This window comes from Streptomyces sp. NPDC057616, assembly GCF_042800575.1.
In the GTDB taxonomy this organism is placed as follows: Bacteria; Actinomycetota; Actinomycetes; order Streptomycetales; family Streptomycetaceae; genus Streptomyces.
Genome location: NZ_JBHVGU010000001.1, coordinates 168578 through 280313, shown reverse-complemented (window position 1 = coordinate 280313; position 111736 = coordinate 168578). Strand labels below are relative to the sequence as shown.

Annotated in this window: 108 protein-coding genes, 1 tRNA gene, 1 other RNA gene, 2 pseudogenes and 1 riboswitch (1 of these 113 only partly in view); of the genes and pseudogenes, 44 read left to right on the top strand and 68 right to left on the bottom strand. The window is 71.5% G+C overall.

Annotated features, from left to right (window positions below):
• Window positions 1-12 precede the first annotated feature (12 nt).
• Together ACFU97_RS01310 and ACFU97_RS01305 are read right to left on the bottom strand one after the other, a co-directional pair.
• A complete protein-coding gene (locus ACFU97_RS01310; RefSeq protein ID WP_384249220.1) occupies window positions 13-1386 on the bottom strand; it encodes a hypothetical protein in 1374 nt (457 codons plus the stop codon).
• An 81-nt stretch (window positions 1387-1467) separates the two neighbouring features.
• A complete protein-coding gene (locus ACFU97_RS01305; protein WP_384249218.1) occupies window positions 1468-2238 on the bottom strand; it encodes a DUF4097 family beta strand repeat-containing protein in 771 nt (256 codons plus the stop codon).
• 212 nt (window positions 2239-2450) lie between these two features.
• Between ACFU97_RS01305 and ACFU97_RS01300 the strand changes: the two genes are divergently transcribed.
• Window positions 2451-2522: transfer RNA gene (locus tag ACFU97_RS01300), tRNA-Val, on the top strand.
• Between the two features lie 44 nt (window positions 2523-2566).
• On the opposite strand, the gene ACFU97_RS01295 is transcribed toward ACFU97_RS01300, so the two are convergent.
• The 3 genes from ACFU97_RS01295 to ACFU97_RS01285 form a co-directional block, all read right to left on the bottom strand.
• Entirely contained in the window at window positions 2567-2893 is a 327-nt protein-coding gene (locus tag ACFU97_RS01295) for a hypothetical protein (RefSeq protein ID WP_384249216.1), read from the bottom strand.
• A 67-nt stretch (window positions 2894-2960) separates the two neighbouring features.
• The gene (locus ACFU97_RS01290) at window positions 2961-3401 is read right to left on the bottom strand and encodes a VOC family protein (RefSeq protein ID WP_384249214.1); all 441 of its coding nucleotides are present in this window, start codon (window positions 3399-3401) and stop codon (window positions 2961-2963) included.
• A 79-nt stretch (window positions 3402-3480) separates the two neighbouring features.
• Window positions 3481-4386: a ketopantoate reductase family protein gene (locus tag ACFU97_RS01285; RefSeq protein WP_384249211.1), complete on the bottom strand. Its 906-nt coding sequence runs from the start codon at window positions 4384-4386 to the stop codon at window positions 3481-3483.
• Between the two features lie 92 nt (window positions 4387-4478).
• Here ACFU97_RS01285 and ACFU97_RS01280 point away from each other — a divergent pair, with 92 nt between their 5' ends.
• A complete protein-coding gene (locus ACFU97_RS01280; protein ID WP_384249209.1) occupies window positions 4479-4703 on the top strand; it encodes a DUF2277 domain-containing protein in 225 nt (74 codons plus the stop codon).
• A gap of 22 nt (window positions 4704-4725) precedes the next feature.
• On the opposite strand, the gene ACFU97_RS01275 is transcribed toward ACFU97_RS01280, so the two are convergent.
• The 3 genes from ACFU97_RS01275 to ACFU97_RS01265 all read right to left on the bottom strand — a co-directional run bounded on the left by ACFU97_RS01275 (window position 4726) and on the right by ACFU97_RS01265 (window position 7850).
• On the bottom strand, window positions 4726-5334 hold the full coding sequence (locus ACFU97_RS01275; protein WP_384249207.1) for a DedA family protein: 609 nt from the start codon (window positions 5332-5334) through the stop codon (window positions 4726-4728).
• A gap of 169 nt (window positions 5335-5503) precedes the next feature.
• The gene (locus ACFU97_RS01270; protein WP_384249205.1) at window positions 5504-7132 is read right to left on the bottom strand and encodes an alkaline phosphatase D family protein; all 1629 of its coding nucleotides are present in this window, start codon (window positions 7130-7132) and stop codon (window positions 5504-5506) included.
• Between the two features lie 73 nt (window positions 7133-7205).
• Window positions 7206-7850 carry an HNH endonuclease family protein gene (locus ACFU97_RS01265; RefSeq protein ID WP_384249203.1) on the bottom strand — a complete coding sequence of 215 codons (645 nt, stop codon included), beginning with the start codon at window positions 7848-7850 and terminating at the stop codon, window positions 7206-7208.
• Window positions 7851-8204: 354 nt separating this feature from the next.
• On the opposite strand from ACFU97_RS01265, the gene ACFU97_RS01260 reads away from it, so the two are divergent.
• Window positions 8205-8786 carry a TMEM165/GDT1 family protein gene (locus ACFU97_RS01260; RefSeq protein WP_384249200.1) on the top strand — a complete coding sequence of 194 codons (582 nt, stop codon included), beginning with the start codon at window positions 8205-8207 and terminating at the stop codon, window positions 8784-8786.
• 167 nt (window positions 8787-8953) lie between these two features.
• Window positions 8954-9622: an HAD family hydrolase gene (locus tag ACFU97_RS01255; RefSeq protein WP_384249198.1), complete on the top strand. Its 669-nt coding sequence runs from the start codon at window positions 8954-8956 to the stop codon at window positions 9620-9622.
• Window positions 9623-9848: 226 nt separating this feature from the next.
• Here ACFU97_RS01255 and ACFU97_RS01250 read toward each other — a convergent pair whose 3' ends face one another.
• Entirely contained in the window at window positions 9849-10811 is a 963-nt protein-coding gene (locus ACFU97_RS01250) for a peptidoglycan-binding protein (protein ID WP_384249195.1), read from the bottom strand.
• Between the two features lie 171 nt (window positions 10812-10982).
• On the opposite strand from ACFU97_RS01250, the gene ACFU97_RS01245 reads away from it, so the two are divergent.
• The gene (locus ACFU97_RS01245) at window positions 10983-13064 is read left to right on the top strand and encodes a DHA2 family efflux MFS transporter permease subunit (protein ID WP_384249192.1); all 2082 of its coding nucleotides are present in this window, start codon (window positions 10983-10985) and stop codon (window positions 13062-13064) included.
• Here ACFU97_RS01245 and ACFU97_RS01240 read toward each other — a convergent pair.
• Window positions 12997-13548 (bottom strand): GNAT family N-acetyltransferase, encoded by a 552-nt coding sequence (locus ACFU97_RS01240; RefSeq protein ID WP_384249190.1) that lies wholly within the window; start codon window positions 13546-13548, stop codon window positions 12997-12999. The two genes, ACFU97_RS01245 and ACFU97_RS01240, sit on opposite strands and share 68 nt — an antisense overlap.
• 220 nt (window positions 13549-13768) lie before the next feature.
• On the opposite strand from ACFU97_RS01240, the gene ACFU97_RS01235 reads away from it, so the two are divergent.
• Entirely contained in the window at window positions 13769-14467 is a 699-nt protein-coding gene (locus ACFU97_RS01235; RefSeq protein WP_384249188.1) for a hypothetical protein, read from the top strand.
• Between the two features lie 5 nt (window positions 14468-14472).
• Window positions 14473-15033 carry a hypothetical protein gene (locus ACFU97_RS01230; RefSeq protein WP_384249186.1) on the top strand — a complete coding sequence of 187 codons (561 nt, stop codon included), beginning with the start codon at window positions 14473-14475 and terminating at the stop codon, window positions 15031-15033.
• Here the strand turns inward: ACFU97_RS01230 and ACFU97_RS01225 are convergent, their stop codons facing one another.
• Window positions 15034-15453, bottom strand: coding sequence for a DUF1992 domain-containing protein (locus ACFU97_RS01225; RefSeq protein ID WP_384249183.1), 420 nt, complete (start codon window positions 15451-15453; stop codon window positions 15034-15036).
• 81 nt (window positions 15454-15534) lie between these two features.
• Between ACFU97_RS01225 and ACFU97_RS01220 the strand changes: the two genes are divergently transcribed.
• Entirely contained in the window at window positions 15535-15924 is a 390-nt protein-coding gene (locus tag ACFU97_RS01220) for a hypothetical protein (protein ID WP_384249180.1), read from the top strand.
• Window positions 15925-15955: 31 nt separating this feature from the next.
• On the opposite strand, the gene ACFU97_RS01215 is transcribed toward ACFU97_RS01220, so the two are convergent.
• The 3 genes from ACFU97_RS01215 to proP form a co-directional block, all read right to left on the bottom strand.
• The gene (locus ACFU97_RS01215; protein WP_384249178.1) at window positions 15956-16627 is read right to left on the bottom strand and encodes an O-methyltransferase; all 672 of its coding nucleotides are present in this window, start codon (window positions 16625-16627) and stop codon (window positions 15956-15958) included.
• A gap of 47 nt (window positions 16628-16674) precedes the next feature.
• Window positions 16675-17784: a DUF2330 domain-containing protein gene (locus tag ACFU97_RS01210; protein WP_384249176.1), complete on the bottom strand. Its 1110-nt coding sequence runs from the start codon at window positions 17782-17784 to the stop codon at window positions 16675-16677.
• Between the two features lie 657 nt (window positions 17785-18441).
• Window positions 18442-19800: a glycine betaine/L-proline transporter ProP gene (gene proP, locus ACFU97_RS01205; RefSeq protein WP_384249173.1), complete on the bottom strand. Its 1359-nt coding sequence runs from the start codon at window positions 19798-19800 to the stop codon at window positions 18442-18444.
• Window positions 19801-20141: 341 nt separating this feature from the next.
• On the opposite strand from proP, the gene ACFU97_RS01200 reads away from it, so the two are divergent.
• From ACFU97_RS01200 to ACFU97_RS01180, 5 genes are all read left to right on the top strand, one after another.
• On the top strand, window positions 20142-22187 hold the full coding sequence (locus ACFU97_RS01200; RefSeq protein WP_384249170.1) for a bifunctional glycosyltransferase 87/phosphatase PAP2 family protein: 2046 nt from the start codon (window positions 20142-20144) through the stop codon (window positions 22185-22187).
• Window positions 22188-22240: 53 nt separating this feature from the next.
• On the top strand, window positions 22241-23902 hold the full coding sequence (locus ACFU97_RS01195; RefSeq protein ID WP_384249168.1) for a LuxR C-terminal-related transcriptional regulator: 1662 nt from the start codon (window positions 22241-22243) through the stop codon (window positions 23900-23902).
• Between the two features lie 11 nt (window positions 23903-23913).
• On the top strand, window positions 23914-24081 hold the full coding sequence (locus ACFU97_RS01190) for a response regulator transcription factor (protein WP_384249165.1): 168 nt from the start codon (window positions 23914-23916) through the stop codon (window positions 24079-24081).
• A 104-nt stretch (window positions 24082-24185) separates the two neighbouring features.
• On the top strand, window positions 24186-24398 hold the full coding sequence (locus ACFU97_RS01185) for a tetratricopeptide repeat protein (RefSeq protein ID WP_384249163.1): 213 nt from the start codon (window positions 24186-24188) through the stop codon (window positions 24396-24398).
• The gene (locus ACFU97_RS01180) at window positions 24395-25552 is read left to right on the top strand and encodes a flavin-containing monooxygenase (protein WP_384249161.1); all 1158 of its coding nucleotides are present in this window, start codon (window positions 24395-24397) and stop codon (window positions 25550-25552) included. Before ACFU97_RS01185 ends, ACFU97_RS01180 begins: the two co-directional genes overlap by 4 nt.
• Here the strand turns inward: ACFU97_RS01180 and ACFU97_RS01175 are convergent.
• The 3 genes from ACFU97_RS01175 to ACFU97_RS01165 all read right to left on the bottom strand — a co-directional run bounded on the left by ACFU97_RS01175 (window position 25481) and on the right by ACFU97_RS01165 (window position 31922).
• Window positions 25481-29683 (bottom strand): caspase family protein, encoded by a 4203-nt coding sequence (locus ACFU97_RS01175; RefSeq protein WP_384249158.1) that lies wholly within the window; start codon window positions 29681-29683, stop codon window positions 25481-25483. The genes ACFU97_RS01180 and ACFU97_RS01175 overlap by 72 nt on opposite strands.
• A complete protein-coding gene (locus tag ACFU97_RS01170) occupies window positions 29680-30525 on the bottom strand; it encodes a hypothetical protein (protein ID WP_384249156.1) in 846 nt (281 codons plus the stop codon). Before ACFU97_RS01170 ends, ACFU97_RS01175 begins: the two co-directional genes overlap by 4 nt.
• 161 nt (window positions 30526-30686) lie before the next feature.
• A complete protein-coding gene (locus ACFU97_RS01165) occupies window positions 30687-31922 on the bottom strand; it encodes a cytochrome P450 (protein WP_384249154.1) in 1236 nt (411 codons plus the stop codon).
• A gap of 231 nt (window positions 31923-32153) precedes the next feature.
• Between ACFU97_RS01165 and ACFU97_RS01160 the strand changes: the two genes are divergently transcribed.
• Window positions 32154-33326, top strand: a complete 1173-nt coding sequence (locus ACFU97_RS01160; RefSeq protein ID WP_384249151.1) for a steroid 3-ketoacyl-CoA thiolase — start codon at window positions 32154-32156, stop codon at window positions 33324-33326.
• 49 nt (window positions 33327-33375) lie between these two features.
• On the opposite strand, the gene ACFU97_RS01155 is transcribed toward ACFU97_RS01160, so the two are convergent.
• Complete coding sequence (locus tag ACFU97_RS01155) at window positions 33376-34170, bottom strand: DUF4240 domain-containing protein (RefSeq protein WP_384249149.1); 795 nt, start codon at window positions 34168-34170, stop codon at window positions 33376-33378.
• 433 nt (window positions 34171-34603) lie between these two features.
• Here ACFU97_RS01155 and ACFU97_RS01150 point away from each other — a divergent pair, with 433 nt between their 5' ends.
• From ACFU97_RS01150 to ACFU97_RS01140, 3 genes are read left to right on the top strand one after another with little or no spacing between them, the layout of a single operon-like run.
• Window positions 34604-34741 carry a hypothetical protein gene (locus ACFU97_RS01150; RefSeq protein WP_384249146.1) on the top strand — a complete coding sequence of 46 codons (138 nt, stop codon included), beginning with the start codon at window positions 34604-34606 and terminating at the stop codon, window positions 34739-34741.
• Between the two features lie 50 nt (window positions 34742-34791).
• Window positions 34792-35253, top strand: coding sequence for a hypothetical protein (locus tag ACFU97_RS01145; RefSeq protein ID WP_384249144.1), 462 nt, complete (start codon window positions 34792-34794; stop codon window positions 35251-35253).
• Window positions 35250-35711 carry a pyridoxamine 5'-phosphate oxidase family protein gene (locus ACFU97_RS01140; protein WP_384249142.1) on the top strand — a complete coding sequence of 154 codons (462 nt, stop codon included), beginning with the start codon at window positions 35250-35252 and terminating at the stop codon, window positions 35709-35711. Before ACFU97_RS01145 ends, ACFU97_RS01140 begins: the two co-directional genes overlap by 4 nt.
• Window positions 35712-35742: 31 nt before the next feature.
• Here ACFU97_RS01140 and ACFU97_RS01135 read toward each other — a convergent pair whose 3' ends face one another.
• Window positions 35743-36441, bottom strand: coding sequence for a YoaK family protein (locus tag ACFU97_RS01135; protein ID WP_384249140.1), 699 nt, complete (start codon window positions 36439-36441; stop codon window positions 35743-35745).
• Window positions 36442-36544: 103 nt separating this feature from the next.
• On the opposite strand from ACFU97_RS01135, the gene ACFU97_RS01130 reads away from it, so the two are divergent.
• Window positions 36545-37792 carry an alpha/beta hydrolase family protein gene (locus tag ACFU97_RS01130; RefSeq protein WP_384249137.1) on the top strand — a complete coding sequence of 416 codons (1248 nt, stop codon included), beginning with the start codon at window positions 36545-36547 and terminating at the stop codon, window positions 37790-37792.
• Here the strand turns inward: ACFU97_RS01130 and ACFU97_RS01125 are convergent, their stop codons facing one another.
• The 7 genes from ACFU97_RS01125 to ACFU97_RS01095 form a co-directional block, all read right to left on the bottom strand.
• Window positions 37793-38212: a transglycosylase SLT domain-containing protein gene (locus tag ACFU97_RS01125; protein WP_384249135.1), complete on the bottom strand. Its 420-nt coding sequence runs from the start codon at window positions 38210-38212 to the stop codon at window positions 37793-37795.
• A 289-nt stretch (window positions 38213-38501) separates the two neighbouring features.
• Window positions 38502-39353, bottom strand: coding sequence for an ECF transporter S component (locus tag ACFU97_RS01120; protein ID WP_384249133.1), 852 nt, complete (start codon window positions 39351-39353; stop codon window positions 38502-38504).
• Window positions 39350-41020, bottom strand: a complete 1671-nt coding sequence (locus ACFU97_RS01115; RefSeq protein WP_384249131.1) for an ABC transporter ATP-binding protein — start codon at window positions 41018-41020, stop codon at window positions 39350-39352. Before ACFU97_RS01115 ends, ACFU97_RS01120 begins: the two co-directional genes overlap by 4 nt.
• Window positions 41017-42132, bottom strand: a complete 1116-nt coding sequence (locus ACFU97_RS01110) for an energy-coupling factor transporter transmembrane component T (RefSeq protein ID WP_384249129.1) — start codon at window positions 42130-42132, stop codon at window positions 41017-41019. Before ACFU97_RS01110 ends, ACFU97_RS01115 begins: the two co-directional genes overlap by 4 nt.
• Window positions 42125-42772 (bottom strand): SCO2322 family protein, encoded by a 648-nt coding sequence (locus ACFU97_RS01105; RefSeq protein ID WP_384249126.1) that lies wholly within the window; start codon window positions 42770-42772, stop codon window positions 42125-42127. Before ACFU97_RS01105 ends, ACFU97_RS01110 begins: the two co-directional genes overlap by 8 nt.
• A 5-nt stretch (window positions 42773-42777) precedes the next feature.
• Window positions 42778-44010 (bottom strand): prenyltransferase/squalene oxidase repeat-containing protein, encoded by a 1233-nt coding sequence (locus tag ACFU97_RS01100; protein WP_384249124.1) that lies wholly within the window; start codon window positions 44008-44010, stop codon window positions 42778-42780.
• A gap of 133 nt (window positions 44011-44143) precedes the next feature.
• A riboswitch (cobalamin riboswitch) is annotated at window positions 44144-44207 on the bottom strand.
• 117 nt (window positions 44208-44324) lie between these two features.
• Window positions 44325-45170 carry a PP2C family protein-serine/threonine phosphatase gene (locus ACFU97_RS01095; RefSeq protein WP_384249121.1) on the bottom strand — a complete coding sequence of 282 codons (846 nt, stop codon included), beginning with the start codon at window positions 45168-45170 and terminating at the stop codon, window positions 44325-44327.
• A gap of 200 nt (window positions 45171-45370) precedes the next feature.
• Here ACFU97_RS01095 and ACFU97_RS01090 point away from each other — a divergent pair, with 200 nt between their 5' ends.
• On the top strand, window positions 45371-47503 hold the full coding sequence (locus ACFU97_RS01090) for an ATP-binding protein (protein ID WP_384249119.1): 2133 nt from the start codon (window positions 45371-45373) through the stop codon (window positions 47501-47503).
• A 4-nt stretch (window positions 47504-47507) separates the two neighbouring features.
• Here the strand turns inward: ACFU97_RS01090 and ACFU97_RS01085 are convergent, their stop codons facing one another.
• From ACFU97_RS01085 to ACFU97_RS01075, 3 genes and pseudogenes are all read right to left on the bottom strand, one after another.
• A complete protein-coding gene (locus ACFU97_RS01085; protein WP_384249491.1) occupies window positions 47508-47897 on the bottom strand; it encodes a RidA family protein in 390 nt (129 codons plus the stop codon).
• Window positions 47898-47909: 12 nt separating this feature from the next.
• Window positions 47910-48341: pseudogene (locus ACFU97_RS01080) on the bottom strand (nuclear transport factor 2 family protein); the annotation flags it as partial.
• 10 nt (window positions 48342-48351) lie between these two features.
• The gene (locus ACFU97_RS01075; RefSeq protein ID WP_384249116.1) at window positions 48352-49401 is read right to left on the bottom strand and encodes an MBL fold metallo-hydrolase; all 1050 of its coding nucleotides are present in this window, start codon (window positions 49399-49401) and stop codon (window positions 48352-48354) included.
• 159 nt (window positions 49402-49560) lie between these two features.
• Between ACFU97_RS01075 and ACFU97_RS01070 the strand changes: the two genes are divergently transcribed.
• Together ACFU97_RS01070 and ACFU97_RS01065 are read left to right on the top strand one after the other, a co-directional pair.
• Complete coding sequence (locus tag ACFU97_RS01070) at window positions 49561-51018, top strand: aldehyde dehydrogenase (RefSeq protein WP_384249114.1); 1458 nt, start codon at window positions 49561-49563, stop codon at window positions 51016-51018.
• 5 nt (window positions 51019-51023) lie between these two features.
• Window positions 51024-51257: a ferredoxin gene (locus ACFU97_RS01065; protein WP_384249488.1), complete on the top strand. Its 234-nt coding sequence runs from the start codon at window positions 51024-51026 to the stop codon at window positions 51255-51257.
• An 18-nt stretch (window positions 51258-51275) separates the two neighbouring features.
• Here ACFU97_RS01065 and ACFU97_RS01060 read toward each other — a convergent pair whose 3' ends face one another.
• Both ACFU97_RS01060 and ACFU97_RS01055 read right to left on the bottom strand, forming a co-directional pair.
• Window positions 51276-51908 carry a 1,4-alpha-glucan branching protein gene (locus tag ACFU97_RS01060; protein WP_384249111.1) on the bottom strand — a complete coding sequence of 211 codons (633 nt, stop codon included), beginning with the start codon at window positions 51906-51908 and terminating at the stop codon, window positions 51276-51278.
• Between the two features lie 54 nt (window positions 51909-51962).
• Window positions 51963-52610: a TetR family transcriptional regulator gene (locus ACFU97_RS01055; protein WP_384249109.1), complete on the bottom strand. Its 648-nt coding sequence runs from the start codon at window positions 52608-52610 to the stop codon at window positions 51963-51965.
• 210 nt (window positions 52611-52820) lie between these two features.
• On the opposite strand from ACFU97_RS01055, the gene ACFU97_RS01050 reads away from it, so the two are divergent.
• The 3 genes from ACFU97_RS01050 to ACFU97_RS01040 are packed head-to-tail and all read left to right on the top strand — an operon-like array spanning window position 52821 to window position 56031.
• On the top strand, window positions 52821-54239 hold the full coding sequence (locus tag ACFU97_RS01050) for a glycosyltransferase family 4 protein (RefSeq protein WP_384249107.1): 1419 nt from the start codon (window positions 52821-52823) through the stop codon (window positions 54237-54239).
• Window positions 54233-54967, top strand: coding sequence for a class I SAM-dependent methyltransferase (locus tag ACFU97_RS01045; protein WP_384249104.1), 735 nt, complete (start codon window positions 54233-54235; stop codon window positions 54965-54967). Before ACFU97_RS01050 ends, ACFU97_RS01045 begins: the two co-directional genes overlap by 7 nt.
• Window positions 54964-56031, top strand: coding sequence for a prenyltransferase/squalene oxidase repeat-containing protein (locus ACFU97_RS01040; protein WP_384249102.1), 1068 nt, complete (start codon window positions 54964-54966; stop codon window positions 56029-56031). The genes ACFU97_RS01045 and ACFU97_RS01040 overlap by 4 nt, the downstream gene beginning before the upstream one ends.
• A gap of 22 nt (window positions 56032-56053) precedes the next feature.
• Here ACFU97_RS01040 and ACFU97_RS01035 read toward each other — a convergent pair whose 3' ends face one another.
• The 7 genes from ACFU97_RS01035 to ACFU97_RS01005 all read right to left on the bottom strand — a co-directional run bounded on the left by ACFU97_RS01035 (window position 56054) and on the right by ACFU97_RS01005 (window position 62399).
• Entirely contained in the window at window positions 56054-56347 is a 294-nt protein-coding gene (locus tag ACFU97_RS01035) for a hypothetical protein (RefSeq protein ID WP_384249100.1), read from the bottom strand.
• Window positions 56348-56423: 76 nt separating this feature from the next.
• Window positions 56424-57434: an LLM class F420-dependent oxidoreductase gene (locus tag ACFU97_RS01030; RefSeq protein ID WP_384249097.1), complete on the bottom strand. Its 1011-nt coding sequence runs from the start codon at window positions 57432-57434 to the stop codon at window positions 56424-56426.
• Between the two features lie 109 nt (window positions 57435-57543).
• Complete coding sequence (locus tag ACFU97_RS01025; RefSeq protein WP_384249095.1) at window positions 57544-58374, bottom strand: hypothetical protein; 831 nt, start codon at window positions 58372-58374, stop codon at window positions 57544-57546.
• A gap of 82 nt (window positions 58375-58456) precedes the next feature.
• The gene (locus tag ACFU97_RS01020; RefSeq protein ID WP_384249092.1) at window positions 58457-59440 is read right to left on the bottom strand and encodes an N-acetylmuramoyl-L-alanine amidase; all 984 of its coding nucleotides are present in this window, start codon (window positions 59438-59440) and stop codon (window positions 58457-58459) included.
• Window positions 59441-59497: 57 nt separating this feature from the next.
• Window positions 59498-59758 carry a hypothetical protein gene (locus ACFU97_RS01015; protein WP_384249090.1) on the bottom strand — a complete coding sequence of 87 codons (261 nt, stop codon included), beginning with the start codon at window positions 59756-59758 and terminating at the stop codon, window positions 59498-59500.
• 78 nt (window positions 59759-59836) lie between these two features.
• Window positions 59837-60490 carry a class I SAM-dependent methyltransferase gene (locus ACFU97_RS01010; RefSeq protein WP_384249087.1) on the bottom strand — a complete coding sequence of 218 codons (654 nt, stop codon included), beginning with the start codon at window positions 60488-60490 and terminating at the stop codon, window positions 59837-59839.
• Window positions 60491-60665: 175 nt separating this feature from the next.
• On the bottom strand, window positions 60666-62399 hold the full coding sequence (locus tag ACFU97_RS01005; protein WP_384249085.1) for an MFS transporter: 1734 nt from the start codon (window positions 62397-62399) through the stop codon (window positions 60666-60668).
• Between the two features lie 159 nt (window positions 62400-62558).
• Here ACFU97_RS01005 and ACFU97_RS01000 point away from each other — a divergent pair, with 159 nt between their 5' ends.
• On the top strand, window positions 62559-63749 hold the full coding sequence (locus ACFU97_RS01000) for a lipid-transfer protein (protein ID WP_384249083.1): 1191 nt from the start codon (window positions 62559-62561) through the stop codon (window positions 63747-63749).
• A 4-nt stretch (window positions 63750-63753) separates the two neighbouring features.
• Here ACFU97_RS01000 and ACFU97_RS00995 read toward each other — a convergent pair whose 3' ends face one another.
• Together ACFU97_RS00995 and ACFU97_RS00990 are read right to left on the bottom strand one after the other, a co-directional pair.
• A complete protein-coding gene (locus ACFU97_RS00995; protein WP_384249485.1) occupies window positions 63754-63948 on the bottom strand; it encodes a hypothetical protein in 195 nt (64 codons plus the stop codon).
• Entirely contained in the window at window positions 63941-64291 is a 351-nt protein-coding gene (locus ACFU97_RS00990) for a hypothetical protein (RefSeq protein ID WP_384249080.1), read from the bottom strand. Before ACFU97_RS00990 ends, ACFU97_RS00995 begins: the two co-directional genes overlap by 8 nt.
• A gap of 118 nt (window positions 64292-64409) precedes the next feature.
• On the opposite strand from ACFU97_RS00990, the gene ACFU97_RS00985 reads away from it, so the two are divergent.
• The gene (locus ACFU97_RS00985; RefSeq protein ID WP_384249077.1) at window positions 64410-65834 is read left to right on the top strand and encodes a DHA2 family efflux MFS transporter permease subunit; all 1425 of its coding nucleotides are present in this window, start codon (window positions 64410-64412) and stop codon (window positions 65832-65834) included.
• Between the two features lie 34 nt (window positions 65835-65868).
• On the opposite strand, the gene ACFU97_RS00980 is transcribed toward ACFU97_RS00985, so the two are convergent.
• Window positions 65869-66501 (bottom strand): response regulator, encoded by a 633-nt coding sequence (locus tag ACFU97_RS00980; protein ID WP_384249483.1) that lies wholly within the window; start codon window positions 66499-66501, stop codon window positions 65869-65871.
• A 257-nt stretch (window positions 66502-66758) separates the two neighbouring features.
• On the opposite strand from ACFU97_RS00980, the gene ACFU97_RS00975 reads away from it, so the two are divergent.
• Window positions 66759-68300: an alpha-L-arabinofuranosidase B gene (locus ACFU97_RS00975; RefSeq protein ID WP_384249075.1), complete on the top strand. Its 1542-nt coding sequence runs from the start codon at window positions 66759-66761 to the stop codon at window positions 68298-68300.
• Here the strand turns inward: ACFU97_RS00975 and ACFU97_RS00970 are convergent.
• The 3 genes from ACFU97_RS00970 to ACFU97_RS00960 are packed head-to-tail and all read right to left on the bottom strand — an operon-like array spanning window position 68278 to window position 71227.
• The gene (locus tag ACFU97_RS00970; protein WP_384249072.1) at window positions 68278-69558 is read right to left on the bottom strand and encodes a sensor histidine kinase; all 1281 of its coding nucleotides are present in this window, start codon (window positions 69556-69558) and stop codon (window positions 68278-68280) included. The genes ACFU97_RS00975 and ACFU97_RS00970 overlap by 23 nt on opposite strands.
• 17 nt (window positions 69559-69575) lie before the next feature.
• Window positions 69576-70292 (bottom strand): ABC transporter permease, encoded by a 717-nt coding sequence (locus ACFU97_RS00965; protein WP_384249481.1) that lies wholly within the window; start codon window positions 70290-70292, stop codon window positions 69576-69578.
• Window positions 70292-71227, bottom strand: coding sequence for an ABC transporter ATP-binding protein (locus ACFU97_RS00960; RefSeq protein ID WP_384249070.1), 936 nt, complete (start codon window positions 71225-71227; stop codon window positions 70292-70294). Before ACFU97_RS00960 ends, ACFU97_RS00965 begins: the two co-directional genes overlap by 1 nt.
• A 281-nt stretch (window positions 71228-71508) precedes the next feature.
• Here ACFU97_RS00960 and ACFU97_RS00955 point away from each other — a divergent pair, with 281 nt between their 5' ends.
• Genes ACFU97_RS00955 through ACFU97_RS00945 form a run of 3 tightly spaced genes read left to right on the top strand, consistent with a single transcriptional unit; the run spans window position 71509 to window position 74458 of the window.
• Window positions 71509-72366, top strand: a complete 858-nt coding sequence (locus tag ACFU97_RS00955) for a MaoC/PaaZ C-terminal domain-containing protein (protein WP_384249067.1) — start codon at window positions 71509-71511, stop codon at window positions 72364-72366.
• 29 nt (window positions 72367-72395) lie between these two features.
• On the top strand, window positions 72396-73472 hold the full coding sequence (locus ACFU97_RS00950) for a Zn-dependent alcohol dehydrogenase (RefSeq protein WP_384249064.1): 1077 nt from the start codon (window positions 72396-72398) through the stop codon (window positions 73470-73472).
• A 47-nt stretch (window positions 73473-73519) separates the two neighbouring features.
• Window positions 73520-74458 (top strand): 3-oxoacyl-ACP reductase, encoded by a 939-nt coding sequence (locus tag ACFU97_RS00945; protein WP_384249062.1) that lies wholly within the window; start codon window positions 73520-73522, stop codon window positions 74456-74458.
• A 75-nt stretch (window positions 74459-74533) separates the two neighbouring features.
• Here the strand turns inward: ACFU97_RS00945 and ACFU97_RS00940 are convergent, their stop codons facing one another.
• On the bottom strand, window positions 74534-74692 hold the full coding sequence (locus tag ACFU97_RS00940) for a hypothetical protein (RefSeq protein WP_384249059.1): 159 nt from the start codon (window positions 74690-74692) through the stop codon (window positions 74534-74536).
• Between the two features lie 98 nt (window positions 74693-74790).
• Window positions 74791-76029 (bottom strand): hypothetical protein, encoded by a 1239-nt coding sequence (locus ACFU97_RS00935; RefSeq protein WP_384249057.1) that lies wholly within the window; start codon window positions 76027-76029, stop codon window positions 74791-74793.
• Window positions 76030-76263: 234 nt separating this feature from the next.
• On the opposite strand from ACFU97_RS00935, the gene ACFU97_RS00930 reads away from it, so the two are divergent.
• From ACFU97_RS00930 to ACFU97_RS00920, 3 genes are read left to right on the top strand one after another with little or no spacing between them, the layout of a single operon-like run.
• Complete coding sequence (locus ACFU97_RS00930) at window positions 76264-77115, top strand: Nif3-like dinuclear metal center hexameric protein (protein WP_384249055.1); 852 nt, start codon at window positions 76264-76266, stop codon at window positions 77113-77115.
• Window positions 77112-77855: a zinc ribbon domain-containing protein gene (locus ACFU97_RS00925; protein ID WP_384249478.1), complete on the top strand. Its 744-nt coding sequence runs from the start codon at window positions 77112-77114 to the stop codon at window positions 77853-77855. The genes ACFU97_RS00930 and ACFU97_RS00925 overlap by 4 nt, the downstream gene beginning before the upstream one ends.
• Window positions 77856-77892: 37 nt before the next feature.
• Window positions 77893-79053 carry a bifunctional RNase H/acid phosphatase gene (locus ACFU97_RS00920; protein ID WP_384249052.1) on the top strand — a complete coding sequence of 387 codons (1161 nt, stop codon included), beginning with the start codon at window positions 77893-77895 and terminating at the stop codon, window positions 79051-79053.
• On the opposite strand, the gene ACFU97_RS00915 is transcribed toward ACFU97_RS00920, so the two are convergent.
• Window positions 79041-79841 carry a helix-turn-helix domain-containing protein gene (locus ACFU97_RS00915; RefSeq protein WP_384249049.1) on the bottom strand — a complete coding sequence of 267 codons (801 nt, stop codon included), beginning with the start codon at window positions 79839-79841 and terminating at the stop codon, window positions 79041-79043. The genes ACFU97_RS00920 and ACFU97_RS00915 overlap by 13 nt on opposite strands.
• 101 nt (window positions 79842-79942) lie before the next feature.
• On the opposite strand from ACFU97_RS00915, the gene ACFU97_RS00910 reads away from it, so the two are divergent.
• Window positions 79943-80974, top strand: coding sequence for an NAD(P)-dependent alcohol dehydrogenase (locus ACFU97_RS00910; protein ID WP_384249047.1), 1032 nt, complete (start codon window positions 79943-79945; stop codon window positions 80972-80974).
• On the opposite strand, the gene ACFU97_RS00905 is transcribed toward ACFU97_RS00910, so the two are convergent.
• Both ACFU97_RS00905 and yaaA read right to left on the bottom strand, forming a co-directional pair.
• On the bottom strand, window positions 80958-81605 hold the full coding sequence (locus ACFU97_RS00905) for a bifunctional 4-hydroxy-2-oxoglutarate aldolase/2-dehydro-3-deoxy-phosphogluconate aldolase (RefSeq protein ID WP_384249044.1): 648 nt from the start codon (window positions 81603-81605) through the stop codon (window positions 80958-80960). The two genes, ACFU97_RS00910 and ACFU97_RS00905, sit on opposite strands and share 17 nt — an antisense overlap.
• Window positions 81606-81684: 79 nt before the next feature.
• Window positions 81685-82467 (bottom strand): peroxide stress protein YaaA, encoded by a 783-nt coding sequence (gene yaaA / locus ACFU97_RS00900; RefSeq protein ID WP_384249042.1) that lies wholly within the window; start codon window positions 82465-82467, stop codon window positions 81685-81687.
• 65 nt (window positions 82468-82532) lie between these two features.
• On the opposite strand from yaaA, the gene ACFU97_RS00895 reads away from it, so the two are divergent.
• Window positions 82533-83969: an RNB domain-containing ribonuclease gene (locus ACFU97_RS00895; RefSeq protein ID WP_384249040.1), complete on the top strand. Its 1437-nt coding sequence runs from the start codon at window positions 82533-82535 to the stop codon at window positions 83967-83969.
• Here the strand turns inward: ACFU97_RS00895 and ACFU97_RS00890 are convergent.
• Together ACFU97_RS00890 and ACFU97_RS00885 are read right to left on the bottom strand one after the other, a co-directional pair.
• Window positions 83920-84540 (bottom strand): hypothetical protein, encoded by a 621-nt coding sequence (locus ACFU97_RS00890; protein ID WP_384249037.1) that lies wholly within the window; start codon window positions 84538-84540, stop codon window positions 83920-83922. The two genes, ACFU97_RS00895 and ACFU97_RS00890, sit on opposite strands and share 50 nt — an antisense overlap.
• Window positions 84537-85298 carry a MerR family transcriptional regulator gene (locus tag ACFU97_RS00885; protein ID WP_384249035.1) on the bottom strand — a complete coding sequence of 254 codons (762 nt, stop codon included), beginning with the start codon at window positions 85296-85298 and terminating at the stop codon, window positions 84537-84539. Before ACFU97_RS00885 ends, ACFU97_RS00890 begins: the two co-directional genes overlap by 4 nt.
• Before the next feature lie 146 nt (window positions 85299-85444).
• Between ACFU97_RS00885 and ACFU97_RS00880 the strand changes: the two genes are divergently transcribed.
• The 5 genes and pseudogenes from ACFU97_RS00880 (at window position 85445) to rnpB (ending at window position 88591) form a co-directional block, all read left to right on the top strand.
• A complete protein-coding gene (locus ACFU97_RS00880; RefSeq protein ID WP_384249032.1) occupies window positions 85445-85861 on the top strand; it encodes a DUF4260 family protein in 417 nt (138 codons plus the stop codon).
• Window positions 85854-86375 carry a TetR/AcrR family transcriptional regulator gene (locus ACFU97_RS00875; protein ID WP_384249030.1) on the top strand — a complete coding sequence of 174 codons (522 nt, stop codon included), beginning with the start codon at window positions 85854-85856 and terminating at the stop codon, window positions 86373-86375. Before ACFU97_RS00880 ends, ACFU97_RS00875 begins: the two co-directional genes overlap by 8 nt.
• 23 nt (window positions 86376-86398) lie before the next feature.
• Window positions 86399-87223, top strand: a complete 825-nt coding sequence (locus ACFU97_RS00870) for a helix-turn-helix domain-containing protein (protein ID WP_384249027.1) — start codon at window positions 86399-86401, stop codon at window positions 87221-87223.
• A 22-nt stretch (window positions 87224-87245) separates the two neighbouring features.
• Window positions 87246-88028 (top strand): annotated as a pseudogene (locus ACFU97_RS00865) (DMT family transporter); the annotation flags it as partial.
• Window positions 88029-88185: 157 nt separating this feature from the next.
• An RNA gene (rnpB, locus tag ACFU97_RS00860) (RNase P RNA component class A) lies at window positions 88186-88591 on the top strand.
• A 269-nt stretch (window positions 88592-88860) separates the two neighbouring features.
• Here the strand turns inward: rnpB and ACFU97_RS00855 are convergent.
• The 11 genes from ACFU97_RS00855 to ACFU97_RS00805 form a co-directional block, all read right to left on the bottom strand.
• A complete protein-coding gene (locus ACFU97_RS00855) occupies window positions 88861-90261 on the bottom strand; it encodes a DUF6177 family protein (RefSeq protein WP_384249025.1) in 1401 nt (466 codons plus the stop codon).
• Window positions 90258-94238 carry a type VII secretion protein EccCa gene (eccCa, locus tag ACFU97_RS00850; RefSeq protein ID WP_384249023.1) on the bottom strand — a complete coding sequence of 1327 codons (3981 nt, stop codon included), beginning with the start codon at window positions 94236-94238 and terminating at the stop codon, window positions 90258-90260. Before eccCa ends, ACFU97_RS00855 begins: the two co-directional genes overlap by 4 nt.
• On the bottom strand, window positions 94235-95368 hold the full coding sequence (locus tag ACFU97_RS00845; RefSeq protein WP_384249021.1) for a CpaE family protein: 1134 nt from the start codon (window positions 95366-95368) through the stop codon (window positions 94235-94237). The genes eccCa and ACFU97_RS00845 overlap by 4 nt, the downstream gene beginning before the upstream one ends.
• 31 nt (window positions 95369-95399) lie before the next feature.
• Window positions 95400-96764 (bottom strand): type VII secretion integral membrane protein EccD, encoded by a 1365-nt coding sequence (eccD, locus tag ACFU97_RS00840; RefSeq protein ID WP_384249019.1) that lies wholly within the window; start codon window positions 96762-96764, stop codon window positions 95400-95402.
• A 31-nt stretch (window positions 96765-96795) separates the two neighbouring features.
• On the bottom strand, window positions 96796-97092 hold the full coding sequence (locus tag ACFU97_RS00835) for a hypothetical protein (RefSeq protein ID WP_384249017.1): 297 nt from the start codon (window positions 97090-97092) through the stop codon (window positions 96796-96798).
• A 2-nt stretch (window positions 97093-97094) separates the two neighbouring features.
• On the bottom strand, window positions 97095-97967 hold the full coding sequence (locus tag ACFU97_RS00830; RefSeq protein WP_384249015.1) for an immunity 49 family protein: 873 nt from the start codon (window positions 97965-97967) through the stop codon (window positions 97095-97097).
• The gene (locus tag ACFU97_RS00825; RefSeq protein WP_384249014.1) at window positions 97964-100438 is read right to left on the bottom strand and encodes a hypothetical protein; all 2475 of its coding nucleotides are present in this window, start codon (window positions 100436-100438) and stop codon (window positions 97964-97966) included. The genes ACFU97_RS00830 and ACFU97_RS00825 overlap by 4 nt, the downstream gene beginning before the upstream one ends.
• Window positions 100435-100839, bottom strand: coding sequence for a DUF6507 family protein (locus tag ACFU97_RS00820; RefSeq protein ID WP_384249011.1), 405 nt, complete (start codon window positions 100837-100839; stop codon window positions 100435-100437). Before ACFU97_RS00820 ends, ACFU97_RS00825 begins: the two co-directional genes overlap by 4 nt.
• A gap of 58 nt (window positions 100840-100897) precedes the next feature.
• Window positions 100898-101209, bottom strand: coding sequence for a pore-forming ESAT-6 family protein (locus ACFU97_RS00815; protein WP_384249008.1), 312 nt, complete (start codon window positions 101207-101209; stop codon window positions 100898-100900).
• A gap of 73 nt (window positions 101210-101282) precedes the next feature.
• Window positions 101283-101615, bottom strand: coding sequence for a hypothetical protein (locus tag ACFU97_RS00810; protein ID WP_384249005.1), 333 nt, complete (start codon window positions 101613-101615; stop codon window positions 101283-101285).
• Window positions 101616-101880: 265 nt separating this feature from the next.
• Window positions 101881-103053: a serine hydrolase domain-containing protein gene (locus ACFU97_RS00805; protein ID WP_384249002.1), complete on the bottom strand. Its 1173-nt coding sequence runs from the start codon at window positions 103051-103053 to the stop codon at window positions 101881-101883.
• Between the two features lie 100 nt (window positions 103054-103153).
• Here ACFU97_RS00805 and ACFU97_RS00800 point away from each other — a divergent pair, with 100 nt between their 5' ends.
• A complete protein-coding gene (locus tag ACFU97_RS00800) occupies window positions 103154-103624 on the top strand; it encodes a hypothetical protein (protein WP_384248999.1) in 471 nt (156 codons plus the stop codon).
• A 554-nt stretch (window positions 103625-104178) separates the two neighbouring features.
• On the opposite strand, the gene ACFU97_RS00795 is transcribed toward ACFU97_RS00800, so the two are convergent.
• Complete coding sequence (locus ACFU97_RS00795; RefSeq protein WP_384248996.1) at window positions 104179-104301, bottom strand: hypothetical protein; 123 nt, start codon at window positions 104299-104301, stop codon at window positions 104179-104181.
• A gap of 41 nt (window positions 104302-104342) precedes the next feature.
• Window positions 104343-105107 carry a DNA/RNA non-specific endonuclease gene (locus ACFU97_RS00790; RefSeq protein WP_384248993.1) on the bottom strand — a complete coding sequence of 255 codons (765 nt, stop codon included), beginning with the start codon at window positions 105105-105107 and terminating at the stop codon, window positions 104343-104345.
• Between the two features lie 604 nt (window positions 105108-105711).
• Between ACFU97_RS00790 and ACFU97_RS00785 the strand changes: the two genes are divergently transcribed.
• Window positions 105712-106257: a hypothetical protein gene (locus tag ACFU97_RS00785; RefSeq protein ID WP_384248990.1), complete on the top strand. Its 546-nt coding sequence runs from the start codon at window positions 105712-105714 to the stop codon at window positions 106255-106257.
• On the opposite strand, the gene ACFU97_RS00780 is transcribed toward ACFU97_RS00785, so the two are convergent.
• Together ACFU97_RS00780 and ACFU97_RS00775 are read right to left on the bottom strand one after the other, a co-directional pair.
• The gene (locus ACFU97_RS00780) at window positions 106254-106436 is read right to left on the bottom strand and encodes a hypothetical protein (protein ID WP_384248987.1); all 183 of its coding nucleotides are present in this window, start codon (window positions 106434-106436) and stop codon (window positions 106254-106256) included. The two genes, ACFU97_RS00785 and ACFU97_RS00780, sit on opposite strands and share 4 nt — an antisense overlap.
• A 235-nt stretch (window positions 106437-106671) precedes the next feature.
• Window positions 106672-107232, bottom strand: coding sequence for a TlpA family protein disulfide reductase (locus tag ACFU97_RS00775; protein ID WP_384248984.1), 561 nt, complete (start codon window positions 107230-107232; stop codon window positions 106672-106674).
• Window positions 107233-107478: 246 nt separating this feature from the next.
• Between ACFU97_RS00775 and ACFU97_RS00770 the strand changes: the two genes are divergently transcribed.
• Window positions 107479-107961, top strand: a complete 483-nt coding sequence (locus ACFU97_RS00770; protein WP_384248981.1) for a DUF3515 family protein — start codon at window positions 107479-107481, stop codon at window positions 107959-107961.
• 172 nt (window positions 107962-108133) lie between these two features.
• Here the strand turns inward: ACFU97_RS00770 and ACFU97_RS00765 are convergent, their stop codons facing one another.
• Window positions 108134-109759 (bottom strand): long-chain-fatty-acid--CoA ligase, encoded by a 1626-nt coding sequence (locus ACFU97_RS00765; RefSeq protein ID WP_384248978.1) that lies wholly within the window; start codon window positions 109757-109759, stop codon window positions 108134-108136.
• A 282-nt stretch (window positions 109760-110041) separates the two neighbouring features.
• Here ACFU97_RS00765 and ACFU97_RS00760 point away from each other — a divergent pair, with 282 nt between their 5' ends.
• Window positions 110042-111235, top strand: a complete 1194-nt coding sequence (locus ACFU97_RS00760) for a TetR/AcrR family transcriptional regulator (protein ID WP_384248975.1) — start codon at window positions 110042-110044, stop codon at window positions 111233-111235.
• A 42-nt stretch (window positions 111236-111277) separates the two neighbouring features.
• Here ACFU97_RS00760 and ACFU97_RS00755 read toward each other — a convergent pair whose 3' ends face one another.
• Window positions 111278-111736 carry the 3' portion of an oxygenase MpaB family protein gene (locus tag ACFU97_RS00755; protein WP_384248972.1) on the bottom strand. 750 nt of this gene lie beyond the right edge of the window, so only the last 459 of its 1209 coding nucleotides appear in the window; its start codon lies beyond the right edge, outside the window; it ends in the stop codon at window positions 111278-111280.

Here is a 111736-nt window from a genome sequence, read left to right as displayed (position 1 = left end):
GGGGGCACCGGCTCAGTGCCCGCCCCCGCGCTCCTCCCGGATCTGCGAGACCACCCGCGCCACCGTCTGCCGTACGGCATCCGTCTCCGTCAGGAAGTGCCAGTAGTCGGGGTGGCGCCCCTCCAGACCCGCGATCGCCCGGTCCAGCCGGGCCACCGAGTCGTCCAGCGGACGGGCATGCCTCGGGTCCGGCGTGCTGCGCCCGGTCATCGCCAGGCGCTGCGCGTCCCGGATCGCGAAGCGGGTGCGGTCGATCTCCTGCTGCGGGTCCTTCTGCACGGCGTTGAGCCGCTGCAGCCGATCACGGGCCGCCGACACCGACTCGTCCGTGGTGTTCAGCAGCGCGCGCACCGTCGACAGGAGCGAGGTCGCGTCCGGCCAGCGCTGCTCGTCCCGCGCGGCCTGCGCCTCCTTCAGCTTCAACTCGGCCTGCCGGACGTTCTCCCCGGCCTGCTCCGGCACATGCTGCAGGTCCTGCCAGCACGCCGCCACGAACCGGCGCCGCAGTTCGCTCAGCACCGGATCCACCTGCCCGGCACGCGTCGTCAGCGCCTGCGCGCGCGTACGCAGCGAGACGAGCCGGTGGTCGATCTCCGCGGCCTTCGCCGGCAGCCGCTCCGCCTCCGCCCGGACCGCCGCGGCCTCCCGCGCCACCCGCTCGGCCCGCTCTACCGTCTGCGGCACCCCGTGCTGCCCCGCGCCCTGGTTCAGCTTGGTCAGCTCGGGGGCGAGCGCGGCGAGACGGGCCGCGAGATCGTCGGCCTTCAGCCCCGTCTCCCGTACGGCGTCGAGGGCGTTGGACGCGGCGAGCAGCCCCTGCCGGGCCCGCTCGACCGCCGGAGCGAGCCGGGCGAGCTGCGTCTCGGCCTTTCCGAGCAGCGGCCCGAGACTGTCACCGAAACGATCCAGCTCCCGCTTGACGTTCGTCAGCTCGTCCTTGGCCCGGGTCAGCTCGGTGCGCGCCTGCGCCGCCGCCGCGGCCTCCAGGTCGTCGCGGTCGAGGTCGTGCGCGTCGACCGCCTCGATGTACTGATGGCTGACCTCGTCGATACGGCGCCCCAGCGCCTCGAAGTCGGTGACCGCGCGCCGGGCGGCGGGGGAGTCGTCCACCGCCATGATCGTCTCGATCGAGATGCGCAGATCGCGCTGGGCGGTGTCCAGCTCGTAGAACGCGGCCGCCGCGGCGTCCTTCGCGGCCTGCGCCTCGGCCCGCTGGCTCTCGGCCCGGCCGCCGAACCAGCGCCGGGTGCCGCCGCCGGCGAACGCGGCGGCCAGCGCCGGCGCTGCGAGGAGCGGCAGTGCGACCAGGGTGAGGGTGTCCTTGATTGCCTGGCGGTGTGCACGCGGCACCGACGGCGAGTCCGACTGCGAAGGTGTCGCCGTCACATCCCTCTCCTGTGCTGTCATCCGTCCTGGCCGGTGCCTCGCTTCATTCTCCCACCGGTTAGGGACGAACACACAGGCCGGTCAGTTCGCGGTCCGGACCGTGATTTTCCCGTCGCCGGTCCGCGCGGACACCACGTGCCCGCTGGAGTCGGAGCGCGGCACCGACACGTCCACCGAACCGTCGCCGGTCCTCGTGGTCACCCGGTAGGTGGCCCTGGGCAGCGCGACGGTCACGGAGCCGTCGTGGCTGACGGAGTCCACCAGGTCGGGCACGGCGCCCAGTTCGAGGTGCACGGAGCCGTCACCGGTCTCGGTGCGCACCTTCCGCGAGGAGACCTCCGCGTGCACGGAGCCGTCGCCGGTGCGCAGATCGAGCGGGCCGGTGGAGTCCGTGACGTGCACGGACCCGTCGCCCGTACGCACGCTCAAGGCGTCCTCGAACCCGCGCGCCCGTACGCTCCCGTCGCCGTCCTCCACCTTCACGGTGACTCCGCGCGGCACCTCGATCCGGTGCTTGGCCGAGCAGTCGGCGACGACGCCGGAGCACTTCATCCGCAGCGTCAGCCGGTCGTCCTTCATGGACCAGGACACCTTGGGATCCTTGCCGAACGCGACCGACCCCTGGAACCACCGCGTGACCTCGACCTTCCCCTCCGGGCTCGCGCCCGCGGCGACGATCTCCAGCGCCGAGTCGTCCGAGTCGACGGTGAGGGTGTGCCCCCGCAGCGCGAACGACCGGTGATCGGGATCCTTGTCGTCCCCCGCGGACGCCCCACAGCCGGCGACGGTCCCGGCGAGAACCACGACGACCCCGGCGGCGAGAACAGCACGAGCGGTGACGGTACGGACCATGACTGATCTCCCCCTGGAGCGTGGATGTGGCGTCGATGCGAGGCGCTTCGGAACGTGCTGCCGATGACGGCACTTAGAACGTACGGACCGGGAGAGCGCGGCGGGATCCGGGCCGCTCCCGGATCCGGGGTGGGGTAAACCCCCGCATTGACCGGCCCCGATACGGGTTTGCGGGGCACCGGCAGCGGCAAGGTAGGCTGTCGGCCTGTCCCGGGTGCGTAGCTCAGGGGTAGAGCGCCTGCCTTACAAGCAGGATGTCGGCGGTTCGAAACCGTCCGCGCCCACATCGAGGAAGCCCCCGGCCGTTCGCGGCCGGGGGCTTGTCGTGTCAGGCCTCGTGCGCGTGCTTCAGTCTCGTCCGGGCGTCGACGCGGTCGGCGTCCGTGATCTCCGCCCAGAAGCGGTGGGTGCTGACGAAGACGGCGAGTTCGTGCTCGCGCTGCCGGAGCTTTTCCACCTCGGCCTGTTCGTCGGCGGTCCAGCCGGGGGAGGCGGGGCGCTCGATCTTGCGCCATCCGCTCTCGTCGCTGAAGCCGTCCAGGGGCTCCACCGACCAGGGGAGCCGCTTGAGCAGGGCCGACAGCTCGGCCCGGACCTGATGCAGCTCCTCCTGACCGGCCAGGAGGTCACTCGGAAAGTCATAGGTCGCTGCCACGGCGCAATGCTACGCCTGTTCGATTTTGGGATGCGAGTTCCTTCCCGGGGTTCACGCGAACGAGTTGTCAGCCCAGCTCCTCCGCCAGCCCGACGACGATGCCTTCGGGGCCACGGACGTAGCAGAGCCGGTAGACGTTCTCGAACTGCTCGATGGTGCCGACGAGTTCGGCGCCGTGGCGGCGCAGGCGGGCGACGGTGTCGTCGATGTCGTCGACGGCGAACATGACGCGGCGGATGCCCAGTGTGTTCGACGGGGCGTCGTCCGGGACGCCGGCGACCGCCTTCGGCGTATGGAACCTCGCCAGCTCGATGCGGCCGGGGGCGTCCGGGATCCGCAGCATGGCGACGTCCTGGCGGACGTCCTCGAGCCCGATGACGCGCTCCGCCCAGCGCTCCTCGAGCGGGAACCTGCCCTCCTCCTCCATGCCGAGTTCGACGAAGAACGCGATGACGGCCTCCAGGTCCTCGACCACGATGAGAACGTTGTCCATGCGCTGAATCGCCATGCTGGGTCTCCCTTGGGTGGGGGTGGGGCCACGGCGGCTTGTCCGCATCCGGGACGGAGCCGCCGGGCCGTTCTCGACATCAGCCGCGGGTGCCGTCCCTCAGCTCCCGCACGACCCGCTCCGCCACCGGTACGTCGATGCCGTGCCGCTCGGCCGCGCGCAGCAACGCGCCGCCGATCGCGTCCAGTTCGAGGGGGCGGCCGGCTTCGGCGTCGCGCTGCATGGAGGACTTGGTCTGCGGCGGGAAGGCGTCGTAGCGGGCCATGGCCTGGTAGGGGTCGCCCGGGCCGCCGCAGGCGCGGCTGACGGCGGTCGTCTCGGCGACGAGGGCCGTGAGCTCGTCCCGGTGCCGTGTGCGGACGTCGCCCAGGGGGAGGGCGTGGCGGGTGGTGAGGAGGGCGAAGGGGGCGAGGAACGACATCTTCGCCCACAGGGCGGCGGTCTCGTCGTCGAGGACGCGGGTGGCCGGGCCGGCGGCGTCGAGGGCCCGGGCGAGCGCGTCGAGCCGGGCCGGGTCCACGCCTTGTCCGGTCAGGTCGATCTCGGCGAAGGGGCTGCCGTGTTCGATCACGCCGGGGGCGACGCGGGTCGACTCGACGCGGATGACGGCCGGGGCGACGCGGTCGGGGCGGTAGCGGGTGCGCAGGGTCGCGGGGTGTTCGACGCCGTTCAGGAACGGGACGACGAGGCCGTCGCCGAGGGCGGTGGGCGGGAGGCGGTCGAGCGCGGCGCCGAGGCTGGTGTGCTTGACCGTGATCAGGCAGGCGTCGACCGGCTCGCGCAGCTCGGTGCCGGCCTCGACGCGTGCGGTGAAGTCGCCGAACAGGCCGCTGCGGACCTGGATTCCGTCCGTCGCCAGCGTCTTCGCGGTCTCCTCGCCGGCCAGGCAGATCACGCGGTGGCCGGTGCGGGCGAGCAGCGCCGCGAGGAGTCCGCCGATGCCGCCGGGGCCGAGGACGGCCACGGTGAGTTCGTCGTTCGCCATGATGCGTTCGTCCCTTCGTCGGTCGGCCCCGTTCGGTGGCCGCCTGGCAAAGGATCATCGCAGCTGTGCGGGAGTTGGGCGAGACTTGTCCCATGTGCCGAAGCATCAAGACCCTTCGCCCGCCCGCGTTGCCCGAAGAGGCGACGGAGGAAGAGATCAGGGCCGCGGCCCTCCAGTACGTCCGCAAGGTCTCCGGCTTCCGGGCCCCCGCCGCCCACAACCAGGAGGTCTTCGACCAGGCGGTCACCGCCGTCGCGGAGGCGACGGCGGAACTGCTGGCGGGCTTGGAGGTACGGGGGCAGAAGGTGCGGGCCTGAGGTCCCGCGCCCTCAGACGCCGTCAGGCCTTGGCCGGGCGGCGCATCAGGAAGGCCGCCGCCGCGCCCGCGGCGAAGAGGGCCAGGACCGAGACGCCCGTCGCCAGCCAGGTCGTGCCGAGCCATTGGCCGCCGTAGTAGCCGAGGGCCACGCTGTAGACGGCCCAGGTCAGGCCCGCCAGGGCGGACCAGGGGAGGAAGTCGCGGACGCGACGGTGGGCGGCGCCGGCGCCGAGGGAGACGACCGAGCGGCCGGCCGGGGCGAAGCGGGCGAGGATGACCAGGGCGCCGCCGCCGCGGGCGAGAGCCGCGCCGAGACGTTCCTGCGCGCTGGTGAGCCGGCGGGAGCGGGCGATCGCCCGGTCCAGGCGTTCGCCGCCGCGCCAGGCCAGCCGGTAGGCGACCAGGTCACCGAGGACGGAGGCGACGGCCGCGCAGGACGTCAGCGCCAGGATGTCGGGGACCGCGTGCGGCACCTTGCCGGTCGCCGAGCCCGCGGCCGCCGCCGTGGCCGCCGTGATCACCAGCACGCCGCTCGGCAGCACCGGCAGGAACACGTCGAGCAGGACCGACACCACGACCATCGCGTAGATCCAGGGGCCGCCGGTCAGCGACTCCATACTCTCCAGCACCGCATACTCCCCGTGACTCCCCCGTGGGCCGACCCGTGCCGCGACGTCGCGAGGGAGCGGCGGGGGCGGCCATGACAGCCATACAGCGTACGCCTGGAGTGTGGCAGGAGATTCATGGGGGGCGTGTGTGATCGGCACAGGTCGTTCACGAACCGTGCCCGCCCGTACCTCACTCCGGCGTCAGCATCGTGTCCTCGATCGTCACCAGCACCCCGTTCCCGCGCGCCTGCTCCAGCCGCAGCCGTGCCGAACGGCCCCTCAGGGTCAGCGTCATGAGCTGGTTGCCGAACCAGGGGCCGCCCTTCTTGCGCCACGTGACCGGCGGCCGCTCGCACCGGCCGTGCCGGGCAATGCGGCGGCCGAGGGCGCGGGCGGGCGCGCTCCAGCCGAAGCGGAAGCCCCACCGCATGTACCCGGGCACGGAGTTGTGGACGGGCGAGCAGGTCAGCTGGAGGACGCGGGCGTCCGGCCCGCCGTCCCGCCACGTCGGCTCGGCCACGTACGCGTGGTGGACGTCTCCCGACAGGACCAGCACGCTCGCCGGGGCCTCCGGTCCGGACCCCGCCTCGGCGAACAGGTCGGCCAGCGCGTCGAAGGAGGACGGGAAGGCCGCCCAGTGCTCCAGGTCGGCCTTGCGCCGCAGCTTCTCCCCGAACCGCGCCCAGCGCGCCCCTCGCTCCCCGCGGGAGAGCGCCGCGTCCCACGCCTCGGCGTCGTGCACGAGGTGCGGCAGCAGCCAGGGCAGGGAGGTGCCGACGAGGAGGTGGTCGTAGGAGCCGCGGTCGGCCAGGGTCTGCTCGCGCAGCCATTCCGCCTCGCCCGGGTCGAGCATCGAGCGGCTGTCCTCCTGGAGGACGCGGGCCGCGCGGCTGTCCACCATCAGCAGCCGTACGCGGCCGAAGTCGCGCCGGTAGCTCCAGCGCACGGAGGCGGCGTCGGCGTCCGCCTTGGCGGCGAAGGCGCGCAGTTCGTCGGTGGCGTCGGGGGCCTCGCGCGCGGCCGCGTACAGCGGGTCGGCGGCGAGCTCGGTCGGCGAGAGGTTGCCGAGGTGCTGGTGCACCCAGTACGACATCAGCCCGCTGAGCAGCCGCTCCTGCCACCACGGCGTGGCCCGCATGTCCTCCAGCCAGGCGGCGGAGGTGTTCCAGTCGTCGATGACGTCGTGGTCGTCGAAGATCATGCAGCTGGGCACGGTGGACAGCAGCCAGCGGATCTCGGGGTCGAGCCAGGACTCGTAGTAGAGCCGGGTGTACTCCTCGTAGTCCGCGACCTCGCTGCCCGGCGGGTCGCTGAGGTCGCGCCGCGCGGCCAGCCAGCGCCGGGTCTCCTCGGAGGTCTCGTCGGCGTACACCTGGTCGCCCAGCAGCAGGAGCACGTCCGGCCGCTCGCCGTCCGGGTCGGCCGCGATGCGCCCGGCGAGGGTGTCCAGGGCGTCCGGGCCGACGGGGTCGTGCACGTCGGCGTCGGGCGCGGCCCAGCGGCAGGAGCCGAAGGAGACGCGCAGATCGGCGCCGTCGAGCGAGGTCCTGATGACGGAGGGCGGGAAGGAGGAGTCCGGCAGCGGCCACACGGGCGTGCCGTCCAGGAACACCTCGTACGGTGTGGTGGTGCCCGGGGTCAGCCCGGTGACCGGCACCAGCGCGTAGTGATGGCCCGCCACCTGGAAGGTGCGGGACTCGCCGCGGGAACCGTCCGCGCAGCGCACCTCGGCGGTGCACGGACGGCTCGCCTCGACCCACACGGTCGCGGATGAGCCGTCGGCGTACCTCAGCAGCGGACCCAGGCGCAGTTCGGCCACGTGATCACCCTCCTCCGTCGCCCCGTACGGTACGGAACGACGGAGGTGGGAGGGGAGGTCCGGTGCGTAACGATCAGCAGGAGGACAGGTAGTTCGTGAGCGCCGTCTTCTCGGCGGAGTCGACCGAGAGCTTGTAGTAGTACTTCACCTGGACCCAGGCGCGGACGTAGGTGCAGACGTACGCGGACCGGGACGGGACCCAGGTGGCGGGGTCCTGGTCGCCCTTGGACTGGTTGACGTTGTCCGTGACGGCGAGGAGCTGGGGACGGGTGACGTCGTTGGCGAGGGCCTCGCGCTGGGCGGTGGTCCACTTGCCGGCCCCGGAGTCCCAGGCCTCGGCGAGCGGCACCAGGTGGTCGATGTCGACGTCGGAGGCGGCGGTCCAGGTGGCGCCGTCGTAGGGGGAGTACCAGCTGCCGCTGGTGGCGGTGCAGGCGGAGTTGGTGACGACGTTCGTGCCGTCCCGCTTGAGGATCCACTCGCGGGTGTTGCAGGTGCCGCTGATGGTGTCCCAGGTCGGGAAGAGGTCGCGGCTGTAGCCGGTGCGGTTCTCGGCGGCCACGGTGAGGGAGGCGAGGTAGGTGCGGGCGGTGGCGGCGCTCACCGGGGTGGGGAGGGCGGCGGAGGCGGTCGGGCCGTTGAAAAGTCCGACCGAGACCACCATGCCGGTGAGCGCGGCGAGTATGCTGAGGCGTCGACGCGCGTAGAATTTCGACATGCGAACTCCCTTGCTGTGTGGGGGCGTTGGCGGGCGAGCGAGGGAATGCTCGCCGCGCCGTGTTGCGGGAGAGTGAGTGTTCGGTTAGAAGCTAGTGACGTGTGCATGACACGACAAGGTTCAGGTTCGAACTTCTGTCGCGTACCATGGACGGCGCAGAAGGGGAGTAGCTCTTCGCCGGACCGTCGACACACTGCTCAGCTCGTCTGAGCCGGCGCCCGGAGGCAGGCCCTGACCAGGGGCCGGCCAGCGAGACCTTCGGCAGAGCAGGACACATCCGTGTGTGCTGCCGTGCCGAGGTGTCCTCTTCGATCACACACTCTCGGTGGGGCGGCCCCGACCGATTGAGGAATCTTGATCAGCATCACCGTCACCGCGCTCGTGTTCGGCGTGATCTTCCTGGCCGAGCTGCCGGACAAGACCGCCCTCGCCGGCCTCGTGCTCGGCACCCGCTACCGCGCCTCGTACGTCTTCGCGGGCGTCGCCGCCGCCTTCCTGCTGCACGTCGTGCTGGCGGTCGCGGCCGGCAGCGTGCTGACGCTGCTGCCGCAGCAGATCGTGCACGCGCTGACGGGTGTCCTGTTCCTGGGCGGCGCCGCGGTGCTGCTGCTGAAGAAGGGCGAGGACGACGAGGAGGTCCGCAAGCCCGAGAACCAGACCTTCTGGAAGGTCGCGAGTGCCGGGTTCATGCTCATCCTGGTCGCCGAGTTCGGCGATCTGACGCAGATCATGACGGCGAACCTGGCCGCCCGCTACGACGACCCGCTCTCCGTCGGCCTCGGCGCCGTGCTGGGGCTGTGGGCCGTGGCCGGTCTCGGCATCGTCGGCGGAAAGGCCCTGATGAAGCGGGTGCCGCTGGCGCTCATCACCAAGATCGCGGCCCTGCTGATGATGGCGCTCGGCGTGTGGAGCCTGTGGGAGGCCGTGGCCGGCTGAGCTGAACGGCGGGTGAACTGTTGCCGTAAGCGGTGGCGGATCCGGGCCAGGTTTTGTACCGTTGAGGAACAAAGTGGTCCCCGCCCGTTTTCCCTGACCGGCGGGCGGGGCGCTTTGTCTCCCCGGGGTCCACCCGCGACCCCCACCTCTGCGTCTTGGAGCTGCCGATGACGGTCACCACCGTGCCCACCGTCCTCACCGCCCGCGCCCTGCTGCTGGACATGGACGGCACCCTCGTGAACTCCGACGCCGTCGTCGAGCGCGTCTGGCGGCGCTGGGCCGAGCGGCACGGTCTGGACGCGGGCGAGGTCATGAAGGTGGTGCACGGGCGCCAGGGCTACGCCTCCATGGCGCTGCTGCTGCCCGACCGTCCCGTGGAGCACAACCTCGCCGACAACGCGCGCATGCTCGCCGAGGAGACCGCCGACACGGAGGGTGTCGTCGCGATCCCCGGCGCCCCCGAGTTCCTGGCCTCCCTGCGCGGCCTTCCGCACGCCCTGGTGACCTCGGCCGACGAGGCCCTCGCGACGGCCCGGATGGCCGCCGCCGGTCTCGGCCTGCCCGACGTGCGCGTGACAGCCGAGTCGGTCGGCGCGAGCAAGCCGGACCCCGAGGGGTTCCTCAAGGGCGCCGCGGAGCTGGGCGTCGACCCGGCCGACTGCATCGTCTTCGAGGACTCCGCGGCGGGGATCCTGGCCGGACGTTCGGCGGGGATGCGGGTGGTCGGTGTCGGACCCCGCGCTGATCTGCACGAGCCCGATGTCGTGGTGCCGGATCTCACCCGGGTGCGGGTGGAGGCGGCGGCGGACGGGACGATCGAGCTGTACGTGCGGTAGGGACTCGGCGGAGGTGGTACCGGGGGCTGCGCCCCCGGACCCCGCATCGGCCCTGAACGGGCCTCGTCCTCAAACGCCGGACGGGCTGAAATTGTCGGCCGCGCTGAGGCGGTGGCCGCCGGACGCGCTGAGGCGGCGGGCGCCGGACGGGCTGAAAGGCGATGGTGCCGGACGGGCTGAAAGCCGGCCGGCGTCGCACTGGCCGAAAGCAGCCCGCCCGCGCTCCCTACGGCTCCCGCGTCTCCGACTCCAGGCGTGCCCGTGTCTGCGCTCCGTAGACCCCCTGTTCGTCCCCCTGGATGCCCCGGGCCCACTGGTACCGGCTGACCGCGTTCTCGACCCACTTGTCGTAGAAGCCGCGCGGCTTTCTCGTGTAGAGGCCGAGCTGGGTCAGGCGCTGCTCGAGTTCCGTCACCTCCGGGCCCTGCGAGCCGGACCGCAGGACCGGCGCCGAGGTCGGCTGCCGTCCGGACGGTCCCAGGCTGGGGGTCTCGGTGGCCGTGGTGGACGGCCGGCCGGCCGAGCCGGACGGGGCCGGCGAGGTGCTCGCCGAGGACGACGAGGAAGCGGACGGCGACGCCGAGAGCGACGGGCTCGTGCTGCCGGTCGGCGTCGGCGTCGCGGACGACGGCGCGGACGTCCGGCCCGAGAGCGCGTTCTCGGGCGACGGCGCGGACTCCGCGCTCGTCGACGCGTCCGGCACGCTCGCCCGTACGTCGTCGGGGAGTGCGCCGTCCCGCGACGGCTTCTCGTAGGAGAACAGCCCGCTGGCCAGCCCGGCCGCCGCCATCACCGCGACCACGGCCCCGCCCGCGCCGAGCAGCACGGTGCGGCGTCTGCCGCGCGGCCGCTTCGGCGCCTCGTCCGCGCGGGCGTACGCGGCCTCCGGGCCCGCCCCCTCGAACAGGCGCAGGTCGGCGGGGCTCGGCGTCTCGGCGGGCACGGCCCGCAGCGGCATCGTCGCCTCGGCCGGCGCGACGGGGGCCGCCGTCTGCGCGGCCTCGTCGTGCTCCAGCTCCACGTACGGCCGAATGCGCAGCGGATCGAAGTCCTCCGCCGCGGCCTGCTCCGCCGTGCGGGCGTCGCGCAGGGCGTCGGACGCCCGCCGTGTGCAGCCGCAGGACGGGGTGTTGTCCGCCCCTCTGGGCGCACCGCACTCCGGGCACTGGTGACCTGTCGGGTCTGTCACGTGTTCGTCCCTCCCTTCACACGCTCCCCTCGCGAACTCCAGAGGTTATCCAGATCATTTAGCGGCCGTTGCCACCGGCCCCCGGAATATTGCGTTCCAAGTGGACTCGACAGGCCATAACCGGTCACACCGATCACCATGGACCTGTAACGAGAGCGTCGGGAGGTCTTCATGGCCGGGGATGCGCACGGTATGACGGGAGATGTGCGAGACGCACAGCCGCCCGCCGAGCCCCCGCAGCGGGGCAGCGCCGCCCAGGAACACGTGTCCGGGAACGTGCTCGTCTCGATCGGCGCGCTGCTCCTCGGGATGCTGCTCGCCGCCCTCGACCAGACCATCGTGTCGACCGCGCTGCCCACCATCGTCAGCGACCTCGGCGGTCTGGAGCACCTGTCCTGGGTGGTCACCGCGTATCTGCTGGCCTCGACCGCCGCGACGCCGCTGTGGGGCAAGCTCGGCGACCAGTACGGGCGCAAGAAGCTGTTCCAGACCGCGATCGTGATCTTCCTGATCGGCTCGGCGCTGTGCGGAATGGCACAGAACATGCCGCAGCTGATCGCGTTCCGGGCGGTGCAGGGCCTGGGCGGCGGCGGGTTGATGGTGCTGTCGATGGCGATCGTCGGGGACGTCGTCTCACCCCGTGAACGCGGCCGCTACCAAGGGCTGTTCGGTGCCGTCTTCGGCGCGACGAGCGTGCTGGGACCCCTGCTCGGCGGCCTGTTCACCGAACACCTCAGCTGGCGCTGGGTCTTCTACGTCAACCTGCCGGTCGGCGTCGTCGCGCTCGCCGTGATCGCGACCGCCCTGCACATCCCGCGCAAGTCCACCCGGCACGTCATCGACTACCTCGGCACCCTGCTCATCGCCGCGGTCGCCACCTGCCTGATCCTGGTCGCCTCGCTGGGCGGCACGACCTGGGGCTGGGGCTCGTGGCAGATCGTCGGGCTGATCGTGCTGGGCGTCGTGCTGGGCGTGGCGTTCGTCGCCGTGGAGCGCCGGGCGGCCGAACCGGTGCTGCCGCTGAAGCTGTTCCGCATCCGCACCTTCACGCTCTCCGCGATCATCAGCTTCATCGTCGGCTTCGCCATGTTCGGCGCGATGACCTACCTGCCGACCTTCCTCCAGGTGGTCCAGGGCGTCACGCCGACCCTGTCCGGCGTGCACATGCTGCCGATGGTCTTCGGCATGCTGCTGTCGTCCACCGCGTCCGGGCAGATCGTCAGCCGCACCGGCCGCTGGAAGGTGTTCCCGATCGCCGGCACGGGGGTCACCACGATCGGGCTGCTGCTTCTGCACCGGCTCGACGAGAACAGCTCCACCGCCGTGATGAGCCTCGACTTCTTCGTCTTCGGCCTCGGCCTCGGCCTGGTCATGCAGGTGCTGGTGCTCATCGCGCAGAACGCGGTCTCCTACGAGGACCTCGGCGTCGCCACCTCGGGCGCGACCTTCTTCCGCTCCATCGGCGCCTCGTTCGGCGTGGCCATCTTCGGCACCGTCTTCGCCAGCCGCCTCGGCGACAAGCTGGCGGCCGCCTTCGAGGGCGTCCGGCTGCCCGGCGGCGTCTCGCCGGACGCGCTCGAGGCCGACCCGCGCGGCATCGGCTCGCTGCCGCCCGCGCTGCGCCCGGCCGCTCTGCACGCGTACGCGCAGTCGATCACCGACGTCTTCCTGTACGCCGCCCCGGTCGCCCTGCTCGGCTTCGTGCTGGCCTGGTTCCTCAAGGAGGACAAGCTGCGCGGCTCGGTCACCGCGCCCGACATCACGGAGACGCTCGCCAGCAACCCGGTCGAGCGCTCCTCCGCGGACGAGGTGTGCCGCGCGCTGTCCGTGCTCGGCACCCGCGAGGGCCGCCGGGAGATCTACGTGAAGATCACCGAGCGGGCGGGCTACGACCTGCAGCCCGCGGCGAGCTGGCTGCTGCTGCGGATCAAGAAGTACGGCTGGGCCGAGCCGGGTGTGCTCGCCGAGCGCACCTCGCTGCCGATGCAGGTGATCATCGCCGCCGCCCGCCAGGTCGAGGAGCGGCGTCTGGCCCGCCGCGAGGGCCTGGACCTCGTCCTCACCGCCCGGGGCCGCGCGGCGGCCGAACGGCTCTCCCAGGCACGCGAGGAGTCGCTGGCGGAACTCCTCGGCGACTGGTGGGGCCCGGACCGGCCCACCGACCTCATCCAGCTGGTCGCCGAACTCAACGACGAGCTGTGCGGCTCGGATCGTGAGCAGCCGCACAGCGGGGCGCCGGAGCAGGTCGTGTGAGGTCCTTGCGGAACCAGTGCTCGGCGTAGACGTCGTCGTTGTGCGGTTCGGTCTCCGTGTAGCCGAGGCGCGCGTACAGGGCGCGGGCCTCGACGAGGTCGCCGCGGGTGTCGAGGACGACGGCCGTGGCGCCGAGCTCGCGGGCGGCGTCCTCGGCGGCCCGCACCAGGAGCGCGGCGCCGCCCGTGCCGCGCCGCGCCTCGGCCACGAACACCCGGGTCAGCTCGGCGGTCGCCGCGTCCAGCAGCCGTACGCCCGCCGAGCCGGCCGGCTCGCCTTCGTACCGCGCGACGAGCAACTGTCCGGTGGGCGGTGCCAGTTCGGAGCCCGAGCGGGCGGCGATCTCCCGTTCCAGCTCGTCCGGGTCGGTCCGCCGCCGCTCGTGCAGCAGGTACCACCGGTCGCTGACCTCGGTGTAGTACGCCCGCCACAGCGCGAGGGCGGCGGGGGAGCCGTAGGGCTCGGGGGCGACGCTCCAGCTCATGCCCGCCATTGTCGGGAGACCCCGCGCACCGCCCGCAACCGAATATGACCGCGGCCGAGGGCGGCCGGCCTCTTCGCCGCCGCGTCGGCCGGCCGTACGCCCTGGTGGAGGGATCGCCTCCGCACCCGTGCCGTTTGAGGGGGGTCTTCCGGGCAACTCGAACGAGGACCGGCCCGTCGGGCCGGCTCAGCCGATCCAGCCGACCCATCGGAAGGCATCCATGTCCACTGGCTTGATCATTGCTTTGATCGTGATCGTGGCGGCCGTGATCGCAGTCGCGGCCGTACTAGGCATGCGCAACCGCGGCCCGCACGGCGGCCGGGACCTGAAGCGGCGCTTCGGCCCCGAGTACGACCGGACGCTGGCCCGGCACGACGGGGACGCCAAGGCGGCCGAGCGGGAGCTCGGCGGGCGCGTGGAGCGGCACGGCTCGCTGCGCGAGAAGCCGCTGGAGCCCGCGCAGCGCGAGGAGTTCGAGGCCCGCTGGGCGGCCGCGCAGGAGCGGTTCGTCGACGCGCCGCGCGAGGCGGTGGCCGAGGCGGACCGGCTGCTCTCCGAGCTGGCCGCCGTGCGCGGCTTCCCGGACGGCGGCCAGTACGAGGAGCAGCTGGACGCGCTCTCCGTCCACCACGCCCACCACGTCCACGGCTACCGGCACGTCCACCGCGTCGCACGCGTCAGCGCGAGCGGGCAGGACGGCGACCGGGCCGACACGGAGGAGATGCGCGAGGCGATGGTCGAGGCCCGCGCGCTGTTCGAGCAGCTGACCACGTCGGACCGCCACGCCGGCAAGAGGCACGGTGCCGTCGAGCGGACCGAGCAGACCTCGGAGCGGGCCGCGGACCAGGCGGACGGCCGCCACGAGAGCCGCAGCCCGCTGCCGTGGGCCTTCAACCGACGTCATGCGAAGGGGAGTTGAACGAGATGACGGACGCAACGACCGGGCGCGGTGCGGGTGACGCCGCAGGCCGTGGGAGCACGCCGGAGCACGGCCGTGGGGTCACACAGGAACACGACAAGATCGTGGCACCGACCCCGCACGAGGTGACCGACCCCGAGACACCGGCACCCGGCACCAGGTCGACGACGGACATCGAGAACGAGACCGCCGGGCGCACCGGAACCACCGGGCGCACGAACCTCACCGAGCGCGAGAACCCCGTCGGCACAGCTACGGAGTCAGGCACCGGCACCGACACCGCCCTGCTGTCCCACGACGAGTGCGACAAGCTCGAACTGCGGCTGCGCAACGCCGTCTCCGGGTTCGTCGACAGCCCCAAGCAGGCCGTCGAGGAGGCCGACCACGTGGTCGAGGAGATCGCCGGCCGCTTCACGGAGGCGCTCACCCGGCGCCGCCGCACCCTGCGCACCTCCTGGCAGGACGGCGACGCGGACAAGGTCACCCACTCCGACACCGAACAGCTGCGGCTCGCCCTGCGTGACTACCGGCAGCTGGCGGAACGGCTCCTGCACAGCCAGCTGTGACTACGCGGACGACTCGTCCGCATCCGGCGCCCGGCGCTCCCGCCACAGCCGTACGACCTCTTCGACGTCGTAGGGCTTCATTCCCAGCGGGGGGCCGGGCGGCGGCTTGAACATCATGTCCCGGATCTTGACGTTGACCTCGGTGATGATCTTCCGCGCGATCCGCTCCGAAGGGGCCGCGCAGGCCGCCGCGAGCGCGTCCTCGGCCTCCTTGCGCAGGGCCAGGCTCGGCGGCAGCGCCGAGAGTCCCTCGCGGGCCATCTTCCCCTTGATCCACCACAGTTCGTCGTACGCGGTGTCGGCGGGCAACGGCTTGCCCGCGCCCGGCAGTTGGGCGAAGTCGCCGCGTCGCTCGGCGTCACGGATCTGCTTGTCGACCCAGGACTCGAACGGGACGCCCGGTGGCTTTCGCTCGGTCATGACTCCATTGTGCCGGACGTGATGTGCTCGGGCGATTTAGTATGCGGCCGCTGTGTCACGACACTTCATGAGGAGCAGCGCGTGCTCGAACTGACCATGGCCACCGTCTCCGGGGAAGAGGGGGCCACGGCAGGAATGCTGATGGCCGACGCGCCGAGCGAGCCCGGTGCCGTGCTGCGGGTGGGCCGGGACAAGGCCGTGTGCCGCCTGGTGACCCCCGACGACTGGCTGTTCGTCTCGCGGGTCCACCTGGAGTTCCAGTGCGGCCCGGAGGGGATCTGGCAGGTCACCTGGCTGCGCGGCTCGCAGCCCGACCCCTCGTCCGAAGTCCGCCTGGTCGTCGGGGAGTACGCCCAGCCCCTCGTCTACGGCGGGACCGTGGCGCTGCCCCGCGGCGGCAACGGCGAGATCGTCGTGCAGGACCGCACCGCGCCGCGCAGCGTCAACATCGGCTTCTACCACGAGTTCTGAGCCGCGGCGGACCCGTGCCGGCCGGCCGGGGTCACGCCAGCACGCGTGCGAGCGCGAAGCCGTCGTGGCCCTTGCTGCCCACCGTCTGCAGCGCGGTGCCGCTCAGCCTCGGGTGGCGGGCGATCAGTTCGACGGCGGCGCGACTGCCGACGACGTCCGCGTCGGTGCTGCTCGCGTCGGCGACCCGGCCGTGCCGTACGACGTTGTCGACGACGATCAGGCTGCCCGCGCGCGTCAGGCGCAGCGCCCACTCGACGTAGTGCGGGTTGTTGCCCTTGTCGGCGTCGATGAAGACCAGGTCGAAGGGGGCCGGGTTCTCGTCGGCCAGCTTGGGCAGCGACTCCAGGGCGGGACCGACGCGCACCTCGGCGATCCGGTCGAGGCCCGCGCGGGCGATGTTGCGGGTGGCGACCTCGGCGTGCCGGGCGCTGTACTCCAGCGAGACCAGACGGCCGTCCTCGGGCAGCGCGCGGGCCAGCCAGATCGTGCTGTAGCCGCCGAGGGTGCCGATCTCCAGGATCGTGCGGGCGCCCTGAATCTGGGCGAGGAGGTGCAGGAACTTGCCCTGCGGGGCGGTGACCGCGACCGGCGGGAGGCCGGCCGCCTCACTGTCGCGCACGGCCGCGACGAGGGCGTCGTCGTTCGGCGAGAGCTGGGTGGTGAAGTAGTCGTCCACGTCCTGCCACAGCTGCGACTCGCTCATTCACCTGTGCCTTTCCTAGGGCTCGTTACGGCTTCTAACTAGTCGGCCTAACGAACCCCAGTATGCGCCGGTTTCGGCCGTCCGGAGCGGCGCAGTGCGCATACGGCGAGGCTCGTCACCAGGACCCCGAGCGTGCCCACGGCGGTCAGCAGCCAGGCCGGGAGGCCGGCCACCGTGCGCAGGTGGTCGTCGTAGACGACCTGCTCGAAGGGGGCGTCGGAGGAGGCGCGGCGCAGCCGGTGGTCGCCGGAGATCGAGGACGGGCGGGGGAACTCCTGGCCGATCGCGGTGAGGTACGGCGCGCCCTTGGCGAGTGCGGACAGCGGGCCCTGGTGGGTGCCGACACGTCCGGCGTAGGTGACGCGGGGACGCTCGCCGCCGATCGCGGAGCTGGTCTCCATACGGTGCGCGGCGAGGACGTACAGGCCCAGGGACTGGGGGGTGCGGGCGAGGCGGGACAGGCGCATCGGGTAGACGAGGCCGGCGGCGGCGAAGGTGAGGTGGAGCGGGTCGAGCGTGCCGGTGAGCGGGGCGCCCGCGCGGTCGGGGGCGAGGCGGACGGCGACGAACTCCCAGCGCTGGTCGACGTAGGGCTGGAGGGCGTCCTTGAGGCGGTCCGGCAGGACGAAGCCGTGGGAGTGGAGCCAGCCGTCGAGGGCGGCCGGGTCGGTGGCGGTCAGGCGGGCGACGTCGAAGGGGCCGAGCTTCTGCCGGCCGACCACGCCGACGCCCTGCGGGGCGCCGGCGCCGGGGAGCGGGGCGCCGGAGTCGTCGCCGGTGACGAGCGGCCAGTCGCCGTCCTGGGGCCAGAAGTGGTAGCGGTCGCGGTGGACGGGGGCGGTGGCTGCGCGGAGCTGGGTGAACAGCTCCGGGTCGCCGAGCTTGACGGTGGCGCGGTGCGGTACGGGCATGATCCAGGCGGCCTTGTCGGCGTCCCCGCCGACGGTCAGGCTCATCACGATCTGTTCCTGCCGCCCGTCCCACCGGACGACGGACTCCTCCCGGTCGACCCCGACCTGCTGCCGGGCCCCGGGAATCACGGCCCCACAGCCGCACGCGTACGCGGGAGCGACGAGCGAGCCCAGCTGGACCCCGAGCAGCGCGAGCACGACCGTCAGCAGCCGCACCCGCCCCCATTCCCGCAGCAACCGACCCATTCCCCAACCCTCCCGCAACACCACGACCTGGCCTTCAGACGCCAGGGGGCCGGGGGCGGTTCCGGGGCGTGTTCGGGGAGTTTGCGGTGGGTGGGGGCGGCGGACGCACTTCGGGTACGGCGGCAACGCGAGCACCCGCGCACCAGGCCACCCCAGGCGCTCGCCCGTCCGAAAGCGCCCCACCAAGCCGACGCGCTACGACTTCACCGGACACCTAGCCCCGGCGGACGGCCGACCGACGCAGATGGTGGCCGGTCGGCCGGGCAGGACCGCGATGCCACCGTCGCGATGGCACCGCCTGCCTGCCCCTGGCGGGCGTCGAAGGCGCCGACGCCGACAGCGGTCCGTCGGCCGACTCCGCCCTCGGCGAGCTCCCGAGGCCGCCGGTCGCCGCGATGCCGTCCTGCGGTCACGCCGGGATCTGCGGCTCGCGCCTGGCGGGCCCCGCGGGTGTTACGTCTGCGCCGAAGGTGCCGCTTCTGGCAGTGGGCGGTTGGTCGACTTCGTCGCTGGTGGGGCTGCGATGCCGCGGCCGTGTGCTCGGCGGGCCCCGCGGGTGTTACGTCTGCGCCGAAGGTGCCGCTTCTGGCAGTGGGCGGTCGGTCGACTTCGTCGCGGGTGGGGCCGCGATGCTGCGGCCCCGCGCGCCCGCGGGTGCTACTTCTCCACCGACGGTGCCGAGCCCGGCAGTGGGCGGCCTGCCGATTCCGTCATGAACCAGACCGCGATGCCGCCGATGACGGCCGCGGCCATCATGTAGTACGCGGGCATCATCATGTTGCCGGTGGCGCCGATGAGGGCCGTGACGACCAGGGGGGTCGTGCCGCCGAAGAGGGAGACCGAGACGTTGAAGCCGATGGACAGGGAGCCGTAGCGGACCCGGGTGGGGAAGAGGGCCGGGAGGGCGGACGGCATCGCGGCGGTGAAGCAGACCAGGAGCAGGCCGAGCGCGGCCATGCCGAGGCCGACCGCGGCCAGGCTGCCCTGGCGGATCAGCAGGATCGCCGGGACGGAGAGGAACAGGAAGCCCGCGCAGCCCGCGGCGATCACCGGGCGGCGCCCGACGCGGTCGGTCAGCGCGCCGGCGAAGGGCTGGACGATCATCATCAGCGCCATCACGCCGAGCACGACCAGCAGTCCGTGCGTCTCGTCGTAGTGGAGCTCGCTGGTGAGGTAGCTCGGCATGTACGACAGCAGCATGTAGTCGGTGACGTTGAAGACCAGGACCAGGCCGACGCAGAGCAGCAGGGCCTTCCACTGGCCCGTGATCATCTCGCGCAGCGGCACCTTCGGCCGGGACGACTCCGCCTTCTCGACCTCGGCGGCGAACGCCGGGGTCTCCTCAAGCCGCATCCGCAGGTACAGGCCGACGATGCCCATCGGGCCCGCGATCAGGAACGGGATCCGCCAGCCCCAGGTCACCAGGTCGTGCGAGGACAGCAGCGCGGTCATCAGCGTGACCAGGCCCGCCCCGCCGATGTAGCCGGCCAGCGTGCCGAACTCCAGCCAGCTCCCGAGGAACCCGCGCCTCTTGTCCGGCGCGTACTCGGCGATGAAGGTCGACGCGCCCGCGTACTCACCGCCGGTCGAGAAGCCCTGCACCAGCCGCGCCAGGAGCAGCAGCACCGGCGCGCCCACGCCGATGGTGCCGTACGACGGAATCAGGCCGATCGCGAACGTGCCCGCGGCCATCATGATCATGGTCACCGCGAGGACCTTCTGGCGGCCGACCCGGTCACCGAGCGGCCCGAAGACCATGCCGCCGAGCGGCCGCACCAGGAAGGCCGCGGCGAAGGCGCCGAACGTGGACAGCAGCTGGGCGGTCGGGTTGCCCGAGGGGAAGAAGACCTTGCCCAGCGTCACCGCGATGTAGCTGTAGACACCGAAGTCGAACCACTCCATCGCGTTGCCCAGAGCGGCCGCCTTCACGGCGCGGCGGACCAGGGCGGAGTCGGTCGTGGTGGTGGCTTCGGGGGTGGTGCGTACGGGTGGGACGGTGACGGTGGCGGTCGCCAAGACTTCGCTCGCCTGCCTTTCGACGGGGACAAGGACGCGGCCCGCGCGGCGGCGATGACGGGCGGGCCGGACAGCGACCTTAGGGGCATCTGTCGCCCTTACGGGTCGCACACAACTCGTTGCGCAGTGCACGTAAATGCCGCGCTACAGGCTCGTATGCCCTGGTGTCGATCAGTTCCGACGACGGTCTGCTGTGATCCTTCTCGCGTCCGGCGGAGGCAACCGACCCCCCGGCGGACTATCGTCTTTCCGACAAAAGCAGGACGGACGCCAGGTGAAGCAGGGGTAGCCTGCGTCTCCCTCAGGGGGCACTCAGAAGCGGGGCGGGAGGCCGACGGGGCGTGGCGAACGTGGAGCACAGCGGGCGACCGGCGAAAGCCCCCGGAGCGACGGCCGTGGGCGGCGTCAGAGGCCGCCTGCGCGTGGCACGCCTGGGCCTGTGGCTGATCGCGGCGGTCCTCGCCGTGCGCCAGGTGGCCGTCGTCCTCAGCACCCCGAGAGGCGAGCGGCTGACCGATCTGGAGACCTGGGTCGGACCCAACGGCGTCCTGCACGTGAAGGGCTCGCTCTACGACTCCACGCAGTTCACCGGCACACCGTTCGCCGGCCTCGTCCTCAAGCCCCTCACCCGCGCCGCCGCACAGGCCCTCGGCTGGGGCTGGACCTTCGGCACGCTGCTGCTGGTCGTCGCCCTCGGCCTGGTCGCGGCCCGTGCGCTGCCGCAACCCGTGAGCAGGCGGGCCTCGCTGCTGGCCGCGCCGGTCGCGGTCAGCCTGCTGATGCTGTCGCTGCCCGTGCGCAACGCGCTCTGGCTCGGCCAGATCAGCATCCTGCCGGTACTGCTCGTCCTGGTGGGCTGCTTCATCGTCCGCGGGGAGCGCACCAGCGGCCTGCTCATCGGCATCGCCGCCGCCCTCCAGCCGACCGTGCTGCTCTTCGCGCCGCTGCTGTGGTTCACCGGCCGCCGCCGGGCCGCCGTCTCCACCGCCGTCACCGCCGCCGCCTGCACCGCGCTGGCCTGGGCCGCGCTGCCGCACGACTCGTACGCCTACTGGGTGCACCACATGGCGGGCACCGGCCTCGGCGGACCGGCCGACGACCTCGCCAACCAGTCCCTGCACGGCGGCCTGCTGCGGCTGGGCCTGACCGGCCCGCTGGAGATCGCCCTCTTCTTCACGCTCGGCGCCGCGGTCGCCGTGCTCGGCGTGCGCCGCGCCGTGCACTACGCGCGCGACGGGCAGCTGCTGCTCGCCGTCGCCATCACCGGCTGCGCCGCGATCGCCGTGTCCCCGACCACCTGGCAGCACCAGCTGCTGTGGGTGCTGCTCGCGGTCGTCGGGCGCGTCGGCAAGCGGGCCTCGGACCGGTACGTGTGGCCGGTGGCCGTCGTGCTGGTGATGACGCTGCCCGCGAAGATGATCCTGCCGAACATGTCGTCGCTCTACACGCTGCGCGACGACATCGTTCTGCTCGCCGCCCTCCTCGCGGCGACCGTGGTGCCGTTCCTGTCCCGCACCTCGCCCTACTACCGGTCGCCGATCCCGGCCGAGTACGCCGCACCTGTGCCCACGCGCTGGAGACACGTCCCGCTGCTGCCGTTCCTGCGCCGTGTCCTCACCCGCCCCAACCTGCTGCTGGAACTGCTGCTCATCCGCGTCACCTACGCCGCCTACCAGAAGGTCAGGCTCGCGGCGACCGGCGGCTCCAACGAGGCCGGGCGGGCGCGCGCCGAGCACCACGGCCACCAGATCCTCGACATCGAGCGCTTCCTGCGCATCGACATCGAGCACTGGGTCAACCACGCCGTGGTCAAGGTCGACTGGCTGCGCGGCTTCTACGACTTCTACTACGAGTCCTTCCACTTCGTCGTCCCGCTGAGCGTGCTCGCCGTCCTGTACTGGCGCCGCCCGGTCGACTACCGCTGGGCCCGCTCGTCCCTGGGCTTCGCCACCCTGCTGGCCCTGGTCGGCTTCTGGCTCTACCCGCTGGCCCCGCCGCGCCTGCTGCCCGGCCTCGGCATCATCGACACGGTCCACGGCGTCCAGGACTTCTCCAAGCCGGACTACGGCACCCTCACCGCGCTCACCAACCAGTACGCGGCGATGCCCTCGCTGCACTTCGGCTGGGCGCTGTGGTGCGGGGTGGTGATCGCCGTCATCGCGCCCCGGTGGTGGATGAAGGCGCTCGGCCTGCTGCACCCGTTCTTCACGGTCTCCGCGATCGTGGCCACCGGCAACCACTGGGTGCTGGACGCGGTGGGCGGCGCCGCGGTCGTGGGCGCGGGCTTCGGCCTCTCGTACCTCTTCCAGGGACCGCGGGCGAGACTCACCACGGCGGCGGCCGCGCGCAAGGAGCCGGCGACCGAGAAGGAACCGACGCCGAGCTGACGGCCGAGCTGACAGCGGTGCCCCGCTTGCGGTGAAATGTGAGCGGAGGCGCCATGGACTGGGACGCTCGGGTCGTACGGGGGCGGGAGGCCGCCCGCGCGCTGGCCTGGACCGAGGCCTACGACGCGCTGGGCGCGGCCGACGCCGAGCGGCCGCTGGACACCGCCGACCTGGAGCTGCTCGCCGAGGCTGCGGACATGCTGGGCCAGTGCGACGACGCGGTGGCGCTGCTCAGGCGCGCCTACACCGCGCACGCCGAGGCCGGGGCCGTCGGGCGGGCGCTGCGCTGCGGCTACTGGCTGTGCAAGGCACTGGCCTGGGGTGGCGAGTTCGCGCAGTCCGGCGCCTGGCTGGCCCGCGCGCGGCGGCTCGCGGCGACGGAGCCCGGCTGCGCGGAGTGCGCGTACCTGGTGCTGCTGGAGGTCGAACTCCACTTCCGGGCGGGCGAGTTCACCCAGATGCTGGAGGCGGTGAACCGGCTGCCCGACGCGGCGCGCCCCGGCACGGACCCCGACCTCGCGGCCGGTACGACGATGACGCGCGGCCTCGCGCTGGTCAGCAACGGCGCCGTCGCCGCCGGGCTCGCCGAGCTCGACGACGCCATGATGACGGTCGCCGAGGGCGGGGTCTCCGCGCGCTGCACCGGGATGATCTACTGCGTGGTCATCGGCGCCTGCCAGGAGCTGCAGGAACTGCGCCGCGCCCAGGAGTGGAGCGAGGCGCTGGCCGAGTGGTGCGCCGCCCAGCCCGACTTCACCGGCGCCTACCGCGGACTGTGCCGGGTGCACCGGGTCGCCCTGCTCCAGCTCGGCGGCGCCTGGCCGGACGCGGTCCGCGAGGCCCGCCTGGCCTGTGCCCAGCTGACCGCCGGCTACGGCGAGGGCGCGGCGGGCGGCGCCTTCTACCAGCTGGCCGAACTGCACCGGCTGCGCGGCGAGTTCACGGACGCCGAGCGGGCATACCGCGACACCCTGCACCATGGCTGGGACGCCCAGCCGGGCCTCGCGCTGCTCTGGCTGGCCCGCGGCCGCCGCGAGGAGGCGACGGCGGCGATCCGGCGCGCCCTGGCCGAGACCATGGAGCCGATGCGCCGGGCGCGGCTGCTGCCGGCCGCGGTGGAGATCCTGCTCGCGGATCCGGCGGACGGCCCGCGCGAGGCGGCGCCGGCCGCCGACGAGCTGCGCGCGATCGCCCGTGACCACGGAGCGGTCGCCCTGCACGCCATGGCCGGGCAGGCGGCCGGCGCCGTACGGCTCGCCGACGGCGCGGCCCGGGAGGCGCTGCCGCCTCTGAGGGAGGCCGGGCGGCTGTGGCGGGAGCTGGACGTGCCGTACGAGGCCGCGCGGGTCGGGGTCCTGGTGGGCCTCGCCTGCCGGGCGCTCGGCGACGAGGGGTCGGCGGGCCTGGAGCTGGACGCGGCCCGGCAGGTGTTCGAGCGGCTCGGCGCGGACCCCGACGTGACTCGCGTCCGGCGCCTCGCCCCGGGCCCCGGCGGGCCGCCGCCGTCCCCCCTCTCGCCGCGCGAACTGGAGGTCGTCCGGCTGATCGCCCGCGGCCGCAGCAACCACGCCATCGCCGCCGAACTGGTTCTCAGCGAGAAGACTGTCGCCCGTCACATCAGCAACATCTTCACCAAGCTCGAGGTCACCTCGCGCACGGCGGCCGCGGCGTATGCCTTCGAGCACGGGTTGGTGGAGCGGGACGCGTCGGCGTAGCCCCGCGCGGGGTGTCGGCGACTGCGCGGCCACGCGTGCGCCCGCCGCTGGTTCTCAGCGAGAAGACTGTCGCCCGTCACATCAGCAACATCTTCACCAAGCTCGAGGTCACCTCGCGCACGGCGGCCGCGGCGTATGCCTTCGAGCACGGGTTGGTGGAGCGGGACGCATCGGCGTAGCACGGCCCGCGTGGCCGGCCTGCGCAGAACCACCCATACGCCCGCCCCGCGGTTGGGCATTCCTGTCGATGCGCCCGCGCAGGCCCCGGGCCGAGCATCGACACGTGTCCGACGACCAGACCCCGCACAGCCTGCGCGAGCAGGTCCGCAGCGCACGGCTCCGGCTCGCCGACAGCGCCGCCGATCTCGGCACCCTGCTGCGGCTGCTGGGGGAGTACGCCGAGGCCGAGCGGCTGCTGCGGCAGGCGCTGGAGATCTACGAGGCCGACCGCCGGACACCTCCCGACCACCGCCGCACCACCAAGGAGCTGTCATGAGCACCGAGCGCATCGAGACCGTCGTCGTCGGCGGCGGTCAGGCGGGCCTGGCGACCGGGTACCACCTGGCCCGGCGGGGACGCCCGTTCGTGATCCTCGACGCGGGCGAGCGCGTCGGCGACGCCTGGCGCGCCCGCTGGGACTCGCTGCGGCTGTTCAGCCCGGCGCGGTTCGACGGCCTGCCCGGCCTGCCGTATCCCGGCCCCGCCTGGGCCTTCCCGACCCGCGACGAGTTCGCCGACTACCTCCAGGCGTACGCGGCCTGGGCGGAACTCCCGGTGCGCACCCGGACCGCGGTGCGCCGGGTGTCGTACGACGGCGGCCGCTACGTCGTCGAGACGGACGGCGACCTGCGTTACGAGGCCGCGAACGTCGTGATCGCGGCCGGCTACGACCGGCTGCCGAAGACCCCCGACCATGCCTCTCAACTCGCCCAGGGCGTCCGCCAGTTGCACGCGGTCGACTACCGCGGCCCGGACCAGCTGCAGGACGGTCCGGTCCTGGTCGTCGGCGCCGGGAACTCGGGCGCCGACATCGCGCTCGAACTCGCCCGCACCCACCGCGTGCTGCTCTCCGGACCGCACCCGGGACAGCTCCCGTGGCACATCGACCGGCGTCCCGCCCGGGTCCTGGTCCCCGCCCTGTTCTTCCTCTTCCGCCATCTGCTCACCGTCCGCACGCCCATCGGCCGCAAGGTCCGCCCGAGGGTCCTCGCGCACAGCGCCCCGCTGATCCGCGTGAAGTCCGCCGACCTGAAGGCGGCGGGCGTCGAGCGCGTGGCGCGGACGACCGGCGTGCGCGACGGACGCCCGCTGCTCGCCGACGGCACGGCGGCGGACGTCGCCAACGTCGTGTGGTGCACGGGCTTCCGGCCGGACACCTCCTGGATCGACCTGCCGGACACGCACGTCTTCGGCGAGGACGGCGAACCGGCCCAGTACCGCGGCGTGGTGGACACGCAGCCGGGCCTGTACTTCGTCGGCCGCCTCTTCCAGTACGCGATGGCCTCGTCGATGATCCAGGGCGTCGGCCGCGACGCGGAACACGTCGTCCGGCATCTGGTGGGGCGGACACGCGTGCGGTCAGCTTCTGCGGAAGATCCCCACGTCGGCGCCGAAGGAGCAGATCAGCAAGCCGGTTTCGTCGAGGGCTAGGGCGCGGCAGGCACCTGGCACGCGGATGACGTCGACGGGGTTGCCGGTGTGAAGGTCCCAGATGCGCACGGTGTTGTCGGAGGAGCCGGCCACGACCACCGGGCGGCCGTCCAACTGGCCGCACACCAGGGCATGGACGTAACCGGTGTGCCCCGACATCCGTCCGCCCACCGGCCGGCCGGTGCGCAGATCCCGGACGTGGATCGTCGCGCGGTCCAGACAACTCACGGCCACCGGACGTTCGTTCAGCACCGTGCAGGCGACGGGGCCCCAACTACCGGGCATGCTCGCCCCCACAGGGCGGCCGGTGGTCAGGTCCCATAGGCGCATGGTGTTGTCGGCGGAGCTGGTGACGGCCACCTGACGACCGTCCAGCGATGCGCAGGCGACGCCGGACACGATCTGGTCGTGTCCCTCGAGGGGAGCGTAGAGCTCTTCGCCGGTTTCGATCTTCCAGACCCGGATCTGATTGCTTCCGAGGGCCACGACCGCGATGGGATCACCGTTCAGGACGGTGCATGTCACATCGGTGACGATCTGAAAGGGGAACTCCAGAGGCGCGTACAGAGGCCGCCCTGTCTCCACATCCCGCACCCGCACCGAGTGGTCGAAGCTTCCGCTGACGGCCACCGGGCGATCGCCGAGCATCACGCAGCACAGCGTCCCTCCCTCACCTGCATGACCGTCCTGGGGAGGGCCAAGAGGCAGGCCAGTGGCGCGATCCCACAAGCGCACCGTCCTGTCGTCGGAAATGGTGACAAAGGCGGGTCGTCCATTGACGACGGTCAGATCCATGTCGGTCACGTCGTTGGTGTGGGCGGTCACCGGGTAGCCAAGAGCCCGGCGAGGTGACAGATCCCAGACTCGGACCGAGTTGTCGAACGACCCTGTGACGACGACCGGTTGCCCGGACAGGGAGGAGACGGCCACCGCCCGCACGCCCGCGCTGTGTCCCTTCAGAAGGGGCTCCACCTGCGTTTGATCCGCCAGGTCCATGATCCTCGTGGAGGCGTCGCGGCAGCCGACGATGGCGACACTGCGACCGTTCAGCTCCGCACACACGACCGAGGAGGGGTCACCGCTGGGCTCTTCCCATGTGGACAGGAGCCGGCAGGTGCTCAGGTCCCAGATGAGTCCTTCTCCCGTACTGGTGAATGCGACCGCCACTGTGCGGCCGTTCAATTCGGTGCAGGCCAGTGCCTTGAACCAGAACGACTCCTCACCCTGCCAACGATCCAGCAGGCGTTGGGTGCTCAGGTCCCACACGCTGAGCATAGGCCCATAAGAGCCCGTGACCACGACCTGGCGGCCCTCCACCATGGTGCAAGCCAGCGCGGTCAGGTTGGTCAGGTCTGCCACGGGCTTGCCCAGAGGGTGGCCGGTGGCCAGATCCCAGAGACGGAACGTGTTGTCGTCCGCGCCGCTGACGGCGATCGGACGGCCGTCGAGTTGAGTGCACGCCAGCAGATCGACTTTTGCGGTGTGGCCGGTGAGCGGCTGTCCGAGGGGCCGGCCTGTGGCCAGGTCCCAGACTCTCACGGTGCCGTCATTGGAGGCCGACACGGCGACCGGACGGCCGTCGACTCGCGTGCACGCCAGTCCGAACACGTCGTCCGAATGGCCTGTCAGCGGGTTCCCCACGGGCTGGCCGGTGGTCAGGTCCCAGATCCGGAGCGTGTGGTCCCGGGCCGCGGACACGGCGACCGGGCGGCCGTTCAGCTCCGTGCATGCCACCGCGTCCACGGCGTCCGTGTGACCTGCGAGAACATGGCGCATATGGGCCGACACCTGGGAACCGGTCGCCGCGAGGGGTTTCCACGCTCCCTCCGCCGCGCGGCTGTTGAGGGTCTCCAGGGCGGTCGGCTCGTTGAAGCGAGCGGCGTTCACGGCGAGGAGCTGGCGTCGGCCCTCCACGTCCAGGCCGCGGTGGACGTGGAAGGAGACGACGTACATGGCGGCGTGGAGCCGTGCGGTGTCGCTCTCGGCCTTCATCAGATGGGGCGCCAGGGTGTCGCAGTCGGCGTGGACCAGGTATTCGAGGTCGGACAGCAGCAGGTCCAGCATGCCCGCGGCGGCCGCGTGCGTGGCCAGGTGGCGCAGCGCGTAGGGGTGGGCCCGGCCCCAGTCGCGCGTCCCGTCCACCAGGTACGGCAATGTCCGCCGCAGAGTGGTCGTGAATGCCTGGTGCGCAGCCCCGGGGTCCTGCCTCTGGCGCAGATATTCAGCCATCGCCTCGTGGTACAGGCGGTACACGGACCGCCCGTCCTCGCTGGCCTCCACCACATACGCCCCCGCATTTCGCCGGAGCTGGAGCAGGTCGTCGTTGGTGTAACGTCGCGCGGACAGCGCCGAGGCGAGCGGTGCCCAGACATCCTCCCAGGGCAGGCCCTGCCCCTGCGCATACGCAAGCGGACGCAACAGGTCCAGGATCCGCCGGGCGTCCTCGCCGAACCGCTGGTGCAGATCCCGGTGCATGGCATCCGCCGCAGCTCTCGGCAGTGAACTGTGCCAGCTCGGATCGCGGAGGTCGGGCAGTTCGGGTGCTGCCGCGAGCATGCCTGCCGTGATGCGCGCCACGAGGAACGAACGGCCGGCCGCCCTGCCGACGGCGTTCGCCACCGCGAGCAGCTCCCCGCGCTCGCAGTCGAGGTACGGACTGCCGGGATGCGCGTCGATGAGGTTGCGGACGGCGTAGGTCCTGACGGCGTCAGGGTCCGCGTAGGCGGGGGAGTCGAGGTCGATGTGCCCCTCGCGCCGCAGACCGAGCGGGGTCAGCAGGTGCGGGCGGGTTCCCAGCAGCAGTCGCAGATGCGCGCCGGCCAGTTCCATCAGAGGCCGTAGCACCTGCGCGCACAGCGTTGACGGCGTGGCCGCCTCGTCGAGACCGTCGATCAGCACGACGTCCGGACGCTCCGGCTCACCACGCGTGTTCAGGTGGTTCAACAGGTCTGCCACTGCCTCCGCCGGGGGCAGCCGCAGCGCGGCCGCGAGCGCGCGCACGACCTGTTGATCGGTCAGGCTCTGGGCGTACACGGAGGTGCGGATGGCCCCGAGTGGGGGAAGCCGCGCGCTCGTCAGGCCGAGGGACGCCATCGGCACGGTGCGCCGGTATTCGGGATCGCTCATCGCCGCGAGCAGTCCCAGCACGGCGGTCTTTCCCGAACCCGGGTCGGCGGTGACCACCAGCGTGGGCCGGTCGTCCGGCAGGTCGCGCAGCCACCCTGTGATGCTCTCCAGTGCCGAGCTTCGCCCTGAGAACCACCACCCCACGTGCTGTTCGTCGCGATGTCCCATCGCGCGCCGCAGCAGGCGGGTACGGAACTCCACGTCCCGCCGTCTGTCCTGCTCGTCCCACTCCGCCGTCTGTTGTAGGGCCATGTCGGTGTGGGACAGGCGGGGGCTGTGCTTGGCGTTGGGCAGGAAGGGGGGAATCGCGCCGGTGAGGCCGATGATCTCCAGACCGATGTGCTGGAAGTCAGGGCGCTTGGGGTTGGTGCGCGTGGCGTTGACCACCGCGTCCAGCGACAGCAGCTCGGGTGTGTGTCCGGCCGTGACCGGGCTGGTCATCGCCTCGGCCAGCAACTCGGGGAAGGCACCGGTCTGGGCGAGCTCGTTGGGCTGGGCCGACGTGATCACGGCCAGACCCGTGTCCCTCTCCCGCCAGCCGCTCTTCAACTTGGCGACCGAGGACAGGAGTTCATTGCCACCTTGGCCGGAGAAGCACGTGTCCAGCATCAGCAGCAGCCGCCGCACCTTCGTGCCGGCGAGGATCTTGCGCGCCAGCTGGCCCGGCTGCAGCGCGTCGTAGAGGTCGTCGGGGTTCGTGTCGGACGTGAGGAGGACGTACTCCTCGTTGTCGAGTCGCTCCCCGTGCCCGGCGATGTAGACGGCCAGGATGTCGTCGGGGCGCCGGTCCTCCGAGCGGCAGAACTCTCGCAGTTCATAAAGCAGTTGCTGTTGTGTGGGGTTCGCGCCGAGGTCGGAGACGTGTTCGTAGCCGAGCTTGGCCGTGAACAGCTCCACCATCTTGCGGCGTGCTTCGACGAGGCCGGGCCGGTCCCACTCCGGCGCGTGTGCGTAGTGGCTGACCGCTGTCGCGATCAGAAAGCGGCGCGGGCCGTTCTCGCTCATGCCAGGCCCTCCATCACCGCCTGACCCGTCTCCTTTGCGGTCAGGTAGAGCGTGGCGTCGTGCGCGTGGGAGCCGTTGTGCACGGCCCTCCCGGCGACCCCTGTGCCGAAGTAGAGGGAGAGGTCCTGCACGGCGGCCACCACGTCGCCCTCGTCGACGATGTTCGACCACTGCGGGGCATCCGGCGAACCCCCCGGCCACGCTCCCGGCTCCGGCTGCAGCCGCTCGAACACCATACGCATCCCGAGGGGCGATCCCAGCGTCACCAGTGCCCGGACCTGATGGTCCGTACGAGCACACAGCGCCTCGTAGGCCACCACCGAGCCGAGCGAGTGCGCGATCACCACCCGCGTGTCCGGGCCGATGGCCCCCTCCACGCGCTCTCGGGCCGCCGCGCGGATCTCCGGGTCCGTCAGATAGCGGCGTACCTGCTTCAGGTCGAAGACAAGGGCGCGGAGGGACACGTCCGCGAAGAAGCGCGAGTTCTGCAGGACGCGCACGGCTGTCTGCACGGCACGGGGGGAACGCGCCAGCGTGTCACCGCCCGGTGGCGGCACCGCGGGGTCCTTCACGGCGCACGCCGACCACCACTCCATGAGGAGCTCGGTCTCGAAACCCTCGTCGACGTCGTCCGCGGTGAACAGGGGGTCGCCCACGGACAGGGTCTGCCCTGGTGGCCGGAACAGGTCGCCGTAGAACGCGATCCGGAGATCACCCGCCTCAAGCCGCGGTCCGTCGGCCCGCTCCAGCCCGTCGGCGAGGGCCGGTTCCCAGTCCTTCAGCAGCGTGTTGCTGCCCAGGCGTTGCTTGCCCACCCCGTGCACACCGACGATCCGCGCCATCACTCGTCCCCCGAGTCCTGCCAGATCCACTCACTCTAGAGGAAGGGGAGCGCCGACGGGATCGGGTGAACGGGCAACGCTGGACGGGGCTCCGGCCGCTCCTCGGGAGTCGCGTGAGCGGAACGGGCCGGCGGATCCGGGAGGCCGCCGGCCCGCGTTCGTCAACCGGCCTGGACCTGGAGGTGCTTGACGCCGTTGATCCAGGCGGAGCGCAGGCGGTCGGGGTCGCCGGTCAGGGTGAGGCCGGGCAGGGCGTCGGCGATGGCGTTGAAGATCAGGTCGATCTCCAGGACGGCCAGGGACTTGCCGAGGCAGTAGTGGGGGCCTCCGCCGCCGAAGCCGAGGTGGGGGTTGGGGTCGCGCAGGATGTCGAAGGAGCCGGGGTCGGTGAAGACCTCGGGGTCGTGGTTGGCGGCGGCGTAGAAGATGCCGACCCGGTCGCCCTTCCTGATCCGCTTGCCGCCGAGTTCGAGGTCCTGGGTCGCGGTGCGCTGGAAGGCGTTGACGGGGGTCGCCCAGCGGACGATCTCCTCGGCCGCCGTCTGCGGCCGCTCCCTCTTGTAGAGCTCCCACTGGTCGGGGTGGGTCAGGAACGCGTGCATGCCGTGGGTGATGGCGTTGCGGGTGGTCTCGTTGCCCGCGACCGAGAGCATCAGCACGAAGAAGCCGAACTCGTCGGAGTTCAGGTTGCCTTCGTCCTCCGCCGCCACCAGCGTGGTGACGATGTCCTTGGCCGGGCACTGCTTGCGGTCGGCGGCCATGTTCATGGCGTAGGCGATGAGTTCGGTCGCCGACTCGGCGCCTACCTCCTCGGTGATCGCGTACTCCGGGTCGTCGTACGAGATCATCTTGTTGGACCAGTCGAAGATCTTGGCCCGGTCGTCCTGCGGGATGCCGATGAGTTCGGCGATGGCCTGCAGGGGCAGTTCGCAGGCGACCTCGGTGACGAAGTCGAAGGTGCCGTCCTGGGCGCGGGCGTTCTGCGCGATGGAGTGGGCGCGCTCGCGCAGCCGTTCCTCCAGCGCCCTGATGGAGCGCGGGGTGAAGACGCGCTGCACGATCTGGCGGACGCGGGTGTGCTCGGGCGGGTCCATGTTGAGCAGGATCAGCCGCTGCATGTCGATCGCGTCGCGCTCGATGTGCTCGTTGAAGCGGATGATCGCCGTGTTCTGCCAGGACGAGAACAACTCGGGGTGGGTGGACACGTACTTGACGTCCGCGTGCCGGGTGACGGCCCAGTACCCCTCGTCCTGGAAGCCGGCGACGTTGCCCGGCTGGGGGATCCAGCGCACCGGTTCGGCCCGCCGCAGTTCGGCGAACTCCGGCAGGGGGACGCGGTGGTGCAGCAGGTCGGGATCGGTGAAGTCGAACCCTTCGGGGAGTGCTGGACAGGGCATGGGCGACTCCAGCCTGTGTTCTGACGCTCCATCAGGTTTGCCGTGAAGGTAATAACGGGTTCTACAAGAGGCAAGAGGCGCGGCACCCCGAATTGCGTGCACGACCCTTGCGGTTGTGACCGTGGGGTCAGCAGACTGCATGCAGAACTAGAACACGTACTAGTTCAGCGTGGCGGGGCCGGCCGGGACGCCCCCGCGCCGCGCGGGTACCGGAGGAGAGGATCCCCCACCATGGCCGCGGAACCCGTGATCGTCGAAGCCGTACGCACCCCCATCGGCAAGCGCGGTGGAGCGCTCGCCAATCTGCACCCCGCCTATCTCCTGGGCGAGACCTACCGTGAACTCCTCGGCCGCACCGGCATCCCCGCCGACGCGGTCGAGCAGATCGTCGGCGGCACGGTGACCCATGCCGGCGAGCAGTCCATGAACCCCGCGCGCACGGCCTGGCTCACCATGGGGCTGCCGTACGAGACCGCCGCGACGACGGTCGACTGCCAGTGCGGGTCCTCGCAGCAGGCCTCGCACATGACCGCCAACATGATCGCCGCGGGGGTCATCGACGTCGGCATCAGCTGCGGCGTCGAGGCGATGTCGCGGGTGCCGCTGGGTTCCGGGTCCAAGCACGGCCCCGGCAAGCCGTTCCCCGACGAGTGGAACGTCGACCTGCCCAACCAGTTCGAGGCCGCCGAGCGCATCGCCCGCCATCGCGGTCTGAGCAGGGAGAACGTCGACTCCCTCGGCCTGATCTCGCAGGAGCGGGCCGCCGTGGCCTGGGCCGAGGAGCGGTTCAAGAAGGAGACGTTCGCCGTCCAGGTGCCGACCACCGAGGACGAGCAGCGGGCCGGGCAGGGCATGTGGCGGCTCGTCGACCGCGACGAAGGGCTGCGCGACACGACGATGGAGGGCCTCGCGCGCCTCAAGCCGGTCATGCCCACCGCCGTGCACACGGCGGGCAACTCCTCGCAGATCAGCGACGGCGCGGCCGCCATCATGTGGGCGTCGAAGCGGATGGCGCGTGCCCTGAAGCTGAGGCCGCGGGCGCGGATCGTGGCCCAGGCGCTGGTGGGCTCCGACCCGCACTTCCATCTGGACGGCCCGATCGACGCCACGCGCGCGGTGCTCGGCAAGGCCGGCATGTCGCTCAAGGACATCGACGTCGTCGAGATCAACGAGGCGTTCGCCTCGGTGGTGCTGAGCTGGGCGCAGGTCTTCGACCAGGACCTGGAGAAGGTCAACGTCAACGGTGGCGCGATCGCCCTCGGGCATCCGGTCGGTGCGACGGGCGCGCGGCTGATCACCACCGCCCTGCACGAACTGGAGCGCAGCGACAAGGAGTTCGCGCTCGTCACGATGTGTGCGGGCGGCGGCCTGGCCACCGGGACGATCCTCCAGCGGCTGCGGTAACCACGTGTGGCGGCCGCGGCAACCCCTTGTCGGGCTTGAAGCGAACTGATCAACTTACCCCATGCTGATCAACGTAATCCTCCGCGTCCTGCCCTTCTACATCCGCGAACCGCTGATCCTCGCGATCTGCGCCTTCTTCTCCGGCCTCGCCTTCTACTGGTTCTTCACGGCAGGAGGCCTGGGCCGGGCCGGCATCGGCCTGCTGTTCCTCGCGGTCGGCGCCCTGCGCGCCTACTTCTTCCGCAAGGAGTGGAGATCCCGCAGAGCGGTGAAGGAGGGCGGTGCCGTGCAGCAGGCGTAGCGCCGGCTGGTCGCGGTGGAGCGCGGCCAGGCGGGGCAGCCGGCGGGCCATCTCGCCCGAGTCGTCGAAGTCGAAGGACCAGGACGGGTCCAGCGGCGGGTAGGTGATGGTGAGGGCGCCGGCGGGCAGCTGCTCGCCGGTCGCCGTCAGGTGCGCGCTCCAGGCGATGCCCAGCACCTCCTCGCACTCCAGCTCCAGCCACTCGTCGGCCGCCGCCCGCACGACGGGCAGCTCCGCGAGGGCGTCGGGGTCGGCCGTCACGCGCTCGAAGACCTCGCGGCCCTGCGCGATCAGCCAGCCGCGGAAGTAGTCGAAGCCGTCGTCGGAGCAGCCGCCGTTGACGACGTAGGCGGCGGCCCACAGCGGGTTCGTGTACGACCGCGCCATCACGTCCCACAGCGCCTGCTGGGCGGCGACGATCTCCTCCACCGGCCGCTCGGCGAGCAGGGCGCAGGCGCGGCGGGCGACCGCCTCCGCGTCCTCCGCGTCGGTCACCTGCCCGCGGGCGGCCTCGATGAGCTGCCAGAACTGCTGTCCGTCCATGGCCGCAGAGCATGCCATCCGGCACTGACACCGGGCCGGTACGGGCGGCACCGGCCTTGCCGCCCGTACCGGTGGAGCGGCGGACGAGGCAGGTGGGCCATGGACGAGATCGAGGTCTCGGCGACCGGGACGCATGCCCTTCCGGCGGACGTGCAGAGCCTGTACTACGCGCTGCCCGAGGGCGCGGACTTCGAGCAGAAGCGGCTGCTCGTGGTGTGCCCGGGCGCGGACGACGTCGTAGGGCCGGTCGATGTCGTGGACCGGCATCCCGATACGGGCAGCTGCTCGGTCGGGGTGTTCCTCCTCGCGCCCGGGGTCCGGCGGCAGGGGATCGGGACCGGCGTCGCGCGGCGGCTCGCCGAGGAGGCGGCCGGGCGGGGCGTGCGCACGGTCCTCGCCACCTGCCCCGGGGACCGGGGACCGGGGACCGGGAATGGGCTTCCCGCGGGGCCTGGGCTTCGAGATCGGCGCGTCCGCGGCGCCTCCCGGCGCGACCGTGGGCAACCGCACCCGGCACCCCGGGGAGAACGGCCTGCGCACGGCACGGCTGAACCTGGACGCCGACCGATGAGTTTCGGGTGCGGGTGACGTCTGCCCTTCCATGAGAGGGAGGTGGTCGCGGTGGACGCTGCGGCACGGCAGGCGGCGCTGGACCGGCTGGACGTCCTGGTCGGGGCGTGGGCCGTGGAGGCCGAGTTCCCCGGGCTGGAGGTGCCACCCGGGCGGAGCGTCTTCGAGTGGGCCCTGGACCGGCAGTACCTCGTCCAGCGGGTCGAGGCGCCGAACCCCGCACCGGACGCCATGGCGATCATCGCCGTGGACCCGGACACCGGCGGCTACACCCAGCACTACTACGACTCCCGCGGAGTCGTACGGCTCTACGCCATGACCTTCGCCGACGGCGTGTGGCAACTCCTGCGCGAGAAGCCGGACTTCACGCCGCTCGACTTCCGCCAGCGCTACGTCGGCCACCTGGGCGCGGACGGCGACACGATCCGCGGCGCCTGGGAGATCGCCAAGGGCGAGGCGGCTCCGTACGAGCGGGACTTCGTCCTCAACTACCGCAGGAGCGGGCGCCCATGAAGCCGGACGAGATCGTACGGGGCATCGTCGACGCCGGTCTGTACATGGTCCTCGCCACCGCCGACGCGGACGGGCGGCCGTGGAGCTCGCCCGTCTACTTCGCGCACGTGGACTGCCGGGAGTTCGTGTGGGTCTCCTCGCCGGGAGCACGGCACTCGCGCAACATCGCGGTACGGCCCGAGGTGGGCATCGCCGTCTTCGACTCGTCGGCGCCGATCGGCACCGGCCAGGGCGCCTACATGTCCGCCGTCGCCGGGGCCGTGGAGGAGACGGACGCCGCCGAGCGCGCGCTCGAGGTGTTCTCACGCCGCTCGCTGCGGCACGGCGGCCGGGCGTGGACGCTCGACGACGTGCGCGGCGACAGCGGGATTCGCCTGTACCGGGCGGTCGCCGAAGAGCACTCGATCCTGGCCAAGGACGGCACGCCGGACCATCGCATCACGGTCGAACTCGGCTGAGCCGGAACCGCCGAACACGCGGGTGCGCCGGTCACTCGTGGCCCGACGCCACCAGCGCGAACAGTCCCGCCGCCCCCGCCGCGACCAGCAGCGGGATGCCGAGGCCGTGGTGGAGCACCAGCCACGCGCCCAGGCCGGCGCCCGCCGCCATCGCCACCACGGAGGCCGAGCGGCGGGGCGAGCGCCCTCCCGAGCCGCCGCCGGCACGGGAGTCGGCGGCGAGGCCCGTCAACGTCATCGTCAGGACCGTGGTCGTCAGGTCGGCGACGCCGAGCCTGCGGACCGTGGCGTTGCGCAGGCCCATCGCGAAGGCGGTCAGGGCGATCAGGGCGTAGACGGTGGCCGTGGCGTGCGGGGCGGCGAAGGCGACGGCGGCGGACGCGCCGACCAGGATCGCCTCCGCGGCGAGGACCAGCCGCGCCCAGGTGCGGCGCGAGCCCTCGCCCCGCCACCGCCCGACCCGGCCGCCGGCCACCGCGCCCAGCAGGAAGCACACCAGCGAGGTCGCGGTGTGCGGCACCGAGAAACCCGGGGCGCCGGCCGCGGCGAAGCCCAGCACCACCACGTTGCCGGTCATGTTGGCGGTGAAGACGTGCCCGAGCCCCAGGTAACTCACCGCGTCGATCAGTCCGCTGACCACCGTCAGCCCCAACAGGACCATCACCAGCGGCAGTCCGCGGGCCTCCCGGCCCGGATCGGCCGCCTGCGGGTCGGTGCTCTGCTCGGGCATGGCCACTCCGGTGGGCGGTAGGGACGCGGTGTACCCAAGTCCACCACGGAGGCGGGGGACGCTCGGATGTCGGCGCGCGGGTCGCGTACGTAGCGTCTACGACATGAGTGACGAGACACGCAAATGCCATGAAAGCGGGATCAGTTGGCACACCCGGCGGGGACTCGCCGGAGCGGCGGCCCTGCTCCTCGCGGGGCTCGCGGCCGCACCGGTCGCCGCGGCGGCCGGGCACCCGCACACCGGCGGCCGCCGCGGCGCCCTGGTCTCCGTCACCCCGGTGGCCGATCACGACGCCGCCCAGGTCAGGGCCTTCCTGGCCGGGCGGCACGTCGCGGCCGACGGGGTGCGGTACGGCGTACGGGCGTACCGGCTGACGTACCGGACGGTGGACCCGCAGGGTAAACGCACGACCGCGACCGGCCTGCTCACCCTGCCCAAGGGCGGCGCTCACCGGCTCGACCTGGTCTCCGACACGCACGGCACGATGGTGGACCGCGGCTACGCTCCGTCCGCGAGCGAGGACACCGGGCGGGTGCCGTCGTATCTGAACGCTTCGGACGGGCGGGCGGTCGCCGCGCCCGACTATCTGGGCCTCGGCGAGGGGCCGGGCCGGCATCCGTACATGGACACCCGCTCCTCCGTCACCGCCTCGCTCGACATGCTGCGCGCCGCCCGCACGGCCGCGGACCGGCTCGGCCGCCCGGTCACCGGCGACGTCTACGCGACCGGGTTCTCCCAGGGCGGCCAGGTGGCGATGGCGCTCGGCAAGGCGCTGCGGTCGGGCGCCGACCGGCACTTCCGCCTCAAGGCCCTGGCGCCGGTCAGCGGACCGTACGACCTGCGGGGCCAGGAGATGCCCGCCCTCTTCGACGGCCGCGTCAACGACACCAGCGGCGTCCTCTACATCGCGTACTGGCTGGTCGCGCAGAACAGGCTCCACCACTTCTACGACGACCCGGCCGAGGCCTTCCGCGCCCCGTACGCGAGCCGCGTCACGCGCCTCTTCGACGGCCGTCACGAGGAGGAGGACGTGCTCAAGGGCCTCGCACCGACCGTGAAACAGCTCCTCACGCCCCGCTTCCACGAGCGTCTACGGCACCCGGACGGCCCGCTGCTGACCGCGATGCGCGCGGCCGACCAGACCTGCGACTGGAAGCCGGACGTGCCGGTGCGGCTGTACGCGGGTGACGGCGACACCGACGTGCCCATCGGCAACGCCCGGACATGCGAGCGCACCCTCGCCCGGTTCGGGGCGAGGGTGCGCGTGGTGGACCAGGGGGACGTGGACCACTTCGGTTCGTTCGCTGTGTCGGCGCCGCAGGTGGTGCGGTTCTTCGACCGGGTGGGCTGATCAGTACCAGCCGTGGGTCTGCCAGAAGGACCAGGCGCCGACCGGGCTGCCGTAGCGGGAGTTCATGTAGTCCAGACCCCACTTGATCTGGGTCTTGGCGTTGGTCTTCCAGTCCGAACCGGCGCTGGCCATCTTCGAGCCCGGCAGGGCCTGGACCAGGCCGTAGGCGCCGGAGGACGAGTTGGTCGCGGTGACGTTCCAGCCGCTCTCGCGCTCGACGATCTTGCTGAAGGCGTTGTACTGCGCGGCACTCGGGATCATCTTGTGCGCGATCGACCGGGCGTCGGTGGCCGAGTTGGCGGTCGCGGCGTGAGCGGGAGCCGCGGTCAGCACCATGCCGGCGGTGGCGGCGGCCACGGCGGCGGAGGCGAGGGCCTTCTTCGGGGACGAGAACGGGCGGACGATGCGGGAGACAGTCACGAGGAACCTTTTCTTCGGGGACAGGACGTCGCCCGCAAGCCGGAGCATGCGGCGGCGCCGAGGCCCTGGGGGCACGTCGGCGCCGTGCGACGTCGTCCAGAGAAACAGGCTCGAAAGGCGTCCGCAATGCCCCCTTTTACTAGTTGTGGTCGCATCTGGGGGCGCTGAGGTTCGTGTGATCTGGCTCTCAAAGTGCAGGTCGGACGCTGTTTTGGCGTGAGCATGGCGTCCGAAATGTACTACTAGGGGGATTAGTGAGTGACGTGAGTCATGTGGGGCGGTTCACCGTTCAACGGGGGTCGAATGTGACCGCGGTCTCGAAGGCCGCCCGGCGGGTGGCTCTGCGTAGCGCCTTGAGCACGGCCGGGCCGAGTGCGAGCGTCAGCACCACCGTGACCAGGGCCCGGCCCATGTCCCAGCCCAGCGAGGTGGCGGCGCAGTACGCCACGAAACGGGCCAGGTTGGCGGGGACGGTCGCGTGCGGGTCGAAGGCGATGCCGGAGGCGAGGGCGCCCATGAAGGGCCAGCCGGCCAGGTTCATGATCGTGCCGTAGGCGAACGCCGCCAGGAAGCCGTAGGCGGCGAGCAGGCCGATCTCGCCGCGCCCGCGCAGCCGGTCCGGGCCGGGCAGCAGGCCCGCGCCCATGGTGAACCAGCCCATCGCCAGCATCTGGAACGGCATCCACGGGCCGACCCCGCCCGTCAGCAGCGCCGAGGCGAACATCGTGAGCGAGCCCAGGGTGAAGCCGAAGCCCGGGCCCAGGACCCGGCCGCTCAGCACCATCAGGAAGAACATCGGCTCGATCCCCGCGGTCCCGGCGCCGATCGGGCGCAGCGCGGCACCGGTCGCCGCTAGCACGCCGAGCATGGCGACGGCCTTCGGGCCGAGCCCCGACTCGGCGATGGTCGCCGCCACGACGGCGACCAGCAGGACCAGCAGACCGGCGAAGAGCCAGGGGGCGTCCTGCGCGTGCGCGTTGAGCGTCGAGGTGGGCGGGGCGAGGAAGGGCCAGCCGAAGGCGGCGACGCCGATCACGCTGACGAGCGCGAGGGCGGCGACGGAGCGGGGGCCGAGGCGGATGGCCCTGGCCTGGGCGGTTGCCGCTGCGGAGCGGGTGGATTCCTGGGCGTGCACGGTCATCCCAGTGCCTCCCGGACCTGCGCGACCGTGAGCCACTCCTGCGGGGCCAGGATCTTGGTGACCTGCGGCGCGAAGGAGGGGGAGGAGACGACGACCTCGGCCGTGGGGCCGTCGGCGATCACCTCGCCCTCGGCGAGCAGGACCACCCGGTGGGCGAGTTCGGCGGCCAGTTCCACGTCGTGGGTGGCCAGGACGATCGCGTGGCCGTCGGCCGCGAGCGCGCGGAGCAGGGTGACGAGGCGGGCCTTGGCCGCGTAGTCGAGGCCGCGGGTCGGTTCGTCGAGGAGGAGCAGGGGCGGGCTCGCGGTGAGGACGACCGCGAGCGCGAGGGTGAGGCGTTGGCCCTCGGAGAGGTCGCGCGGATGGGTGCCGTCGGGGATGCCGGGCAGCAGCTTCGACACCAGGGCGCGGCAGGTGCCGGGCTCGGCCCGGGCGTCGCGGTCGGCGGCGGCGCACTCGGCGGCGACCGTGTCCGCGTAGAGCAGGTCGCGGGGTTCCTGAGGGACCAGCCCCACGCGGCGTACGAGGTCCTGGGGGGCCGTGCGGTGCGGGGTGAGGCCGGTGGTCAGGACCTCGCCGGTGGTGGGGGCGACCAGGCCCACGAGGGTGTTGAGCAGGGTGGACTTGCCGGCGCCGTTGCGGCCCATGAGGGCGACGGTCTCGCCGGGGGCGAGGGTGAGGTCCACGTCGCGCAGGGCCCGGACGCCGGAACGGCGGACCGACAGGGAGCGGACCTCGGCCGCGAACCGCGGGGCCGCGCTCACCGGGGTCTTCCTGCGGAAACGGCGAGGCGCGGGGGCGGGGACGGGCGGCCGCACCACGGCGTCGGGTTCGTGGGGCGCCGCGGCCGGCCCGGACAGACGGTCGCGGAAGGCTCCGGCCCGCCGGCGTGCGTCCCGGACCGTCAGGGGCAGCGGGGACCACCCGGCCAGGCGGCCCAGGGCCACCACCGGGGGATACACCGGGGACACGGCCATCATCGCGGCCGGGGTGCCGAGCCGGGGCGGCGCTCCCGGCGACGGCATCAGGGCGACCTGGTCCGCGTACTGGACGACGCGTTCCAGGCGGTGCTCGGCCATGAGGACCGTCGTGCCCAGGTCGTGGACCAGGCGCTGGAGGACGGCGAGGACCTCCTCGGCGGCAGCCGGATCCAGGGCGGACGTCGGCTCGTCGAGGACCAGCACCCTGGGGTGCGGGGTGAGGACGGAGCCGATGGCCACCCGCTGCTGCTGGCCGCCGGACAGGGTGGTGATCGAGCGGTGGCGCAGATCGCTCAGGCCGAGCAGGTCCAGGGTCTCCTCCACCCGGCGGCGCATCACGTCCGGCGCGAGGCCCAGCGACTCCATGCCGTAGGCGAGTTCGTCCTCGACCGTGTCCGTCACGAAGTGGGAGAGCGGGTCCTGGCCCACCGTGCCCACGACGTCCGCGAGTTCGCGCGGCTTGTGCGTGCGGGTGTCGCGGCCCGCGACCGTCACCCGGCCGCGCAGGGTGCCGCCCGTGAAGTGCGGCACCAGGCCGCTGACCGTGCCGAGCACGGTGGACTTGCCGACCCCCGACGGGCCGACCAGGAGCACGAGTTCGCCCTCCGGGACCTCGAAGTCGACGCCCCGCACGGTGGGTTCGGCCGCGCCGTCGTACGTCACGGAGACATCCTCGAAGCGGATCACGACGGCTCCTTGGGGGCGACGAGGGCGGGCAGCAGGCCGAGGAGGACGGCCGCGGCCGGCCACACCGGGAGGGCGGGGGCGACGAGCGGGACGACGCCCGGGTGCAGCGCCGGATCGTTCGCGGCGGCGAGGGCGAGCAGCGCGGCGACCGCGGCGCCGGAGCCGCTGACCAGCCAGGCGCGGGCGTCCCAGCGGTCCGGGCGGTAGCGCGTGCGCAGACTGCGGCGACCGCCCAGCCGCAGGCCGGCCAGGGCCGCGGCGACCCCGGCCAGCAGCAGCGGCAGGCCGTAGGTGCCGCCTTCGGCGGTGAGCAGTCCGTACGTTCCCGCGCAGACGCCCAGCAGGCCGCCGAGGGTGAGGGCGGCGGTGGTGCGGCGCACGGCGGGCGGGACGTCGGCGGTGCGGCCGTAGCCGCGGGCGTCCATCGCCGCGGCGAGGGCGACCGAACGCTCCAACGCGCCCTCCAGGACCGGCAGTCCGACGTGCAGCAGACCGCGCACGCCGCTGTCGGGGCGGCCACGCAGCCGGCGGGCGGCGCGCAGGCGCTGGACGTCGGCGATGAGGTTCGGGGCGAAGGTGAGGGCGACGACGACCGCGACACCGGTCTCGTACAGCGCGCCCGGCAGGGACTTCAGCAGCCGGGAGGGGTTGGCGAGGGAGTTCGCGGCGCCGACGCAGATGAGGAGCGTGGCCAGCTTCAGCCCGTCGTAGAAGGCGAAGACGAGTGACTCGGCGGTGACCCGGCCGCCCAGGCGGATGCCCTGCGCCCAGTGCGGGAGGGGGACTTCGGGGAGGGTGACCAGGACGTGCGTGCCGGGGACGGGGGAGCCGAGGGCCACCGCGAAGAAGAGGCGGATGACGAGGACGGCGAGGGCCAGCTTGAGGAACGCCGAGTAGGAGCGGGCCCAGGGGGCGGGCGGGCGGCAGGTGACCACGACGTAGGCGGATGTCGCCATGAGCAGGGCCAGGACGAGGGGGTTGGTGGTGCGGGTGGCCGCGGTGCCGAGACCGAGCGCCCAGAGCCACCAGGCACCTGGGTGCAGCGCCGGGCGCCCACGGCCTGTGACTGACGTCCCGTCTGTCCGGCGACACCCACCAGAGGTCCTAGCCATGACGGCGTCGCCGGGCCTGCCACACCGCCGCCGCGCCCAGCAGGGCCACCGCGCCCGCGCCCGCGAACAGGCCCACCGACGGGCCGCTGCCGCTCTTCGTCGCCTGCTGCGGCTTCTTGCCTGTCGCGGTCGGCTTCGCACCGCTCGCGACCTGCTCGCCGCATCCCGTCCGCGGGTATCCGGCGATCGCGCACAGCAGGGCGTTGGTGTCGTAGCGCAGCGGCTTGGCCACCGCGGCCAGGGCGTCGGCCGTCGTGGCGTCGGCGGGTATCCGCGCGCAGGCCGTGCGCCCCGCCGGCGGCGTCTCGCCGGACGGGGCGTCCGCCGCCGTGCCGAAGTCGAGGACGAGCGCCACGCGCTTGGTGCCCTCCTTGGCCGGCGTCCGCGCGCAGATCGCGGAGAACGACGTCGTGCCGCGCGGCTTCGACGCGTCGCCCGAGTCCTCGCTCACCGAGAAGCGGAAGCCCTGGACGTCGCCGTCCGACGGGCGGGCGGTGGCGGGGCCCTGGGTGGCGTACGTCCAGCGGCCGCCGGCGTGGTCCCAGAAGGACCAGTACCGGTAGCCGGTGGCGTGGGCCTGGCCGGTGGCGGTCAGGCCCAGCAGCAGCGCGGCGAGCAGGACGGCGCAGCGGCGTATCACGGCCGTCACTTCCTGTTGCGGGCGCTGAGCAGGAAGCCGATGCCGATGCCGGCGACGAGGAAGACGCCGACGATCCACCAGGCGCCGAAGCCGGAGTTGGAGCCCGCGTCGTCCTGCTGGTCCGCGGCCAGGCCGGAGGCGGGCGTGGCGCTGGGGACGGCCGTGGCGGCCGGCTTCGGACCCGTCGCGTCGAGGAGCCGCACCAGGTCCTGGCCGCCGAAGTCGTGCACGTTGGCGCCGTACGCCTTGGCGGCGAGGATCAGTTCGGCGTACGCGGCCGGGCCGGCCTGCTTCGCCCACGGCCCGGCGTTCGCCTCCAGCCAGCGCACGGCGCCGGCCGCCTTGGGCCCCTGGCCGACGCTCGCGAGGGCGAGGACGGCGTCGGCCGTGTTGCCGTAGTCGGGCTGGGGCTTGGCGCCCGGCAGCGCCGTGGTCAGGTGGTGGGTCTTGGCCAGGGCCTTGGTGAGGTACGCGGCGCCGTTCTGCGCGGCCTGGCCGGGGCCGTCCGCGTCCTTGCACGACGCGGCGTCGGCGGCCGGCATCTCGGGCGACCCGGTCAGGCCCTTGCCCACCGCACCGACCACGGCCGCCGCGGTCGCGTCCGCGTTGGCGGCGAGCTTGCCCTTCTTGTCCGGCTGGAAGGCGAAGGCGCCCGCGTCCGTGCCGTCGCAGGGGAGGGCGAACGTCTGCAGGGCGTCGTAGGGGGACTTGCCGCCCTTGGTGACCTGCTCGGGCTGCTGCCCGGCGGCGGCGAGCGCGCCGATGACGACGGAGGTCGAGTTGGCGTCGCTCGGCCCGCCCGCCGAGTAGCCCCAGCCGCCGTCCTTGTTCTGCACGGACTTCAGCCAGGTGACGGCCTGGCCGGTCGCGGCGCCGTGGCCGCCGAGCGCGGCGAGGGCCTGGACGGCGGCGGCCGTGCTGTTGGTGTCGGCCATGACCTTGGCGTCGCAGTCCTTGGTGGCGTCGGCGCGGAACGGCGCGAACGACCCGTCGGCGCACTGCTGCCCCGCCAGCCAGTCCACCGCCTGCGCGGCCGGAGTCACGCCCGTCTGGTGCTGGGCGAGCAGGGCCAGCGACTGGCGCCAGACGCCGTCGTACTTCGGGTCGGAGGTGCCGTACAGGCCGTCGGGCAGCGCGGCCGACGCGGACGGCGAGGGGGATGCGGCGACGGCGGGCGCGGCCGCGCCGATCACGGCGATGGCGGCCAGGGCCGCTGCGCTGCGGCGGACGACGTTCATGATCGGCGGGGGCCTCTCCTGCGGGAGCGGGCAGCACGGGGACACCCCGGGCGGCTCGGCTCCGTATGCCTCGACGGTGCGGTGCGCCGGCGGGTTGCCGGCACAGGTGAGCCGGTCACGACCGTACGGAGCAGTCCGGCTGGCCGCCCCGGGGCGGTTCACGGTTGCGGGTCAGCGCCGGAATTGCACCGGCTTCCCCCCGTACGGGTGTGATACGACCTGGCCACTCTACCGGTCCGTAGAAATGGGCTGGGAGCCGCCTGTGGACGGGGCTTCGCGGCGGGCCCGCCGGGTGGTGGGCCGACCGGTCCGCCTCAGATCGTCCGGCGGGTCGCGGTCATGATCCGTGCCGGTGACTCGGCCGGCTGGCACAGGACCAGGGCCAGGTCGTCGGCGCGGCGGGCACCGGCGTGGGCGACGACCCGGTCGTAGAGGGAGTCGAGCGCGTCGTCGGGCAGCGGCTCGCGCAGCGCGCAGGTCACCTCGGGCAGGAACGGGAACGGCGTGCCGTCGGCGGAGCGGGCGTCGGTGAGCCCGTCGGTGTAGAGGAGCAGCCGGTCGCCGGGCTGAAGGTGGAAGCGGTACTGGCGCGGATCGGGGTGCAGCCCCAACGGCGGTACCGGCACATGGGGTTCGAGCAGCTCCACGCGCTGCCCGGCGCGCACCGGGGCGGGGTGGCCGCAGTTGACCAGGCGGACCTCGCCGGGCGCGAACTCGGCGAGCACCGCGGTGACGAAGTCCTCGGCGTCGAGCTCCGGGGCGAGCCGCTTGTCGAGGTGGGTGACGAGCGTGGGCAGGTCGGGAGCGGTGTAGGCCAGTTCGCGGAAGGCGGCGATCGTCGCCGCGGTCAGCCGCAGGGCCTCCAGGCCGTGCCCGCGGACGTCGCCGACCAGGACCCGGAGGCCGTACGGCGTCACCGCCACGTCGTACAGGTCGCCGCCGATCGCCGACTCGGAGCCGGCGCAGTGGTAGCGGGTGCACACGTGTGTGCCGGCCAGGTCGCGGGAGAGGGGCCGCAGGATCAGGTGCTGGGTGCTCCGGGCCACGTCCCGGGCCTGGGCGAGAGCCGCCTCCAGGGCGAGCAGCGTGCGCCTGACGTTCAGCCAGAGGCAGGAGAGAAGCGCTCCGATCAGGATCGGTGCGATCGGAAGTGTGTGCATGGCATTCATCGCGTTGCCCTTGCCGCCCTCTCTGCCGCCACCGCACGACGATGTCCGAATATCTCCCTTCCGTCGCGCGCCGACATGGACTTGAGCGCATCTCGTCGGAATATGCCGCGAACTGTCCAATTCCCGTGATCTTTCTGTCGTCGTTGGCCATGTGATGCAGGGGTTCGTCCGAGGCCGCGACACTGGTGCACGTGTCTCGCAAAAGTGGTGTGCACAGGCCCGGGAACCTGCCCCCCGACGCTCGCTCGTTCGTCGGCAGAATCGGTGAACTCGACTGCCTGGAAGATGAGTTGGGCCCCGGCGGGGACGGGCGGCTGCTGACCCTCCTCGGGGTCGGCGGCGTCGGCAAGACGCGGCTCGCGCTCCGGGCGGCGGAACGGGCCTCGAAGGGCTACGCCGACGGCGTGTGGCTGGTGGAGCTGTCCGCGCTCCGCACCCCCGGGCAGGTGCCGCTCGCCGTGATGGAGGCGCTGCGGCTCGCCGACCAGTCGGCCGGCCCGGTGACGGACGCGCTGTGCGCGTGGGCGCAGGACAAGCAGCTGCTGCTCGTCCTCGACTCCTGCGAGCACCTGCTGGCGGACTGCGCGAACCTCGTCGCCGATCTGCTGATCGCCGCACCGGGACTGCGCGTTCTCGCCACCAGCCGGGAACGGCTCGGGCTGCCGGGGGAGCGCGTCCTCGCGGTCGACCCGCTGCCCGTCGGCGACCCGGACGGCGATCAGCAGGCGGACGCCGAGACGCTGTTCACGCAGCGGGCCGCGCGCGTCGACCCCGGCTTCGTGCTCGACGGCCGGAACCGCCGCGAGGTGGGCGACATCTGCCGCGCCCTCGACGGCATCCCGCTCGCCCTCGAACTCGCCGCGGCCCGGCTGGCCACCCACAGCCTCGGCGCGCTCCACGAACTCCTCACCGACCGCCTGCGCTCCCGCTTCGAGCTCCTCGAGACGGAGGAGTGCGACGGCGAGGGACCGCCGCGGCACTGGACCCTGCGCACCACCATCGGCTGGAGCCACGAGCTGTGCGCACCGCTGGAGCGGCTGCTGTGGGCCCGGCTGTCGGTCTTCGCCGGCACGTTCACCGGCGGCGCCGCCACCTGGGTGTGCGGGGGCGGGCCGCTCGTCGCCGACCAGGTTCGGGGCCTGCTGCTGCGGCTGGTGCAGCAGTCGATCGTGCTGCGCGATCCCGCCGACCCCGACCGCTTCCGGCTCCTGGACACCATCCGCGAGTACGGCGCCGGCTGGCTGCGTGAGCTGGGCGAGGAGGAGGCCCTGCGGCTACGCCACCGCGACCACTACCGGCGGTTCGCGCGGGAGGCGTGCTCCGACTGGAACACGGGCCGGCAGGTGGCCTGGTGCGACCGTGTCGTCGCCGAACACGCCAATCTGCGGGCCGCGGTGGACTGCGCGCTGGCCGAGCCGGACAGCCCGGTCGCGCTGGAGACGGCGGGCAGTGTGGGCTTCCTGTGGCGCAACTGCGGGATGCCGCGCGACGCGCAGCTGTGCCTGGACCGGGTGCTGGAGCGGGAGCACGTGCCGGGACCGGATCTCGTGCTGGCCCTGTGGGCGCGCGGGGCGGTGGCGATGAACCAGGGCGACCTCGACGTGATGCGGGGCTGGGGGGTGCGGTGCGCCGAGGTGGCGCGCGAGCTCGGCGACCCCGCGATGATCACGGCCGCCGCCTACCTCACCGGCGGGTACCTGGCACTGGTCGGCCGGCTGCCCGAGGCGGTCGAGGCGCTGGCGCCGAACCCCCAGCTGCTCATCGGGACGGACTGGCGGGGAGCCGCCCAGGTGATGAACAGCCTGGGGGTGACCTACAGCCACCTCTACAGCGGCGACCTCGACAAGGCGCGCGAGGCGGCACGGGCGACCAGGGCGAGCAGCGAGCAGTGCGGTGAACGCTGGTCGCGGGCTTTCATCGACGCGATCCTCGCCCAGCTGGACGTCGCCCGCGGCGACACCGAGGCGGCGCGCGGCAACTGCCGCGACGCGCTGGCCGGACACCGGTCGCTGCACAACACGCTCGGTCTGGCCTTCACCCTCGACGTCCTGGCCCAGGCCGAGGCTACGGGCGGCGACGGCCGGTTCGCCGCCCGCGTCCAGGGCGTCGGCGAGCGCATCTGGGAACTGCTGGGGCGCGCCCAGATGGACTCGCCCCAGCAGATCGACGCCCGCCGCACCCGCGAACGCACCCTGCGCGACCGCCTCGGCGACGAGGTCTACGAGCGGGCGTACGAGGAGGGCACGGCGATGTCGTACGACGAAGGTCTCGACTACGCCCTGACCGGCGAGGCCTGTCCGGTTGTCTCGACCGATCACCCCTGACGCGTCACCCGACCACGGCCACCGCGTCCACCTCCACCAGCACCCCTTCGCGCACCGGCCGCACCACCACCGTCGTGCGGGCCGGCAGCGGTGCGGAGTCGGCGAAGAAGTCGCGGTAGACGCGGTTGAAGTCGCCGAAGTGGGCGCGGTCGGCCAGGTAGCAGGTGCAGCGGACGATGGAGTGCCGGTCGCCGCCGGCCGCGGCGACGACGGCCTCGACGTTGGTGAGCACCTGCTGCGCCTGCGCGGCGAAGCCGGCCGGCATGTCACCGGTCGCCGGGTCCAGTGGGCCCTGCCCGGAGGTGAAGAGGTACGGGCCGGTGCGCACGCCCTGGGAGAGCGGGGGCTCGGTGCCGTCGGAGAAGGGGATGAAGGGCGCGGCGTCCGTACGCACCCCCTGGGGGCCGCCGCCGAAGGGCAGGACCAGGGTGCGGGTGGCGAGCAGCCAGCCGCCGCCTGGGCCGCGGCGGAAGGTGTCCTCGTAGTGGCCGACCTGGAACGGCGGCCCGGCGGGCAGCATGCCGCCGCCGTGCCCGTCGACGCGGTAGGTGGTGAAGTACGAGGTCGCCGACGCCGTGTCCGCGGAGGTCACCGTCACCAGGACGTTGGACAGGGTGCGGCGGGACAGCCGGTCGGCGGGGCGGGCCCCGAAGTACGTGCGCAGCGCGTCCCGGCCCTCGATGCGCCGCCCGTCCCCCGGAACCGGCCACTCCCACACGCCGTCCTCGGTGAACAGCTCGGCCACGGAGGCCGGTTCACCCAGATCGAGGCGGTGGACGACGTCGAGGATCAGGCGTTCACAGGCACGTTCGGCGAGAAGTCGCTCCATGGGCTCCATAGGTACGCATTCATACGTTCCCGACGGCCAGGTACGCCACCGGATCACTCCCCGCCACCGCCTCCGCCCGCCCCAGCTCCACCAGCCGCCGCAGGTGCGCCTCGGCCTCCGAGACGGCGATGTTCCGCGATCCGTAGGGGATGTGGGCCCAGGGGCGGTTCCACTCCATGCGCTCGGCGAGCTGCCAGGGCGTGAGCGGTTCGACCAGCAGGGCCAGCAGGCCGGTGAGCCGTTCCTCGTGGTGGTCGAGCAACTCCCGTACGCGCGCGGCCGCGTCGGAGAAGGTGTGCTGGTGGGCCGGGAGCACCTCGGCGGGGGCGAGCCGGCCCACGCGTTCCAGGGAGTCGAGGTAGTCGCCGAGGGGGTCGGTGACGGTGGCGTCGTCGGGGTCCTCGTACAGGCCGATGTGCGGGGTGATCTCGGGGAGCAGATGGTCGCCGGAGAACAGGCGCCCGTGGCCGGCGAGTCGGCCCTGGCGCCCTGCCGGGTGCTCCTCCTCCAGGTGCAGGCAGACGTGGCCGGGCGTGTGGCCCGGGGTCCAGATCGCGCGCAGCCGCCTGCCGGGGAGGTCGAGGAGTTCGCCGGGGACGATCTCGCGATCCGGCAGAGCGGGGGAGAGGCCCGGGAGGGCGGGGCGGGGCGCGGCGTCGCGCAGCGGCGCCACGTGCTCCTCGGGGGCACCGGCCGCCGTGAGCTTGGCGGCCATGTAGGAGAACCAGCGGCCGGGCCGGGTGTCGCGGGTGCGCCGCACGATCGCGGTGTCCGCGGCGTGCATGGCGATCCAGGCGCCGGACGCCTCGCGCACCTTGCCGGACAGGCCGTGGTGGTCGGGGTGGTGATGGGTGATCACCACGCCGTGGATCTCGCCGGCGGAGGTGCCGCAGGCGGCCAGCCCCTCGGCCAGGGTCTGCCAGGAGTCCGGGTCGTCCCACCCGGTGTCGACCAGGACCGGTCCGCGGTCGGTGTCGACGACGTACACGAGCGTGTGCCCGAGGGGGTTGTCCGGGATGGGTACCTGGACGGACCGTACGCCTCCGCCGTGGTCGGTGACCTGTGCCATGGGTTCCCCTGTCGCCGCGTTCCCGTCACTATAACTAGAACCAGTTCCAATGGGAGCCCAAGTCACCTTTCGCTGCGCTGTGGACTCCTCCGAGGGGAACTGGTATCAGTTCCCGTATCTGATGAACCGTCAGAGCCAGCTCCGGGGAGGCAGTCGGTCATGACCGAGCTCGTGGAACACGGACAGCTGTTCATCGGCGGGGAGTTGACCGATCCCCTCGGCAAGGACGTCATCGAGGTGATCTCCCCGCACACCGAGGAGGTCATCGGACGGGTGCCGCACGCCTCGCGGGCGGACGTGGACCGGGCGGTGGAGGCCGCGCGGCGCGCCTTCGACGAAGGGCCCTGGCCGCGGATGTCGCTGGAGGAGCGCATCGAGGTCGTCACCCGGATCAAGGACGCGATCGCCGTACGGCACGAGGAGATCGCCCGGGTGATCTCCTCCGAGAACGGCTCGCCCTACTCCTGGAGCGTCCTCGCGCAGGCGCTCGGCGCCATGATGGTCTGGGACGCGGCGATCACGGTCGCCCGCTCCTACACCTACGAGGAGACCCGCGACGGCGTCCTCGGGAAGATCCTGGTGCGCCGCGAACCGGTCGGGGTCGTGGCGGCCGTGGTGCCGTGGAACGTCCCGCAGTTCGTGGCCGCCGCCAAGCTCGCGCCCGCGCTGCTGACCGGCTGCACGGCGATCCTCAAACCGTCGCCCGAGTCGCCGCTGGACGCCTACATCCTCGCCGAGATCGCCCGCGAGGCCGGTCTGCCGGAGGGCGTGCTGTCCGTCCTGCCCGCCGACCGCGAGGTCAGCGAGTACCTGGTCGGGCACCCGGGCGTCGACAAGGTCTCCTTCACCGGTTCGGTCGCGGCGGGCAAACGCGTGATGGAGGTCGCCTCCCGCCATCTCACGCGCGTGACACTGGAGTTGGGCGGCAAGTCGGCGGCGGTCGTGCTGCCGGACGCGGACGTGGAGACCACCGTGGCGGGGGTCGTCCCGGCCGCGTGGATGAACAACGGGCAGGCGTGCGTGGCCCAGACCCGCATCCTCGTACCCCGCTCCCGCTACGACGATTTCGCCGACGCCTTCGCCGCCGCCGCGGGCGCGCTCGTGGTCGGCGATCCGCTGGACACCGCCACCCAGGTCGGCCCGCTGGTCGCCCGGCGGCAGCAGCAGCGCAACCTCGACTACATCCGCATCGGTCAGGAGGAGGGCGCCAAGATCCTCACCGGCGGCGGCCGCCCGCCGGGCCTGGAGCGCGGCTGGTACGTCGAGCCGACCCTCTTCGGCGGCGTCGACAACTCGATGCGGATCGCCCGCGAGGAGATCTTCGGCCCGGTCATCTGCCTGCTCCCGTACGGCGACGAGTCCGAGGCCGTGAAGATCGCGAACGACTCCGACTACGGGCTGAGCGGCAGTGTGTGGACGGCGGACGTCGCCCACGGCATCGATGTGGCCCGGCAGGTCCGTACGGGCACGTACTCGGTGAACACCTTCAGCCTGGACATGCTCGGCCCCTTCGGCGGCTACAAGAACTCGGGTCTGGGGCGGGAGTTCGGGCCCGAGGGCTACGGCGAGTACCTCGAACACAAGATGATCCATCTGCCGGCCGGCTGGGAGGGATGAGCACCATGGGTGACCGCTGGCACGTCGAGGTCGACCGCTCCCTCTGCATCGGCTCGGCCCAGTGCACCCACCGGGCCGAGGGTGCCTTCCGCCTCGACTCCGCCATGCAGTCCCACCCCGTGGAGCCGGAGACAGACGCCAACGAACGCATCCTGGACGCCGCGGAGAACTGCCCGGTGGAGGCGATCGCGATCTCGCTGCTGGGAAGCGGGGAGCCGGTGTTCCCGCCGGAGGACTAGGGCCTGGTGCCCACGTCCCTAGACGGCGCCGACCGTGACGACCAGGCTCCTGACGCGGGTGCCGTCGGACTGCTCCCACACACCGGAGACATGACCGACGGCTCCCCGCGGAGGTGCGTCGCCGTCCACCGGCGTCAGTGCACGGTGCAGGCGCAGCGTCAGGCCGCCCGTCACGGTGAACCCGGTGCCGTCCGCGGTGTCCTCAGGTGCGCCGAGCTCGCCGATCGGTCCCTCACCGGCGTAGGAACGGGCGACCTCGCGGTCGAGGGCGTCGCTGATGCTCTGCGCGTGCGCGGGGACGCGTCCCTCGACGAGGGCGAGCAACTGGGCGGTCAGCACGGGGTCGTGGCAGCCGTCGTAGGCCCAGCGGGGACCGAGCACGCCGTGCTCCATGGTGCCGACGAGCGCGTGCTCGGCGCCCTCGAGCGGGGCGCCGCGGTAGGTCAGCGGCACCAGGTACGCGCCCGACGACGCCTCCCTGACCACCATGAACTCGATGCCGACCTGCCCCTCGGGGTCGTCCAGCCGGAAGCCACCGGCCTTCGCCAGCTCCGGCTCGGCAGAGCCGCGGTACCAGGGACGGGTGGGCAGCCAGGTGTGGAGGAGTTCCAGCTTGGTGGGCGTCACGGTGGTGCGGTGGATGATCGACATGGGGCGATTCTCCGGGCCGGGCGCCGCGGCCCGCCAGGCAATTTCAGCGGCGCGTCAGCCGCGGTCCCGCCTCTCCGGGTCCGTCAGGTCGATCAGCCGGCACACCGTCTCGATGTCGATCTTGACCTGGGCGATGGAGGCGCGGCCCGACAGCCAGGTGATCAGAGCCGAGTGCCAGGTGTGCTCGATGACGCGGACCGCGGAGAGCTGCTGCGGGGTGGGGTTCTCCAGGCCCATCGCGTCCAGGATGATCACCGTGGTCTGGCGGGAGACCTGGTCGACCTCCGGCGAGACGCTGCGGTCGGCGAAGGTGAGCGCGCGGACCATCGCGTCGGCCAGGTGCGGCTCGCGCTGCAGCGCGCGGAAGGCCCGCATCAGCGTCTCCGCGACCCGCTCCGCCGCCGTGTCGCCCGTCGGCGGCTTCTTCCGCAGCGTGCCGTGCATGTGCTCCAGCTGGTCCTGCATCGTGGCCACCAGCAGGTGGATCTTCGACGGGAAGTACCGGTACAGCGTGCCCAGGGCGACCTGCGAGGACTCCGCGACCTCACGCATCTGCACCGCGTCGAAACCGCCCCGGCTGGCCAGCTGCGCGCTCGCGTGCAGGATGCGCCGGCGGCGCGCCTCCTGCCGCTCCGTGAGGGGCGGGGAGGCTGGCTGCGAGGTACTGGCTTCCACCTTGGCCACCTTGGCTTCCGCAGGCATGGGTCCCGTTCCGTGACAGTCGGTGAGGGCTGGTGATCGCACCGAGCATGACAGGGCGTCCGCCGTGGCGCGAATCACCTGATCCACTGCTCACAGCACTCCTACCTGCCGGTAGATTCAGAGCCTCCTGGACGATCAAGTCTGAAACTTGTTCTAGATTAGCGTCCCGGCGTAATCTCGCGGGACAGTGCATGCAGAAGGGGGCCCAGAGTGACCGCTGAGGCCAGTCCGGCAGGGCTCCAGGAGGACCCGGCCGCCGACGGCGAGCGACCGCTCCACATCGCGCTCCTCACCTATAAAGGGAACCCGTTCTGCGGCGGCCAGGGTGTCTACGTCCGCCACCTCTCGCGCGAGCTGGCCCGCCTAGGGCACCGCGTCGAGGTCATCGGCTCCCAGCCCTACCCCGTCCTCGACGAGGGCGAGGACTACGCGGGCCGCCTCAGCCTCACCGAGCTGCCGAGCCTCGACCTCTACCGCTCGCCCGACCCCTTCCGCACCCCGGGGCGCGACGAGTACCGCGACTGGATCGACGCCCTCGAAGTGGCGACGATGTGGACCGGCGGCTTCCCCGAACCGCTGACCTTCTCACTGCGTGCTCGCCGCCATCTGCGTGCCCGGCGCGGCGAGTTCGACGTCGTGCACGACAACCAGACGCTCGGCTACGGCCTGCTGGGCGACGTCGGCGCACCGCTCGTCACCACCATCCACCACCCCATCACCGTCGACCGGCAGTTGGAGCTGGACGCGGCCGAGGGGTGGCAGCAGAAGCTGTCCAAGCGGCGCTGGTACGCCTTCACCCGCATGCAGAAGCGCGTCGCGCGCCGGCTGCCCTCGGTCCTCACCGTCTCGGGCACCTCCCGCGCCGAGATCGTCGACCACCTGGGCGTCCGCGAGGACCGCATCCACGTGGTGCACATCGGCGCGGACACCGACCTGTTCTCCCCCGACCCGTCCGTGCCCGTCGTGCCGGGCCGGATCGTGACGACGTCCAGCGCGGACGTACCGCTCAAGGGACTGGTCTTCCTCGTCGAGGCCCTGGCCAAGGTCCGCACCGAGCACGCCTACGCCCACCTCGTCGTCGTGGGCAAGCGGCCCACCGAGGGCCCGGTCGCCCAGGCCGTCGAGCGCTACGGCCTCGAAGGCGCCGTCGAGTTCGTGAAGGGCATCTCGGACGCCGAACTCGTCGACCTGGTCCGCTCGGCGGAGGTCGCCTGCGTCCCCTCCCTCTACGAGGGCTTCTCCCTCCCGGCGGCCGAGGCGATGGCCACCGGCACGCCCCTCGTCGCGACCACCGGCGGAGCGATCCCGGAGGTCGCCGGGCCCGACGGCGAGACCTGCCTCGCGGTGCCTCCGGGCGACCCGGGAGCACTCGCCGCCGCCCTGAGCCGTCTGCTGGGCACCCCCGAACTCAGGGTGCGGCTCGGCCGCGCGGGCCGTGAGCGGGTACTGGCCCGGTTCACCTGGGCCCGCGCCGCGCAGGGCACGGTGTCCCACTACCGCGACGCCATGGCCGGCTCCGCCGCCACACCCCCGGGCCGCTCCGCGGCCCGGCGCACCACCGAGGCCGACAGGGCGACGCCCGCACCAGAACTAGCCGTATCCAACCCCGAAAGCAGGGCCACGTGCTGACCGTCGACTTCTCCCGGTTCCCGCTCGCGCCGGGCGACCGTGTCCTGGACCTCGGATGCGGGGCCGGCCGGCACGCGTTCGAGTGCTACCGGCGCGGCGCGCAGGTCGTGGCGCTCGACCAGAACGCCGAGGAGATCCGCGAGGTCGCCAAGTGGTTCGCCGCGATGAAGGAGGCCGGCGAGGCCCCCGAGGGTGCGAGCGCGACGGCGATGGAGGGCGACGCCCTGGCCCTTCCCTTCCCGGACGAGTCCTTCGACGTCGTCATCATCTCCGAGGTGATGGAGCACATCCCGGACGACAAGGGCGTACTCGCCGAGATGGTACGGGTGTTGAAGCCCGGCGGCCGCATCGCGATCACCGTCCCGCGCTACGGCCCCGAGAAGGTCTGCTGGGCGCTGTCCGACGCCTACCACGAGGTCGAGGGCGGCCACATCCGTATCTACAAGGCGGACGAACTCCTCGCCAGGATCCGCGAGGCGGGCCTCAAGCCGTACGGCACGCACCACGCGCACGCGCTGCACTCGCCGTACTGGTGGCTGAAGTGCGCGTTCGGCGTCGACAACGACCAGGCGCTGCCGGTGAAGGCGTACCACAAGCTGCTGGTCTGGGACATCATGAAGAAGCCGCTCGCGACCCGGGTCGCCGAGCAGGCGCTCAACCCGCTGATCGGCAAGAGCTTCGTGGCCTACGCGACCAAGCCGCACCTGCCGGCGGTGGACGCCCGGTGACCACTCCCCGGACAGAACACCTCGTCCTGCCCGGGGTTCTCACCGCCGGGCAGGCCGCCGCCACCGTGAAGGGCGTCCTCGCCGTGCAGCGGGAGGACGGCGCCATCCCGTGGTTCCGCGGGCACCACCTGGACCCCTGGGACCACACCGAGGCCGCGATGGCCCTCGACGCGGCGGGCGAGCACGAGGCCGCCGAGCGCGCCTACGAGTGGCTCGCCCGGCACCAGAACGCCGACGGCTCCTGGTACGCGGCCTACGCCGACGGGCACTTCGCGGACGTCACCGACCGCGGCCGGGAGACGAACTTCGTCGCCTACATCGCGGTCGGCGTGTGGCACCACTACCTGTCGACCGGCGACGACACCTTCCTCGACCGCATGTGGCCGTCCGTCTACGCGGCCATCGAGTACGTCCTCGCACTCCAGCAGCCCGGCGGGCAGATCGGCTGGAAGGGCGAGGACGACGGTACGTTCACCACCGACGCGCTGCTCACCGGCTCCTCCTCCATCCACCATGCGCTGCGCTGCGCGCTCGCCATCGCCGAACAGCGTGAAGAGCCGCAGCCCGACTGGGAGTTGGCCGTCGGAGCCCTGCGGCACGCGATCCGCCGCCACCCCGAGCGGTTCCTCGACAAGGACCGCTACTCGATGGACTGGTACTACCCCGTCCTGGGCGGCGCGTTGACGGACGCGGAGGCCAAGTCCCGTATGGAGGAAGGCTGGGAACGTTTCGTCGTGCCCGGTCTCGGGGTGCGCTGCGTCGTCCCCAACCCGTGGGTCACGGGCGGGGAATCGGCCGAACTCGCCCTCGCGCTCTGGGCGATGGGCGAGTCCGACCACGCGCTGGACATTCTGAAGTCGATCCAGCACCTGCGCGATGCGGACACCGGCCTGTACTGGACGGGCTACGTCTTCGAGGACGAGGCCATCTGGCCCCGGGAACTGACCACCTGGACCGCCGGCTCCCTCCTCCTCGCGGTCGCGGCCCTCGGGGGCCACGAGGCGACGTGCGCGGTGTTCGGAGGCGAGAGCCTGCCGCGAGGGCTCGACCCGGACTGCTGCTGAGCCCTGAGCGGCGGGCGTGACGTCAGTGGCGATGGACGCGGTTGGCGATGGCGTGGCCCACGAACAGGTAGACGACGGCTGCGAGACCGTAGCCGGCGACCACTCGGGCCCATGCCGCGTCGAACGTGAACAGGTCGTGCGACCATCCGGCCAGCCAGAGAGCCGCGTTGTGGATGAACTGCACGAACTCGTTCGCGCGGTTCGCGTCCAGCAGGTACATCAGGATCCACAGGCCCAGGATGAGCGCCATGATGTCGGCGACGACGGCGATGACCGTTCCGGCCTGGTTCGCACCGTTGCGATATCGAGGGGACATGCCTAACGGGTTGCCGCCGAAACGTGGCACAAACCCGAGTGGTTGAAACACGCGTACGGTGCGCGGGCCGCCGCCGCTAGGAGTTCAGTTCCGCCAGCACGCGCAGCGACTCCCGGTCGGGGGAGAGGGCGAGCAGATCCGTCACCGGCCCCTTGCGCCACAACTCCAGCCGCTCCGCGATCCGTTCGCGCGGGCCCACCAGGGAGATCTCGTCCGCGAAGGCGTCCGGGACGGCGAGCACGGCCTCCTCGCGCCGGCCCTCCAGGAACAGCTGCTGGATGTGCCGCGCCTGCTCCTCGTAGCCCATGCGTGCCATCAGGTCGGCGTGGAAGTTGCGGGTGGCGTGGCCCATGCCGCCGATGTAGAAGCCGAGCATGGTCTTGACGGGCAGCAGCCCCTCCGCGACGTCGTCGCAGACCTGGACCCGGACCAGGGGAGCGACGAGGAACCCGGGCCGCAGCTGTGCGATGGCCGGTCCGTAGACATCCGGCCGCGTCGGCGACCAGTACAGCGGCAGCCATCCGTCGGCGATACGGGTCGTCTGCTCGACGTTCTTCGGGCCTTCCGCGCCGAGGAGGATGGGGAGTTCGGGGCGCAAGGGATGCGTGATGCTCTTGAGCGCCTTGCCGAGCCCGGTCCCGTCCTCGCCCCGATAGGGATGCGAGTGAAACCGCCCGTCCAGCTCGACCGGCCCCTCCCGCCGCAACACCTGCCGTACGACGTCGACGTACTCACGCGTGGCGGTCAACGGCGACCTGGGGAACGGCCGCCCGTACCACCCCTCCACCACCTGCGGCCCCGACAGCCCCAGCCCGAGCATCATCCGCCCGCCGGAGAGATGGTCGAGGGTGAGCGCGTGCATCGCGGTGGTGGTCGGCGACCGGGCGGCCATCTGCGCGACGGCCGTACCCAGCTTGATCGTTGACGTCTGCGCCGCGATCCAGGTCAGCGGCGTGAAGACGTCCGACCCCCAGGACTCCGCGGTCCACACCGAGTCGTACCCGAGCCGCTCGGCCTCCTGGGCGAGCGGCACGTGCTCCGCGGAGGGGCCGCGGCCCCAGTAGCCGAGGGCGAGACCGAGTCGCATGACGCCTCCATCATCTGACGGTCAGTCAGTTACGTGGCTGTGAGCTGCGACTGTACGACAACGGCCCCCCGCCCGGAAGGGCGAGGGGCCGCGTGAGGCTCGGCGTCGGTCAGCCGCGCTGAATGCCGGAGGTGTCCTGCAGCACGCCGCGACGGCCGTCCTGCGTCTGGGCGACCAGGCCCGGACCGCGCTGCTCGACGGCCAGGTACCAGGTGCCGGGCGCCAGTTCGGCGATCGGCGTCGGCGAACCGTCCTCGGCGAACAGTGGCCGCGCGACGGGCACGGCGAACCAGAACGGCGAGAAGTCCCCACCGGCGGGCTGAGGCTGCCCCGGCTGAGGCACCCCCGCCTGCGGCTGCGCCCCGTAGGGCTGCCCACCCTGCGGCTGCCCGCCGTACTGCGGCGGCTGCTGAGCACCCGGGTAGCCGTAGCCACCGGGGGGCTGGGCGCCGTAGGGCTGGGGGGCGGCGGGCTTGGGCGCGGGGAGCAGAGCGGCCTTCAGCGCGGGCACGAGAGGAGTGGCGACGGCGGCCGCCGCCATGACCAGGGTGGCGACGAGGGCGAGGATCAGGCCGCTGCCCGCACCGACGCCGTTGTCCGAACCGGAGCCGACGTTGTCCGTGCCGCCCAGCGGGTCGAAGATGTTGCCGAGCGCGGACCAGGCGGCGAAGACCGTGAACGCCGTGCCGAACGCGCCGAGATCGAGGCCGGCCACCTTCGGGACCTGCGGCAGTCCGTGGGACACGACGACGAGTGCGGCGCCGATGATGCCCGCGAGGACAACTCCCATCAACACAGGACCGCTCTCCCAGGAGTTGGGGAGGTCGGCACTGTCAGGTGCCCCATCGACCGAGTAGATGTCGAGAAACGACGCGATGAACAGCAACACCGCTGCTCCGATCACCACGCCGTCGCCTCGAGTGAGGGAGCGGATATTCACTTCATGTCCTTCGTAGGTCGTCTCGTCGTCGGTAGACACTATCGTCCCCCGACCAGGGTGTCCGCCGGGATCAGCCCGCCTATCACGAAGCGTGCAGGAAACTCACGATTCCCTCAGAGATCCCTTGCGCCGCCTTCTGGCGCCACGAACCACTGGTGAGTAGCGCCGCGTCCTTGCTATCGCGCATGTTGCCGCACTCGATGAAGACCTTGGGAACCGTTGACAGATTGAGACCGCCCAGGTCCTTACGCGTGACGAGACCGGTGTGGTCGCCGATGTAGTTGGAGGGCGCACTGCCCGTCACGCGCACGAAGTAGCCGGCGATGCGCTCGCCCAGGTCGGCGGACGGACCCACGATCTTGCTGGTGTCCGCCGCGCCCGCGTCCACGAACCCGGGCATGATCACGTGGAAGCCGCGGTTGCCGGCGGCGGAGCCGTCCGCGTGGATGGAGATCGCGGCGTCCGCGTGCGCCTTGTTGCCGATCGCGGCCCGCTCGTCGACACAAGGCCCCCACGCCGGGGAGCCGTTGTCATGGGTCAGCTTCACCGTGGCGCCCTGCTTCTCCAGCAGCGTCTTCAGCCGGTGCGAGACGTCCAGCGTGAACTGGGCCTCCGCGTAACCCCCGTTGGTGGACGTGCCCGTGGTGTCGCACTCCTTGCGGTTGGTGCCGATGTCCACCTGGCGGTTGATCTCGGCCGTGTGCCGGAAGTTGCCGGGGTTGTGGCCGGGGTCGATGACGACGACCTTGCCCTTGAGCGAGCCGGTCGCGGCGGGCGCCGAGGAGCTCGGCGAGGAGTGCGTCGCCGACGCGCTCGGCTGCTTGTCGTCGTCGGTGGCGGCGGAGCCGGGCGCGCTGGAGCCCGCCGACGTGGAGGCGGGCGTGGACGCCGACGTCTGCACGGTCGCCTTGTCGTCGCCGCCTCCGCCTCCCGTTCCGCCCACTGCTTCGTACACGAGCCATCCGAGCAGGGCGCCGGGTACGAGCGCGGCGATCGCGACGGTCAGAGGACCGCGACGGGGACGGCGGGGCTGGGGAGGATCGAAGTCCGGGCCTACGTACGACACGTCTGCCACCCTAGCGGGCGTCCCTGTTGCTCATTGGGTCCATGGACACGGCCGGATTCAGTCGTCGGACTGTTGCTCGCGGCGGTAGGAGATCGTGGCCAGCTCCTGCAGCAGCTCGTGCTCGTTCTTGCCGGTCTCGCGCGCCATCTTGTGCAGCAGCAGAGCGCAGAGGGCGGCCGCGCCGTCCATGAGTGTCTCGACCGCCGCGGGATCCTCGCGCCGCCGCTCGACGACGTACTGCGTGAGCAGCTCGTTCCCGGAGACGTACGCGGTCATGAACTCGATGCCGTTGCGGATGCGGTCGTAGTCGTTGCTCATGGCCACACGATCGCATGTCGGGCGGTGAAGATGCGTCCGGGTGGTCGTCAGGGCCCGCCGGTGACTGGGACCGAACCCTCAGATCCCCGCGCCCGTGCGCCGTAGGACGCGCAGCGACTCGGTCACGGAGACCTCCGTGAAGGCACCGGACTGCAGGGCCCGGAGGTAGACGCGGTACGGCGCCTGCCCGGTGAACTCGTCCTTCGGGTCCGGGAAGACGTCGTGGATGAGCAGCAGCCCGCCCTCGGCCACGTGCGGCGCCCAGCCCTCGTAGTCGGCGGTGGCGTGCTCGTCGGTGTGGCCGCCGTCGATGAAGACCAGCCCCAGCGGGGAGCCCCAGACCGACGCCACCTGCGGCGAACGCCCGACCAGGGCGACCACGTGCTCCTCCAGCCCGGCCTTGTGCAGCGTCCGCCGGAAGGCCGGCAGCGTGTCCATGAGACCGATCTCCGGGTCGACCGTCTCCGGGTCGTGGTAGTCCCACCCCGGCTGCTGCTCCTCGCTCCCGCGATGGTGGTCGACGGTCAGCGCCACGACCCCGGCCTCGCGGGCGGCGTCGGCGAGCAGGATGGTGGACCGCCCGCAGTACGTCCCGACCTCCAGCAGGGGCAGCCCCAGCGCCCCCGCCTCCACGGCCGCCGCGTACAGCGCCAGCCCCTCGTCCGCGGGCATGAACCCCTTCGCCGCCTCGAACGCGGCCAGAATCTCGGGCTTGGGTGCGGCCGCGGCCATGAGGGTCCTTCCGTTCATCCGTCCGTCTCGATGCCCATGCTGCCGCACCCCCGGCCGAGGATTCGACCGGGGGTGCGGCAGCATGCTTTTCGCTTGTAGGGGCGCGGGGAACTGCGCGACCAGCCACGACGATGCCGCACCCGCCGAACGACGAGCCACGCCACCGCGCGAAGCGTTACGCAGTCACCGACTCACCAGGCAGCGAAAGATCCAGATCCTCCGCCCGCTCCGCCCCGGAGTGCGTCGCGGAGGAAGCCAACGGCCCATGCCCCGCCGCCCGTGCGGCCAGCACATACGCCCCCTCGGTGGGCACGGCCAGCACATAGCTGCCGTCCTCCGCCGACAGAGTCGACCCCGCCTGCCGCCCCCGGCGGTCGATCAGCGTGACCTTGGCGCGAGCCACCGGCGAACCTCCGGCGTCCAGCACCCGCCCCCGGAAGCCCCGAAGAACCTCTTCCGCGCGAGCGATCCCCGCCTCCTCCTCGCTGCTGATCCGCAGCTGAGGCGCACGGTTCGGCTTGGGCAGGAACACGGCCATCAGCAGACCGACGGCGACGGCCGCGGTCGCGATCAGGAAGGAGACGTGGAAGCCGTGCATGGTCGGGATCGCGACGCCGCCCACGTTGTGCGCGGTGTTCGCCAGCACCATGCCGATGACGGCGCTCGACACCGACGTACCGATCGACCGCATCAGGGTGTTGAGACCGTTCGCCGCACCCGTCTCGGAGGCCGGCACCGCGCCCACGATCAGCGCGGGCAGCGAGGAGTACGCGAGGCCGATGCCGGCGCCCAGGATCACCGCGATGACGGCGCTCTGCCATGGCGCGCTCATCAGGCCGAGACCGGCGCCGTAGCCGATGCCGATGATCAGCATGCCGAGGATGAGGGTGACCTTCGGGCCGTACTTCGCGGACAGCCGGGCGTAGACCGGCGCCGTGAACATCATCGTCAGGCCCAGCGGAGCGACCAGCAGGCCCGCGACGACCATCGACTGGCCGAGGCCGTAGCCGGTGGCCTTCGGGAGCTGGAGCAGCTGCGGAAGGACGAGGGAGACGACGTAGAAGGAGACACCGACCATGATCGAGGCCAGGTTGGTGAAGAGGACCGCCGGGCGGGCCGTGGTGCGCAGGTCGACCAGCGGGGCCGTCTTGCGCAGTTCCATCACGCCCCACAGGAGCAGGACGAGCGCGGAGGCGCCGAACAGGCCGAGCGTGGTGCCGGAGGTCCAGCCCCAGTCGCTGCCCTTGGTGATCGGCAGCAGGAAGAGGACCAGGCCCGCGGAGAGTCCGAGCGCGCCCAGGACGTCGAAGGAGCCCTTGGCGCGCATCGGGGACTCCGGTACGACGGCGAGGGTGAGACCGATGGAGAGGACGCCGAGGCCGGCGGCGCCGTAGAAGAGCGCGTGCCAGTCGGCGTGCTGGGCGACGAGGGCCGCGAGGGGCAGGGCGAGTCCGCCGCCGACGCCGATGGAGGAGCTCATCAGGGCCATGGCCGAGCCGAGCTTCTCGCGCGGCAGCATGTCGCGCATCAGGCCGATGCCGAGCGGGATCGCGCCCATGGCGAAGCCCTGGAGGGTGCGGCCGGCGATCATCGTGAGCAGGTCGCTGGTGAGGGCGCTGATCAGGGCGCCGACCACCATCACGGCGAGGCTGAGGATCAGCATGCGCCGCTTGCCGTACAGGTCGCCGAGCCGGCCCATGATCGGGGTGGCCACCGCGCCCGACAGCAGGGTCGAGGTCAGGACCCAGGTGGCGTTGCTGGGTGCGGTGTCCAGGAGCTGCGGCAGGTCCTTGATGACCGGGACGAGCAGGGTCTGCATCACCGCGACAACGATGCCCGCGAAGGCGAGCACCGGGACGACGGTCCCGCTCGCTCTCCTGGTGGGCTGTTCAGTCGTCGTGTGTGTCATTGCGTGAGGCCTCCCGTTGGATAAGTGCTGGGTAAACCTCGTATGCACAGGCAACTATTCCGTTGCTTCGGGACTCTAATCATTTCTTGACCTCGTGTTGGGAATCTGACCCGGGGTCAGGTCTGGTGGGTAAGTGAAACGTGTTCTACTCTGCGCGCCATGAAGGCCTACGTCGCCGGTGTCGGCATGACCCGATTCGAGAAGCCCGAGACGCGTGAATGGCAGTACTGGGACATGGTGCGGGAGGCCGGCGGCTCCGCCCTGGCCGACGCGGGGATCTCGTACGCCGAGGTGGAACAGGTTGCTGCCGGGTACTGCTTCCAGCCCTCGACGGCCGGGCAGCGCGCCGCCTACGAGCTCGGCCTGACCGGCGTCCCCGTCTACAACGTCAACAACAACTGCGCGACCGGCTCGAGCGCGCTGATGCTCGCCCGGCAGCTGGTCGAGGGCGGGTCGGCCGACTGCGTACTGGCGCTGGGCTTCGAGAAGATGAAGAAGGGCGCGCTCGGGGGCGGGGCCGAGGGCGGCGACTTCTCGACCTCTCCGGTGGCCCGGCACTACGGCGTGATGGCCGCCCGGCACGGCTTCGAGATGACGCCGCCCACCGCGCAGATCTTCGGGGACGCGGCCCGTGAGCACATGGAGAAGTACGGGACGACGGAGGCGCAGCTCGCCGCCGTGGCCGCCAAGAACCACCGGCACTCGGCGCACAACCCGTACGCGCAGTTCCGGGACGTGTACGAGGTGGCCGACGTCCTCGCGGCCCGTACCGTCCACCGGCCGCTGACCAAGCTCCAGTGCTCGCCGACCTCGGACGGGGCGGCGGCCGCGGTGGTGGTCTCGGAGCGGTTCGCCGAGCGGCGGGGGGTGACGGGGGCGGTGGAGATCGTCGCGCAGGCGATGACGACCGACACCGAGGAGTCCTTCGCCTCCGGCTCGTGCATCGACGTCGTCGGGCAGCCCATGTCGCGGGAGGCGGCCCGGCAGGTCTACGAGCGGGCCGGGCTCGGCATCGAGGACGTGGACGTCGTGGAGCTGCACGACTGCTTCTCGATCAACGAGCTGCTGACGTACGAGGCGCTCGGCATGTGCGCGGCGGGGGAGTCCGGCAAGTTCGTGGAGTCGGGCGCGACGACGTACGGCGGCCGCTGGGTGGTGAATCCCTCCGGCGGGCTGATCTCCAAAGGCCATCCGCTGGGCGCGACCGGGATCGCCCAGGTCGCCGAGCTGGTGTGGCAGGTGCGGGGCGAGGCGGGGGAGCGGCAGGTGCCGGGCGCCCGGGTCGGACTCGCGCACAACATCGGGCTGGGCGGGGCGGCGGTGGTGACGGTGGTGCGGGCGGCCGGCTAGCGCTCTAGTGGTCCGCGGCCATGACGACGTAGACGCACGCGAGGATCGCGGCCAGGGAGACGGCGGCTACGGCGATCAGGGCGCAGCCGAGCGCCCCCGCGGTCCCGGCGATCGCCGTCCAGCCGAACCGCGCGGCTCGATCGGCGCGCTGGACTGCGTCGTGGGCGTCGCTGTCGTCGTACCAGCCGCCATCAGCCATGGTCACCGGGGGACGGCACAGGCCCCTCGGGACCGGCTGCCCGGGCGTGTGCATCCTTGCGTTCCGCGAGCAGGAACAGGACGGCGGCGAGGGCGATGACGACCCAGCCGGCTCTCATGCAGTCGATGACCGTCGCGGAGGAGGCGTCGGCGATGCGGGGGACGGCGCTGAGGAGGGTGAGGGCGTAGAAGCAGAGGAAGCCGCAGGCGCGAAGCCACAGCCCCGCCCTCCGCTTCCGCATCCCGGGAGGAGCCCAACCCGCGAGCATCGCCACCGAGAGCGGCGCGATGCCCATCGTCGCCACGGCCAGCCCCATCCAGTGGTACAGCGGATTGCCGTTCACTCCGTCCCCCCCCCTCGTCGCAGGCGGCGTCAGCCTACGACCTAGGTCTCGCGGACGAAGGTCTCGTCGGGCGAAATCCCGATGCAAGGGGTGCGAGCGGGTTGAGAGCATGACAGGCATGCTGGAAGCCGAAGCCACTGACGTCACTCCGATATCCCGCCGTAGCGCGCCGCCCACCTGGCTGGTCGTGGCACTCGCCTGTGCCGGACAGTTCCTGGTCGTGCTCGACGTGTCGGTCGTCAACGTGGCGCTGCCGTCGATGCGGACGGACCTGGGACTGAGCGCGCAGGGGCTCCAGTGGGTGGTGAACGCCTACGCCATCGCCTTCGCCGGCTTCATGCTGCTCGGCGGGCGGGCCGGCGACCTGTACGGGCGCAAGCGCATGTTCCTGGTGGGCCTCGCCCTGTTCACGCTGGCCTCCCTCGGCGGCGGCCTGGCGCAGGAGGGCGGCCAGCTGCTGGTGGCGCGGGCCGTGCAGGGGCTGGGGGCGGCGGTGCTCGCGCCTTCGACGCTCACCATCCTCACCTCGGCCGTGCCCGAGGGCGCGGCCCGGGCACGCGCGATCGCGACCTGGACGGCGGTCGGCGCGGGCGGCGGGGCCGCGGGCGGGCTCGTCGGCGGCGCACTGGTCGACGGGCTGTCGTGGCGCTGGGTGCTGCTGATCAACGTGCCGGTCGGGGCGGTGGTGCTCGCCGGTTCCCTGCGCTGGCTGGCGGAGAGCCGCAACGGCGGCGGACGGCGCCTGGACCTGCCGGGCGCGGTGCTGGTGACGGCGGGGCTCGCGACGCTGGCGTACGGCATCTCGCAGACGGAGGCGCGGGGTTGGACGGCGGCCGCGACGCTCGTGCCGCTGGCGGCCGGGCTCGCGATGATCGGGCTGTTCCTGCTCGTCGAGTCGCGAACGGCGGCGCCGCTGATGCCGCTCGGGCTGTTCCGGGTGCGGTCGGTGTCGTCGGCGAACGCGGCGATGTTCCTCAGCGGTTCCGCGATGTTCTGCATGTGGTACTTCATGACGCTGTACGCGCAGAACGTCCTCGGCTACTCCCCGCTGGAGGCCGGCCTCGCGCTGGTGCCGAGCTCGCTCGCGGTGCTCCTCGGCTCGAAGTCGGCGCCCCGTTTCATGCCGCTGCTCGGCGCGCGCAACGTGGCCGCGCTCGGTGCCGTCGTCGCGGCGGCGGGGTTCGGCTGGCAGTCGGCGATGACGCCGCAGGGCAACTACCTCACGGAGATCATGTTCCCCGGCATCCTGATGATGCTCGGCGCGGGCCTGATGGCGACCCCGCTCGCCGCCCTCGCCACCTCGGGAGCGGCGCCGGGAGAGGCCGGCCTGGTCTCCGGCCTGATCAACACGTCCCGCACGATGGGTGGTTCACTCGGCCTCGCCGTCATGTCGACGGTCGCCGCGGCCCGGACGGGCGACGTGCTCACGCCGACGGCCCTGACGGAGGGCTACGCGCTGGTGTTCCGGGTCGGCGCGGTGGTGCTCGTGGCGGGCGTGGTGCTGATGCTGGCCTGGCTGCCACGAAGCCCGTCCGGGCGGTGACTCGGCCCGCACATGGGACGGGAGCCGCCGCCCCTCACAACCACCCCTGCTGCCGGGCCTCCCGTACCGCCTCCATGCGGTTGCGGGTGCCCGTCTTGCCGATCGCCGACGACAGGTAGTTGCGGACCGTCGACTCGGACAGGTGGAGCGTGGTCGCGATGTCGGAGACCGTCGCCCCGTCCACCGACGCCTTCAGCACGTCGCACTCGCGGGACGTGAGCGGGTTCGGGCCCGCGCTGAGGGCCGCGGCGGCGAGGGCGGGGTCGATGACCGTTTCGCCGGTCAGGACGCGGCGGATCGCGGCGGCCAGGTCCTCGACCGGGCCGTCCTTGACCAGGAAGCCGGCGGCTCCCGCCTCCATGGCACGGCGCAGGTAGCCGGGGCGGCCGAAGGTGGTGAGGATCAACACCCGGCAGTCCGGGGCCTGTTCGCGTAGCTCGGCGGCCGCGTCGAGGCCGCTCATGCCCGGCAGCTCGATGTCCAGCAGGGCCACGTCGGGCCGGTGGTGCAGCGCGGCGTCCACGATCGCGTCGCCCCGCGCGACCTGGGCGACGACCTCCAGGTCGTCCTCCATGCCCAGCAGGAGGGCGAGTGCGCCCCGCATCATTCCCTGGTCCTCGGCGAGCAGGACCCGCACACTCTTCGACGGCCGGTGCTCCCGGGGCATCTCGTTCACGGCAACAGAGTAGAGCCAGGGTGCGTACAAAGACTTGTCACGGTTCCCTTCCGCACGTCTTGACGGTCTCCGGGATCACCCCAACAATCGCCTCTGCATTGGGGGTTCCCCATTCTCCTCCATTGCAATTTCTGCGCCTCTGCCCCCACCCGCAATTGTTCGGCATTTCGATCGAAAAAACATGTTCGGCTCAGTTCGGTATTTCGGTCGAACGATGTTCGGCATGTCGGACAGTCAAGGAGGTCCACGTGTTCTCCAGACTCAGAACCGCGCCCCTGGCCGCGCTCTGCGCGCTCGTCACGGTGCTCGCGCTCGCCGTCGGTCTCCCGCAGGCCGCCGAGGCCGCGGGCTCGCTGCCCTGCGACATCTACGCCGCGGCCGGCACCCCCTGCGTCGCCGCGCACAGCCTCGCCCGGGCGCTCTACTCCTCCTACGACGGCTCGCTCTACCAGGTGCAGCGGGCCTCCGACAGCGCGACGAAGGACATCGGGCTGCTGGCCGCCGGCGGCTACGCGAACGCGGCCACCCAGGACTCCTTCTGCACCGGCACGACCTGCATCATCACCAAGATCTACGACCAGTCCGCGCGCCACAACGACCTCACGATCGAGGGGGCGGGCGGCGCCGGCGCGGCCGACGTCGGCGCGCCCGCCGACGCCCTTCCGGTGACCGTCGGCGGCCACCAGGTCTACGGCCTGGAGATCTCGGCCGGCATGGGCTACCGGGACAACTCCACCTCCGGCGTGGCCGTCAACGGCCAGGCCGAGGGGATGTACATGGTCACCTCCGGCACCCACGTCAACGGCCGCTGCTGCTTCGACTACGGCAATGCCGAGACGAACAACAAGGACACCGGAAACGGCCACATGGACGCGATCAACTTCGGTACGGAGTGCTGGTTCTCGCCCTGCTACGGCGGCGGCCCCTGGGTGCAGGCCGACCTGGAGAACGGCCTGTTCCAGTCGGACGCCGGCTACAGCAAGAACACCTCGAACACCGGCACCGGAGCCATGCCGTTCGTGACCGCTCTGCTCAAGAACAACGGTCAGGACCATTTCGCGCTGAAATACGGCAATGCCCAATCGGGCGGACTCACCACGACCTATTCCGGCGGTGAACCCACCACGAGCGGCTACTCGCCCATGCATCAGGAGGGCGCGATCGTCCTCGGCACCGGCGGCGACAACAGCAACGGCTCCATCGGGTCCTTCTTCGAGGGCGTCATGACCTCGGGCATCCCGACCGACGCCGCCGACAACGCCGTGCAGTCCGACATCGTCTCCGTCGGCTACGGCGGCACGACCGGCTCCACCGGTTCCCTCATCCCGGGCTCGGAGATCTCGCTGCGCGCCACCACCGCCTGCTGCACCGGCGACTACGTCCGCCACCAGAACGACAACGCGGTCGTCTCGCCGATCACGTCGAGCAGTTCGGCGCTGGACAAGAGCGACGCCACCTGGATCGTGCGCCGGGGCCTGGCGAGCAGCTCCTGCGTCTCCTTCGAGTCGCGCAACTACCCCGGTGACTTCCTGCGCCACTCCAACTTCCAGCTGTATCGCCGTCCCATGGACGGCACCGCACTGTTCCGGTCCGACGCGACGTTCTGCCCGACGACCGGCAAGAGCGGCACGGGGACCTCGTTCGCGTCGTACAACTACCCGACGAGGTTCCTGCGTCACTACGACCTCAACGTCTACGTCGCGAGCGACGGCGGCTCCAACGCCTTCGACAGCGCGACCTCCTGGACGGACGACGTGAGCTGGGTGGTCAGCCGGCCCTGGGCGCCGTAGCCAGCACGACGTCCGCCAGATCGCCGGCCTCCACCGGGAGTTCGGCGGTGACGGTGAAACCGCCGCCTCGTGGTGACGGGCCGGCCTCGAGAGAGCCGCCCGCCGCCGCGAGGCGTTCGGTCAGGCCCTTCAGGCCGGTGCCCCCGATGCCCGGAAGGACGGGGGCGGACGGTGCGCCGTCCGCGGTGCCGTTGTCGGTGACGGTGAGCCGGACCTGTTCGGTCGTGCTGTTCACGGTGATCTCGCAGCGTGTGGCGCCGGAGTGCCGTACGACATTGGTGACCGCCTCGCGCACCACCCACCCGAGCAGCACCTCGGTCTGCGGGGCCAGCGGTGTGCCCGAGCGGACGACGACCGGCTCGACCGAGGCCGCGGCCAACGCCGAGCGCGCGCGGTCGAGTTCGGTGGCCAGGCTGCCCTCGCGGTAGCCGGTGACCGCCTCGCGGATCTCGGTGAGCGCCTGCCGTCCGACGGACTCGATGTCGGTGATCTGGGCGATCGCCGCGTCCATGTCGCGGGGCGCGAGACGCCGCGCCGCCTCCGACTTCACCACGATGACCGACATGGTGTGCCCGAGCAGGTCGTGCAGGTCGCGGGAGAAGCGCAGGCGCTCCTTCTCGACCGCCTGGCGGGCCAGTTCCTCGCGGGCCTCGCGCAACTCCCGTACGGCCTCGGACAGGGACAGGATCGCGGCCGTCACCATGGTCGACAGGAAGGTGCCGTAGGCGACGTTCACGGCGTCCCAGCCGGCCCGGTACACGGAGACCGCCGCCGCGAGCGCGGTCAGGCCGAGGCCGATCTGGCCGAGCCAGGGGCCGCGCAGCACCGCGCCGGTGGCGAGGCCCAGCAGCGGGAAGAAGTACAGCCAGCTGCCGCCGTAGCCGAGGGCCAGACCGACCGTGATCACGGTCATCAGGACCAGCGCGACCTTGGTCGCCCTCGCCTCCCGCGTCACCTTCGCGAAGGCGCGGAAGGTGACGTAGATGTAGAGGGAGTTGAAGGCGAGCAGGCCGATCGCGCCGATCCACGGGTTCGCGGTCTTGCCCTGCCAGAGGTTGGAGAAGGCGCCCATCCCCATCAGCAGCCATGGCAGCAGCGCGAAGCCGCTGGGCGGGGGACCGGGGTTCTCGGGCATCTTCCCGCCGGTCCTGCGGGCCTCCTTCTGCGCGGCCTTGAAGCGCTGCATGTCCGCGCGCCACTGCGCCCGCGCCTTGCGCCACTGGCGCACCTGGCAGGTGACCCCTCGCATCAGGGACACGTCCTCACTCCCCCCGTTCAGACGGTCCGGCCGGACCGTCGGTACGACAGCACAGCGTACGAACCGAAGGCCAGCAACCAGAGGGTCAGCACGGTGATCGCCCCGATGGCGGGCGCGTGCCCCTCCGCGACGGAGGTGCCGAGCTCGGCGAAGCGGTTGGTGGGTGTGTACTCCGAGAGGGCGCGCAGCCAGCCGGGGAACAGGGTGATCGGGAACCAGAGGCCACCGAGCACCGCCAGGCCCAGGTTGCAGGCCATGTTCGCGACGCCGGTGGTCTGCCCGGTCAGCCGGTAGCCGTTGCCCAGGCCCAGCAGGGTGAAGGGCACCGAGCCCAGCCACAGCAGCGCCGCGATGGCCGCCCACTGCCAGACCTCCAGCCGTACGCCGTTGACCAGGCCGCCCGCGGCGAGCACCGCGAGGATGGCAGGCAGCACGGTCACCGAGCCGGTCAGCGTCCGCCCGACCACGACCTGGCGCGAGGTCATCGGAGTCACCCGCAGCTGCCGCAGCCAGCCGATGGCCCGGTCCTCGGCCACACCGCCGCCGGTGTTCAGGGCGCAGCCGACGGCGCCGTAGCCGGCCATGCCGACCATCGCGCCGGTCTTCCAACTGCCGTCGCTCGCTCCGAGGTTGGTGAACAGCAGATACATCAGCACCGGCATCGCGATCCCGCCGACGACGAACCCGACGTCACGCAACGTCCGGCGCACCTCCAGGCGCAGGTAGTCGAACATCACGCAGCCTCCTTCACCGATGCCGCCGTCAGGGCGAGGAACGCGTCGTCGAGCGACGCCGGGACGACCTCCAGGCCGCGTATCGCGTTCAGCTCGGCCAGGGCGATCACCGTCGCGTCCGGGTCGTCGCTGCGCAGCCGCGCCCGGTCCCCGCGCACCTCCACCGACCGTACGCCGGGCAGCAGCTCCAGGCCCGCCGTGGAGCGGCCCGCCAGGTCGAAGGCGACCAGGCTGCCGCCGACGGCCCGTTTGAGCTGGTCACCGGTGCCGTCGGCGACGATCCTGCCCTGGTCGATGACGACGATGCGGTCGGCGTGCGCGTCGGCCTCCTCCAGGTGGTGGGTGGAGAACAGCACGGTGTGGCCGAGGCGGGCGTAGGAGCGCATGGAGGTCCAGAAGGCGTGCCGCGCCTCCACGTCCAGGGCGGCGGTGGGCTCGTCCAGCACGATCACCGAGGGGTTCCCGGCGAGCGCGACGGCGAACCGCACGCGCTGCGTCTGGCCGCCGGAGAGCCGGTCCACGCGCCGCCCGGCCAGCTCGGTGATCCCGGCCAGCCGCAGCGCCCGCGCGACGGGCATCGGCCCGGGGTAGCGGCGGGCCACGAAGGAGACCAGCTCCTGCACGGTGACCCGGGGCACCGCGCGCCCCTCCTGCAGCATGGCGCCGACCTTGCCGGCACGCACCGCCTGCTCCGGCGGCGCCCCGAACAGCCGGACGCTGCCCTCGTCGGGCTCGTTCAGGCCGAGCAGCAGCGAGATCGTCGTCGACTTGCCCGCGCCGTTGCGGCCGAGCAGCGCGACCGTCTCGCCCGCCTCGATCCGCAGGTCCACGCCCCGTACGGCGCGTACGGCGCCGAAGTTCTTGACCGCCCCAGTGAAGGACACGGCGGGCGGTGCCCCGGCCGCCGTCTCCGTCTTCCCCGTCGTCTTCGTCATGGCCACGACGCTACGGAAACGGGATGCCGGCCCGGCAGAGGCGCTTGTACGGACTCGGGCAGGACAAATGTCACTGCCCCGCCCGCATGGAATCTGACATGCCGTCAGGAGGCTTCACAAGTATCGGACGCTGGGTTATACCTAGGGCGCCGGACTGGAACGCGTTCTAGATCGGCCCGTAGCGACCTCGGTGCGGCCGACGGTGCGGACGGCCGCGCCGGGGTCTTGCCGCACCATGTGCGTCGCCGCCCGTGCCGCGCCGCCCGAGCAACAGGAGCCGTATGCCCATCGACGCAGCGAAGGCCCTCGCCGCCGAGCCCCACACCGGCGAGATCAGCTGGGACCGCAAGGACGTCCAGCTCTACCACCTCGGTATCGGCGCGGGCATCCCCGCCACCGACCCCGACGAGCTGCGCTACACCCTGGAGTCCCGGCTGCACGTCCTGCCGAGCTTCGCCACCGTCGCGGGCGCCGGCTCGCCCGGCGTGATCAGCGGACTGTCCATGCCGGGCGTCGAGGTCGACCTCGCCAAGGTGCTGCACGGCGGCCAGTCGCTGACCCTGCACCGCCCGATCCCGGTCGCGGGCACGGCCACCGCGACGGGCCGCATCGCCGCCGTCCACGACAAGGGCAAGGCGGCCGTCCTGGTCATGCGCACCGAGGTCGCCGACGCCGACGGCCCGCTGTGGACCAACGACGCCCAGATCTTCGTACGCGGAGAGGGCGGCTGGGGCGGCGACCGCGGCCCCTCCACCCGCATGGACCCGCCCGAGGGGGAGCCCGGACGGACCGTCGAGCGGGCGATCCGCGAGGACCAGGCCCTGCTCTACCGCCTCTCCGGCGACTACAACCCGTTGCACGCCGACCCCGACTTCGCCAAGCTCGCCGGATTCGAACGGCCCATCCTGCACGGCCTGTGCACCTACGGCATGACGCTGAAGGCGGTCGTCGACACGCTGCTGGGCGGCGATGTGACCCGGGTGCGGTCCTATGCCACCCGGTTCGCGGGCGTCGTCTTCCCGGGCGAGACGCTGCGCATCCGCATGTGGCCGCAGGAGGGGTGGGTGCGGGTGGCCGTCAGCGCCGCCGAGCGGGACGACGCACCCGTCCTCGCCGACACGATCGTCGAACACCAGTGATGTAGAAGGCAGTTGAGGGGAGCCGCACCATGCGCGCAGCCGTACTGCACGAGATCGGCCAGGACAAGCTGGAGGTCCTCGACGACGTCGAGGCGACGGGCTTCGGGCCCGGCAAGGTGAGGATCCGGGTGCGGGCCACCGGGCTGTGCCACTCGGACCTGTCCGCGATGAGCGGGGTGCTGCCCCAGCCCGCGCCGTTCATCCCCGGACACGAGGGCGCGGGCGAGATCGTCGAAGTCGGCGAAGGCGTACGGAACGTGAAGGCCGGCGACCGCGTGGTCGTGTGCTGGCTGCCGGCCTGCGGCGCCTGTCCCGCCTGCAAGCGCGGCCAGACCGAGCTGTGCCTGGCCGGGTTCATGAACGCCGGCACCCCCAACTTCAAGCGCCCCGGCGGAGACCTCTTCGGCTTCGCGGGCACCGGCACCTTCACCGAGGAGGTCGTCGTCGACGCGGGCTGCGCGGTGCCGATCCCCGACGACGTGCCCTTCGACATCGCCGCGCTCATCGGGTGCGGCGTGACGACGGGACTCGGCGCCGCCCTCAACACCGCCGACGTGGAGGCGGGTTCGTCGGTCGCCGTCATCGGCTGCGGTGGCGTCGGCATCTCGGCGATCCAGGGCGCGCGGCTCAAGGGCGCCGCCGAGATCGTCGCCGTCGACCCGGTCGCCTCGCGCCGCGAGTCCGCCCTCAAGTTCGGCGCCACGAAGGCTGTTTCACCCGACGAGCTGGCCGACGCCAAGCAGCAGGTCACCGCCGGCGAGGGGTTCGACTACGTCTTCGAGGTCGTCGGCAAGTCGGCCACCGCCCGCACCGCGTACGAGAACACCCGGCGCGGCGGCACCCTCGTCGTCGTCGGCGCGGGCGCCATGGACGACTTCCTCCAGCTCAACATGTTCGAGCTGTTCTTCGACGAGAAGCGCATCCTGCCGTCCATGTACGGCGGCGGCGACGTCCTGCGCTCCTACGAGCGCACCATCGCGCTGTGGCGGTCGGGCCGTATCGACCTGGAGGGCCTGATCACCCACCGGGTGCCGCTGGCCGACATCAACGAGGCGCTGGACCAGATGCGTTCGGGCACGGCACTGCGCACCTGCATCGAGATCTGACCCGCACCGAGAACCCGCCCTGCACCGAGAATCCGACGGGAGTGTCCGTGTCACTGCCACTCGAGGGACTGTCCGCGATCGTCACCGGTGCCGGCCGAGGTCTCGGCCGCGCCGAGGCGCTCGAACTCGCCCGGCTCGGCGCGTCCGTCGTCGTCAACGACTACGGCCAACCCGGCCGCGACGGCTCGGGGGCGGCCTCCGCGACTCCCGCCGAGGAGGCCGCCGCCGGGATCCGGGCCGCGGGCGGCAGGGCGGTGGCGCACACCGGTGACGTCGCCGACTTCCAACAGGCCCGGGAACTGGTCGACTTGGCCCTCTCCGAGTTCGGCAAGCTGGACATCCTCGTCAACAACGCGGGCATCCTGCGCGACCGCATGGTGTTCTCCATGACCGAGGACGAGTGGGACTCGGTGATCCGCGTCCACCTCAAGGGCCACTTCAACACGACCCACTTCGCGGCCGCCCACTGGCGAGAGCGGTCGAAGGCGGCGGGCGGCCCGGTGTACGGCCGGATCGTGAACACGTCGTCCGAGGCGTTCCTGGCGGGCTCGGCGGGCCAGCCCAACTACGCCGCCGCCAAAGGCGGAATCGTCGGCCTGACCACCTCCACCGCCCTCGCGCTGGCCAAGTACGGCGTCACGGCCAACGCGATCTGCCCGCGCGCCCGCACCCGGATGACCGAGGACGTCTTCGCCGGCTTCGAGCGCCCCGCCGACGCCCTCGACCCGCTCGCCCCCGAACACGTCGCCCCGCTCGTCGGCTACCTGGCCTCACCCGCCGCCTCCCGGGTCAACGGCCAGCTGCTCGTCGTGCACGGCGGCATGGTCGCGGTCGTCGAACGCCCGCGCGTACGGGCGCAGTTCGACAGCAAGCAGGAGACGTTCACCTACGACGAACTCGACGCGCTGCTCACCGCGCACTACGCGGAGCGGCCGGAGGGAGAGACGTTCGCGGCCGCGGAGGTGCTCGGCCTCAAACGGGGCTGACGGCTCGGCCGGAAGCGGCGGAACGCGAAGAGGGGGTGCCCGTCGGGCACCCCCTCTTCCCTCTCCTGACAACCGTCAGGCAGCCGCCTCGGCGCTTTCCCCGGCCGGCTTGCGGTGCCGGCCGTGCGGAGAGGACTCGCTCTCCTGGGCCGAGACCGCACCCCGGTGCCGGCCGTGGCCGGCGTCCTCCTGGGAGTCGGCGGACAGCTGCTCCGTCGTGCTGGTGTCGCTCATCGGACGTATTCACCCCGTCGAAAACTGATCTTTCCTACAGCCCGGCGAGCATAACCATCCCCCCGTTGTTCGATTCCACACGGGCACGCCCATCGGCACTACTTCGTTACAAGACGTCCCAGTGGCGCCTCCTGCAACGGCACCGGGCGCGGCGCGGCAGGCGCCGGAGGATCCGGTGGAGACGGCTCGCCCGGCGCGGGGGAGGAAGTCCCCGATGCCGCCTGGCCGGCCGTGTCACCCCGCACCGGATCCTCCGGGCCCGCGTCCCCCGCTTCCCCTGATTCCCCCGTTGCCCCCGCCTCCCCCGTGGGCGCCGTCAGCCGCGCCACGCCGCACGGCACCTCGGCCGTGGCGTAGGGCAGCTGCAGCACCCCGTCCCTGGTCCAGAACCCGGAGCCGGTCAACCACCCGGCGGGCGCCGCGAGATGGTGGATGCTCCGCCGGTCGGGGCGCCACAGCCCCACCCAGCTGCCGACGGGCCCGTCGATGCGCAGCGCCACCGAGCAGTTCTCCGGGGTCAGCACCTGCCCCGGCTGGATGGCGAACGGCGTGACGTCGCACTCCCGCAGCCGCAGGAACTCCGGGAAGCGCACCGGCAGCGTGCTGCCCAGCACGCCCCAGCCCAGCCGCTCCTCGCCCGGCGAGGGCGCGTCGGAGCCGATCAGCAGCAGACCGCTGTCCGGATCGGCGAGCAGCAGCCGGTCGTCGCTGTCGTCGGCGATCTGCAGCAGCGGCGAGGTCTCCCCGTCCCGCTCCAGATCGACCACGACCGCCTTGGTCCGTCCGCCGATCTCCCGGTCCAGGGCCAGCATCCGTCCCGTGTGGTCCAGCCACACCCCACCCGAGCAGCGCCCCGGGATCTGCGCCACGTGCTCGGGCCCGAACTCGCCGCCCGCCACCTGCCACACCGCGCTGGAGTGCCGGCCCACGGCGAGGGCGTACGCCCTCTCACCGCCCGGCGCGGGCGGCAGCAGCCGTAGCCGGGTGTCCTCGTCCGGGCACTCGACCGCGCCGATCATGACCTCGCCGGTGCCCGGGCCGGTCGGGTAGAGCAGGGAGAACACGTGCCGCCCGGCCGTCGGCCGGCGGATCAGCACCCGCCCGTCGCCCATCGGCTGCACCTCGGCGCCGGGCTCCTCGGGCTGGTTCGCGGGCAGCGGCACGGCGTACGGCTCCGGGCCGTCCAGGGTCCAGCGCTCCGGGAACCAGGAGTCGCCGTCCCCGTCGCCGCCCAGCGCGAGACGGGCGGCGTAGGCGCCGTTCGCGGTGATGGTGCAGCCCGAGTGCGGAGCGCCGTCCTCGGGGGCAGCCTCGGGCTCGATCGCACAGGCCGTCATGGTCTGGTCACCTCCGGCGACGAAACTAGTTTTCGCACGCACACGCGTGGGACGCCGGAGCTTCTGCTTCACACATAAGGGTGGCCCAGGAACGATTCGCCTGAGGGAATGGGGGCGGGTGTGCTGAGCGGGGCCGGAGGGGGGTCCTGCGGTACCCGTGCGGCCCGACCCCTCGTCGAGGACGGAAACGGGCTTCGGTTCAGCGGCGCAGATCAGGCAGGTAGCCTTTTGTCCGTGCCCCGTCTGTCTGAAGTCATCGCCGCGCTGGAGAACCTGTGGCCCGCCGCGCGGGCCGAGTCCTGGGACGCGGTCGGCACGGTCGTGGGCGACCCCGACCAGGAGGTCACCCGGGTCCTGTTCGCCGTCGACCCGGTCCAGGAGATCGTCGACGAGGCCCTGAAGCTCGGCGCCGACCTGCTCGTCACCCACCACCCGCTCTATCTGCGCGGTACGACGACGGTCGCGGCCGGTCACTTCAAGGGCCGCGTCGTGCACACGCTGATCAAGAACGACATCGCGCTGCACGTCGCCCACACCAACGCGGACACGGCCGATCCGGGCGTCAGCGACGCGCTCGCCGGCGCGCTGGACCTTCGGGTCGTGGGCCCCCTCGTGCCCGACCCGACGGATCGGGACGGCCGCCGCGGCCTGGGCCGCATCTGCGAACTGGACCATCCGCTGCCGCTGCGCGAGTTCGCCGCGCGGGCCGCCGAGCGGCTGCCCGCCACCGCGCAGGGCATCCGCGTGGCCGGCGACCCCGAGGCCGTGATCCGCACCGTCGCCGTCAGCGGCGGTTCCGGCGACAGCCTCTTCGACGACGTGCGCGCCGCCGGCGTCGACGCCTTCCTCACCGCCGACCTGCGCCACCACCCGGCCTCCGAGGCCGTCCTCCACAGCCCCCTCGCGCTGCTCGACGCGGCGCACTGGGCCACCGAGTGGCCCTGGTGCGAGCTGGCCGCAACCCAGCTCGACGAGATTTCCGACCGTCACGGATGGGACCTCCGCGTCCATGTCTCCAAGACGGTCACCGACCCCTGGACGGCCCACGCGGCCTCCCCTGATTCGACTGCAGGAGCCCCCAACTGAATGCCGCGCCCGCCGACCAGATCCGACTCCTCGACGTCCAGGCACTCGACGTCCGCCTCCAGCAACTCGCGCACCGGCGGAAGTCGCTGCCCGAGCACGCCGAGATCGAGTCGCTGCACAAGGACCACACCCAGCTGCGCGACCTGCTGGTGGCCGCACAGACCGAGCAGAGCGACACCGCCCGCGAGCAGACCAAGGCCGAGCAGGACGTGGACCAGGTGCGCCAGCGCGCCGCCCGCGACCAGCAGCGCCTGGACTCCGGTGCCGTGACCTCGCCCAAGGACCTGGAGAACCTCCAGCGCGAGATCGCCTCCCTCGCCAAGCGGCAGAGCGACCTCGAGGACGTCGTCCTGGAGGTCATGGAGCGCGTCGAGTCCGTGCAGGAGCGGGTCGCCGAGCTCACCGGGCGGGTCTCCTCCGTCCAGTCGAAGGTCGACGACGCGACCGCGCGCCGCGACGCCGCCTTCGAGGAGATCGACGGCGAGGTCGCCACGGTCACCAAGGAGCGCGAGGTCGTCGCCGGCACCATCCCCGCCGACCTCCTCAAGCTCTACGACAAGCTGCGCGAGCAGCAGGGCGGCATCGGCGCGGCCAAGCTGTACCAGCGCACCTGCCAGGGCTGCCGTCAGGAGCTGGCCATCACCGACATCAACGAGATCCGCGCGGCCGCCCCCGACACGGTCGTGCGCTGCGAGAACTGCCGCCGCATCCTGGTGCGTACGGCCGAGTCGGGTCTGTAGATCCGGTCTCTCCGGACGTCTGTAAGGGGCTTGTGCCGTGCGGGAGTTCATCGTCGAGGCGGACGGCGGGTCACGGGGAAACCCGGGGCCCGCGGGCTACGGTTCCGTCGTGCTCGACCAGGCGACGGGGGAGACGCTGGTCGAGGCGGCCGAGTACATCGGCGTCGCCACGAACAACGTCGCCGAGTACCGGGGGCTGCTGGCCGGCTTGCGGGCGGCACACGAACTCGACGCCTCGGCGGTCGTCCACGTCCGTATGGACTCCAAGCTCGTCGTGGAGCAGATGTCCGGCCGCTGGAAGATCAAGCACCCGGACATGAAGCCCCTGGCCATGGAGGCGTCCCGGATCTTCCCGCCGGAGCGGGTGACGTACGAGTGGATCCCGCGCGAGAAGAACAAGCACGCGGACCGGCTCGCGAACGAGGCGATGGACGCGGGACAGCGCGGCGAGCAGTGGTCGGCGGCGGAGTCGACGGCCGAGCTGGAGGCCGCGGCGGCGAAGGCCGAGGCCGATGTGCGGGCCGCCACGACGGTCGGCAAGGTGAGCAGCCCGGGCTGGGCCCCGGCCGACCTCGGCGCGCCCGCGACCTTCGTGCTGCTACGTCACGGAGAGACGCCGCTGACTCCGCAGAAGCGGTTCTCCGGCAGCGGGGGCACGAACCCGTCCCTCTCGGAGGCCGGACGGGACCAGGCCGAGCGGGCGGGAGCCGCCCTGGCCCGGCGCGGCACGATCCAGGCGATCGTCGCCTCGCCGCTGGCCCGCACCCGGGAGACCGCGGGAATCGTGGCCAGGCACCTCGGCCTCGAGGTGAGCATCGAGGAGGGGCTGCGCGAGACGGACTTCGGGGCCTGGGAGGGCCTGACGTTCGGCGAGGTGCGCGAGCGGTACCCGGACGACCTGAACGCGTGGCTGGGCGACCCGCACGCCCAACCCACCGGCGGCGGTGAGAGCTTCACCGCGACCGGCACCCGGATCGAGGCCACCCGCGAGAAGCTGGTGGCGGCCTACGCGGGCCGCACCGTCCTGCTCGTCTCGCACGTCACCCCGATCAAGACGTTCGTCCAACTGGCCCTGGGCGCCCCGCCCGAGGCCCTGTTCCGCATGGAGCTGTCGGCGGCCGCGCTGTCGGCGGTGGCGTACTACGCGGACGGCAACGCGAGCGTACGGCTCTTCAACGACACGTCTCACCTGCGCTGAGCGGCACGCCCCCGAAGGATCTCCGCCGTCTCCGCATCGGCCGGCAGGAACGCCTCCAGATGCAGCTCGGCGAGCGTGACGTCGACGGCGGTGGCGAAGGACGTGAGCGTGGTCAGCAGCCGCAACTCGCCCTCCGGGCAACGGAGTCGGAGCGGGACGGCGAACCCGAGGTAGTCGTCGCCGGGGTCGGAGAGCGGCGGCACGTAGGCGGCGAGTTCGTCCGCCAGCTCGCTCAGGAGCGGGTCGGGACTGCTGCGGGCCCGCGCCCGCAGATTCTCGATGATGTGCCGCCCCCACGCGTCCAGGTTCACCACGCGTGAGGCCATGCCGTCCGGATGCAGGGCCAGTCGCAGGACATTGACGGGCGGTTTGAGGAGACGGGCGGCCGCGCCCTCCGTCAGTACGTCGAAGGCCGCGTTGGCGGCGACGAGTTCGCCGCGGGGTCCGGCGACCACGGCGGGGTAGGGCAGATGGCCGTCGAGGATGCCGCCCAACGCCTCGCGCACGGGCTTGAGTTCGGCCGCGTCCAGGGACGACTCGGCGAAGGCGGGCGCGTAACCGGCGGCCAGTAGCAGCGCGTTGCGCTCGCGGAGCGTCAGCCCGAGCGACTCGGCGAGCCGGATCACGACGGCCCGCCCCGGCACGGAACGCCCCCGCTCGATGAAGCTGACGTATCTCTGCGTGGTCCCCGCCCGCGAGGCGAGCTCCAGCTGACTGACCCGCCGGGTGGTACGCCAGCGCAGCAGCTCGCGGGCGAAGGGCGGGGGTTCGACGGCGCGGGTGGTCATGGATCCAGTTGTACGTCAGGGGTACGACAACGGCCTCCTCCCTTCACCCTCATACCCGAGCGGGAATTGAGGCGTACACGCCCTCCGACCAGCATGACCGCATGACCACCTACCGCACCTACCACCTGGAAACCCCGGGCTCGATCGACGGCATAGTCCCGCGCGACACCGCCGGCGACCCGCCCACCCCCGGCCCCCGCGACATCCTCGTCCGCGTCCACGCCGTCTCCCTCAACAAGCGCGATCTGCTGATCCTGGACGGCAGTTATCCCCTCAAGGCCGCCCCCGACGTGATCCCGATCAGCGACGGTGCCGGAGAGGTGGTCGCGGTGGGGGAGGAGGTCACGCGCTTCGGCGTGGGCGACCGCGTGAGCAGCACGTACTTCCCGCGCTGGCTGGACGGCCGGATCAGCCCGGCCCTGATCGACCAGCCCGGCGCGACCCTGCCCGGCATGCTCGCCCAGTACGTCCGCCTCGACGAGAACGCTGCCGTACGGGCCCCCGACCACCTGACCTGGGAGGAGGCGGCCTGTCTGCCCTGCGCGGGCGTCACCGCCTGGAACGCCGTGACCGGCGCCGAGGCGGTCCTCCCCGGCGAGACGGTTCTGACGCTGGGCACGGGTGCGCTGGCGTTGTTCGCCGTGCAGTTCGCCAAGACGCTGGGTGCGCAGGTCATCGCCACGACGTCCAGCGAGGCGAAGGCCGCCCGCCTCAAGGACCTGGGCGCCGACCACGTACTGAACTACGTCGAGAACCCGAAGTGGGCAGCAGCCGTACGGGAGTTGACCGGCGGCCGTGGCGCGGACCTCGTCGTCGAGACCGGTGGCCCGGACACCATCGAGCAGTCGGTGCGCGCGACCGCCCTCTACGGCCGCATCGCCCTGATCGCCGCCAACAGCCCGCACAAGGACCGGCTGGAGATCACCACGGACGCCCTCGCGTCGAGCCTGGTGACCCTGCGGCGGATCTTCGTCGGCAGCCGCGCCCACTTCGAGCGGATGAACCGCGCGATCACCCTGCATGGTCTGCACCCGGTCGTGGACCGCGTGTTCCCCTACGACGAGGTCCGCGCGGCCTATCGCTACTACGCGACCGGCGAGGCCTTCGGCAAGGTCGTCATCCGACTGTCCTGAGCCCGGAGGCTTCGCGTGCCAGCGTCTCGATCCGTGTCCAGTCGCCGGTCGCGATGGCGTCGCCCGGGATCATCCAAGTACCGCCCACGCAGGCGACGTTGGGGAGCCGGAGGTAGTCGAGGGCGTTCTCGGCGCCGATCCCGCCCGTCGGGCAGAACCGCGCCTGCGGCAGCGGCCCGGCGAGCGACTTCAGATACGGCGCCCCGCCCGCGGCCTGCGCCGGGAAGAACTTCATCTCCCGCACCCCGCGCTCCAGCAGCGTCACGACCTCCGAGGTGGTCGACACCCCCGGCAGATACGGCACCCCGGACGCCTGCATCGCGTCGAGCAGCAGGTCGGTCCAGCCGGGGCTGACGAGGAAGCGTGCCCCGGCGTTCACCGAGTCGCGCACCTGCTCCGGGGTGATGACCGTCCCGGCTCCGACCAGCGCGTCCGGCACCTCGCCGGCGATCGCGCGGATGGCGCCCAGCGCGGCCGGGGTCCGCAGCGTCACCTCGATCGCGGGCAGCCCGCCGGCCACCAGGGCCCGCGCGAGCGGCACGGCGTCGGCGACGTCGTCGAGCACGACGACGGGGATGACGGGCGCGAGATCGAGAACGGAGGCGGGCAGGGAGGCGGGCTGCGAGGTCATGACCTCATCGTGCCCCGAGGCGTGCACCCTGCGCAAAGACCATTGCGCAGAATGCAACCGCGGTCGGCATCAGGGCAGGTCAGTGGACCTCGTCGACCAACACGTCGAGCATCCACGCCTTCCCGCTCCCCTTCGGCGGCTCCACCTCGACGACGTAGCCGAGGTCGCGCAGCGCCGCCACGAGCTCACCCGGCTTCTTGGGCGCGGCCCCGGCCGTCAGCAGGCTCCTCACGATCCGCCCCTTGGTCGCCTTGTTGAAGTGGCTGACGACCTTGCGGGTCGGCGCGTGCAGCACCCGTACGCTCGCCGTCCGCCCGGCCAGCTCGCCCTTGGGCTTCCAGGCGGCGGCGTAGGCGGAGGAGCGCAGGTCCAGCACCAGCCCGTCGCCGGCGGCCTCGGGCAGCACGTCGGCCATCGGGGTCCGCCAGTGCGTGCCCAGTGCGCCGAGGCCGGGCAGCTTGACGCCCATCGAGCAGCGGTAGGAGGGGATGCGGTCGGTGACGCGGACCGCGCCCCACAGGCCGGAGAAGACGAGCAGGGAGCGGGTGGCGCGCCGCTTGGCCGCCGCGTCGAGGGAGGCCAGGTCGAGGGCGTCGTACAGGACACCGGTGTAGATCTCCCCGGCGGGCCGGGCCCCGGCGACCGGCAGCTCGGCGTTCTTGGCGATCTCGCCGCGCAGTCCCTCGCTCAGCCCGAGCACCTCGCGTGCCTTCTCCTCGTCCCCGGCGCACAGTTCGACCAGCTCGCCGAGCACGGCCTCGCGGGCCTCGGTCAGCCCGGGCAGCGACAGCGACTCCAGCTTCAGCGGGGCGCCACGCCCGGAGGTCGCCTTGCCTTCGGAGGGCGGCAGCAGGACCAGCACGGAAGATCTCCTTCTGTTTGAGCTCCCGGACAGCGTACGGGCCCCGATCCCCATACCCTCGCTGTATGCCCCGCCGCCACATCCGCGTGACCGGCGCCCCCGAAGCCCCCCTCCGGGCCGCCCTCACCGCACTGCGCACCGAACTCGGCGTCCCCGAGAGCTTCCCGCCCCAGGTGGAGGCGGAAGCCGAACGAGCCGCGAAGACTCCGCTCCTTCCGTCCTACGACGCCACGGACGTTCCGTTGTTCACCGTCGACCCGCCGACCGCCCTCGACCTGGACCAGGCGATGCACCTGTCCCGTCAGGGCACCGGCTACCGGGTCCACTACGCCATCGCCGACGTCGCCGCCTTCGTCGTACCCGGAGGCGAGGTGGACGCGGAGGCCCACCGGCGGGCGACCACCCTGTACTTCCCGGACGAGCGGGTCCCGCTGCACCCGGCGGTGCTCAGCGAGGGCGCGGCCAGCCTGCTCCCGGGCGAGACCCGCCCGGCCGCCCTGTGGACGATCGACCTCGACGCGGACGGCCGCACCGTCGCGGCCGACGTCCGCCGCGCCGTCGTCCGCAGCCGGGCCCGTCTCGACTACGCCGCCGTGCAGAAGCGGATCGACGGCGGGACGGCGGAGGAACCGCTGGCCCTGCTGAAGGAGATCGGGGAGGCGCGGGAGCGGCTGGAGGTGGAGCGGGGCGGGATCTCGCTGAACGTGCCCGAGCAGGAGATCGTGCAGCGCAACCACGCCTACGAGCTGAGCTTCCGCGCCCCGCTGCCCGCCGACGGCTGGAACGCGCAGATCTCGCTGCTGACGGGGATGGCGGCCGCGGACCTGATGGTGGCGGCCGGCACGGGCGTGCTGCGGACGCTGCCCGCGGCCCCGGACGGCGCGGTCGGCCGTCTCCGCCGGACCGCGGCGGCGCTGCACATCGACTGGCCGCACCACGTCTCGTACGCCCAGCTGATCCGCTCCCTGGACCCGCACCAACCCCATCACGCGGCGTTCCTCCAGGAGTGCACGACGCTGCTGCGGGGCGCCGGCTACACGGTCTTCCGGGACGGGCGGTTGCCGGAGATCACCACGCACGCGGCGGTGGCGGCGCCGTACGCCCACTGCACGGCCCCGATCCGGCGCCTCGCGGACCGGTACGCCACGGAGATCTGCCTCGCGGCGGTCGCGGGCGAGGCCCCGCCGGACTGGGTGCCGGCCGCGCTCGACACCCTCCCGCACGAGATGGCGGACGGCGCCCGGCGCGCGGGCACGGTCGAGCGGGAATGCGTCGACATCGTGGAGGCGGCGCTGCTCCAGGACCGGGTGGGGGAGCTGTTCGACGGCTACGTGGTGGAGGTGGAGGACCACAAACCCGCCGTAGGGAAGGTGCAGTTGGACGCCCCGGCGGTCATCGGCCGGATCGAGGGAGGCGGGGATCTGCCGCTGGGGGAGCGTCTGCGCGTGCGGCTCACACAGGCTGACCCGGGAGCGGCGAAAGTGCGGTTCGCGCCTGCGTGATCGCGGGGGCGAGGGTATGAACGAGGGCGTCGAGGTCGTCGGCGTGGAAGCGGATGAGACGAACGTCCCTTCGCCGACCGAGGAAGCTGAAGTGGCTTACTGGCTCGGCGAGTTCGAGGGTGACGGTGGTCTGGGAGCCGACGGGGAGGTCGAGTTCGCCGTCGGGGCGATCGCCGTCCTGGGTGATGCGCAACTCGCGCCGTACGGTGGTGATGTGGTGGAGAGGTACGCGCAGATCGACGTGGACGCCGCGCCGGATGCGCAGGGTGTCCGGGCCGAGGACGTGCGGCCGTACGACGGAGGCGGCGTGCAGCCCGAGGACCAACAGGACGGTGTAGACGTCGAGGACGAGGACGATCCGGTGCGCGGTGGGGTAGTCGCGCAGCAGGACGGACATGGTCAGCGTCTCGACGACGCACACGAAGGCGAAGCCGAACATGGTGAGGCGCCGGCCGCGGGCGTACCCGAAGGCTTGCTTGCCCTGCGTGCCGTGCGTCCGGCGGGTGAGCCAGAGGACGAGGTCGGCGAGGAGGCGGAGTTCGTGACGGAGGAGAACGCGGGCGGTTCTCATGGCCGGCCCTCGGCCGGCATCCGGAGTGCCCTGCGGATGGCCTCCGCCTGAGCCGGGGCGAATTCGGCGAAGAAGGCGCGCAGGAAGCTGTTCTGCTGGTCGGCCATGTTCGCGGGGAGCAGGTCGGCCGGGATCCAGGCGGCGATGGCGCGGGCGGCGCCGTCGATGCGAGGGTCGGACAGGTCGGCCGGGTCGGCGTCGGCCAGGTCGTCGAGCAGGGCGTAGACCTGGGTGGCCTGCGTGATCGCTTCCGGGTCTTCGAAGGCACTCAGCATGCCGATCAACCGCTCGCGCTCCTCCGGGCCGGCGGTCGTTTCGATGAGGGCGAGCATCTCGCGGTCCTTGGCGGCCATGGGGGAGTGGGCGGCGACGTGGGCCATGTCGTGGAAGAGGGCGCTGAGTTGGGGTGAGACGGGCCCCTCGGCGGGGATGCCGTCGGCCGCCTCCAGCAGGGCGCGCAGCCGTACCCGGCGCTCGCGGATGGCCGCCTCCTGCCGCGCCAGATCCTCGTCGAGCTCGGTGAGCACCTCGGCGAGGTCCTTGCCGGCGTCGTCGGCGAGCACGTCGCGCACCTCGGCGAGCCCGAGGCCCAGCTCGGTGAGCCGGCGGATCCGGGCGAGCACGACGGCGTGCCGCAGGGTGTAGTCCCGGTAGCCGTTCGCCAGCCGCTCGGGCTCGGGCAGCAGGCCCTGGTGGTGGTAGTGCCGCACGGTCCGCGTGGTGACGCCGACGGCAGCGGCGAGTTCTCCGATCCGCATGGGACCAGTAGAGAGTCTGACGTCGCGGCAGGGTCAAGGGGAGGGGTCGGGCGAGGGCACCTCTTGACGGCTAACGCTGTTAGCCGTACTGTCGTGAATGTCAGGCTAACGCCGTTAGCCACCCCGCTTGCCGACCGGAGGCAGTCATGAGCACGGTCACCACCAACGCACGGCGCTCGTCCTGGACCGTCGCCCGCCGGACGGCCTGGCTCGCGAACGCGTTCTTCTGGTCGGCCTTCGCGATCCTGGAGGCCGTGAACCACGGCTGGCCGGCGGGTGCGCTCGCGCTCGCGTTCTTCGTCCTCCCGGACCTGACCTTCCTCGTGGCGCTCGATGACGCGCCCCGGATGGCGAAGGGCCGGCTGCCGCCGCGAGCGGTCCCGTACTACAACGCGATGCACCGCGCGCTGGTCCCGCTGACGCTGCTGGTGGCGTACGCGGCGCAGCCCTTCTGGAACTGGGCCCCGGCGTTCGCGGCCCTCTGCGGCTGGATGGCCCACATCTCGTACGATCGCGCCTTCGGCTACGGACTGCGCAGCAAGGAAGGCTTCCAGCGTGCCTGACCGACTGACTCCCCGAGCCCGCGAGATCGCGTCGGCCGCCCGGACCCTCCTGGAGGAGTCCGGGCCGTCCGCCCTCACCCTCCGGGCCCTGGCCGACCGCCTGGGCATCAAGGCGCCGTCCCTCTACAAGCACTTCCCCGACAAGCACGCCGTGGAGGTGGAGCTGATCACGCAGATGCTGGAGGAGTCGGCGGCGGCGCTGGAGGCAGTGGAAGCGCGCGAGCCGGGCTCACTGCCGGCCCTGGCGGAGGCATACCGCACGTACGCACTGGCCCACCCCCACCTCTACTGCCTCGCCACCGAACGCCCTCTCCCGCGGGAGGCTATCCCCTCCGGCCTGGAGGACAGGGCGGCGATGCCGCTGTTGCGGGCGTGCGGTGGGGACATGGACACGGCCCGTTCCGTGTGGGCCTTCGCGCACGGGATGGTGATCCTGGAGATCCACGGACGTTTCCCGGAGGACGCGGATCTGGCGGCGGCATGGAAAAGGGGCCTGAAGGCGTTCCACTCCTAGCAAGGTGATGGGGGTGTGACCGTATGGCCGAACAGGCACTGTGGACGAGGGCGAGGCTGGGCCGCTGCGGCCCGCCGCTGGACCTCCTGACGGCCAGCTTCGACAAGCACGTCTACGCCCCGCACGCGCACGAGGAGTTCACGATCGGGGTGTGCGTCGACGGCTCCGAGGTGATCGACTACCGAGGTGGCCACATCCGTACGGGCCCGGGCTCGATCGTGGTCCTGGCGCCGGGCGAGATGCACACGGGTGGCCCGGGCAACGCGACGGACGGCTACGCGTACCGGGCGTTGTACGCCGCGCCCACCCTCCTCACCGACGGGGTCTTCACGGACGGCCTGCCCCACTTCCGCGAACCCTTGATCGACGACCCGGAACTGGCAGCGGCGATCCTCCGCACCCACACGGACCTGCGGGAGTGCCCCGACCCGCTGGAGGCGGAGTCCCGCCTGCCGTGGCTGCTGACGGCGCTGGCCCGCCGCCACTCGGCGTCCCGCCCGATGTCCGATGTGATTGTTGGAGCCGACCGCATAGCCACGGTCGTACGAGACCGCCTGGCAGACGAACTACTCGACCCCCCGTCCCTCGCTTCCCTCGCGACGGACCTGGGCCTGTCCCGCTACCAACTCCTCCGAGCCTTCCGTACGACGATGGGGATACCGCCGTACGCCTGGCTGGCGCAGTACCGCGTGACGCGGGCGCGCCGCCTGCTGGACACGGGCCTGAGGCCGGCCGAGGTGGCCGGGTTGGTGGGCTTCGCGGACCAGGCGCACCTGACGCGCTGGTTCCGCCGGGTGCTCGGGGTGACGCCGGCGGCGTACCGCAACAGCGTTCAAGACGACCGGTAGGCGGGCGGCCGAAACTCTCCGTATGACTGCACGCGGCTGGTTCCTGTTCTCCCTGATGGGAGTCGTCTGGGGCATCCCCTACCTGATGATCAAGGTGGCGGTGGACGCCCCGCTGTCCCCCTCCATGGTGGTCTTCACACGCTGCGCCCTGGGCGCGCTCCTGCTCCTCCCCTTCGCGATACGTCAGGGCGGGCTGGTCAAGATGGTCCGGCGGCACTGGCTGCCGATGCTGGGCTTCGCGTGCATAGAGATCATCGGCCCGTGGTTCACGCTGACGGACGCGGAACGGAACCTGTCCAGCTCGACGGCGGGCCTGCTGATCGCGGGCGTGCCCATCGTGGGCGTCGTCCTGTCCCGCTTCTTCGGCAACGTGGAACACCTGAGCGCACGGAGGATGACGGGGCTGGGGCTGGGCCTGGCGGGGGTGGGGGTCCTGACCGTCCCGCACCTGACGGGAGGAGACGCCAGGTCGCTCGGCGAGGTGATGCTGACGGTGCTGGGCTACGCGACGGCGCCACTGATAGCCGCGCGCTGGCTGAAGAACGTACCGACGCTGCAGCTGACGGCGCCGTGCCTGGCACTGGCGGCGCTGGTGTACGCGCCGGCGGCGGGGGCCAGCTGGCCGACCGAGATGCCATCGACCTCGGTGCTCGTGGCCCTGGTGGGCCTGGGCGCGATCTGCACGGCGCTGGCCTTCGTAGCCTTCCTGGAGTTGATCAAGGAGGTAGGCCCGACGAGGGCGACGGTCTTCACGTACGTCAACCCGGCGGTGGCAGTGGCGGCGGGAGCCCTGTTCCTGGGCGAGGACCTGACGCTGGGCATCGGGGCGGCGTTCACCCTGATCCTGGCGGGCTCGATCTTGGCGACGGCGGGCCCGGGCACCGGCACCGGCCCTGGTGGTGGCTCTGGTCCTGTCGGTCAAGGCAAAGCCACCCGCCGGGTAGCATGGTCGACACGGCAGACGAGCCGGGCGGACGGCCGCGTGGAGTCCTCCTAACAGGGGGCTTCCCGAGGAACGTCCGGGCTCCACAGGGCAGGGTGATGGCTAACGGCCACCCGGGGTGACCCGCGGGACAGTGCCACAGAAAACAAACCGCCCGGCGCTTCGGCGCCGGGTAAGGGTGAAACGGTGGTGTAAGAGACCACCAGTGCCCAGGGCGACCTGGGCAGCTAGGTAAACCCCACCCGGAGCAAGGTCAAAAGGGAGCGCCTCGGCGCTCCTGCGGGGACGTTCGAGGGCTGCCCGCCCGAGTCCCCGGGTAGACCGCACGAGGCCGACGGCAACGTCGGTCCTAGATGGATGGCCGTCTCCCCGGCCGCCGCGAGGCAGCCGGGCGACAGAACCCGGCGTACAGCCCGACTCGTCTGCCCTCGGCTCTGGCCCGCGTGGGCGAGTCACACCATGCCAGCGCGCGGAAGGGCCCGAACGGGCTATGGGATCGGGGCGCCGTCGCTCATGTTGCGCGTCGCCGGTCGCCTCCGCGCTCGTGCGACGTAAGGAGGGGAGCACCTCGCCCTCGCCCCATGAGCGAACACTTCGACAGCCGACTCAGGCAGCCTGCTCACGGCCTCCCGTGGAGTGCTTCAGCGCCCACGAGTTCGGCGGGGATGGCATCGGCCACCGCCCGGCCGGATGATCACGCTTGTTTCAGCTGGTGGGTGAGCTGTTGGAGCGTGGTCCAGGCCTGGGGGTCGGTTCCGTCTCCGAGGGTGTAGTGGAGGGCGTGTTCGGCCGGATGGCCGAGTTTGGTGGGGGTGGGGCCGAGGGGTGGGTGTTCGGCTCGGGTACGGCCGATGCTCTCGATCTCGTCGTGGCCGAGGGTGAGCGCGACGGGGATGGGTGGGGCCTCGACGTGTGGCGGCACGGTGAGGTCGCGGCGGGCGGCGCGGAGTGAGGTGAGCAGGGTGGTGAGGCCGTGCTCGGCGGCGAGGGTCGCGGCGAGGGGTTCGATCGTATCCAGGGGTGGGGTTTCGTCCCTGCCGTAGCCGAGGGTGAGGGTGATGTCCTCCTTGACGCCGGCCGGGGTGCGCAGGATGCGGATGGTGGCGAGCGCGGGGCGGTCGGGCCGGCCGATGGCGATGAGCAAGGTGGGCTGTGGTGCCCGAGTGCGGGCGAGGTCGGTCAACTGCTGGGTGGACCAGGGGAGGTTGACCGGTTCGGCGGTGCTCCAGCCGGCGGGTGGGCCGTCGGTGAGGTGGTGGTAGGCGGTTTCGAGGGCGCGGCCGAGTACGAGGTCGGCGTCGCCGGGGTGGCGGGTGCGCAGGGTGAGGAGGAGTTGGCGTTCTCCTGTGTCCGTGACGGTTTTGAAGGCCTCGGCTGCCTGGGCGGTGCCGTTCTCGTCGCGTACGGGGGTGAAGGTGCCGTTCTTCCAGTGGAGAACGGCGCCGGACAGGCCGTCGTAGTAGCCGTGTTCGGGGTGCTGGACGACCCAGCGGTTGGGCAGGCCGCGCAGGGCGGTCCGGGTGGGCAGGGTCAGGCGGGTGGTGGGGGGCGTGACGATCTGCAGGGCGCGGTCGGCGGCGGTCGTGGTGTGCAGGGCGTCGGAGAGCCAGTTGGTCAGGGGAACCAGGGGGCGGTCCTGGATGACCACGGCCGTGGTCGTGGTCAGGACGTCGACGGCGGGTGTGGCGGTGGCGGGGACCGGTACGGCGGAGATGTCGGTGGTGAGCGGGACGACGTCGGTGGTGGCGGCCTCGGGGGGCCAGACCGTGCCGCCCAGGACGGTGGCCAGTCGTCCGGCGAAGGAGCCCGCGAGGCGTCCGGCCTCGGCAACGGCGGTGGAGGCGCGGGCCTCGGTCCACCACACGGGCCCGTCGGCCACGGCACAGTCCAGCAGGCGGACGGTCTCGCCGGGGACCTGGACGAGGAGCGGTGCCTCCACGGAGACCAGGGGGCGGCCGTCGGGGGCGCAGAGCTGTACGACGGCGCCGTCGGCCGTCGTGTTCACCAACAGGTCGGGGCCGCCGGCGTAGAGGCCTGCCAGCAGGGTGTTCAGGTCCGGCATCTTGGGGGTGAGGGCGATGACGTCCTTGGTCACTCTTGGTGGGCCTCTTCTGCGGTGAGGGCGGTCTGGATGAGCTGGTGGGGGCGTCCGCGGCGGACGAGGGTGCCACGGCCGGGCGGCTGTTGGGAGGCGTACAGGCCGGGGAAGAGCTGTCCCTCGGTGCGGTCGCCGGTCATGACGAGGGCCGTCGTGCCGGTCTCCCGCAAGGTGGTCAGCAGGGGTTCGTACAGGGCGCGGGAGGCGCCGGCGGTGCGACGGGCGAGGACGAAGTGCAGGCCGATGTCCTGGGCCGAGGAGAGGTACGGCAGGAAGGGCGCCAGCGGTTGCTGGCCGGCAGTGGTGAGGATGTCGTAGTCGTCGACGAGGATGACGATGCGCGGGCCGCGGAATGCGGGCTCGGTCGTGAGGCCGTCCGGGTCGGCGGTCTCCGGCAGACGCTTTTCCAGTTCGGTGGCGATGCCGGTGGACAGGGCGGCAGCGAGTTTGGCGTTGTGGGCGTAGCCGCCGCGGTAGGACTCCGGGACGACGCCGCGCAGGCCGCGGCGCGGGTCGAAGATGCCGAAGACGAGTTCCTCGTCGGTGTGGCGCTCGACGAGCCGGGCGGCGATCAGCTTGAGCAGGTTGGTCTTGCCGCACTCGTTGTCGCCGAGGATCAGCAGGTGCTGGTCGGTGCCGAACAGGTCGAGAAGGACCGGGGCGAGGGCGTCCTGGTCGACGCCGAGGGGGAGCCGGGCGGGTTCGGCGGCGGGGGAGGGCAGCTTCGCGGCTGAGAGGCGGGTGGGTAGGACCCGTACGGGCGGGGCGAGTTCCCCGTGCCAGGAGGCACGGACCGTGCGGGCGGTGCGCTCCAGGGTCGTGCCCAGGTCGCCTGCGTCCGGGTGGTTGTCGATGCGGGGCAGTGCCACCTGCGCGAACAGGTTGCCGTCGGTCAGCACCCGGCCGGGGGTGTCGGGAGAGAGGGTCTCCGACAGCTTGCGGTCGATGGAGGAGTCGGCCGGGTCGTTGAGCCGCAGTTCGACGCGGGTGCCGAACATCGACTGGGTGGCGATGCGGACGTCGTTCCAGCGGAGCATGCCCGCCACGACATGGATGCCGTAGCCTCCGCCGCGCTTGAGCAGGTCGGCGACGGCGTCGTCGAGGTCGGCGAACTCATCGCGCAGGGCGCCGAATCCGTCGACGAGCAGGACGATGTCGGTGGCACCCAGATGCGGCAGCCGCCCGCCTGCTCGGAGATGGCGCAGCTGGTCGACGGAGTCGATGCCCAGCTCGCGGAAGAGTTCCTCGCGCTCGGACAGCATGGTGCGCACCTCGGCGATGGTGCGGGCGGCCCGTTCGTGGTCGGCGCGTCCCGCGATGCCGCCGACGTGCGGCAGCCCGGCGAGGGCGGACAGGCCGCCGCCGGCCAGGTCGAGGCCGTAGACGGCGACGTCGTCCGGGGTCCGGGTGAGGGCCAGCGCGAGGGTGAGCGTGCGCAGCAGAGTGGTCTTGCCGGACTGTGGTCCGCCGATCACCGCGACGTGTCCGCCGGCGACCGTCAGGTCCAGCAGCCACGGCTGCTGCCACTGCCGGGCCGGGTCGTCCAGCACACCGAGCGGGACCCGCAGCACGCCGTCGCCGTGCGTGAGGCGCAGGCCGTCCGTACCGGCCCGCATCGGCCCGGCGGCCGTGTCCAGGGTGACGGAGTCCGGCAGCGGAGGCAGCCAGATGCGTCGTACCGGCGGGGCTGCCGTGGCTAGTTGGTCGACCATGACGGACAGCACGGTGGGTCCGGTCTCGCGCCGGGTGACGGCGGGTTCTTCCGGTGCCTCCGACTCATCCTGCCCCGTGTTGTACGTGGGGTCGGGCCAGGCCGTCCGGGTGTCGGCCGCCTGCTCGAGCAGGGCCGGGCCACGGTAAGCGCCGGAGACGTAGCCGGCCTTGAAGCGCTCGTACGTGGAGGTGTCGACCTTCAGGTAGCCGAAGCCGGGCAGCGGCGGCAGGTGGAAGGCGTCGGTCGTGTCGAGAACCGTGCGGGACTCGTCGGCGGAGAAGGTGCGCAGACCCAGACGGTACGACAGGTACGTGTCCAGGCCCTTGAGCTTGCCGCCCTCGATGCGCTGGCTGGAGAGCAGCAGGTGGACGCCGATGGAGCGGCCGATCCGGCCGATGGACAGGAACAGGTCGATGAAGTCCGGCTTGGCGGCGATGAGTTCGCCGAACTCGTCGATGACGACGAACAGGTGCGGGAGAGGCTCCAGGTCGGGGCGGTCGGTGGCGCGCAGAGCGGCGTAGTGGCCGATGTCCGCGACGTTCCCGGCGTCCTTGAGGACCTGCTGACGCCGCTTGACTTCGCCGGCCAGGCTGGTGTGAACGCGTTCGACGAGCCCGGCCTGGTTCTCCAGGTTGGTGATCACACCTGCCACGTGCGGGAGTTCGGCGAACGGGGCGAAGGTGGCGCCGCCCTTGTAGTCGACCAGGACCAGCGCGAGGTCCTCGGGGGAGTGGGTGGCGGTCAGCGCGAGGACCAGGGTGCGCAGCAGCTCGCTCTTGCCGGAGCCGGTGGCGCCCACGCACAGTCCGTGCGGGCCCATGCCCAGCTGCGAGGACTCCTTCAGGTCCAGCAGCACCGGCTCATGACGGTCCGTCAGTCCGATGGGGACGCGGAGGAAGTCCCGCTCGGTCCGCGGTGCCCACAGCCGGGCGAGGTCGAGGGCGGCCGGGTCGTCGATGCCGAGCAGGGCGGGGAAGTCGACCGGTCCGGCGACGGGGGTGCCCTCTGTGGCCGACTCCGCGGACAGCCGCAGCGGGGCCAGCATGCGGGCGATGCCCTCGGCGCCGGGGCCGGTCACGGCGTCGCAGGTGCCGTGCGCGACGGTGGCGCCGGGTGTGCGCAGGTCGTCCACGGCGATCCGGTCACCGTCGACGGTGATGCGCACGCTTACCTCGTCCGGCTCGTGCACCTGCCGCTCCAGCAGATGCAGCACCGTCACGCCCATGTCCGTCAGCGCGACGGCCGAGTCCGGACGCGGGAGGTCGGTCGCGGTGTCCCCGTACGTGTCGTTGACGACCAGGAGCCGAGCCGTCAGGCGCAGTGCGTCCCGGCCTGCCAGCCCGCGCCGCACCTCGGCGGCGTACGCGGCGCGCCGTCGCAGGTCGGGCGTGCACAGCCGGGCCAGCTCAGCCAGGTCGGGCGCGATCCGGCGGGCGGGAACCCGTCCGTCGTAGGACTGCGGGTCGAGGACATGGGGCAGCCACTTGGCCCACTCCCACGCGGTCTCGTCGGCGGTGGCGAGGGCGAGGGCCACGTCGTCCGGCGCATGCGTCACGGCCGTCTGCAGCAGCAGCGCCCGGGCGACGCGCAGGACGCCCTCCCGGTCACCGACGACGCTGACGTTCCCCGCACGGTCCAAGGGCACCGTGAGGGGGAAGTCCGAGGCGCTACCGAAGCGGCTCTGCAGGGCATGGGCCTCGTTGAGCATGAAGGGGTCCGGCGGGGTCAGTACCCCGCCGGTGCTGTTCTGGCCGATGGCCAGCTCCTGCACGGGGATGTCGCCGGCGCCGGCCCGCAGCTGCAGGAAGTCGGCGTCCTGGCGGCGGCGCTCCCACAGTCTGGCCGGATCGCGCATGAGGTCGTACAGAGCCTGCGGCGGCGGGTTCAGCAGCCGCGCCAGCTGCCGCCGGTCCCGCTCGGCGCTGCTCAACTCCTCGCGCAGTTCCTCCAGGTACTCCAGATAGCGCTCGCGCTGGACGCGCCGGGTGCGCTGGGCCTTGCCGCGCTGGGAGAGGAACAGCGCCACCGCTCCCAGCAGAGCCACGACCAGCACGAGCGCGCCGAGCGCGGCGAACTGGCTGTTGCGGATGATCGTCATCATCACGACCGAGCTGATGACACCCGCCATCGGCAGCAGGGCTGTGGCCGCGTTGCCGATCTTGCCCTCGGGCAGGTTCGGGGGTGCCTCCACGGTGCGGGGCGGTGCGGGCGCGAGCGGGCGGGTGCTGCGGGCCGGACGGTGGATCTGCTGCTGGGTCATCGCATCCTCACGGCATGCCGCATCGCCTCGGCGGCCAGCCGGACGGCCGCGGTTCGGGTGGCCTGGCCCAGCATGGCGGTGTGGATGGGGCCCCCTTGGGCGAGATGGGGGTCATAGGGAAGCAGCACCACCGGTACGCCGGGCTCCCGCAGGTGCGCGGCGGCGGTCTTCGCGTCGAGCGTGGTGTCGGGCGAGGCGGCGCTGAGCGCGACCACGGTCGTGGCCAGGGCGGAGTGCGGCAGCTGGGCCAGCCAGTCGAGGACCTGGCGGGTGCCGTTGACGCCCTCGGCGGTCATCGGCGCGACCACGACGCGGGCGTGGGCGGTGTCCATCGCCGTACGGGCCACCTCGCCGGGCAGGCTCTCGCAGTCCACCACCGTCACCGCGAAGTACCGGCGCAGCGCCAGCGTCACGGTCCGGTACGTGCGCACGTCCAGCGGTGCGCCCACGCGGCCCTGGCCCGCGGGCAGCAGCCAGCCGCCGTCGGCCACCGGCACCAAGTAGCCGGTGACGTCGGTGAGTTGCATGGCGGGCGTGAGGATCCGGGCCAGGTCGCCGCACGACCAGCGCACCGACTCGGCGCCCATCCGCACCGGCAGGGTGCCCAGCGCCGTGTCCGCCTCCAGGGCGAGCACCGGATCGTGCCGGTAGTGGTTGAAGGTGCGTCCCAGCAGCGCGGAGACCGTGGACTTGCCCACGCCGCCGCGGATCGACGTCACCGCGATGACGCGGCCGGTGCTGACCGGCTGCTGCACCTCCTGCGCGAGGCGCGTCTGCTCGGCGACGTCCCCTCCGGCCGATGCGGTGAGTTTGCGCAGCGACCGGCTGGTTCGGCGTGCTACCGAGTCGCCGTGCTGCGGGCGCCCCAACGCGATGGCGAGCCGCGGGTCGACGGTGGGCACGGACTCGGGGGCCGCAGCGACGCGCGGATCGTGGGATGGCCGGGGGACCAGAGGCGCTGCGGGAAGCGATTCGGCGCCAGGTTCCGCATCCGCGGCCGCTCCTGTTCGCACGGGAGCACCGGGAATCGCGTCGGACGCATCCGGGCGCGAGGGCGGCGGCGCACTGTCCGGGGAGCCGTTGGCCAGTTCGCGCAGCAGGTCCTGCTGCCAGTCCCCTCCCTGAGTCATGTCGATCCCTACGTCCTTGGTCCCCGCGCGCTCACGCGAAGGTGCCCAGCAGCCGCCCGTACACTCCGAACACGCCGATGACCAGCGGGAACAGGCCGATCACGGCCACGGACTCCAGGACGTCACCGACACGCCGCAGCCGCACCCGCACATGCTCGGCCGGTTCCACGCCCAGCACCACGAGAGGGACGACCGCCAACAACGCGAGCACAGCGACAGGACCCGCCGCCGGGGCCTGCCCGAGCCACACCACCACCAGCCGCACCGCGACGACCCCTGCGGCCAGCAGCAGCACCACGACCTCGGCGGTGAGCGGAAACGCGCGCGCCCGCAGTGCCAGCACCACGACGACGGCGATGCCCAACAACACCGTCCACACGGACACCACATGCAGTACGAGTACACCCGCCCCGGCCGCGGAGGCGGCGAGGACGACGCTCGCGAGCGCCAGCCCGCGGTGCGTGGCCGCGAGCGCGGTGCCCACGTCGTACCGGCTCACCGACACTCCGCCCGTGCGCCGGTCGTCCAGCCCGGTCATCCCCGACGCCATCAGCGCCAGCCGCGGCAACACGCCCAGCAGGACCAGGCAGACGACGGCGACCAGCGCACCGGCCCGAGCCTGCTCCGTGGCGGTTCCCGCACCGCCCTGCAGCGCGATCACCGCCTCCCACAGCACCAGACACCCGCCGAGCGCCCCGGCGCCGATCAACGCGCCACGCCCCAGCGGCGTGCACCACCCGGCCAGCAACAACGCGACGGCACCGGCCCCCGCGACACCCGCCAACCGGGCCGCGCCGGACCAGTCGTAGGCATCCGCGGCCGTCCAGGCCCCGAGCGCGCCCAGTACGCCCGAGGTGGCGATCAGAGTGGTGGCCATCCCACGCTTGTGCATCCGTCCGCACAGCACGCCGGCGACCGCGCAGACTCCCGCGACGGCCACCAGCCCCCCGGCGACCGCCGACGGGGCGAACCCGCCCCGGGCCAGTACGCCGGCCGCCAGCGCCCAGATCACGGTGCTCAGCCCGGCCACCGTGCGTCGTGCCGCAGGCCTCCACCGCCACGCTCGTACGTCGAGGTCGCCGGCGACCTCATCGCTGATGTCGTGCACCACGGGAGCCGACGGCGCGTCCTCGACCCGCACCAGCCGCAGCACGGCCCCGTCGGGAACCCCGGCCGACTCCAACGTGGAGTCATGGGCCAGCGCCGAGCCGTCCGCGGTCACCAGATGCCGCAACTCCGGTCGTGCCCCCACCCGGTCGTCCAGCAGCCGCATGATCTCCGGCAGCAGGATTCCGACCGGTTCGCGCGAGGGCAGTACGAGGTCGATCCGACGCCGTTCGCCGACCAGGGTGATGCGGGTGAGCGCCGTACGGCTACCGGTCGCGGAACGACTCAAAGACCCCGTGACTATCACGCGTTCGAACCTATCACCGGGCAGAAGGGACATCGGAAGGCGAAGACGACGGCGTCAGGGCCGATGGGGACGACGGCGATACGGAAGTGCCGTACGGGCTCTTCCCGATGACCCGATGCGACACGAACGACCACCCCACACACCCGGCACACACCACGGCTGCGATCACCACCCCGGCGAACACCTTCCCGACCCGCTCGTCCAACGACCGCCGCTGCCGCTGCGCACCGAAGAGCAGGGCGTCGCGAAGACGACGGCGGCGGACGGAGACCGACTCGAGGAGCTGGTTGTCGTAGTCATGGGCTGTCACCGCTATGTCGCGAACTCGCCGAGCCAGGCGCGGTTCAGCAGCTCGCTCGGCAGGTAGTCGGACTCGACCTCGATGGGGAAGCCCGCGTCATAGGCCAAGCACGCCATGGCCATAGGTCCCAAGGCGAGGTATCCCTCGACACTGCTCTCCCGGTCCTCGTCGGCGGTCCAGTAGGCCTTGTGGTGCTCGAGGGCTTCGACGAGGGCATGGTTGAAGCCTTCGTGGTCCTTGCGCAGGAATCGGTGGAACAGGTTGATCGGCTGGTAGAGGATTTTTTCCAGCAGGTCCCGGGGGGTGATGCGAGCGGCCTCCGGATAGGAGCCGTTGATCGCCGCCACCAACTTGTCCACCAGTCCCGGCTGTTCCAGCCAGTACGCCTGGAGTGCGTCGACCCAGTCGTACACGTAGGCATCGACCTGTGCGCCTGAAGCCGATGACGAGGTACGCAGCTGCTCGACGGGGAACTCGCACAACTGGTTCAGGCGGTGCTGATCGCGGCAGACGACAGCCAGCCAGAAGGCGGTGAGCCAGTTGCCCGCAGTGGAGTAGGGCTGAGGTCCCGTGGCAGGAAGAGTCCGCAGTTCGTGGTCGATACGGCACTGGACAGTGCCTTCCGTCGTCCTGGCCGACGCGAACATGGCGGAGCCCACCTGCATCGCCGTGACCACCGCCTCCCACGTGTCGATGTGGGACGCGTCCGGGTCGACGGCGAGGCGGGCGTTGATGTGCAGGAGCGCTTCGCTCAGGGCGCTGTCGAACATCTCCGGAGACTGCTCGAGGCTCGCGATGGTGTCAGCCAGACCTTCACCGAGGGCGCCGGCATATTCCTCGTCGTCGGGCCCCGGACTGCCATGCCGAGTCACCTTCACCGTCACGGTGTCTTCCTGCCCCCTATGTCGAATTTCTCCATCAGGTAACCATCATAACGTCCGGCTTTCGGATTCCCCTTGACGAGGATGTAGTCCAGTTTTCCGTCTCTCAGCGCCTTGTTGAGGGCTGTCGCGAGTTTGAGCTCCTTCGGGTTTCGGCGTCCCCGGATGCGCATTTCGCGAAGAATATCGTTGAAATATTCCCGGGTTCCTTGAGAAACCCTTGTACCGTCGGGCAGGTTGCGCGCTCCCAGCTGTGTTCCCGTGCTGCTCTTCGCTTCGACGACCACGAAGCCGCCGTCCTGGCGCTGCCAGACCTGGTCGAACTGGTCGTTGCCGTTCGCGGGTCCGTCAAGGTCCATCCTCTTGGCATGAGGGTAGTGCTCGGGGATCACATGGTGCTCGGCTACTGCCTCGCCGAAGGCCTCGCTGGCCTCGCCCATACCCTTGTCCAGAGGTTTGTGTGCCGCATCTGCCGCATCTGCCGCCGCTTTGCTCCCGTCAGTCGGGTGCGTGTCGAATGCATGCCTGGCGTCCTTGAGACGATGCTCGGCCAGTTGGTCGGCCGCAATCGCGGTATGGCGCGTATGCGCCGCATCGTCCAGCGCCTTGAGGGCTTCTGGCGTCGCGGTTTCCCGCCCTGTCTTGAGAGAGTCTCCGGTGTACTTCGGCGGGAGGGGCGGTGGTGCGTCATTCACCGCGATCCACCGACCCGTCGGCGGATCCTTCACCAGTTGCGGTGGGACCAGTCCACTCTCGTCAGCCACCTTGGTGCTGAGCCGGGTGCCGTTCTTGCGGTAGTACTTCTCGAAATAACCAGGCTCGTGGTTGGCACGGTACACCTGGCGGTGCATGACCGCGCCCGGATCGGCTGCACCGCTTTGGCGGCTCCCCGCACCGGTACCGTCGCCGCTTCCGCCACCTGCCGTGCCGGAGGCGGCGTGGTCGCTTGAAGTCGCGCCGCCATGAGAGGCAACAACGGGGTGACCACCCGAGCCAAAGGCGTCGGCCGTTCCCGTTGCGCCTGATGCCCCATGGCTGCGAACGGCAGTGGCATCGTGCGCAGTGCGTGACGATGGACCCTCGCCCATGGCCGCGCCAGAACCGGACGTTCGTGCGGTTGCCCCGACTCCCGTCAGTTCTCGTTCTCGCACGTGAGGCTGGTCCGATGCGGATTCCGGAACGGCGGATCGTTCCTGCTTCGGCGCGTCGTGAAGGACATCGCCGTGCTTGTCGTAGACGACGAACTCACCGTTCTCGATGACGACCTTCGAGCCGTCCTCCAGCTCAATGACGCTATGGACGCCGTGCGCGTCCGCCGCCCCGGCCCTCGCCGCGGGCAGAAGGTGGGAGGTGAGGTCGGAAAGTCTCGGCAGCGCGCTGACGGTCTTGCCGGTCGCCCTGACGCCCACCGAGATCGGGTCCATGAACTCGCCGAGCTTGGCGGCGACGCCCGCGCCCTTGGCGACCGCGCCGATCTCGCTCGTCTTGGACACGACTGACAGCGGGCCGACGCCGAAGGTGAGGACGTTGAAGACGGTCGTCCCCGCGGCGCGGGCCGGGTTCTCCTGCCACTGGTCCCAGGCGACGAGGGACTTGCCGAACTCCTTCGCCGCCTTCTTCGCCCGGACCTCGTCGGCGCTCTCCTTGTCCGGGCCGAAGGCCCAGTCCATGGCCGCGTCGTACGGGGTGGCGGTGTACAGGCCGATGCCGGTGACGACGTCCTTCAGGCCGCCCCAGGCGTCGCCCGCCGCATCGGAGCCGTTCCCGCCGACCAGCGTCCACAGCCCGCTGACGCCGGCTTCGATGCCGTCGTGGTAGATCCCGTCCCAGACAAAGCTCTTGGCGCCGTGCCCGAACCAGCCGAGGCTCCACGCCTCGTAGCTCTGCTCGTCCACGCTGCCCCAGGGCAACTCCTTGGCGCCTTCGAGGAGACCGCCGTCGTAGCCGTACTTCACCGTGTTGAGATCGTAGAAACCGCTGCCGTGATCCGCTACGAACTTCGGCCCGCCCACGATCGTCGAGATCTTGCTGGCCGCCCTGCGTTCCGCCTCCTGGAAAGCGAGCTGCGTGGCCGTGACGTCGTCGACGAGTTCCTTGTTCCGGTGGACCTTGTCCTCGTCCTCGGTCCAGTCGTCGTCGCCGTCGACGCTCCCGACGAACGCGAGCGCATCCGTCTTGAGCTGTTCCAGCCGCTTGGCCAGCGGGCGCGCCTCGATGGAGAAGGTGTCCAGCGCGTCGGCCACCGTCTCCAGGTCGGTGGCGAACGTGTCGGCCTTCTCCATGACCGGCTGAGTGGTGGCGAACAGGTCGTCGGCCTCGGGCGCCGTGTAGTAGGCCCCCAGCATCTGGAAGCGGGAGTGGACGTCCATGCCGCCGTTGCGGATGCCGATCGCTTCGCTGCGCAGCCCGGAGACGTCCTTGTCCAACTGCGCGAAGTCGCCGGTGAACTGCGGGATACCGGACGGGTTGATCACTTCTTCCCGTCCCCCTTGCCCTGCCCCGAGCCGCCACCCTGACCAGGCAGGTCGATCTTCGGCGCGGCCAGGGCCTTGTGCTGCGTCGTGGCGGCCATGTCGAGATCCCCGACGACGTAGTACGCGGTGGCCTCCCGCGCACCGTTCACCGACTTCGCCGCCCGGGCACCGAGGAAGAGAACGTCACCCGCGGTCTTCTCGACGAACAGTGTCAGCGCGGCCTCGATGGGACCGATCGGGGCAGCCCCACAATGCACTCCGACGATGGTGCCGGCCGAACCGGCCGCGCTCCGCACGTCCTTGCCGTACGCCTTCACGTCCTTGGTCACGTCGTCCATCGCGTCCTCGACCAGCGAGGTCACGAACTGGACGCCGGACGAGGAGATGTCCCACCGCGTCACGCCAAACCCCCGTTGAAACTCATGTACCCGCCTGGCAGTTGTGCCGACACGGCACCGGTCAGCCGATGTTGTCGACGGCCGCCCGCGCCTTGGCCAGCGTCGACTGCGCGGTCCCGTCGTTCTGCTCCAGCGTCGTGCGCACCAGCCGGATGATCTCGCGGACCTCGCTCGCGGCGCTGTGCCAGCGGACCTCCTTGCCGTGGTAGTCGTCGGCGACACCGTCCGCGGTGAAGTCGGCCATCGCGGCCTTCACCGCGCGGTCCCGGTCGGTCAGCACGCGCTCCAGCTGGCCGATCACGCCCGCCAGGCTGACCTGTACTTCACTGGAGGCACCGGTGTCGTACGAACGGCGGTCCTGGTTCTGAGCCACGGTCAGGCTCCCCCTTGCATGCTCGAAAGCTTGAAAACGGTGACAGCGAAGGCAACTTGGACGGCGAAGGCCGTCAACGCGCGCCGAAACGGGCGGCATCGAAGTTGGCGGCACCCATGTTGTGGTGCGCGTTGTCCCCCAGCTCCACGTCACCGGAGCCGAACGCGGTGTCCATGCCGGACTGACCACCCAGGATCGCGCCCAGCGAGCCGTTCAGATCGTTCGTGATCTCATCGGCATGCACCTTGAACCGGTCGAACGCCGCCTTTCCGGCCCCGTTGAACTTTCCCTCCAGCGGCTCCGCCGCCTGGATCAGCCACTTGATGAGCGTGCCCAGGTCCTCGCTCGAGCCCACGGTGCTCTTGCCGAGCTCCGACAGGGTCGTCGATCCCATGTCGAACTTCATTCACCCACCCCCGTAAGTGTGTTCTGCGCTGCGGCTGTTCGATCACCATGGCGTGATCGTGGGTCACTCACCGCTCACGAATCCTCGAACATCCTCTCGCGTCACGCGTTGCAGGCGCAACGTGAATGTGATCAAAGTGGCGTGATCTAGTGCACGAGAGTCCGTCAAGAGCGGTAACCCCGCGTAACTCGCGCCAGCTCACCCGTGAGTCGAAGACATGGGTGTCGGGGGAAGGGGCACGGCTGACCGGGCAGCCGTGCCGCAGCTACCTCAACGACCTTCTCACCGCGTCGACCAGCGAGCCCGCCCGCAGATCCTCGGCCCCTTCGACGATGTTGTTCATGGCGTACCCGAAAGCGATGCCGTGCTCGGGGTCGGCGAAGGCGAGGGAGCCGCCTCGGCCCATGTGGCCGAAGGCGTTCGGGCCGGTCATGGGGATTTCCTCGGTGGGCAGCATGTATCCGGAGCTGAAGCGGCTCGGCAGCATCATCACCCGGTCTTTTCCGCTGGCCTGTTCCTTGGTCGCCGACTCCAGGGTTTCCGGGGCGAACAGGCGCACGCCGTCGACCTCGCCGATCAGCGAGGCGTACATGCGCGCCAGCGCCTGAGCGGTGCCGATGCCGTTGGAAGCGGGGATCTCCGCGGCCTGTACGTCCGGCGAGTTGAAGTCGATCTCGGCGGGGTCGGTGACCGCGAACGCCCTGTTGGCGAAGGAGTTGGGGTCGCTCATGGCGGCGACCAGTTCGCGGAACGCCTCGGGAATCGCCTCGATGGGCACGGCGGTCAGGTCGACGTCCGACTGCTGGTACACCATGCGGCTGACCCGCCGGCGCTCGGACGCCGGCAACCCGATGAAGAAGTCCAGCCCGAGAGGGCCGGCGATCTCGTCGGCGAAGAAGCGGCCCGGCGTCCGGCCGGACACCCGGCGGATCACCTCGCCGACCAGCCAGCCGAAGGTCCGCCCGTGGTATCCGTGCGCCGTGCCCGGCTCCCAAAGGGGACGCTGCGCCGCCAGTGCGACCACCATGGGATCCCAGGCCAACGCCTCGTCCAGCGCGACCGGTTGGTCCAGCGCGATCAAGCCCGCCTGGTGCGAGAGCAGCCAGCGCACCGGGATGTCCGCCTTGCCGTTCGCGGCGAACTCCGGCCAATAGGTCGCCACCGGCGCGTCCAGGTCCAACTCGCCGCGCTGGACGAGCAGATGAGCCGCGGTCGCGGTCGCGCCCTTGGTGGCCGAGTAGACCAGTTGCAGCGTGTCCCGGGTCCACCGACGGTCGGTCTCCGGGTCGGCGACGCCGCCCCACAGGTCCACCACCGGTCGGCCGTGCTGGTACACGCACACCGCCGCACCGATGTCTCCGCGCTGCGAGAAGTTTGCCTCGAACGCCTCACGTACCGGTTCGAACCCCGCCTCGACCTCACCGTCGATCATCGTCATGTCGTCCATCCTGGCACTGGGACGTCGTATCTCAAGATGGTTCTCGGTATCGCCCTGTGCTGGGATTGGGATACGGAGCTCGCTGCACAGGAATACTGCTGTGGTGCTCTTGACGTGGATCGCAGAGGTGGCCGACGAGCCATTGGTACTCGAGCCGGCTGACCGACGGGTCGAATGGGAGACCAACACCTGGTCGCTCGGTGCGGCGGAGGAGGACAGGACGTCGCTGTCCGCCCCCGAGGTGGTGGCTGCCTTCGAGCGGACTGCTCTTGGTATCCGGGAACGCATTCGCGATCTCGGCTTTTCGGGTGTCGCGACCTTCTACGTGTGGCACGACGAGCAGGCCGGGCAGCTTCGGTGCTCGACCGGTTCCGTGTCGCCGGACGCGCTGCCGTTCAGCGGCACCTATGTGGTCTCTGATGCCCTCGGTCCGGTGGTTGAAGGGTTTCTGATCGCGAGTGAGCCAGGCGTCACGACCTGGTCGGACCTGGACGACGTGCAAAGCCACTCGGACCAGACCGGGCCGGAGATCAGGCCCCTGCGTGTCTGGGCCAGCAGCGTAGGAACCTGAGACGGACTGGTTCTGCACGGGTCTACGACGCTGACACCTACCCCGGTGAGTACGCCGCCCCCGGTCGCCTGACTCAGCAGTGGGCAGCAGCACTCGACCCCCGTCGGAGCCCGCGCCCACGCCCGCAGGTCGCCGTGCTCGACCGGCTGTTGCGCACTCGTGCCACGACGCCCCGTCCGAGAGGAGGCGCCGGGCATTGAGCCGACGTTCGTGCGTGGCCCCAGAGTCGATCAGCGGTGCGCCGTGGCCGAGTTGGGGACGTACCCACGGCATCAGGCGCACCTCCAGGACGGAGGCGTAGACGGCGGCTTGGGTGGTGGCGGGGTGGGGCGGGTCGGTGGCCAGATGCCTCGGCGGAAGACGCAGCCGCGAGCGCGGAAGAGCAGCACTGTCGTGGCGGCGACGACCACGTCGCCCATGGTGTCGGGTACGGCTTCGCAGGTGAGTGACTCCACCGCGCCGCCTCGTCGTTCGCACAGGTCCTGGACGGCCCGGAGGGCGGACGGCAGGAATACGTCCGTGTATCCCTGCCGTCCGCCCCGCCGACGGGGGCGTCAGCCACCGCAGTTGTGCGTCACGCTGTCCGTCGAGGCCGGGACGACCTCACCGCCTTCGGCGGGAAGGACGAAGCGGATGCCGTTGACCTTGAGGCCGGCGTCGGCGCCGAGCGAGGCCAATTGTTCGTTACACGGCCTCCACGCTACGCGGAGGACGCCGCTCACCTGCCCGTACAGCCAGCCGCTTTCACGTCCTTGGCGAGCTTGTTCGTTATCCTGTGGGCACCGCCTCGCGTGTACTTTATGTTCTTGAAATCCATCTCGATGAAATGGCCGTTATTGTCGGTTCCCGCGCGAGCCACGTCCATGACCATGGTGATCTTGTTCGGGATGACGCCCCTGTCCCTCGGGTAGTACACGGTCACGCCGTAGTTGTTGACCTGGAGGTGGTGCGGGCTGTTTGTCTTCAGGCATTTCTTGGCCTGATTCTCGAAAGCCTTCATGATAGTCCTGTTGACTATCTCGGTGGTGGGCACGAGGTTGGCTCGCTGAGTGGTTCCGTTGAGTGAAGCGGCGATCAAGTGCGCACCATCGTGCCCTGCTCCCCCCCAACTGCCGACTTTCGTCTGACAGTCATTGCGAGGCCTGTCCTTCAGCTTCAGATTCCTTGCCACGGCACCCGATGGGCGCCCCTCATCGTCGGTATCGTAGGTCAGAATCGAACGATATTTGTGTGCCTTCTTCAGGTATTTGTGACAGGGAATCGCATCCCTTGCCTGAAGCTTGACCGCAGTTGCCTGGGGTGCCTTGGTTGCCTCGTCCACCTGGGCTGTCGCGTTGGCAGCTGTTCCGCCAATCAGCAACGCTCCACCCGTGCATCCCGCCAGGAGAACCTTCACGGACATTTTTACCTGCCGCACGTATTTCCCTCTCTGTGCCTGCTCACGGCTGCGCTTCGAGCCGAATTCTGGCGTGCCGCGCTCCATAAGCCGACGTCGCGCCAGCAATTGCCACCGACTGGGACCGGCCCCATATGGTCAACACCGCGTACCCGGAATCCAGGATGATTCCATTCCGCTACAGGGGCCGCTCGGGAGCTCGGCAATTCGGGGTTACCGTTTGCTCTGCCCGTTCGTGTCATCGATGATGGTGGCGCCCAGGTGATGATCACAAGACAGACCGGCGCGGACTAATTGGGGCGCGCGCCGGAATAAATTGACCGAGCGACGAGGTCCTCGAATCGGCCGCGCTGCGGTATGCGGGGAACTGAAGAGGCCGCCCGCGAACAGACCACCACCAGCCGGAGCCGGCAAGAAGCAGCAACTTGGCTCCGCACTGCCCGCATGAGACTCGCCGACCGCGCGTCAGCCGCTGAAGGGCGGTTACGCCTCCCCGAGCGCGGCCTGCACCCGCCCGGCCCCTCGCGCAACCGCGCGGTCATGTACCGGACCCTCTGCTCCCGGGTCTCCAGCCGACCGAGCGCCGACGGCAGGACGAGGTAGGAAATCCCAGCCCGGTCTCCCGCGAGCGGGAACCGCGCCCGGTCACCAGTCCTCATATGCACAAAGACCCGTACTCCCAGGAGCACCAGTGTCCTCCGCATCATCGTCTGCCGGCACACGCCTCGTCCTGGCGGCTGCCCTCCTGCTGCCGCCCGCCTTCCTCAGCGCGTGTTCCGCCGTCGGCGGCGATGGCTGCCACAACACGGCCGCCGACCTGAAGCGACTGGCCAAACAGCCGCTGCTCAGCTCGGCACCCGCGCACGCCTCGGCGCCCGCCAACTACCGCGGCGTAGGCGTGACCACGGGATGCGACGACGACAGCAGCGGAGCGCCTTGGCTGCACGCGGACCGCCTGTACGCCTTCCCGGGCAAGCCGGACGACGTCATCGCGTACTACACCAAGACAGCCGCCGCGGCCGGATGGAACTTCGAGCGGGACCCCGACCCCAACGCACCGTCCACCACGGTGGAAGGTGCCTGCTGGACCAGAACCGAGCAGCACCGGCACCTACTGCTCAACCTCGACCTCCACGCCAAGGGCTTCTCACCCGAGCCCAAGGTCGGCGCAGGTCTCGCCTACTCGGTATCGGTCGGCAGCCGGCGGGGTGGCGGCAAGGAGACCTGCTGGCGCTAGGACCCGTTTTGAACGGTCTTGGTGTGCTGGGTTGGCTGTTCGGGGTAGTCGCGGGTGGCAACCCAGATGATGAGGTCGTTGGCGATGCCGCCGCCGATGTCTGTGTCGGCGGTGACCTGGTGTTCTCGTCGGGCGCTGTCGCGCAGGACGATCTCGTAACCTCCCTCGTCTAGGACCACCACAGAGGCATTCCAGGCGGGATCGTCCTCGTCGGGCCGGATGACAGGGAACGTGTTGTCATGCCGTTCAGTTCACCGATCAGGTTGAGCAGAGCCTCCTCGGACGGGGCGTCGATATTGGCGTCCATTCTCGCTGTCGGCGCGGCAGTAAGGCGTCTGCATCATTCGTTCCCCCACGGTCACCAACTCCGGGCTTCTCCAATCCCGTCGGCGGCGACCAGCAGCGGGCGCCGGCCTATCGGTCCGCAAGGAGTGGCGTAACGATGGTCCTGATCTGCTGTTCCGTGACGCCGCCGGAGGCGGAGGCGGCGATACGGCCCTTGCGGTCCAGGAACACCGTGTACGGGAGGCCGACTTGGCTGACTGTTCCGCGGGGGATGCGCAGGGCCTGCTTGCCACGTGCGTCGATGAGGGTCGGGTAGTCGAGGTGATGCCCGCGGATGAAGGAGAGCGCGGTGGACGCCGGGTCCCCGCCGTTCAAGCCAATGATCTGGAGCCCTTGCCTGCCCAGTGCTTTCTGTGTGCGGGCCAGGCCGGGGGATTCGACGCGGCAGGGGCCGCACCAGGAAGCCCACGCGTTCAGCACCACGACCTTCCCCTTGAACGCGTCCAGCCGGACCGGGCGGCCGTCGGCTCCGTCGCCCTGGAGTGCGGGCATGGCCTGGCGGTGGGATACGGGCCAACTGCGGACGCCGTCCTTCAATGTGGCGTCGTCGGTGGAGCGGTGAGGGCTGGTGCAGCCGGAGACGAGGGCCGCCGCGCACACGGCCGTCCAGGCGGCCCGTCTGATCTTCATAAGCCGTGAGTATGGCAAGCCGACCGGAGCGTACGGACGCCCGCCCCGGGTGTGGATGAAGCGGCACGTTTGACGGCAGGGCCGCCCGCCTTCGTCCCAGCCATGCATCAACTCCCTTATTCTTCCGCCCCATTGTGGCTGGGCGCTCATCCATGCCGCGCGCACTTGTCGGCGCGGCCCTCCCTTCGATGCTGGTGGTCCGACCCGCTGAGTTGACGGTCCGTCGGCTGACTTACGGTTCATCACGTGGTGAACCGATCTGTGCGTAACCGGATCCTGTTGGCCGGCCTCGTGACGCTGGCCGTACTGGGTGTGTGCTTGGCCGTCACGGGCGGCGAGAGTGGCCCCGAGGCGGCCCCGCACGCTCGTGATGCTGCTTGCGGGGCTGCGGCAGGGAAGCTGCCCGACAAGATCGCCGGACTGGAGCGTGACCACACGGATGTCGCCGGAGCGGCGGTGTGGGGCGGCGGCAAGATCGTCGCCCGTTGCGGGATTCCGATGCCCGCCAAGACGCCGGACGCGTGTGCGACGGTGAACGGAGTCGACTGGGTGTGGCACTACGGGCAAGGCGGCGACGGCCGCGACCTGCTTGTCACCTACGGACGCTCTCCCGGACTGGAGGTGACGGTTCAGCGCGGTGCACCGTCGGATGCGGCGCTGGTCGAACTGACGAAGGCCGCTTCGGCATTGCCGCGGCACCGTAAGTGTCTGGATTCCCAGGGGACTTGAATCAGTCGGCCACCGGCCGTGTCCACGTCGGCTGCGCCACCGTTGTAAGCCTCGCCGTCCTCGCCGTCCTCGCCCCAGCCGTCCACGCCGCCGCCAGGGTCGCCAAGGTGCAGAACCTGCGCGCGGACCGATCCGCATTCCTGGCGACCCTCGCCACCGGCCCCCGTTGCGGTCAACTCTGTGCCGGCGGGCGCACGCCGTCCCGCTCACGCAACACGCCCTTGATGACCTTTCCGCCAGCGTTACGCGGGAGTTGGGAGACGACCGCCAGCGCCTTCGGCATCTTGAAGGAGGCGAGTCTTCCGTCGAGGAAGGTGGTCAGGTCGCGGAGGGACAGGTCGGTCTCCGGCGCGAGCGTGGTGTACGCCACCGGGACCTGGCCCCAGCGTTCGTCCGGCCTGCCGATCACCGCTACCTCCAGTACGGCGGGGTGTTCGGCGATGGCGTTTTCCACTTCTGCGCAGTAGATGTTCTCGCCGCCGCTGATGATCATGTCCTTCTTGCGGTCGGCGACCCAGATGAAGCCCTCCTTGTCCTGCCTGACCAGGTCGCCGGAGTGGAACCAGCCTCCGTAGAAGGCGTCCGCGGTTTCCTCGGGCTTGTTCCAGTAGCCCTGGGTCACGGTGGGGCCGCGGTAGACGATCTCGCCGACTTCGCCGAGGGCCACGTCGTTCATGGAGGCGTCGACGATGCGGTACTGGATCGTCGGGATCGGGCGGCCTACCGAGCCAAGCTTGCGGAGCGCGTCCTCGCCGCGGAGGACGCACGTGATCGGGGAGGTTTCCGTCTGGCCGAACACCGCGACATTGAGGGCCTTGGGGAACTTCTCGCTCATGGCTCGGAGCGTCGCGTCGCTCGCCGGTGCGGCTCCCCAGCTGATGACGCGCAGCTTGAGGTCGCGCTGGTCGATGTCCGGCTGGGCGCAGATCAGGTCCCACTGTTGCGGGACGTTGAAGACGATGGTCGCGCCCTCGCGTTCGTACGCGTCCAGTACGGCCTTCGGGTCGAAGGACCCGAGCGGGTGGATCACCACCGTGCCGCCGACCAGGACGTTCGCGACGATCGAGCCCAGGCCCGCGATGTGGAAGAACGGTGCGGTCAGGAAGCCGATGTCGGAGTCGTCGAAGATCTCCATCGCCCGGATGCAGGTGATCGCCTGTACCTGCATGTTGCGGTGGGTGAGCAGCACGCCCTTCGGCCGGCCGGTGGTGCCCGAGGTGTACATGATCAGCGCGGTGGACTCCTCGCTGACGTCGGGCAGTTCCATCGGCTCGTACGCGGCCAGAAGGGGCTCGTAGGGCGCGTAGCCTGCGTGGCCCTCGTATGCCTCGTGGTCAGCGGGCTCCCCGATCCGCTTCGACTCGCTCGAACCCAGCTCGTCGATGACGATCACCGTCGTGATGGACGCGGCATTGGGCGTCGCCTTCAGCAACGGCAGCAGCTTCGCGTCGACCACGACCGCCGACGGCGTGCAGTCGGCCAGGATGTAGCCGATCTCCGGCGGTGCGAGGCGGAAACTGAGCGGTACGGCCATGGCTCCCAGGCTGTTCGCCGCGAACACGCTCTCCACGAACCAGGGGTGGTTCAGGGTGAGCAGGGCCACCCGGTCGCCCGCCCGTACGCCTCGGTCGGCGAGTGCGGCCGCCAGTTGCAGTGACCGTCGTGACAGCTGAGCCCAGGTCGTCGTGGCCCCGAGGTAGCGCAGTGCGGGCTTGTCGGGCCGCATCATCGCGTGGGTGGCCGCCTGCGCCATCCAGTGGTGACGGAAGGACCAAGCGGGAGCCGTGTCGGTGGGCATGCCACTCCTCGGGTTCCGGGTGCGGGAGGTGCGTGGGGTGCGGGTGGGGTGAGGCGGGGTGACGTGGGGTGGGTTTCGGGGGTGGGAGCGTGCGTCATTATGCCTGCGGCGGCGCCGGCCAAGAAGGGTTTTGTTAATGGAAAATCACATGGGAAGGGGTGAGGGAGCCGCGTGCCGGGTCACCGGCGTCACAGTGGTTTCTGGCCCTCGATCGTCTTGTGATTCACTGGCGCGCATGGCCCTGTCTCCTCGTCCGTCTGCCCGCCGGTGAACGCCGAGCCCATGCCGGTGAACGCCGAGTCCATGCCGGTGAACGCCGAGCCGATCGCGGCCACGCGCCCGCGCAACCGTCGGCAGCTCATCGTCGAGGCGGCCGGGCGAGTGTTCAGCGAGCGCGGCTACCACGCGGCGTCCATGGAGGAGATCGCCTCCGGCGTGGGGATCAGTGCCGCGGCTCTGTATCGGCACTTTCCCAACAAGTACGCCCTCTTCGCCGAGTGCGCGAACGGTACGGTCGGCCGACTTGTCGCCGCGCTCGAGGAAGTGCCGGCCGAGGCAGGTCTCGAGGAGGTGCTCGCCGCCGTCACTCAGGTCACCGTCGCCCAGCGTGCGTCGGGTGGCCTGTATCGGTGGGAGGCCCGGTATCTCGAGCGTGAGGATCGTCGGCATCTTTCGGCGAAGTTCGCGCGCGTCGTCGAGCGGGTCACCGAAGCGGTGCGGCGCGAGTCCCCCTCCGGGGATGCCGAGTTGCGCGCCGCCGCGGCCCTCGGTGCCATCGGGTCCATCACGATGCATCACGTCTCCATCGCCCAACGTCGGGTTGAGGAACTGCTGTTGGCCTCCTCTCTGCGTGTGGCCACGAGCGACCTCGCCGCTGGTGTCAGCGGCCCGCGCTCCGTCGAACTGCCCGTTCAACCCGTGCCCCGCACCCGGCGCGCGGAGATCCTGGCCGCCGCCGTACCGCTGTTCGCGCGCGACGGGTTCGTCAAGGTCACCAACGGGCAGATCGCGGAGGCGGTCGGGCTGGCCCCCTCCGCGATCTACCGGCACTACCCCACCAAGGTGGACATCCTGGTGGCCGCATGCCTGCAGGCGGCGGGTCTGCTGGCCCAGGCGGTCGAGCAGAACCTCAACGAGGTGAGCGACCCGCACGACGCCGTGGTCGCGCTGGCGTCGACGTACGTGGCCTACAGCTTCGAGCACACCGAACTCACCAGCGTCGCCGAGGCCGAGGTCGCCGGCCTGCCGGACCACCTGCGGCAGCCCCTCATCCTCGCGCAGCGTGAGCACATCGCCGTGTGGGAGCAGCAACTGCGGCTCGTACGAACGGAGTTGGATCCACGGCAGGCTCGAGTCCTGGTGCATGCGGGGTTCGGAGTCGTGGTCGAGGCCGGCCGTCGGCTGCATTGGCAGGACACGCGTGAACATCGCGACGCCGTCACCGCTCTGGTCGTGGGCGCGTTGGGCCTGGAGTAGCCGAGTACGCGCCAAGGCAGCTGCTCGGCCGGTTCCTCCGTCTCACGCCCCCGGCCGGTTCGCCGTAGGAAGCGTGATCGGCGTCTGCGTCGCCGACGTCCCGTTGTTCAGGTACAGCATCGCGATGCCGCGTATGAACTGGTCGAACAGGTAGAAGCCGTCGGGGACGGTGGACGACGTCCCCTCGCGGAACTGGACGTATGCCGGCCAGGCTGCCTTGATCAGCGTCCGCGAGACCAGATCGTGGGGCAGGCCGAGCCAGTCGGAGTACTTGTCGCCGATCAGGTAGCGGACCATCTCGCTGACGAAGCCGGTGTCCAGGCCCAGGACGGGATCCTCGACGTACCCGAGCAGCGTCTTGGCCAGGCTGATGCCCTCGCTCGTGGGGGCGACGACCGGCCACAGCATCTGGGTCGCCTGCGCTTGCGCGTCGGACCAGCTGGCCGGGATGAACTGCTCCTGGACGCCCAGCAGATGGAGGGCGACCTGCCAGGCGTGCAG

Coding starts and splice junctions, on each gene's coding strand:
- ACFU97_RS01305 (WP_384249218.1), bottom strand. CDS start 2,238: ATGGTCCGTACCGTCACCGCTCGTGCTGTTCTCGCCGCCGGGGTCGTC.
- ACFU97_RS01290 (WP_384249214.1), bottom strand. CDS start 3,401: ATGGCGATTCAGCGCATGGACAACGTTCTCATCGTGGTCGAGGACCTG.
- ACFU97_RS01285 (WP_384249211.1), bottom strand. CDS start 4,386: ATGGCGAACGACGAACTCACCGTGGCCGTCCTCGGCCCCGGCGGCATC.
- ACFU97_RS01280 (WP_384249209.1), top strand. CDS start 4,479: ATGTGCCGAAGCATCAAGACCCTTCGCCCGCCCGCGTTGCCCGAAGAG.
- ACFU97_RS01265 (WP_384249203.1), bottom strand. CDS start 7,850: ATGTCGAAATTCTACGCGCGTCGACGCCTCAGCATACTCGCCGCGCTC.
- ACFU97_RS01255 (WP_384249198.1), top strand. CDS start 8,954: ATGACGGTCACCACCGTGCCCACCGTCCTCACCGCCCGCGCCCTGCTG.
- ACFU97_RS01245 (WP_384249192.1), top strand. CDS start 10,983: ATGGCCGGGGATGCGCACGGTATGACGGGAGATGTGCGAGACGCACAG.
- ACFU97_RS01240 (WP_384249190.1), bottom strand. CDS start 13,548: ATGAGCTGGAGCGTCGCCCCCGAGCCCTACGGCTCCCCCGCCGCCCTC.
- ACFU97_RS01235 (WP_384249188.1), top strand. CDS start 13,769: ATGTCCACTGGCTTGATCATTGCTTTGATCGTGATCGTGGCGGCCGTG.
- ACFU97_RS01230 (WP_384249186.1), top strand. CDS start 14,473: ATGACGGACGCAACGACCGGGCGCGGTGCGGGTGACGCCGCAGGCCGT.
- ACFU97_RS01225 (WP_384249183.1), bottom strand. CDS start 15,453: ATGACCGAGCGAAAGCCACCGGGCGTCCCGTTCGAGTCCTGGGTCGAC.
- ACFU97_RS01215 (WP_384249178.1), bottom strand. CDS start 16,627: ATGAGCGAGTCGCAGCTGTGGCAGGACGTGGACGACTACTTCACCACC.
- ACFU97_RS01210 (WP_384249176.1), bottom strand. CDS start 17,784: ATGGGTCGGTTGCTGCGGGAATGGGGGCGGGTGCGGCTGCTGACGGTC.
- ACFU97_RS01195 (WP_384249168.1), top strand. CDS start 22,241: ATGGACTGGGACGCTCGGGTCGTACGGGGGCGGGAGGCCGCCCGCGCG.
- ACFU97_RS01180 (WP_384249161.1), top strand. CDS start 24,395: ATGAGCACCGAGCGCATCGAGACCGTCGTCGTCGGCGGCGGTCAGGCG.
- ACFU97_RS01175 (WP_384249158.1), bottom strand. CDS start 29,683: ATGAGCGAGAACGGCCCGCGCCGCTTTCTGATCGCGACAGCGGTCAGC.
- ACFU97_RS01170 (WP_384249156.1), bottom strand. CDS start 30,525: ATGGCGCGGATCGTCGGTGTGCACGGGGTGGGCAAGCAACGCCTGGGC.
- ACFU97_RS01165 (WP_384249154.1), bottom strand. CDS start 31,922: ATGCCCTGTCCAGCACTCCCCGAAGGGTTCGACTTCACCGATCCCGAC.
- ACFU97_RS01160 (WP_384249151.1), top strand. CDS start 32,154: ATGGCCGCGGAACCCGTGATCGTCGAAGCCGTACGCACCCCCATCGGC.
- ACFU97_RS01155 (WP_384249149.1), bottom strand. CDS start 34,170: ATGGACGGACAGCAGTTCTGGCAGCTCATCGAGGCCGCCCGCGGGCAG.
- ACFU97_RS01150 (WP_384249146.1), top strand. CDS start 34,604: ATGGGCTTCCCGCGGGGCCTGGGCTTCGAGATCGGCGCGTCCGCGGCG.
- ACFU97_RS01140 (WP_384249142.1), top strand. CDS start 35,250: ATGAAGCCGGACGAGATCGTACGGGGCATCGTCGACGCCGGTCTGTAC.
- ACFU97_RS01135 (WP_384249140.1), bottom strand. CDS start 36,441: ATGCCCGAGCAGAGCACCGACCCGCAGGCGGCCGATCCGGGCCGGGAG.
- ACFU97_RS01130 (WP_384249137.1), top strand. CDS start 36,545: ATGAGTGACGAGACACGCAAATGCCATGAAAGCGGGATCAGTTGGCAC.
- ACFU97_RS01120 (WP_384249133.1), bottom strand. CDS start 39,353: ATGACCGTGCACGCCCAGGAATCCACCCGCTCCGCAGCGGCAACCGCC.
- ACFU97_RS01110 (WP_384249129.1), bottom strand. CDS start 42,132: ATGGCTAGGACCTCTGGTGGGTGTCGCCGGACAGACGGGACGTCAGTC.
- ACFU97_RS01100 (WP_384249124.1), bottom strand. CDS start 44,010: ATGAACGTCGTCCGCCGCAGCGCAGCGGCCCTGGCCGCCATCGCCGTG.
- ACFU97_RS01095 (WP_384249121.1), bottom strand. CDS start 45,170: ATGCACACACTTCCGATCGCACCGATCCTGATCGGAGCGCTTCTCTCC.
- ACFU97_RS01075 (WP_384249116.1), bottom strand. CDS start 49,401: ATGGCACAGGTCACCGACCACGGCGGAGGCGTACGGTCCGTCCAGGTA.
- ACFU97_RS01070 (WP_384249114.1), top strand. CDS start 49,561: ATGACCGAGCTCGTGGAACACGGACAGCTGTTCATCGGCGGGGAGTTG.
- ACFU97_RS01065 (WP_384249488.1), top strand. CDS start 51,024: ATGGGTGACCGCTGGCACGTCGAGGTCGACCGCTCCCTCTGCATCGGC.
- ACFU97_RS01060 (WP_384249111.1), bottom strand. CDS start 51,908: ATGTCGATCATCCACCGCACCACCGTGACGCCCACCAAGCTGGAACTC.
- ACFU97_RS01055 (WP_384249109.1), bottom strand. CDS start 52,610: ATGCCTGCGGAAGCCAAGGTGGCCAAGGTGGAAGCCAGTACCTCGCAG.
- ACFU97_RS01035 (WP_384249100.1), bottom strand. CDS start 56,347: ATGTCCCCTCGATATCGCAACGGTGCGAACCAGGCCGGAACGGTCATC.
- ACFU97_RS01030 (WP_384249097.1), bottom strand. CDS start 57,434: ATGCGACTCGGTCTCGCCCTCGGCTACTGGGGCCGCGGCCCCTCCGCG.
- ACFU97_RS01015 (WP_384249090.1), bottom strand. CDS start 59,758: ATGAGCAACGACTACGACCGCATCCGCAACGGCATCGAGTTCATGACC.
- ACFU97_RS01010 (WP_384249087.1), bottom strand. CDS start 60,490: ATGGCCGCGGCCGCACCCAAGCCCGAGATTCTGGCCGCGTTCGAGGCG.
- ACFU97_RS01005 (WP_384249085.1), bottom strand. CDS start 62,399: ATGACACACACGACGACTGAACAGCCCACCAGGAGAGCGAGCGGGACC.
- ACFU97_RS01000 (WP_384249083.1), top strand. CDS start 62,559: ATGAAGGCCTACGTCGCCGGTGTCGGCATGACCCGATTCGAGAAGCCC.
- ACFU97_RS00995 (WP_384249485.1), bottom strand. CDS start 63,948: ATGGCTGATGGCGGCTGGTACGACGACAGCGACGCCCACGACGCAGTC.
- ACFU97_RS00985 (WP_384249077.1), top strand. CDS start 64,410: ATGCTGGAAGCCGAAGCCACTGACGTCACTCCGATATCCCGCCGTAGC.
- ACFU97_RS00980 (WP_384249483.1), bottom strand. CDS start 66,501: ATGCCCCGGGAGCACCGGCCGTCGAAGAGTGTGCGGGTCCTGCTCGCC.
- ACFU97_RS00965 (WP_384249481.1), bottom strand. CDS start 70,292: ATGTTCGACTACCTGCGCCTGGAGGTGCGCCGGACGTTGCGTGACGTC.
- ACFU97_RS00960 (WP_384249070.1), bottom strand. CDS start 71,227: ATGACGAAGACGACGGGGAAGACGGAGACGGCGGCCGGGGCACCGCCC.
- ACFU97_RS00955 (WP_384249067.1), top strand. CDS start 71,509: ATGCCCATCGACGCAGCGAAGGCCCTCGCCGCCGAGCCCCACACCGGC.
- ACFU97_RS00950 (WP_384249064.1), top strand. CDS start 72,396: ATGCGCGCAGCCGTACTGCACGAGATCGGCCAGGACAAGCTGGAGGTC.
- ACFU97_RS00940 (WP_384249059.1), bottom strand. CDS start 74,692: ATGAGCGACACCAGCACGACGGAGCAGCTGTCCGCCGACTCCCAGGAG.
- ACFU97_RS00935 (WP_384249057.1), bottom strand. CDS start 76,029: ATGACGGCCTGTGCGATCGAGCCCGAGGCTGCCCCCGAGGACGGCGCT.
- ACFU97_RS00915 (WP_384249049.1), bottom strand. CDS start 79,841: ATGACCACCCGCGCCGTCGAACCCCCGCCCTTCGCCCGCGAGCTGCTG.
- ACFU97_RS00910 (WP_384249047.1), top strand. CDS start 79,943: ATGACCACCTACCGCACCTACCACCTGGAAACCCCGGGCTCGATCGAC.
- ACFU97_RS00905 (WP_384249044.1), bottom strand. CDS start 81,605: ATGACCTCGCAGCCCGCCTCCCTGCCCGCCTCCGTTCTCGATCTCGCG.
- ACFU97_RS00895 (WP_384249040.1), top strand. CDS start 82,533: ATGCCCCGCCGCCACATCCGCGTGACCGGCGCCCCCGAAGCCCCCCTC.
- ACFU97_RS00890 (WP_384249037.1), bottom strand. CDS start 84,540: ATGAGAACCGCCCGCGTTCTCCTCCGTCACGAACTCCGCCTCCTCGCC.
- ACFU97_RS00885 (WP_384249035.1), bottom strand. CDS start 85,298: ATGCGGATCGGAGAACTCGCCGCTGCCGTCGGCGTCACCACGCGGACC.
- ACFU97_RS00880 (WP_384249032.1), top strand. CDS start 85,445: ATGAGCACGGTCACCACCAACGCACGGCGCTCGTCCTGGACCGTCGCC.
- ACFU97_RS00870 (WP_384249027.1), top strand. CDS start 86,399: ATGGCCGAACAGGCACTGTGGACGAGGGCGAGGCTGGGCCGCTGCGGC.
- eccCa (WP_384249023.1), bottom strand. CDS start 94,238: ATGACCCAGCAGCAGATCCACCGTCCGGCCCGCAGCACCCGCCCGCTC.
- ACFU97_RS00845 (WP_384249021.1), bottom strand. CDS start 95,368: ATGACTCAGGGAGGGGACTGGCAGCAGGACCTGCTGCGCGAACTGGCC.
- ACFU97_RS00810 (WP_384249005.1), bottom strand. CDS start 101,615: ATGAAGTTCGACATGGGATCGACGACCCTGTCGGAGCTCGGCAAGAGC.
- ACFU97_RS00805 (WP_384249002.1), bottom strand. CDS start 103,053: ATGACGATGATCGACGGTGAGGTCGAGGCGGGGTTCGAACCGGTACGT.
- ACFU97_RS00790 (WP_384248993.1), bottom strand. CDS start 105,107: ATGGAGCGCGGCACGCCAGAATTCGGCTCGAAGCGCAGCCGTGAGCAG.
- ACFU97_RS00775 (WP_384248984.1), bottom strand. CDS start 107,232: ATGAAGATCAGACGGGCCGCCTGGACGGCCGTGTGCGCGGCGGCCCTC.
- ACFU97_RS00765 (WP_384248978.1), bottom strand. CDS start 109,759: ATGCCCACCGACACGGCTCCCGCTTGGTCCTTCCGTCACCACTGGATG.
- ACFU97_RS00760 (WP_384248975.1), top strand. CDS start 110,042: ATGCCGGTGAACGCCGAGTCCATGCCGGTGAACGCCGAGCCGATCGCG.